Below are 115,343 nucleotides of genomic sequence, written 5' to 3'. Positions count from 1 at the left end.
TTACGACTTCCAAATATACTACTTCCAACTCTAATCATAGTGCTTCCGCAGTCAATTGCTAATTTAAAATCACCACTCATTCCCATTGAAAGGGTATTAAAATTTGGATGCTCTAATTTGAATTCATCATAACACGATTTCAAGTATTTAAATTCTTTTTCAATAATCGATTGATCATCAGTAAATGTAGCCATTCCCATTAGACCAACAATGGAAACATTGTTACATTCTGCATAGGCTTTTGATTCTAGAATTTTTAAAGCATCGTTCTTAGTTAAGCCAAATTTGCTATCTTCTTTTGCAATTTTTATTTGTAATAAACAGTGTATTTGTTTGTCATGTTTCATTGCCTGCTTATTGATTTCCTCAAGTAGTCTAAGGCTATCTACAGCGTGAATATAGCTCACAAACTTAGCCATGTATTTCACTTTGTTACGCTGTACATGTCCAATCATATGCCATACGATGTCTTTAGGCAATTGTTCATATTTCTCAGCCATTTCTTGGATTTTATTTTCTCCAAAATTACGCTGACCAGCATCATAAGCTGCCATCAAATCCGAAACTGGTTTGGTCTTTGACACAGCAACCAAAGTCACATGTTCTGGTATTTGTGATTTTATATCATTGAGGTTTTTTGCTATGCTCATTTATAATTTTCTTTCAGTAAGAATCTAAAACTAGGTTAATATGACGTGTTTTTAAAACTCATATATGGTAATACCACTTCTCAATTTAGGTAAGATATATGTGCTTTTAGGTGGCATTTTTAAGCCCTCATCTGCAATTTGTTTCATTTGCTCAACTGTTGTAGGACACATTCCGAAACCGACTTTAAATTCTCCACTATCAACACTACTTTTTATGGTGATCATTTCATGTTGACCATTGACATATTCGATGCGGTTATCGTTTCGTAAATCATCAATTCCTAAAACTGGTTGTAAAATGGTTTTATACAACAATTGTGCATCTAATTTATCTAAAGCTGTACCGAATTCATAACTTGTTTTTCTTAAGTATAATGAATAAAACTCACCATCTAAATACATGCTAAAGTGATGTGGTTTAGAAGGATTATAAGGCATTGCACCTCTATTTTCAATGCGATATTGAGCATCTAGTTGGATTAAAAATTCTTCTTTACTTAAACCATTTAAGTCTTTTATTAATCTATTAAATTCATGTATTACTAGCTCTGATTCCGGAATGAGATACGACATAAAAAAGTTGTAAGATTCTGAACCATCATGATTAGGATTGCTTGCCTTTTCCTCAGAATACAGCAAATATGATGAAGCCGATCGATGATGACCATCTGCAATATAAATAGTATTCATTTTCTCAAACTCCTTCTGAATTATTGCAATAGTATCTTCATTATCTAATTTCCATAAAAAATGGGTGTCTCTATAAGTCATGGTGAATTCAAATTCAGCATAGCCCTTTTGAGCCTTTTTAATGATTTCTGAAATGATATCATTGTCAGGATAAGTCAGCAAAACGGGTTCAGCATTAAAACCTACAGTTTTTAAATAGCTTTTAAAAGTTTCTTCACGTTTGGCTAATGTATCTTCATGTTTTTTGATAATGTCACTTTCATAATCTTCAGCACTTGTTGCGGCAATAATCCCGTTGAATTCTTGTCCGTGTCTATTCACAATTTTATAAACATAAAATGAAGGCTTCGTATCTTGAACAAATACGCCATCTTCTTTAAATTCTAAATAGCGATTTTTAACCAATTTGTAACGATCTTCACCAGTAATGACCTGATCGTATTTGTAGCCAGGATTTACGATATGAAGAAAACTAAACGGATTGTAATCCATTCGAGATTCGCGCTCATCAACTGTATAACTCTGATAAGGACGTGCAGCAACCAAGCCAACAATAGCTCTTGTTGGACGAACTGCTTTAAATGGAATTACTTTTGCCATGTTATGACTATTGAAACTGTTTTGATACATGTTCGGCTTTCCTACTTTCAGAATAATCGTAAAAGCCTTCACCAGATTTCACACCTAATTTACCAGCCCTAACCATATTTACTAATAATGGACAAGGTGCGTATTTAGGATTTTTAAATCCGTCATACATAACATTCAAAATAGATAAACAAACATCAAGACCAATAAAATCTGCTAATTGCAATGGCCCCATTGGATGTGCCATGCCTAATTTCATAACAGTGTCAATTTCTTCAACGCCAGCAACACCATTGTATAAAGTTTCAACAGATTCGTTAATCATTGGCATTAAAATTCTGTTGGCAACAAAACCAGGATAATCATTAACTTCAGTAGGAATTTTACCTAAAGTTTTTGATAACTCCATAATGGTATTGGTCACTTCGTCACTTGTATTGTAACCACGAATAATTTCAACCAATTTCATAATTGGGACAGGATTCATAAAGTGCATGCCAATCACCATTTCTGGACGAGAGGTTACAGCAGCAATCTGAGTAATAGAAATAGAAGAAGTATTCGTTGCTAAAATGGTGTCATCAGGACAAGCTTCGTCGAGTTGTTTGAAGATATTTAGCTTTAAGTCGATATTCTCAGTAGCAGCTTCAACAACTAATCCAGCATACTCAACACCTTCTGTAACGCTAGTAAATGTGGTAATATTAGCTAAAGTTACTTGTTTGTCAGTTTCGGTAATTCGTTCTTTGGCCACCATACGATCTAAGTTTTTCGCAATGGTATCCATACCTCGCTTTAAAGAGGCTTCACTAATATCGATTAATTGAACTTTAAATCCAGATTGAGCAAAGGTATGGGCAATGCCGTTTCCCATAGTTCCTGCTCCAATAACTGCAACATTTTTCATTTTGTAATATTTAATGGTTTCCATTTTATGGAAACTAAGGTTATGTATTGTTTAAAATTGATCTATTATCATTGTAGCAACACGCAATGCTTCGGTACCGTCATGAAGGGTTACAATAGGAGTTGTATTGTTGTTGATTGCATCTGCAAACGTTTCTAATTCGTCTAAAATAGCGTTGTTATTGGCTACATCAGGATTGTCGAAATAGATTTGTTTTTTGATGCCTTCAGCATTTTGAAGTATCATATCAAAATCTCCAGGTTGTTCTGGAGCATCTTTCATTTTAACAACTTCACATTTCTTCTCTAGGAAATCCACAGATATATACGCATCTTTCTGAAAAAACCGTGTTTTACGCATATTTTTTAATGAAATACGACTCGCTGTTAAATTAGCCACACAACCGTTTTCAAATTCGATACGAGCATTAGCAATATCAGGCGTGTCACTAATTACTGAAACACCACTTGCAGACACATTTTTCACCTTAGATTTTACAACACTAAGGATAATATCGATATCATGAATCATTAAATCTAATACCACTGGAACATCTGTACCACGAGGATTAAATTCAGCTAAGCGATGTGTTTCAATAAACATTGGATTGTTGATTTGATCTCTTACAGCAATAAATGCTGGATTAAATCGCTCTACATGTCCTACTTGTCCTCGAATATCATGTTCTGCTAAAAGTTCTCTTATGTGTTCTGCTTCTTCAACGGTATTTGTAATTGGTTTTTCAATAAAAATATGTTTTCCTTTGGCGATTGCTTTTTTTGCACAATCATAATGTGATAATGTAGGAGTAACAATATCAACCATGTCAACAGCATCGATAAGACCTTCGATGGTATCAAAGTATGTATAACCAAACTCTTCAACTACCTTTTTTGCGTTGGTAGCATCTGCATCATAAAATCCTACAAGGTCATATTTTTTAGATTGGTTAAGAAGTCTTAAATGAATCTTACCTAGGTGACCAGCACCAAGAACACCAGCTTTTAGCATTGTTTTACGTTTTCAACAAAAATAAGATTTTTCACAGTTTATTTATGGGAATTTCGCAATAAATAATGTCTGTTTTTGTGTCGTTGATAATTCTATGAGATTTAACTTTCAGTATAAAAATGTTTCAATTATTTTTACCTAGTAAACTTAACTACTTTGAAAGACACATTTAAACATCAAGGCCTACGACAACAACTTGTTGATACGTTAGTAGCAAAAGGTATAAAAGATGAAAACGTATTAAATGCGATTGGAAAAATACCAAGACATTTATTTATGGATTCTAGTTTTTTAGATCATGCGTATCAAGACAAAGCGTTTCCAATTGCTGCAGATCAAACCATTTCACAACCTTACACAGTGGCTTTTCAAAGTGAATTGTTACAAGTAACTCCTGGAGATAAAATTTTGGAAATAGGTACAGGAAGCGGTTATCAAACTGCAGTGTTGTGTTTGTTAGGCGCTAAAGTGTTTAGTATTGAACGTCAGCATGAATTGTATAAAAAAACTAGTAAGTTTCTGCCTAAATTAGGTTACAGAGCAAAGAAACTCATTTTTGGAGATGGTTATATTGGTTTAGAAGATGAAGCTCCTTTTGATGGTATTATTGTTACGGCTGGAGCACCCTTTGTTCCTAAGCCATTGTTAAGCCAGTTGAAAACTGGAGGTCGTTTAGTGATTCCTGTTGGTGATGATGTTCAAATTATGACGTTATTTATTAGAAAAGGACCTAAAGAATTTGAACAACATGAATTTGGCGAGTTTAGATTTGTACCTTTATTAGAAGATAAGAATTAAATAATGAAAAAAATTACATTCCTTTTCGCATTAATAACACAAATTTTACTTGCTCAGGATTATACCGAATATGCTACTGGTAGTTCCACAGATATTAATACCAACCATGAATTTGGTGTGTGTATGATGGGAGGAGCCAGCGAAAATGACGATGCTATGATTTGGTTTTTAAATAAGGCCAATGGTGGTGATGTTGTCGTATTAAGAGCTTCGGGAAGTGATGGTTATAACGATTATTTTTATACAGATTTAGGAGTTTCGATTAACTCAGTTACGACCTTTGTTATAGCCAATGAAGCTGGTGCAACAGATCCTTATGTACTTGAAAAAGTAGCTAACGCTGAAGCGATTTGGTTTGCTGGAGGTGATCAATTTGATTATGTGAGTTATTTTAAAGATAACGAGATGGAAGATGCACTGAACAGTTTTGTAAATACGAAACAAGGTGTGATTGGTGGAACAAGTGCAGGAATGGCGATTTTAGGAGGTGCTTATTTTTCTGCGGAAAACGGAACAGTAACCAATGCTCAGGCTTTATCCAATCCATATCACAATCGAATGACTTTAGGTTATAACGACTTTCTTAATATTCCATTTTTAGACCATGTAATTACAGATACGCATTATGATGATCCAGATCGACGTGCGAGACATGCTACGTTTTTAGCGCGTTATGCAACAGATAATAATACGCGTGCTTTTGGTATTGCTTGCAATGAATATACTGCTGTATGTATTGACCATTTAGGTAGAGCTTATGTTTATGGTGAATATCCAGATTATCCGGAGTTTGCATACTTTTTGCAGGCCAATTGTGTTGGTGATTCTATGCCAGAAACATGTATTGATGGTCAACCTTTGACTTGGAATCAAGGGGGAGAAGCAATTAAGGTTGCTAAAATAGCAGGACTTTATAGTGCTGAAAATTATATTGATCTAACCGATTGGTCTAATGAGCAAGGTGCTATTTGGGAAGATTGGTCAGTAACGAATGGCTCGTTTTCTACATCTTCTACTATTAATCCTCAATGTGATTTGTTAAGTGTAATAGAAAACCAACTTGCAGTTATTTCAGTAAGTCCAAACCCATTTCACGATGTGATAACTATTACATCTGAGTTAATCGAATTTGATGTGAAGCTTTATGATAGCCTCGGAAAGCAAATCGCACAGTATACAAATGAATCTCAGATTGAAACGTCAAACTTTGCATCAGGATTGTACTTTTTATCTGTGACTTCTGAAGGATTACGTGAAACATTTAAATTGGTAAAAGATTAGTGTTTAAAAGAATTTCAATCCAAACAGTACAGCGTCACTAACAAATCCGCTTTGGTACGAACGCACATAATCTACACGTAAAAAACGCCATTTTCCCCAACCAATATTATCTACACCTATAGTATATTCCTGATAAGGTTTATGGTTTGGAGTTGATATTGCATGAGCACCAACAACCAAATTAAAATTCAGTTTTTCTAATAGAGGAATTCGGCTTAAAATAAATCCGTTAAAATCATGTTCAGCATGCAATTCTACATACGAATCATTTGTACTTAGGTCGTAATAGCCCAAATTGTTAAAGACATCTGTATAATTTCCTTTCTGACTCACATGAGTTTGGTTGCCATTAAAATGTTTGAAATCGACAAAAGAAATATCATCGGCATTAAAGAACTTTCCAGCTCTAATGTTATAGCTAAATCGACCCTTATTACTAATATTAAACGATTGATAAATCCTTGCTTTTACCTGATCAAAATTATAATCATCAATGGTTGCACCTAATCCTTTCTCGTAGCCAACTAAAAGTGTCGGATATTTATCTTTTGTAATATTGAATTTACTATCTGGATAACTCAAATATTCTTGTCCGAAATTAATTCGTGCATACACATCTAATTTTACAATATTGTGAGTTTCAAAAGGCGCAATGCCATAAGCTGATTCATCCAACGGATTGTTACTCGTATACACATCATCACCTTCAGGAAAAAAGACCTGTTCTGTTGTATTGAATAAAGCCTTTCGCCTTTCATAGCTTAAAAAAGAATACAATCTAAAGCCATTAAATATCTCTTCAGTAAAGCTTACTTGTGCAAAACTACGATCATAAAGTTTCATATAGTTATCTTCAAAAAACAATGTAGAAACTGTGTTTTCAAGTCGTGAAATTGGATCGGTAGCATTAAATTGTGTGGCTTGAATTCCGCCAGATATGGTTAAAAACGGTCGACTAGTATTATTGAATTTGTAGGTTGTAGATAAGGTGCCTCGCAAACGATCGTCGCTAAATCCATAATTTATAGATCCGTTTACGGAAAGAAAACGTTTAAAGTCATCAAAATTTTTGGTGTAAAAACCACCTACGTTTCCATTCCATCCTTGAACAGTATTAAAACTTATAGCTTCAATAGGAGATGTAATTCCTGCACTCCAATTTTCGTAAGTATTGTTAAAGGTATAACCACCAATAATATTTCCGATTTTAAATTTGTTATTGACTTGATCAACAGAATCTTTATAGACTTTAGAATCTCTTACAATTTGAATACTGTCTTTTTTGATGTAGTCGGTAATCTCTTCATCTGTTAATGGAACTGGTCGTAAAGAGGTCCAAAACATAGAGTCTTTTTTATTAGCTTCATCAGCAAAGGACACAATTTCTCTACTGAAATCTTTACGAGTTAAACCTACATTTATACTGTAATTACTGTAAACAGCAGTAAATCGACCATCACCTTTTATTCCGAATAGTCCATATTTAAAATCGATATTTTGAGACATTTTTGTCCAGAGATTACCTTGTTCAGAAAACGCATAATTTTGAGTGATAGTTACTTTATCGACTGCTGGAATACGAGCTTGAGTACCTGTGATATCTAATTCGGCTGCATAAATTGTCCATTGATCTTCAACAATATAAATAAATCCTTCAAAAACAGGATCGTTTTTACGTCGAGGTGTCGCTTTAATTTTATTGATTAAATGCCCTCTATCATCATAGAAAACACCCTCTAAGGCATAACGATAATAACCAAATGCATTATTTGCAATAGGAGAGATGATTTGGTTGCCAAGCTCTATGGTATTGGAATATAAATCAAACTCAACATCAATCGCATTATTGAAGCTAAACCCTTTGTCATCACCACTTACTTTTGATGCTATGATTTTTTCTTTGAGTTTATTTGGGCGTAAAAATTCAAGTTTTGAAATGGTTTCAGATAAATAAATTACTCCACTTCTTGTTGAATCTAAACCACCACCAAGATCTCCTATTTCTTGACCCAGCAATTTTTCAGGTGCATCCTTAATACGAATTAATCCACGAGAATAGAAATCGGCTTTATAACTCTGAATTTTTTCAAGGTTTACCTTTCGTTTAGCAATCGCTTGCCTAATGATTGCATTGGCAGGATTTTCTCCAGCAGTTACAACGACTTCGTTTAATGAAATTTCTTCATCTGCTAATTCTGCATCAAGATTGAAAGGAAAGGTTTCAATTGTTACTATTTTTTTGACCGTTTTGTATCCTAAAAACTGAAAAACTATAGTATAGGTATTTGGTTCTGAAATATTGAGTTCATAAATACCATCTTCATTACTAGTTGTGCCTTTATATGTGTTTTCGATAAAAATATTCACAAAAGGTAAAGGGTTGCTTTTTGAATTTGTAACCGTTCCTTTTATTTGTGAAAATGAAGTGATTGCATAAAATAATACAAGTGTAGAGAGTAGTAGTTTTTTCATAAAGTTGAATGATGGTCTTTATTACAAAGACGTACTTTTTATTTAAAAGGTTGCCTAGCGAGTGTAAACATATACATTTATTAAGCGTCTATTGTTAAACAATCCTAAATATAACGCATGGATTTGTTAAATTTACTACCGCTACTTTTGTACCCAAAGAAGTCTTTTATTTGTAAATTTTCTTAATGCGATCTAAATCTCTTTTATTGTCACGATCTTTTATAGTATCTCGTTTGTCGAACAATTTTTTACCTTTTCCTAAGGCAATATCGAGTTTAGCCAGTCCTTTTTCGTTTACAAATAAGCGTAACGGAATAATAGCATTACCTTTTACATTAACTTCCTTTTCAAGCTTTTTGAGTTCACGCTTGTTAAGTAGTAATTTGCGTTCGGCTTTTGGTTTATGATTGTAATAATTGCCATATACATATTCTTGTATAGTCATATTAATTACAAATAATTCACCACGATCATTAAACTCACAAAAGCTTTCTGAAATAGAGGCTTTGCTGTCTCTAATAGATTTAATTTCTGTTCCAGTTAACACAATTCCAGCAGTGTAAGTATCGAGGATTTCGTACTCAAACTTCGCTTTTTTGTTCTTTATGTTTACAGGTTTTTGCATGGAGAACAAAGGTAATTATTTTTAACTGTTATTAAAGGATTAGTTTTACGACTTAAGTAGCAAATATTCGATAATGAAATATATAATATTAGGTGTGTTGTCATTTTTTCTTGTGAATTGTAAGCATGTAGGAACCGAAAAACTTTCAGCAGAATTTATTATTAATAAATCAATTGAAGTGTCTGGTGCTCATCTTGTCGAAAATTCGAAGATCAGTTTTGATTTTAGAGATAGACATTATTATGCCAATAGAAATAATGGGAGTTTTTCATTAGTACGATTAAATGTTGAAGCTAATAATGATTCAATTTTTGATGTGTTATCTAACGATGGTTTTGAGCGACATATAAATGAAAATGAATCTGTTTTTGTTGAAGATTCTATGCAAGTGAAATATGCAGCATCTGTTAATTCTGTGCATTATTTTTCAGTTTTGCCTTATGGTTTAAATGATACAGCAGTTAACAAATCTTTATTGAAAGATGTTAGTATTTCTGGAGAAAACTATCATACAATTAAAGTGACATTTAATGAAAATGGAGGAGGAGAAGATTATGAAGATGTATTTTTATACTGGATTAATAGTAAGACCTTTAAGATAGATTATCTGGCGTACTCATATAACGAAGAAGATGGTAAAGGGCTTCGGTTTAGAGAAGCGTTTAATGAACGATATGTTCAGGACATTCGTTTTGTTGATTATAATAATTATAAACCGAAAGATACTTCAGTTGCACTTTCAGATTTGCCAATATTATTCGAAGCAGGACAATTAAAATTACTTTCAAAAATAGAATTAGAAAGCGTAACCGTTAATTGATTTTTAGTACTTGATCAATTGTATGGCCTTCAGAAATGGTTACGATATAGAGACTACCATTATCATGATCATCCATATCTTCATATTTCTGTTCTCCCAAAATGGCATTTACAAAAACTGGTGTGGTGTTACTGTGGCCTACGATTAAAACGGTTTTGCCCAAAGTAGCTTTTGCAAATTCTTCGGAATATAAGTTTCTTGGATCGTAAAACTTAATTTCTAATTCTTGCATTTCGGCTGTAGGTGCAGCAGTTTCCATCGTCCGATTATATTGCGTAGAGTACACAGCATCAAAATCTATATGTTGAAATACTTTACTCCAATTGTCGGCTCGTTCTAAACCTTCGTCTTTTAAATTAGGATCATGATTAGTGTCATCAGTTCTATCTTTTTCAGCATGACGAATAAGGTAATACGTTGTTGTTAAAGATTCTGTTTTCTCTTGAGCATTTACCGATGTTATAAAGCCTATTGCAAAGGCTATGATTAGAACATATTTCATTTTAATTTTGTTTTTAAGTCTTTGGATAAAACCTCTGTTATTTACCCTAAAATTGTTGTTTAATTTTTAGTTATGCCAATTCTAAAGCTATATCAATCATGCTTTTAAATGTTGTTTCTCGTTCGATACTTGTGGTATGTTCTCCAGTAACTAACGAATCAGAAATGGTAAGAATAGTTAAGGCTCTAACATTGTGCTTTGCAGCAATTGTATACAATCCTGCAGCTTCCATTTCTACGCATAAGACGCCAAATTTTGACCACTTTTTATAAGATTCACTATCATCTTCATAAAATCCGTCAGATGACAAGATATTTCCCGCTTTAATGGGAATGTTTTTTTGTTTTGCAACCTCTACAGCTTTCATTAATAAATCAAAATCTGCAGTAGGCGCATAATAAGCACCATCAAATCTTGAATTATTTATTCCAGAATTTGAAGATGCAGCCATCGCAAATACAATGTCTCGTACGCTGACATTTTTTTGATACGAACCAGCACTTCCAACACGAATTAAGTTTTTTACACCATATTCTGTAATAAGCTCATGTGCATAGATTGAAATACTAGGAACTCCCATACCAGTTCCCATTACTGAAATTGGCTTGCCATTGTGAGTGCCAGTATAACCAAGCATTCCTCTAATGTTATTAAAACATTTTGGGTTGTCAAAAAATGTTTCAGCTATCCATTTAGCTCGTAATGGATCTCCAGGAAGTAAAATAGTTTCTGCTATTTCGCCTTTTTTGGCTTCGATGTGTACGCTCATGCGTTAAAGATAAAAAAAATGATGAGACTACTTAGGCTTCAGACATTTGTTCTGTAACTATGGCGATACCCTTAGAAGTACCAATTCTATTCACACCAATATCAATATATTTTTGAGCGGTATCTAAATCGCCAATGCCACCAGAAGCTTTTATTTTCAAGCGGTTTTTAACAATTTTTTTCATGATTTTTACTGCTGTAAGAGTCGCTCCACTTTTTGAAAAACCAGTAGACGTTTTTACAAAATCAGCTTTTGCATCTAAACAAATTTCACAGGCTTTAACGATATCGTTTTTAGATAATTCACTAATTTCAAGAATGACTTTTAGTGTCGTTTTACCTATGGCTCTTTTAACATCACTAATATCCTTAAAGACTTCAACATAATTTTTGCTCTTTAAAAAACCAATGTTTATGACCATATCGATTTCATGAGCACCAGCTTCAATAGCTTGTTTAGCTTCAAAAACTTTGGTATCTGTTGCTGTTGCTCCTAAAGGAAATCCAACTACAGTACAAATTTTGACTGAAGTTCCTTTTAGTAATTGTTTGGCAAGTGGAATATAACAACTGTTAATGCACACAGAGAAAAACTTGTGCTTTTTCGCTTCATTACAAAGGTCTATAATATCTCGTTCTGTAGCAGTAGCCTTTAATAGGGTATGGTCAATATATTTATTTAATTCCATGTTATTCTTTAGTAGGTATTTGAAAAATGACTTAATAATTCTCTGCAAGTAGAGGGATTTACTTGAACAAAATTAATTAAAGTCTTAAGTTGTTTTTGGAATCAATAGCAATCCAAAGTTAATGTTTATATACGAATACTAATGTTAAAAGTTTGTTTTTATTGTGCAGTTCGTCGAATATATTATTTTTAAAAACATAACCAATTAGTAAAAAGGGAGTTGTATTATTTAAAATAATACAAATTATCAGGTAGGAAGAAAAGAAAATTGATTGCTTAGATATGTTATAGCATTTAGCGTTTTGTGCTACTGAATCTCAACTGATCAACTCTGTTATCAAATTGCGATTCTTCAATTGGATTTAAGATGGTTTGGAATAAAGACATAAATGCTTTAGTATGAAGTTCTTTTTGTTGCTTGAGTAGATTAAAATGCGTAAATCCACACCAGATAATAGCTTTAAGATGCGTTTTCTCTTTATTATACATTCTCATTTCTACTTTTAAATTACTGGTATCGAAAGCTATTAATTGCGATTCAATATGAACTTCTTCCATCAAGAAAACAGGTTTTATATAGGCAATTTGATTGCTGTTCGACACCCAACTTTTCCCTAATTTTCTTGCCATATCATAGATATCTATTCCATAAGCTTTGATGAGCTGATCTTCACGATGGTTCATGAAGTAATTAATATAACTAGCATTATTTAAATGGTTGAAGGGATCACAATCTTGAAATCTAATTGTTGCTGTACTTGATACGGTTTTTAATAATTCCATTAGTATTTTGTTTTATAATATACCAAATGGTATATTTTTGATTAAAATTTTTTAAGCTTTCATATCGTTTAAAATCATATGATCAATTTGATCCATAGTATCTTTCATATAAAATTCATCATTCATAGTATAGGTCATAAACACTGCTCCTTGTATTAAGGTATCTATACGTTTGGCATATTGCATAGCATTAATTTCTGAGGATAGTTCTCCAATTTCGATACCATTTTCGATAATAGAAGCCACTTGATCCTGAATTTTTTCTACTACAATTCTAACATTCTCAAGCAAAAGTGTACTTTGATTGTTAGCATCTACACCAATATTTAAAACAGGACAACCACCAAGTTGCTTGCTAAATTCATAGTAGTTTCTATAAAAGTCAGAAATTAAATATAGTTTTTGAATGGGTGAGTCGCTTAATGATAAATGTTCTGAAATTTTAGACATCATTAATTTCACATTGTATTTAAATGCTGAAATAGATAAGGCCTCTTTATTTTTAAAATGTCCGTAAATTGCACCTTTCGTTAATTTAGTGGCATTTGTAATATCACTTAGGCTAGTGGCTGCGTAACCATTTTTATTAAAAATGGGAGCAACGGTCTGTAGAATATGAAGTTTTGTATGTTCTGATTTAGTTAACACGATGTAAATATACAAAATATACCAATTAGTATATTTTAAAATTAAATATTTTTCGGCTTTAGTTAATTATAAAATGGAGTAAAATGATAATTGTCGAAATAAAATTTTTGCATTAACTATTAAATCACATATATTTATTAAATATTAATCCATACATATTATGAAAAAAATTATTTTTAGTACAATTTTAGCTTGCCTATTCTTCTTTAATGCACAAGCTCAAGAAGAAGAAACAACAGATGATGATTATAGTAAATGGCAAGTTCGTGCTAGAGCTGTGGCTGTTTCTCCTGCTCCATATTTTTATGATGCCATTAGTGGATTTGACGTTGAAATCTCTACTACTTTTGCGCCAGAATTAGATATTACTTATTTTTTAAGTAAGAATATAGCTTTTGAATTGATGGTGACATCATCTAAACATGATGTAGAGCTTAATGATGGTACTCGATTAGGATCAGTGTCGCTAATTCCACCTACCCTAAGTTTACAATATCATGCCTATCTCAATGACTTTAAACCTTATATAGGAGCTGGAATGAGTTATGTAATATTTAACGGAACAGCTGCAGGTGATTTAGATTCAATTGACTATGAAAATGCGGTAGGTTATACACTTCAAATTGGTATTGATTATAATTTAAGTGAAAAATGGTTTTTGAATTTAGATTTCAAAAAGATGTTCTTAAATACAGACGTTACCGCTAATAATGACTCTACCAACACGGCCGAAGTTAATATTGACCCCTTGTTTTTAGGTTTTGGTGTTGGAATGAAGTTCTAATAAACAATAAACATAGTATATAAAAGCGAGTCTATTTAGACTCGCTTTTTTTTTACCCATTAGGTTATAAAAAAAAAGCAACGCTTATTTTATTTCTAAAATTCACGTTGCTTTTCAACTAACCAACCAATTTAAAGACTGTTATTTGATCGTTTTGTTACAGAAGAATTTAAATTTCTTCGGCTATAAAACTTGCTTCATTTCTAAATACTAAATTGTCGTCAAAAGCATCGAGTAAAATGATACTGTCTGTTGTTATTTTTCCAGATAGAATTTCTTTACTTAAGGCATTTAACACGTCTTTTTGTATTACTCTTTTTACAGGTCTTGCTCCATATTCTGGATTGTAACCTTTTTCAGCTAGATAAGCAATGGCTTCTGGTGTTGCATCAAATGTAATGCCTTGTTTGGCTATCATTTTCTGAACCCCTTTTAATTGTAATCCAACAATGGCCTTAATATCATTTCGACTTAAGGGCGTAAACATAATAGTGTCATCAATTCGGTTTAAAAACTCCGGACGAACACTTTGTTTCAATAAGGCTAACACATCAACTTTGGCGGCTTCCATCGCTGAGTCTATGTCTTTTGTAGCTTGAAAACGCTCTTGTATGATATGGCTTCCCATATTTGAGGTCATAATGATTATCGTGTTTTTAAAATCGGCAACACGACCTTTATTATCTGTTAATCGACCTTCGTCTAACACTTGTAATAAAATATTAAAAGTATCAGGATGTGCTTTTTCAATTTCATCAAGAAGAACAACAGAATATGGTTTGCGCCTAACAGCTTCGGTTAATTGTCCGCCTTCATCATAACCAACATATCCAGGAGGAGCACCAACTAATCGGCTTACACTATGGCTTTCTTGAAATTCGCTCATATCAATTCTAGTCATGGCATTCTCATCATCAAATAAATACTCTGCCAAGGCTTTAGCTAGTTCGGTTTTACCAACACCTGTGGTCCCTAAGAATAGGAATGTTCCGACTGGCTTTTGAGGATTTTGCAATCCTGCTCTTGAGCGTCTAACAGCATCACTAACAGCAATTATAGCTTCTTCTTGTCCGACAACACGTTTGTGTAATTCATCTTCCAATTTTAAAAGTTTATCACGTTCACTTTGTAACATTTTTGTAACAGGAATACCTGTCCATTTCGCTACAACTTCAGCAATGTCATCATAAGTTACTTCCTCTTTGATTAAAGCGTTTTCTTTTTGGCTAGATAGTAACGCTTGTTGAGTTTCAAGTGTTTCTTGAGCTTCTTTGATTTTTCCGTATCGAATTTCAGCTACCTTACCATAATCACCTTCACGTTCAGCACGTTCGGCTTCTAGTTTGTAGTCTTCTATATTAGATTTTGTCGTTTGTATATTATCAACGACTTCTTTTTCGCTTTTCCATTTAGCATTTAACTCATTGCGTTCTTCTTTTAGATTAGCTAAATCTGCACGTAATGATTTTAGTTTCACTTCATCTTTTTCACGTTTAATCGCTTCAATCTCGATTTCAAGTTGCATTACCTTTCTGTCTAAAACATCTAATTCTTCAGGTTTTGAATTGATTTCCATTCGTAATTTTGAAGCCGCTTCATCCATTAAGTCAATGGCTTTATCAGGAAGAAATCGATTTGTGATATAGCGTTCAGAAAGTTCTACAGCGCCAATAATCGCCTCATCTTTAATACGAACTTTGTGATGAGTTTCGTACTTTTCTTTAATTCCTCTTAATATGGAAATTGCGCTTTCAGTATCTGGTTCATCAACCATTACCTTTTGAAAACGGCGTTCTAATGCTTTATCTTTTTCAAAATATTTTTGATATTCATCCAGCGTTGTTGCTCCAATAGCACGAAGTTCACCACGAGCTAATGCAGGTTTTAAAATATTGGCTGCATCCATGGCTCCTTGTCCACCACCAGCTCCTACAAGCGTATGGATTTCGTCTATAAATAATACAATATCGCCTTCACTAGTTGTTACTTCTTTGATGACTGCTTTTAGTCGTTCTTCAAATTCGCCTTTAAACTTTGCTCCGGCAATTAATGCTCCCATATCTAGAGCATAGATTTGTTTGTCTATTAAATTTTCAGGAATATCTCCATCAATAATTCGATGTGCTAAGCCTTCAGCAATCGCTGTTTTACCTGTTCCTGGTTCTCCAACAAGAATTGGATTATTCTTAGTTCTACGTGATAAAATTTGGAGAATTCGTCGTATTTCTTCATCTCGACCAATAACAGGATCTAGTTTACCATCTTTTGCAAGTTGGTTTAAATTCTTAGCGTATTTATTAAGCGCGTTATAGGTTTCTTCTTGACTTTGCGAGGTTACTCTGTCACCTTTTCGTAATTCTTCAATTGCTGAAGTAAGTCCTTTTTCGGTAACACCTTGGTCTTTTAGCATTTGAGAGATTTTACTTTTCGATTTAAAAACCGCTAGTATTAAATGCTCTATTGACACATAATCATCTTTCATTTTTTTTGCAATGATTGATGCTTCGTTAAGAGCTTTACTCGCATCTCTTGACAGCATAATATCTGCTCCAGAAACTTTTGAGAAACTTTCTAATTGCTTGTCTAAAGCTAATTTTAAAATGTCGACATTGACGTTTAATTTCTTCAATATAAATGGCAATACGTTTTCATCAACATCAAAAATGGCTTTTATAATGTGTTCATTTTCGATTTGCTGATGTCCCAAGCTTTGAGCAAGTTGTTGTGCTTGCTGGATTGCCTCTTGAGATTTTATGGTATAATTATTAAAGTTCATATATCTAAAATGTTATTTTATTAGTATTTTTCAATAGCCTTAAGTCAATAACCTTACCAATCGCAAATCGTCAATAAGAAACGACAAAATGACCGATTTAGTGTGTGATAGCGTGACTTTTAGTCAGTTTGTAAGGTATAAAGAAAGATCCGACTTATAAAATTATAACGGACTCTTAATGACGTTTGAAAAAAAAGTAAACTATGGGATTTTTAAAACATATATTCGGTTCAACTGAACCAAAGGAAGAAAAGTTACTGCCTTGGCAACCTTTAACAGATGTGGCACAGTTAAAAGACATTGAAAAACGCTCAGAAACAAAAACTCAAGTTGTTTTTAAGCATTCAACGCGTTGCGGCATAAGTACTATGGTTATGAATCAATTTGTGTCTTTGTATGATGTAGATGCTAATTTAGATTTGTATTATTTAGATTTGTTAAGTCATCGAAATGTATCTAACGAAGTAGGTTACAAGTTTCAAGTCATGCATGAATCACCACAATTATTGATTATTAAAAACGGGATGACTGTGGCGCATGCATCTCATGGCGCGATTAATGAGATTGATTTAAACACGTATATTTAAATTGGAATATGTAATATAAAAACTCCCAAAACCATGTTTTGGGAGTTTTTCGTTTGTAAATACAATCTTTAACTTCTTCTTATATTATAAGAACTGATGATATCTTTTAATCTTAATTTTATGTCTTCACCAGTATCGTAAACCATTTGTGAATCTGTTGGAAAGTACAATGGTCTAATTCTAATTAAATCAAGCTCTCTTTTATTTAAAGCTCTTTTATCTCCTCTAAATGTGGCATAGACATGTTCAAAAATGAATTCACTGTCAATTGGAAACACATCTAATAACTGATTTGCTTTCAAATCTGTATACACTACATCTGCTAAAACGTGTGTAGATTTAAACTGATTGATTTCAAAGTATCTTGCTCTAACCGTAATAATCTTATCTATTTTTATCTTGTTTCCAAGACTATCTGTTACAAAATTACCTTCTCTGTCTTTTTTAAATTCCCAACCATCAACAATCTTCTTTTGCTTCAGTTCTTGACGTCTATTGACTTGTTCTGGCGAAATATTAATTTGTTTTAACTGTAATTGCATAGAATAATCATAGTTGATATCTTGAGCAGCATCTGTATGGTATGCGGTCCAAAATTTATCTAATCCATACGTATTAAAGTTTAGTAAATCTGATTCTAACTGCTCTGGAATGATTTGATAAGTCTGGTTCTCAATAGATACCATTACATAATCTATTCCTTTTTGATGCGCTTCTGTCATTAAACGTCGAGTGTCCTCAAAGTTTGGATTGATACGTTCGATGTAACTAAAAAGGGTATAAGCCATTCTAGCTTTATACTTTTCGTCAGAATCTAATAAGGCAATACCTTCGTCTATTAAATAATCTGAAGTTTTATATCGATAAGCTACAATTTCAGATGTATAGTCATTGAATTTTAGTTGCAATGTTTTTCCATTTATTTGTAATGGCAATACGCGTTTTATAGCATTTTGTCTTGCTTCTAAATCTAAATAAATCTCGTATATGGTTTTAAATTGCTCTGGGTTTCCATCCTTTTTTAGATGTTCGAGGTCTCGTAAGTCTTCCTCTAAAACTTTATAATAGGCATCTTCAAGCATCACGATATAATCGTGCTTTCGCTTTTTGTCTTTATTATTTTCGAGTTTTCGTAACGCGTCATTGATTGCTAAGTCATAGTTGCCATGACTAATTGCTTTTTCAATTTGTTTTCTTCCGCTACATGATGTTAGTACCAGAAGAAGTACTGCTGTAAAGAGTAATAGTTTCTTCATAATTCTGGATTTTAATGATTATTAATGTATCAATTCCAAATATGATGCCAAACAAAAAAGCATCCTGTTTAGGATGCTTTTCAACTCTAAAAATAATTTAACTAACTAACAGCCAAAAAAGGAATGCTGAGCCTGAGTAGAAGAAAATTAAGAATAATTCTAGTTTATGTTTTTCTATTTTTTCTATCATCATTATTGTTTTAATAATTTCTTAGTAGTTCCCCCTTTAGAACTTTTTATTCTAACAAAGTATAAACCTGAATTTAAGTCTGAAATAGAATAGGTTACTAATCCATTTGAGAACGATTTTACAGTTTTCCCTTGAACATCGAATATGGAAACTGAGTTGATGACATCATTACTTTTTATTGTAAAACTATCAGTTGTTGGGTTTGGGAACAAAGCGAATTCATGATTGTCAAATTCATTTAAAGTAAGTGTTGGGTCTTGATATTTCCAAAGTTCAATGCCTGTTGTACCATCATTTGCAGCAAAAAACAATCTATTGTTTGCAACAGTTAGGCCTTGAGGATTACTATCTCCTGTAGGATTAATATCATCAACTAAAACAGTTCCTAAATCTGCTCCATTAGTTTTCCAAAGTTCAATTCCGTTAACACCATCGTCAGCTGCGAAGTATAATTCACCAAAATATTCAGTAAAGCCGATTGGATTGCTATCAGGTGAAGAAGGTGATGTGTTAATATCTTTTAATATTACTGTATTTAATGCTCGATCAATTATTGCTCCATTATAGGTCACCCATGGTTCAATGCCATTAAGTCCATCATCAGCGCTATAATAGAGCCTGTTATTATAAATTGTTAAGTTTGAAGGGTTACTACTGTTAGCACCTATATTAATATCAAATACTTGAGTAATGGTCTCATTAGTATCCATTTTATAAAGTTCTACTCCTGAAATGCCATCATCAGCAGTAAAATAAAGCTCGTTATCAAATAGTATTAAGTTTGTAGGATTGCTTGAAGCTGATCCAGTGTTCAAATCATCTACCATCACTGTTCCAGAATTTGTTCCGTCTGTAACCCAAAGTTCTCTTCCGTTTAAATTTGTATTGGCTGAAAAATAAATTTTGTTATTGTATAATATTAATTCATCTGGAAAACTACCAGGAAAACCAGGGTTTATATCCTTGACAATAAATGATCCCGACTCAGTTCCATCTGATGATATAAGTTCGTTTTGACTATTAAAAGTATTAATAAGACCTGAAAATAATAAGTTGTCATTTAAAGTTGCAAAGCTTGAAGGAGCTAATATAGAATTTCCAACAATTACAGTTCCACTTGTTGAACCATCAGTTTTTGCTAAGGTTAATGAACTACCTCCTTGAAAATATACTTCATTATTAAATTCATAAAAGTTATCAATAAAAGTAAATGTATTTGAAAGCTTTTCAGTTCCAGTTTCAGTACCATCTGTAATCCAGACGCTTGTTCCTCCAGGATTTGATGGATAAGATTTGAATAATACCAAATTTAATTGGCTAGAATAATAAAAATCACCAGGTTTTTGAAACGGATTTCCTAAATCTTTTATAGAAACGGTTCCAGAATCTGTACCATCACTTAACCAAAGTGTAAAATTGTTTTGATCTGGACCTGCAGAAAATAATAAGTTGCCATTATATGCAATTAATTGTTTTGGATCTGTTCCAGGAAAGTTTGTTGTACCTATATCCTTCACTAGGCTCACTTGAGCATTTAGAAAAGGTATTGTAAGTAAAATTGTAAAAAGTAAAAGTGGAATTTTTTTACTCACGAGACATGCATTAATTAAGTGTTCGTGAAAACATGTAATGTTTTTCATAATAAATAGGTTTTAAGTTATGATGTAAAAATAGGAGTGAGGCGATAACGGTATACTACCCAAAAAGGTGGTTTTTAGATAATATTCACTTAATTTTAAATGCAAAATGCCGCAATTGCGGCATTTTGAGTTCCCTGAATTAATAACCTAAATTTAATCCTCTTCTAAATCCAGAATAATGAAATCTTCATAATCTAAGGTAAAGAAGTAGCTTTCTGATTCTCCTTCAAAGCTAGTAACTGAATACTGAACTTCTAATCTGGATCCATCATAATTTCCACAAAGTCCATGACCTCCCTCATTTAATAAGGACAATCTGCCGGTTTCTGAATCTACATCTAATATATCGCAAGGTTCTTGAGAATCAATTTGAAAATGAACGGGTTCCTCATAACTAGATGTAAGGTAAGCTCCAGGCATTCTACCATGTCCAGATTCTATAACAATTATTAGGATACCTCCACCAAGTTTACCTTGGCCTTGCTCCCAAACAACATCTAATATTCCTGTTCTGTTGCTCTTTTCTTGAGTAATATTTTCTTCTGCAATGTTTTCTTTTTCACAAGAATTAAAAACTAAAAACGCAAGACATAATAAGATTGAAATTTTTCTCATAATTTTGAAATTTAATGATTAGTAGAGAACAAATCTATTATGAATTATAGGAAGTAAAATCACCCAAAGGGGTAGTTTTTAAAGTAAGTTTTCCTTATTGGCTTTTTGTACAGCTTCAATATTAGAATTTACTTGAAGTTTAATATAAATGTTTTTTAAATGGAATTTGATGGTGTTTTTGCTAATAAATAAATGCTCTGCAATACTATCATAACTATTGCCCTCAGACAATTGCAATAGGACATCTTTTTCTCTATTGGAAAGTTCTATTTTACTCGGTTTTTTCTGAAATGAACTCACTACCATTTTAGCAATTTTTATGCTCATTGGCGCGCCTCCAGAAGTACATTCCTCGAGAGCATCAATCAGTTCATTTGGTTGAAGGTTTTTAGTTAAATAACCGGAAGCTCCTGCGCAAAGTGCCTCAAAAACCACATTTGAGTTTTCGTAGACTGTTACCATAATGATATTTGCTTTCGGAAACACTTTTTTAATTTCTTTTGTGCCTTCAACTCCATTCATTCCAGGAAGTTCAATATCCATCAGGAATAGTTTTGCACAATCCTTTCGTAAATTTTTAATGGCATCTTCACAGTTATCATAGATGGCTACTACTTCAAAGTTTGGAGACGCATCAATAACTTCGGCAAAGGCCTCACTTAAAGGGATGTTATCTTCTATTATGACGACTTTATATTTCATTTATATTTCCAATAAAAGTGATTGTTGTTCCTATTCCTAGTTCAGAATCTACCCGTAATAATCCACCTATTTTTTTAGCTCTATTTTTCATATTTGAAAGCCCGTTTGAAGAATCTATGTCTAAATTAGAAATACCAAGCCCATTGTCAATACAGCTTACGGTTAATGTATTGTTTTTAAATATAAACGAAAGAGTTACTTGATCACATTTTGAATGCTTTAGGGTATTTGTAAGTGCTTCTTTAAAAATAAAGACTAATTGTTTATTCCAATAATGTGGTAATTTATCATTTGTAGAAATAGCTTTTTTAACTACAAATTTTACTTTGGTTTTTTCAAAAAAGTCTTCCCCAAAGTCTGATAGGTAAGTCGCAATTTCTTCAATATAATCGCTGTTAGATTTTAGAGAAAACACAAAATCTCGTGTGCCTTTATATAGTCCATTCGCATCTTCAGTTATTTGTCTGATTTTCGATTTTACTTTTGGATCATCAATAGATACTTCACCACTAATAAGATTCGATAATAAAGAGATTCGAGCTAGTTTATTGCCAAGGTCATCATGAAAGTCTTGAGCTATTTCATCTCTAACGTCAGACAATTCTTTTTCAAGTTTAATTTGTTTATCGAACGCAAGTCGTAAAGCATCGTTTTGTTTACGAGATTGTCTTAATCGAATTAAAGTAGTTATAAATAGAAGACTTACAATTCCTAGAGAAGTTAAAATAAGCCATATCGATAGTCGTTTTATTTGAGCATCTTTTATTTCGGTCTGGTATTTTGTTTCTAATTCATTTACAATCTTACTCCGTTGCTTAGACATTATACTGTCTTTTAATTGAGTATATATTTTTAAACTTGATAATGCCTTATTTGAAGTGCCAGAGCTTTCATAAATTTCGGCAGCTTGAGACAATAGCATCATGTGCCCAGCTATATCTGTTTTGTCATCGTAGAATAATGCACTATCTATCCATTTACTTGCATTCTCGTATTGTTTTAAATCAAGATGGTCCCAAGATTTTGATAGGTAGAAGCCACTCATGTTTTTATAACCCTTAATCTTTTTCGCATAAAAAATAGCTGAATCGATATAAACTAGAGCCTCGTTTAATTCACCTTTATGATAGGAGAAAGCTTCAGAAGCTCTATACAACCTGGCAACTTCATGATATAATTTATTATCTATGGCTTGACTTTTTACCTCTTTTATAAAGTTTAGTGCCGAATCAATAAGCGTTTCACGCCCTTTTATGGTGTATTCATTTTCAAACTCATAAACTAACCAGGCGTAATTACTTACTTTATTGTTGATAGAAGTCTTGTGATTTAAAATCAGTTTTTCAGCACGTTGTACGTACTCCCATTTTTTGCTTTTTTCTTTCATTCGTGTAAACAGATGAACAATCTGTTTTATCACTTCTATTTCCTTATCTACATCTTTAAGTTTTTCTGCTTCTTTTAAAGCTTTGAACCCAAATTCTGATAATTTTTCAAAATCACTTATTGAATTATAATATAAAGCTTTATTGAAATAAATATCAAAAACTTGGTTTTTGCATGACATTTTTTTTGATAATTTTTCTTGCTCTTCTAACACAAAATATGCTCTTTCTACTTTCTTTTCTGAACAGTAATAATGAAATTTAAAATTTAAAGCTTCAAAAGAGCATGCAGCATTATTGATTATTTCTAATTTCTCAATCGTATTGAAAATTTCAACGGAATCTGAATATTTTAATACTTCTCTTTCTCCTAACGAAATATTTGAATCACAATTACAACTATTTTGCGCTGGTGCAAACGATGCTAAAAGCGTAAAAAACAGTAACAATAAAAGTCTAGTGGAAGACATCAATAAAATAAATTAATAAAAAATAAAAGTACAAAAACCTATATAAGCAAAAACCTACCCGTTAAGGTAGGTTTTGAAATGTAGATTAATCTTAGTTGCTTTTCAATACTAAAATTAATTTAGGCAATTAATAACCATAAAAAGAATGCAGTAGAGTAGAAGATTATAAGAAATAGCTCTAGTTTATATTTTTCTAACTTAGTAATGATTATCATTTTTTAATGAGTTTAATCGTTTGGGTTTTATTTTTACTATTGAATTTTATGAAATATATGCCATTACGTAAATCTGAAATATTATAAAACTCCCGAACGTTTGTGAAGGCTTTCACTTTTTTGCCTAGAATATCGAAGACTTCAAGGTTTTTAATTTCCATATTAGAACAAATGCTGAAATAGGATGATGTTGGATTAGGATAAAGTTTGAAACTTTGTGTTTCAACAAATTCATCATTTGACAATGTTGGGTCTAAATATTTATATAAATTTCCAGCTCCAAAAAACAATTCATCATCGAAAACTGTCATTTTATATACATTGATAATATTTGAATACGTTCCTGAAACTTCATTAGTGCCAGAAGTGCTTCCATCTGAAACCCACAACCGATTATTAGGACCAACAAAGTAAACTTTATTATTGTAGTTTGTCAATTTTTGAGGGTTGAGATTGCTACTCGTTATAGCGACTGTATTAACAGCTAAACCATCTGATTTCCATAACTCTGTATTTGAAGAACTCGTTGCCTTAAAGAAAAGTGTAGCATTAGAAATTTCAAAATCCTGAGGAGATGAATTTCCAGAACCTGAATTAATGTCTTTAAAGAGTTGCGTGCCAAAAACCGTTCCGTTTGTACGCCATAATTCGCGACCATTAACACCATCGTCAGCAGAAAAATAAAGTCTACCATTAAACACTTTAAACCCAATTGGATCACTATTTCCTGAAGTATTTATATTCTTCAATACACCTCCATTGCCCACTACACCAGTAGATTTATATAGCTCACCAGCTGCTCTAAAGTAAAGATCTCCATTATAAACTGTTGTATATTGAGGATTACTACTTGAAGCTCCTACTACCAAATCTTTAACCATTACAGTGCCTGAGCTAGTACCATCTGTCTTCCATAATTCCCTTCCATTAGTTCCATTGTCTGCTGTAAAGAATATCTCACCATCAAGATGAACAAAATTTGAAGGACTTGAGCTTGCTGTACCTGGATTAATATCTTTTAGAAGAACTGTTCCTGCAGTTGTTCCATCTGAAATCCACAACTCAGTGCCATTGTTACTGCCAGATAATCCATTACTAGCAGAGAAAACAATACTATTATTTAATACTGTTATATAATTAGGATTACTACTACTAGATGTTGAAGCATTTATTTCTTTAACTAGAGTTGTTCCAACAGTTGTGCCATCTGTTCTCCACAACTCGACATTATTACTTGCACTGCCGGCTGCAAAATAAACATATCCATTTAATTCTATAAATTGCGTATCATCAGTAGGAGATACGCTTGAAGCGTTTGTAACAACATTGTTTGCATTTATCTCATTTAATTTAAATGTACCTGTTTCAGAACCATCACTAAAATATGGTTCCATATTTAGTATTGAAGGATTATCATCTGCACAAAAGACTAGGCCAAAATTGGTAGCAGCTAAACTATTTGTTTTTGCATTAGAAGAAATGAATTTCACTAGCTCAACCTGAGCATTAACAGTAAAAGAAAGTAAGACTACTAGATTTAAAAAGTAATGTTTTCTCATAATAAATAGGATTTAAGTGTGATTTGGACTCAAATATATCTATCTATTATTTTGAATTAATGGACGAGTTTGTAGTTGATGATAATTGGTTTATAGATGTATGCTTTTAAGAAATAGACGTTGCTCTATGTTTAAAAATATTAACCTAAAGAAGCTAAAAATGAAGAAATTGTTTTAGTTTTTCTTGAAGATACAGGGATTTTATCCCCATTTTTCATGGTTATTCCTGATTGCAAATGACGATTAAATTCCTGAATATAATTGACATTAATCAAATGTGCATTGTGTACTCTTAAAAAGTTTGATGACTCTAATAAGCCTTCAAAATGTTTTAGGTTTTTTGAAGCCATATAATGATTGTCAAAGGTGGTGATTTTGGTATAAGAGCCATCAGCTTCACAACGAATAATATCCTTAATATCAATTAAAATAGTTGTGTCTTGATTTTTTATAGCAATTTTATCGACGGGATTATTTGATTGTAATTTTGACTTTTTTTCTGAAACCAATTCATTTATGATTTTTATTAAATCGAACGGATTGAAAGGTTTTAATAAATAAGCGTAAGGCCTGTGTTTTATTGCTTTTAACGCATAATCTTTATGGGCAGTAATGAAGATGAGTTTAAAATTGATTTCCGAGAAAAGATGTATTAAATCTAAACCTGTGCCATCACCCATTTCCATATCTAATAGTACAATATCTGGTTGAAATTCTGTAATTAAATGATGTCCAGATGACACATTATTGGCTTCTTTAAGTTCAAAATTACTTTTAAAATTATGCTCTATAATGTTTTTAATTGCTTCCCGTGCTGCTTTATTATCGTCTATGATTGCTATTTTTTTCATGCCATTATAGGAAGTTTAATAGTCACTTGATAAGCGTTATTTTTCATACCGAAAGTTAAAAAATCTTTTGAGAGTGTTTTTTTTGAATAGGTATTTATTAAACGTTGTTCTACAATAGTTGTAGAACGTGATTGATGCATACCATCATTTTTTGATGACGTTTCACCATTGTCAATGATTTCAATTTGCAATTCTGAATCTTGTTTAGCAATATTTAGTGTAATAATAGCTGGTTCTGTTTTGTTATTAAAACCATGTACAAAACAATTTTCAATAAAAGTTTGGGTTATTAATGAAGGTATTACTAGCGTATTTAAATTACTATCGCAAGAGATTTCGAGCTTTAGTGGAATGTCCATTTTTAGCCTTTGAATAGTACAATACTGTTCTATAAATTGAACTTCTTCTTTGATGGTCCAACTAGTTTCAAATGTTGAATCTAAAATATTTCTAATCATTTGTGATAAGTCAGATAAATAAGCTGCAGCCTTGTTTGGATCGGATTTGTCGTACAAAAAAGGATAAATAGCATTAATACTGTTTGAAATAAAATGTGGATTTATTTGTGATCGATGAAGAGCAGCTTTAGTATTTGCTAAATTTAATTCTGTGTTTAGTACTTTGTTCTTTTTAGTAAAATACATATATCCTACAATTCCAATACACAATAATGAAATCAAGCTTATAAGTGAATAGTTGGTAATAGCCTTTCTTTTTAAGGTCTCGTTCTCTAATTTCTGGCTTGCAATTTGGATATCTTTTCTTTGAGCTTCATATTTAATTTCAAGTTCATTTATAGCCCTTATTTGGTTTCCCTCTTTGACTTTATCGAAATACTCGACCATCTTTTCTTGGTATTCTAAAGCTAAATCAAAAATTTCAGCATGTTTACATATGTAATATGCAGATCTGTAACGTTCTGCTATTCTGTAATCACTAGGTTCTTTTGAAATGCCTTGTAGTATTGAATCTTTATAAAGTAACCCTTGTTTGATGTTTTTTTCTTTTATGTATGCATGTCCTAGTTTATTATAAAGATTATTTAGAGTAGATTCACCAATATCATCTCTATAGTTTAAAGCTTGAAAATAGTTATATTTTGCTTGAGTGATATTATCTTCATTGTAAAATAATTTACCTCTAATCCCTAAAAGGTAGGCTAATAAATCAGGTCGATTAACAGACTTGCTGTATAAAATACCTTTGTCTAAATAGAAATTTAAAGAGTCTTTAACTTGCAGGCTGTTTGGGTCATCAAATCTTTTATTTTCAAAATAATTGACCATGGCTCCATAAATATCACTTTTTAGGCTAATTGAAGCTTCAATCATTTCATTTTCTATTATTTTATAGGCCTTATCTAAATAGTACTTAAATTTTAGACGATCATCATGAAAAGCAAAAGTATTAGCTAATTTATAATAAGCCTCAGCCATTAAACTTTTGTTATTTTCTTTTTCCGCTAGTTTTACTGCGTCAAGACCATATTCAATGGCTTTGATAAGGTCATTTTTTTTAAGATAAAAGTTATTTAATCGAATTAGAGCAGGAACTAAAAGCTGCGAATCACCTAGTTGTTTCGCATAGTTGTATGATTTGAGATTATAATAAAAAGAAGAGTCTAATTTGTTTTTGAGTAGGAAAGCATGTCCTAAATTACCGTACGATTTGGATAGGACTTTTTTATCTTTATAATTTTCTGATAATTTAACAGCTCTTTTTGCTGTAGAAACCATGGCGTCTAAATCAGTTTCTTGCAGATGGTAATAGTTAGATAGATCTAACAGCAAATTTATTTTTGCACTATCATTTTTTGCCGATAGAATTTGCGCTTTTAAGACATCTAATTCTTTATTTTGGGCATAACTACTTGAAGCATTAATAAATACAGCAAAAAAGACCAAGAATTTTATAATAGTCGTCTTCAATCTGATGAAAGTTAATTAACAGATTACTAAGAGAATTGAATGTATAGGAACTGAAAAACTAATTTTCAATACTGCTACTTCTTTTTCTTTGGATTATATATTGGAAGCAGTTCTGTAGACACTTCACCAAAACCAATTCTAGTATCATCTTTTTCACAATAACCACGCATAATCACTTTATCATAATCATTGATGAATTTGCGTTCAGAACCATCTTTCATTTTTATAGGCTTTTCACCTCTCCATGTGATTTCTAACATCGAACCAAAGGAATCAGGTGTTGGACCAGAAATTGTTCCGCTTCCCATCATATCACCAGAGTTTACCGGACAACCATTGACGGTATGATGTGCCAATTGCTGAGCCATATTCCAATACATATATTTGAAATTTGATTTACTAACTGTAGTTTCTTTTGCACCTTTGGGCTTAATAGCGACTTCAAGATTGATATCAATGCCCTTCTTTCCTTTAGATTGCAAATAAGGTAGTTGTGGTTTTAATGGTTTCGGACTTTCAACTCTAAATGGCTCAAGAGCATCTAAAGTGACAATCCAAGGTGACATACTAGAGGCAAAATTCTTAGCTAAAAACGGACCTAAAGGTACGTATTCCCATTTTTGAATATCTCTAGCCGACCAGTCATTAAATAGAACTAAACCAAAAATATACTCTTCAGCTTCTTCAATAGGGATAGGTTCGCCCAAATCATTAGCATCAGTCGTAATAAAAGCCATTTCTAATTCAAAATCGACTAATTTTGAAGGTCCAAAAACGGGTTGGTCACTTCCTGCAGGAATTGTTTGTCCTTGTGGTCTATGTATTGGAATTCCTGAAGGAATGATAGAACTACTTCTTCCATGATAACCAACAGGAATATGAAGCCAATTTGGTAATAACGCATTATCTGGATCTCTAAACATCGTCCCTACATTGGTTGCATGCTCAATACTTGAATAGAAATCGGTATAATCACCAACTTGAATAGGTAATTGCATTTCAATTTCATCTAATCGAAACAAAACAATCTCCTTATGCTTTGTGTTATTTTTTAAAGTAGTGTTGTTACTATCAAATATTTCAGCAATACGATTACGGACTAAACGCCATGTTTTTCTTCCATCGGCAATAAAATCATTGAGCGTATCTTGAAGAAAAATATCATCTGTTAAGGGAATACCTTGAAAATATCCTAATTGATGCAATGCACCAAGGTCAATTGCAGTATCTCCAATTCGTGTACCAATAGTAATGATGTCATCACGAGTTAAAAAAACACCGAAAGGAATATTTTGGATAGGAAAATCAGAATTTTTTCCAACATGTAACCATGAGCTACGATCAGGATTATTTGCAGATAAAGGCATAGTCTTTAGTATTGTTTTGTTATTGTTTTCTATTCAAACCTACATATTTTTTTTTGTTTTAATTGCATAAATCGATAAAAATAGATTAAAAAACAATGTTAATAACCTGCTCATAAAACATGACGTTAAACTAACGTTTTTAAAACCTTTTCATAAGATGATTTCTTATTTTTGATAAATTTTAATTCAAATATTACTTATGCAACGCGATCAACAAATCTTCGAACTTATAGAAGCTGAAAAACAACGACAAATTAATGGTTTAGAACTTATAGCTTCAGAGAATTTCGTTAGCGACCAGGTTATGGAAGCTGCAGGTTCTGTTTTAACAAACAAATATGCCGAAGGTTATCCTGGTAAGCGTTATTATGGAGGATGTGAAGTTGTTGATGAAGTTGAACAAATTGCAATCGATAGAGTTAAAACACTATTTGGTGCAGTTTGGGCAAACGTTCAACCACATTCTGGAAGTCAAGCCAATACTGCAGTATATGCAGCTTGTTTAAAACCTGGAGATAAAATCTTAGGTTTTGATTTGTCTCATGGTGGTCATTTAACGCATGGCTCTCCAGTTAATTTTTCTGGTAAATTATACAACCCTGTATTTTATGGCGTAGATGAAGACACAGGAGTTTTGAATTATGATAAAATTCAAGAGATTGCAACTCGTGAGAAGCCACAATTAATTATTGCTGGTGCATCTGCATATTCGCGTGACATCGATTTTAATCGTTTTCGTGTCATTGCAGATAGTGTAAATGCATTGTTATTAGCAGATATTTCTCATCCATCTGGTTTGATTGCCAAAGGCATTTTGAACGATCCGCTTCCGCATTGTCATATTGTAACAACTACAACACATAAAACTTTGCGTGGACCACGAGGTGGCTTGATAATGATGGGAAAAGATTTCGATAATCCATTTGGACTAAAACTAAAAAATGGCAATCTGAAAAAAATGTCATCCCTTTTAGATTCTGCAGTATTTCCTGGAAATCAAGGTGGACCTTTAGAGCATATTATTGCTGCCAAAGCAATTGCTTTTGGTGAAGCTCTTTCTGATGATTTTATGCACTATATGTTGCAGGTAAAGCAAAATGCTGCTGCAATGGCAAGCGCTTTTGTGAGTAGAGGATATCATATTATCTCTGGTGGCACTGATAACCACATGATGCTAATCGATCTACGAAATAAAAATATTACTGGAAAAGCTGCCGAAGAAGCGCTTGGAAAAGCAGATATAACAGTGAATAAAAACATGGTGCCTTTTGATGATAAAAGTCCGTTTGTGACATCAGGTATTCGTGTAGGAACTGCAGCTATAACTACTCGAGGTTTAAAAGAATCTGATATGGAAACCATTGTAGGATTTATTGATGATGTTATAAAAAATCATGATAATGAGAAACAACTTGAAACTATTGCAGATAAAGTGAATGCAATGATGAGTGATAAACCATTGTTTTCATAATAAAGAAACACCTAGTAAAAAAGCCTTTGAAATTTTATTCAGAGGCTTTTTTTAATGTCGTATATTATTGAAATTTATTATGGTTTAATCTTCAGAAGGTACATATTGATAAGCTCCTAAATCTATATCAGGAGTTCTTGGATTATTTAAAATATCAAAAGGGACTGAAAACATTGGATTACCAATTCCTCTTGCTTCAGAACCCTCATTCAATCGTAAATCATTTTCAAAGGGCAATTTAAAATCAGGGTTATCGTTCAATGAAATGTTTTCAAAATTTATACCATCGTCAAAGTCAAATGGATTTTGACTTACTTCAAAACGAATCAAACAATCTGTAAATTTATATTCTAATTCGGCATCTGAAACTCCAGCAATATCAATTTCAGCATTATCATTTCCGTAGATGATACAATTATTAAAATTGGCTTCTTCAAGATCATTTGGTGTTATAGAATTATCTGGATTGATGTTGAAGTTATTAAGTAATACAGAAGGAAATTGTCTAAAGCTTGTGTTCCAATAATTCACTAATGTACAATGTGTGAAATTGTATTTTCCGCCTACAGTTCCAGCAAAAGAGGATTGACCAGAATTATTTATAACTAGGTTTTCTGCTAGGACAGATGACGCTCTTGCCAAAATTCCAAAATTACTAGAGTTGTAAATTTTCGAATTTCTAATTGTCAATTTATCTGTCGGAGCATCTTGATTACCTTCAGTTAACACACCAACAGTTCCATTTTTAATCGTTGCAAAATTAATTTCATTATCAATGCTTCCATTAAACAAATAAATCGTTTGCCATTGTCCTGGAATATCCTCATAAAGTGGTTCTAAACGATCACCTTCAAAAATCACTTCATTTTCTAATAATTCTTGATCGCTACTAAATGCACCATTAACTTTTAAAGACGCATTATTGGTTACTAATAGACCAGAATTGGCATGAAAATGCACGCGTGCTCCAGCTTCAATTGTGAGTACGTCACCTTCATCAACAGCTGCAAAACCATAAATTACATAAGGTTTTTCATTGGTAAACGTAAGTTCGTCATCTTCTAGAAAACGACCTTGTAATGTCGTTTCATCAAGAGTTCCGTCTCCATCAGCATCAAATGTGAGTGTTTCAATAATTCCAGTAGTATTATCTCTATCTGGAAATATAAAAACCGCATCTTTAACTAAGGTAACCAATTCTACTTTTTGGAAATTATTACCGCTATCAAATTCAATGGCATCCGTGTATAAAAACTGATTATCTGCAGCTACAACAGATTGTATGTCAAAAGTGGTTTCTATAAAAATAAAAAGACTATCCTTGGCTAAAAGCTCTACATTTTCAAAAACTTTTCCTGGCATTCCATCTACATTTAACCTGTAGTTAGAACTTTCACCTTCCGCTAATCGTACACTTGGTATAGAGATATCAGAATCACTTCTGTTATAAACTTTTAAATTATAAGTGCTCGAACCAATATTGGTAAAAACAGTATCTAAATAAATCGTATCTTTTGAAAACGAAAGATTTCCATTGCTGGGAGCAAAATCGAAGTCTTTTCGGCAAGAACTCCAAAGCATTATGAATGTTATTGTTAAGAGAAAGTAGAGTAGTCGTTTCATTAGTTGTATATATTCTTCATTTCAATAGTCACATTACAGCCATTACTAAATAACTAAACGTGCCTTTAGGCACTAAAAATATAACTTTTGGAGTCAAATTGTAGTATAAAAACTAAAATTTAGTGCAATTCGTATAATTTAATTGTCTTTTTTTGAATCCTCAATAATCTTTTGAAATTCTTGGCTACAAATTACCAGTTCTTCGAGTAAATAGACTTGTTTGTTTTTACCCAATAATTTAGAATCAATGCCTTTAGCATCGCAATAGTCAAAGAATAATGCTTGGTATTCTTTTGGAATGTTTAAATCGAAGGCAAGTAAAGCGTCGTTAAAAAAGCGATCTTTTTCGAAAAGTGATTTATAGTCCTTATAGGTAATAGGAACAATTGGTTGCTCTTTAGTCTTTTTACTTTTGAAAAGGCGACCAATCATACCAGCAATGGCAATAAAATCGATATTTCCACTTGATGGTGGCGCATATTTAAAAGCATTCCGCTTTATATCTTCTTTAAGTTGTTTATTGACTTGTGTAGCCATTTTAATCGAATCAAATTTCCGTTCACGTTGATCCCTTAATAGCACTGCGTCAAGTTCATTTATTGTTTTTTTGACCTCTATGACAACCACATGATTAAAATCTTCGGCTTTAATTTCTACAAATGTTTTGGTATGAAAGAGAGAACTGACATAGAGCGTGTCTTTTACCTTAGCTTCAATTTTAAAATCACCTTCATCATCGGTATAGGTCATGATATTTTGAGTAACATTAACAACTAATGCACCTTTGACAGTTGTTTCGGCATCGTACACTTTACCATTAATATTTTGAGATAAAACATGAATTGGTAAGAGTAATAAAATGAGAAGGACGCGTTTGTTCACGAAAGAATATAAATTGGTTTGATATTCAAATTAAGAAAAATTGAACGACACTAAAAACAAGATTAGGATACTTTAACACCATTTTTAGCTGAAATCATTGAAATAAATCAATAATGTCTTGTGAAATACGAGCCGGTTTATGTGTTTCATGTGACATTAAACACCATACAGTTTCGGAAGAACTCAGTAGTTTAGTGGTTTTTTGATTGTAAATTTCAACCATTCGAGTCGATCTAAATCCTTCAGCTTTGGTGACATAAGTTTTTAGTTGTAACTGGTCACCTAAAATGGCTTCAGCTTTATAATGAATATGGTGACTCAGCATCACCCAATAATAATGGTCTCTTATTTTGGTGGACGTTGCATCAATCCAATTTTCTTCAGCAATATCTTGAACCCATTGTACATATCGTACGTTATTCACATGATTACGAGCATCTAAATCTTCTAATGTTACTGTGATGTTCTTTTCAAATATTTGCATACTATTTTTCAAAAACTTCAACTTCAAATAATTTGTCCCAACGTTTACCTGTGACAAAAATGGTTTGGGTTTCAGGGTTATATGCAATACCATTTAAGACATCTAACCCTTGATGTTGTGTGACTAACTTGCGCAAGGGTGAAAAATCTACAACACCTTCAACAGCTCCATTTTTTGGGTTAATAATAGCAACACCATTTTTCTGATAGCGATTTGCATAGATTTTTCCGTTAATCCATTCCATTTCGTTAATCCCAATAATTTTACCTTTATTAGTATATACTTGAAGTTTAGAATCTTCTGTGAGTGTTTTAGAATTTAGAAGCCAGATTTGTTCTGTACCATCAGATTTGTAAAGTGTTGTTCCGTCATTGCAAATTCCCCATCCTTCTTTACTTTGTCCATATTTAAAACTACTCGTTTTTTCAAAAGTATCGATGTCATAAACAAAACCTGTGTTTTCTCTCCAAGTTAATTGATAAATATTATTGTTTAAAATAGTTAATCCTTCTCCAAAATAGTGTTGCGTTAAATCCACATTCTTTAAGACTGCACCAGTTTTATAATCTACTTTTCTAAGTTTTGATTCTCCATATTGACCAGTGCTTTCATATAATTCGCCATTATGAAATTCTAAACCTTGAGTATATGATGTAATATCGTGAGGATACTCATTAATTACTTTAAAGCCATATAGTTTAGGAAGTTGATTGTTAAGAATTGTGAGTTTAGTAGTTATGTCTTCTTTCGAATCATTATAGGATATAGTTGCTGTTAGTGTCTGGATTCCTAATTTTTCATTACTTAAATCAAAGGTTTCATTTACGGCTATTCCATTTAATGAATAGGTAATGGCAGTAATGTCCAACTGATTCGGATTATGAATTGAAAGCTTGATCGTTTCTCCCAATTGTACAACATTATCTTTTGCATTTGTTGCAATTGAAAAGTTATTTGTTTTAGTAGCTGAATCTCCACAATTAATTAATATAAGAGATAATGCTATGAGAATGAAAGATTTAAATGACGACATTATTTATCAAATTTTGATGCAAGTTATTTAATAAAATTCGGTTTAAAAAATCATTGTTAAATCCAAATTATGTTTTAGAACGACGTAGCGATGTGAAAAATCACAATAAACCATGATTTTTATAAGTTTTAGCATAGTATTGCTATGTTTAGACTTAAAAAAATAGTAAAACGAAATGTTTTGCAGTAGTTTTTTGCAGTAGTAGTTTTTCTGAAATATATTTTGGGTTATAGTATTAAAAGATTGTATCTTTGCAGTCGGCAAGTCCTACACAACCAGCTCCTGCTTAATCCTCCAGGTCGGGAACGAAGCAAAGGTACGCGGTCGTAGCGGTGTGATGTAGGTAGCTTGCCTTTTTTTGTACCCGAAATTTAAATTTTTTTAGCGAAGCACATAAAAATATTTTATTTTGGAATCCCAATGTAGATAGGGATCTTCTCAATTGAATTTCTAATTTTCCTTTTCCTAATTATATTGTATTTTTAACTCCAATTAGTTTATTTAATTTATGTCTAAAGTTGTATTAATAACTGGAGGTTCTTCTGGTATAGGAAAATCTATAGGAGAGTTTCTAACTTCCAAAGGTTTCGAAGTTTTTGGCACAAGTAGAAATCCAGATCGCTACACAGAATCTAAATTTAAACTTGTGGCACTAGATGTTGCCGATACAAGGTCTATAGAAAAGGCAATTAAGACTGTTATAGAAACTTCAGGTAAATTAGATGTGCTAATCAATAATGCAGGTGCTGGAATCACTGGACCTATTGAAGAAATTCCAGATGCGGAAATCAAACGTAATTTTGAAACAAATTTCTTCGGTCCAATTAATGTGATTAAAGCAGTTTTACCTCAAATGCGTGTGCAAAATTCTGGATTGATAATTAATATAACATCAATTGCAGGTTATATGGGATTGCCATATCGCGGAATTTACAGTGCAAGTAAAGGTGCATTAGAATTGATTACTGAAGCGTTTAGAATGGAAATTAAAGACTTTAATATCCATATGACCAATGTTGCTCCAGGAGATTTTGCAACAAATATTGCAGCTGGTCGTTATACTGCTCCTATTGTAAAAAGTTCACCATATGAAAGGGTGTATAAAACAACTCTTGATTTAATGAATGAGCATGTAGATCATGGTGAAAATCCAGATATTATGGCCAAAGTAGTCTACAAAGTTATTAATACTCCAAATCCAAAAATTCATTATAAAGTTGGTGCGTTTATGCAAAAGTTTTCTATCGTTTTAAAACGAATTCTTCCAGACAAGGTTTATGAAAAAATGTTGATGAATCATTATAAGCTTTAGCATTGGTATGTTTTTTGATGATACGTTACAAATCTCATCATTATGAAAATACGAATACCTCTGCTGTTTGTTTTGTCTTTATTCATGCTCACAAGTTGCGATAATATTTTAGAATGCGCCTTTAATAAGCGGCCAGAAATTCATGATAAAACATTTAAAGATGGGATAATTGGAGTGTATTACTATGAAGAAGTGACTACCGAAATCAACAATGAACCAAGAGATAATGATTATGGTTATAATTATGATTTTTATGGTGAACTACCTAATGGTTTGCAAATGGTCACAAATTATAGAACGGTCTCTTTTGAAGGGACTCCAGAAGTAGCTGGCACTTTTAATTTTACTTTATATTTGTATGTTGATCCTCCTTTGAGTTATGACTATGATTCAGAACAATACGAAGATAGTTTGTGTTCTGAATCGACTTCAAAAGATTTTACAATAACAATTTATTAATTTATAATAATGTATAATTTGTTGATATGTTTTGAAAAAAAGATATCATTTAAGCTCTGTTAAAGTTGTAATTTCGTGACTAGAAATAATCAACATGGTTTCTTCTTTTCTGTAACGGAATCAGTATTATCAGAGGAAACAAAAACACAATTTATATGAAATTTTTTATTGATACAGCTAATCTTGCTCAAATTAAAGAAGCTCAAGATATGGGTATTTTAGATGGAGTGACCACAAATCCATCACTTATGGCTAAAGAAGGCATAACTGGTCATGACAATATTATGAAGCATTATGTTAATATCTGCAATATAGTAGAAGGAGATGTTTCTGCTGAAGTAATAGCAACAGATTTTGAAGGTATGGTTAGAGAAGGAGAAGCTCTAGCAGAACTTCATGACCAAATTGTTGTCAAATTACCAATGATAAAAGATGGTATTAAAGCTTGTAAGTATTTTAGTGACAAAGGCATCAAAACTAATGTGACTTTGGTGTTTTCACCAGGACAGGCTTTATTAGCTGCAAAAGCTGGAGCAACTTATGTGTCTCCATTTATTGGTCGTTTAGATGATATATCAACTGATGGCTTAAATCTTATTGCAGAAATAAGAATGATCTATGATAATTATGGTTTTGAAACTGAAATTTTAGCTGCTTCTGTTCGTCATACAATGCATGTTATAGATTGTGCTAAACTTGGAGCAGATGTAATGACTGGACCTTTGAGTTCAATTGTTGGATTATTGAAACATCCATTAACTGATATAGGTTTAGAAAAGTTTTTAGCAGATTATAATAAAGGAAACTAAACGTTACTTTTTACACAATAAGACACTCTTAAATAGTAATTATTTAGGAGTGTATTTATTTAAGGGCAGTTGATTTAGATGGAGATGATAACTTTTCTAAGCATTCTATCATATCATCATTAAAGAGTTCAATGTTCGAATTTACGATTTTCATTTGCTCATCAACTACAAATATTTTATGAGAAAAAGTCAGAATATATTGTTCTAATGCTTCAGATGGATTAGAAAATTTGAATTCGTTTTTAGCTGGATAGTTTAGTGATCTCACAGACTTTTTCCAATAGTGTAAATCATTATCATTAAAGTTTATAGCTATAAAATTTACCTCAGGAAATTTGCGTTGTAATTCATTAATTTTATAATGACTATTTCTTGAATGCAATTTAAAATTTGAAGACCAACAATAAACAACAGTTGGTTTATTTATAAGTGAACTTAATTCTATTGTATTGCCATTATAATCAATTAAACTAGAATTAGGAAGTATACGTCCTGGTTTTAAGTTGTTTAAAGATTCTACAAGTGCTTTTAAATAGATTTTATCTTCTGAATTAGAACTTCTATCCAGATAATAAGTAATCATTTCATTTGTGGCATTGTAATTATTGGTGTTAAGAACAAAATCTCTAACCGTATGTTTTAGCAAATAATTTTTGATTTTCTCACTAGTTATACTGCTATCAATTAGTCTTAATTTTTCTATATTGTAGCCTATAGCCATTCGGTCAAAAGCTTCATGATTTCCTTCAATATAATAGTGTTTTAATGCAATACTATTAAAATGCCAAAACAAGAATCTGTTGTACGCATGTAGTTGGCTTAAATTTTCATTATTTAAGTCTACGACAGTTCTGTAGGCATAAAAGTTTTCAGGTAAATCCTTGAAATGAATCAACTTATTATTACCATAATAACCAAACGGAAACATTTCATGATAAGCGTAGTGATTATAATCTATACTCGATCTTACAATAGTCTTGAATAAATCTGAAGACGGTTTATTCGATATAAATTCTTCAAAATGTGCAAGTTTTTGTTTTCGGAGTTTGTTCATATGCTCAACAAAAACTTCAGGTTCCAAATGACTGGTTTTCATGAACTGTTTGTTTTCCAATTCATCATTTAGAAATGATCTTATCAGGTAGTTGTTCTTTTTTGAACCTTTACCAGTATAAACCAAAGACTCATCAAAATCATTTGTGTTTAATCTAAATAGTAAACTGTCAGTTGGTTCTATTAATATAGTTTGGTACTCTCCGCCATGTGTAAATGAATAGATGCCTGGTTTTAAGTTTTCAATTTTATGAAGAAATCTGTTCCTTTTATCTAGGTAAATTGTGTCTTTTCCTCCAGATGTATCACTAAGTGTAATGTAATTGTTATTTGGATTTATGATTTCACCACCAAAATAAGCATAGTCTCCTTGTGTTGAACTGGAGTTTTTACAACTAAAAATAAGTAAAATGCTTAGAAATGAATACAGATAAAATTTCATAAATATTATGTAGGTCGTTCAATAACGTAACAAAAATAGAGTTTGTCAGTAATAACTCTTGTTAATACGTTGTTAAATCTTGTATAGACAATGTTTTCAGACATTTTGCTTTGAAAAATAAATTAGGACTAGTTGTTTCTTACAATGGATTGAATTTTCTACTTTTGCAAAAAATTAAAACACATTTTATGTTATCAGTTTCTAATCTTTCAGTTCAATTTGGCAAACGCATTCTTTTTGACGAAGTAAATACAACGTTTAATAATGGAAATTGCTATGGAATCATTGGTGCCAATGGTGCAGGTAAATCTACCTTTTTGAAGATTATAGCCGGAAAACAAGATCCTACCTCTGGTCATGTTCATTTAGAACCTGGTAAACGTATGTCTGTGTTGGAGCAAAATCATAATTTATATGATGAGCATACGGTTTTAGAAACCATTATAATGGGAAATAAACCCTTGTTTAAACTCAAATCTGAAATAGATGCTTTGTATGCCGATTATACCGATGAGAATGCGGAAAAAATAGGAGAACTTCAAGTAGAATTTGAAGAAATGAATGGCTGGAATGCAGATAGTGATGCAGCAGCCATGCTATCAAACTTAGGTATAAAAGAAGAGTTCCATTATACATTAATGAAAGATCTTGATGGTAAGCAAAAAGTACGTGTTCTTTTAGCTCAAGCACTTTTTGGGAATCCAGATTTGTTAATTATGGATGAGCCTACCAATGATTTAGATTATGAAACTATTTCTTGGTTGGAGAATTTTTTAGCCAATTATGATAACTGTGTCATTGTAGTATCTCACGATAGACACTTTCTAGATTCAGTATGTACACATATTTCTGATATTGACTTCGGAAAAATTAATCATTTCTCTGGGAACTATACATTCTGGTATGAGTCATCTCAGTTAGCAGCAAGACAACATGCGCAACAAAACAAAAAAGCAGAAGAAAAGAAAAAGGAATTAGAAGAATTTATTAGACGATTCTCTGCCAACGTGGCCAAATCAAAGCAAGCCACAAGTAGAAAGAAAATGATTGAAAAGTTAAATATTGCAGATATTAAACGTTCTAGTCGTCGTTATCCAGCCATTATTTTTGAACGTGATCGTGAAGCTGGAGATCAAATTTTAAATATTGAAGGTTTAGCAGCTTCTATTGAAGGTGAGACTTTATTCAGAAATATAGATATTAACCTAAACAAGGGTGATAAGGTGGTTGTGTTTTCTAAAGACTCTAGAGCAACAACAGCTTTTTATCAAATTATTAATGGAAAAGAAACTGCTGATGCAGGTAAATATTCTTGGGGAATAACAACATCTCAATCCTATTTACCATTAGATAATAGTGAATATTTTGATAATAACTTAACGCTTGTAGATTGGTTGCGTCAATGGGCAACAACAGAAGAAGAACGTGAAGAAGTTTACATTCGTGGATTTTTAGGAAAAATGATTTTTAGTGGCGAAGAAGCCCTAAAAACATCAAATGTACTTTCTGGAGGAGAAAAAGTGCGTTGTATGTTAAGTCGTATGATGATGGTAAGAGCAAATGTACTAATGCTCGATGAACCAACAAACCATTTAGACTTAGAGAGTATTACTGCGTTTAATAATTCACTCAAGAATTTTAAAGGAACTGTCATGTTTACATCGCATGACCACGAATTTTCACAAACTGTTGCAAATAGAGTGATAGAATTAACTCCAAACGGAATTATAGATCGTTATATGACTTTTGATGATTACATGAGTGATAAAAAAATAAAAGAGCTACGTGAAAAAATGTATGCTGTTACAGTGTAAAAAAAGTCCTGAAGAAATTCAGGACTTTTTTATGCCTTAAGCTCTTCGTCTACTTCTTTTAAAATAGCACTGGCTTTTACTTTTTCTTCGTTACTAACATATAACTCTTGGAACCCTTGTATGGAAGCTCCAAAACCTGCTAAACGGCCAGATTCAGATTCATCTTTTATAATAGGAGTTATTCCATTGCTTTCAAGTCGATCTCTCAACATTTGTACTACGATAAAATTTCCTGAAAAGATTTTTGTATAGTGAGTATCTGTCATAATTTACTGTTTTTGTATTTAACAGTAATTTACAAAAAATATGCCATTTATTAAATTAATACTGTTCAAATTAAAATGTTAAATATTTAATAATTAGTATTTTTTTTGTTTAATGTTTTTGTATATTTGTTGAACAATAATTATAATTATCGCTAGATAATATTTTGATTGATTTAGTTAGGTTGTTGAAAAGCCATGTCCCCAAGACATGGCTTTTTTAGTTTACATAACTTGTCTTGTATGGCTATCCATTTAAATCTTGATTTGTCCATTTATATAAAAATACTATGTTAAAATAGTTATACATAAGTTTTATCAATTGATATATAACATATAAAAATAAGCTATCGCTATGTCTTAGACTCTAATTTTTTTAACTTTGAATGAAAACAAATTAAAACTAATAATATGGATAATAAAGGGAACTATAATATTAATAGTGACGCAAGTCAATGCCCATTTTTAAGTGGTACTCAAAAAAAGAGTGCAGGTGGCGGAACAAGTAATCGAGATTGGTGGCCAAATGAATTAAAATTAAATATTTTACGTCAAAACGCACCAAAAAACGATCCCTTAGGTGATGATTTTGATTATGCTAAAGCATTCAATAGTATAAATTATGACGAGCTTAAGAAAGATCTAATCAATTTGATGACAGATTCTCAAGATTGGTGGCCTGCAGATTACGGTCATTATGGAGGATTTATGATTCGAATGGCATGGCATAGTGCAGGAACCTATCGTGTAGGAGATGGAAGAGGAGGAGCAGGAACAGGAACACATCGTTTTGCACCTTTAAATAGCTGGCCTGACAATGGAAATTTAGATAAAGCACGTTTACTATTGTGGCCAATAAAAAAGAAATATGGAAATAAAATTTCATGGGCAGATTTAATGATTTTGGCAGGAAACTGTGCTCTTGAATCAATGGGCTTCCCAACATTTGGTTTTGCTGGAGGTCGAGAGGATGTTTGGGAACCTGAACAAGATATTTATTGGGGAAGTGAAACAGGATGGTTAAATAATGATGAGCGCTATGATACTAGTGATGGTGACTTAGAAGGTCATTTAGGAGCCGTGCACATGGGATTAATTTATGTAAACCCAGAAGGTCCTAATGGAGAACCTGACCCTCTAAAATCGGCACATGATATTAGAATTACTTTTGGTCGTATGGCAATGAATGATGAAGAAACTGTAGCGTTAGTTGCTGGTGGACATACGTTCGGGAAAGCTCATGGTGCAGCAGATCCAAGTAAATATGTAGGTACTGAGCCTCATGGAGCTTCCATTGAGGAAATGAGTACAGGCTGGAAAAACAGCTTTGGAACAGGTGTGTTAGATGACACCATTACAAGTGGTTTAGAAGGTCCATGGACACCTAATCCAACGCGATGGGATGACGAATATTTTGATGTATTATTAAATTACGATTGGGAATTAACTAAAAGTCCGGCTGGAGCGCATCAATGGACTCCAACGGCTGCATCTAATGCTAAAATGGCTCCTAAAGCTGGTGACCCTAATGGAAAACAGGCATTAATGATGTCTACTGCAGATATGGCCTTGAAAATGGATCCAGGTTTCTTAGAAATATCTAAGCGTTTTAATCAAGATCATAAAGCTTTTGAAGATGCTTTTGCTCGAGCTTGGTACAAATTAACACATCGTGATATGGGACCAATATCTCGTTATTTGGGTCCTGAAGTTCCGAATGAAGAATTAATCTGGCAAGATCCCATTCCTGCTGTCAATTATACATTGAGTGATTCAGATATTACTGCTTTAAAGAAAATGGTATTGGCTTCTGGTCTAACAATTTCACAACTAGTAAAAACAGCTTGGGCTGCAGCGTCAACCTTTAGAGGTTCTGATATGCGTGGTGGAGCTAACGGTGGACGTTTACGTTTAGAACCACAACGTAGTTGGGAAGTAAATAATCCAGAAGAATTAAATAAAGTATTAAAAGTTTTAGAAGGTATACAAAATGAATTTAATGGAACAGTTTCTATGGCTGATTTAATTGTCCTTGCTGGATCAGCAGCTGTTGAGGAAGCTGCCAGAAATGCTGGGTATTCTGTGAATGTATCTTTTACACAAGGAAGAGGTGATGCTTCGCAAGAACAAACAGATTTAGAATCGTTTGGATATCTTGAGCCGATTGCTGATGGATTTAGAAACTATATGAATTCAAAATTAGAGGTTGCAGCTGAAGATTTATTAGTGGATCGCGCTAATTTATTAATGCTTTCTATTCCAGAAATGACTGCGTTAGTCGGTGGATTAAGAGTTTTAGGAGCAAACTATGATGATTCTAAAAATGGTGTACTTACCGATAAGATTGGAAGTTTAACTAATGACTTTTTTACTAATATTCTTGATTTTTCATTAACATGGAAGGCAGCAACTACTGATGAAAAAGAGTTTATTGCACGTGATCGTAAAACAGGAGCTATGAAGTTTTCAGGAACTAGAGCTGATTTAATATTTGGATCTAATACAGAATTAAGAGCAGTATGTGAAGTATATGGCGCAAATGATGGAGAAGAACGCTTTGTGAATGATTTTGTAGCAGCTTGGACCAAAGTGATGAATTTAGATCGTTTTGATTTAAAATAAGTTGAGGATTGACATATAAAAAAAAGCCTACTCATTGAGTAGGCTTTTTATCTTTTAATACTTGTATTAGTTGTCTTTTAACATTTTAATTTTTATTCTAAAAGCTGCAAAGAGTAAAGTAGTAAATGGACTTAACCAATTAAAAATTGCGTAAAGAAAGTATTCACCAACACCAACTCCTAAAACACCACTTTGATAAGCACCACAAGTATTCCAAGGTACCAATACTGAAGTTACTGTTCCAGAATCTTCCAAGGTTCTGCTTAAATTTTCTGGTGCTAGTCCTTTATCTTCAAAAGCTTTTTTGAACATTTTTCCAGGAATAACTATCGCTAGATATTGATCTGAAGCAATAGTATTTAACCCTAAACAACTAAAGACAGTACTGGCAAATAACCCAAAAATTGAAGTGGCTACAGATAATAACGCTTTTGTTATTCTTGCCAATGCTCCAATGGCATCCATGATACCTCCAAACACCATAGCACAAATTACTAAGTAAATGGTCCAAAGCATACCTTGTATTCCTCCTGAAGCAAATAAATCATTTAGTTTTTCATTATCTGTTGCGATAGCAGTATCTGTAAAAATTGCCTTTGAAATTGCTGAAAATTTAGAATTTGAAATACCGTTTAAAACGTCAGGTTGAAAAATAAAGGCAAAAGTAATCGCTAAAATAATACCTGAAGCTAAAGCTACTAAAGGCTTTGTTTTCAATAATATTAATGCAATAACGGCTCCTGGAACTAAAAACAACCAAGGTGAAATATGAAACGATTTATTAATTGAAGTCAATAAATTACTAATATCTGCACTTCCTGTAGGTTCAATAGTAGTGCTAATAATTCCAAAAACAATTAAAGTTACAATTATAGTTGGTACAGTTGTAATACTCATATATCTAATATGTGTAAATAAATCTGTTCCAGCCATAGCAGGAGCAAGGTTTGTTGTATCACTCAAAGGTGACATTTTATCTCCAAAATAAGCGCCAGAGATTACAGCTCCTGCAATCATTCCAGGATTAATACCTAAAGCTGTTCCAATACCAATAAGAGCAATACCAACAGTTGCTGAGGTTGTCCAAGAACTTCCAGTTGCTATTGAAATTACTGCAGCTATTACTACTGATGCAGGTAAAAATATTTCAGGACTTAATACTTGTAAACCGTAATAGACCATAGCAGGAATTACACCACTTACTAGCCAGGTACCAGCAAGGGCACCAACTAAAAACAAAATCATAATTGGAATGAATACACTTTTTAAATTTTCCCAAACTTCGATAATCATAATCCTTAGCGGAACTTTATTCATAAAACCACCAATCATAGCCACAAAACCACCCATTAATAAAATTAATTGATTGGTATACGTACCAAACCATTCTTGATCGTCAACAAAAAAAATATTGAAAGCTAATAATCCCATTAAAATAACAACAGGAACAAGAGCTTCAAATATATTGAGTTCTTTATTATTTATGATTTTTTTATTATCAACTTTTATTTCAGATAAGTCGTCGTCTTGCATTTGTAAGGCTTTTAGTTTTGTAATGTTACGATTTTGTAATGCGAATTGCAAATGAGATCATGCTGTATGGATGTATTTCAAACTTTAAGATTTTATTTTTGTTCGTGTAGTAGATGATTGTTTTTTAATGCTGATTTGATTAGAATTAGTTAGTTTTCAGGTGTTTGTTGAAATTTCCTAAAACAACCAACCACATAAAATGTTAAAAACACCTATACATTAACTCACATTTAAAGTTGTATTCGAAAAAATCTTTGCATGACCATGTTCCTTTTGCCAGTCAGAGTCATTGTTATTTCTGTTATACCTCTATTTAAAGTTTTGTATGGTTTTTATGATGGGTAGTTTTTAATTGGCAATAGATTCTTCACTATCTTATAATTTAATTCAAAAGCCAAATTCGTATGAAATCAATTTTGTATTCCCTCATCTTATTTGTAATATCAATTTCGATGAATGCTCAAGTTGGTATTGGTACAACCACGCCAAATGGAGCTCTAGAGATTAGTTCTTCTAACAATGGTTTATTGATTCCAAGAGTCGCTTTAGTTTCAACAACAGACTTAACTACAGTTGTTACTGGCACAGAATCAGAGCTAATTTATAACACAACACCAGCTTCAGGTTTGACAGATGTTAGACCAGGTTTTTACTACTTAAGTTCTCCAACAGGACCTTGGGTTAGACTAGGAACTTCAGGTGGTCCACCGCCACCACCACCAGTTACTTCGGGTTGGTCAATTACTGGAAATGATAATATTGTAGAAGGCACAAACTTTTTAGGAACCATTACTAATGTAGATGTGGTTTTTAGACGAGATGACGATGAATCTGGTAGACTAAGTAATAATCTAACCTCTTTTGGGATTAATGCAGGCTTAGGTAACGGAGCAGGAGGACTGGAAAATACAGCATTAGGTGTAAACGCTTTAAGAATTAATTCATCTGGAGATCGAAATACCGCTGTGGGAAATGGTGCACTTTTTAATACAACAGTAGGTAATAATACAGCGGTAGGCTATAATGCTGGATTTCCTTGTACTTCTGGCTCTGGTAATACAGCAATAGGATCGCAAGCTTTAGTTGTTCTTTCACAAGGAGATAATAATACAGCAGTTGGTTTTGGAGCAGGAAATACTGCTACAGGTGATAATAATATCGCAATAGGTTATCAAGCTTCGGTGGCCAATGGAGTATTGAACAATCAAGTACGAATAGGAAATACAGCGATTACTTTCGCGTCAATCCAAGTAGCATGGACAAACCCTTCCGATAGAAGATGGAAAGAGTCAATTAAAGATTCTGCTTTAGGGTTAGATTTTTTAAAGACCTTAAGGCCAGTTTCTTACATTAGAAAGAACGACGATAAAAAAAGAACAGAATATGGTTTTATTGCTCAAGAATTAGATGAAGCCTTAAATAATACTGGAGATACTAATAATGCGATAATATCAATAGATGATAATGGTATGTATGGTGTTCGATATAATGATTTTATCTCTATAACTGTGAAAGCAGTACAAGAGCAACAAGAGCTCATTGATGAACTTCAAAAAGATAATGAGGAACTAAAAGCAGTTAATTCAGCAATAATGAAGCGATTAGAAGCTCTAGAAAAGAATAACTAATCCATGATTTTAATTCTTAAAACTGAATAGATTATTTTATAATCACTTTTTGTATTTTAGATTGGTTACCACATTCTACTTTTGTAACATAAAGGCCATTGCTTAAACTAGAGATATTTAGGGTGTTTGAATTATTTAATGGATCTAATTCTTTGGTCAACACTAACTTTCCCTGTAAATCGTATAATTTTGCAATTGCGTTGTCTGGCAATAAACCTTTTATTATTAATTCCTTTGAAAATTCCGAATTGTAAATTTGTATGGTATTTGCAAATTCAAGTTCATTGGTACTCAAAGTGTCATTGCTAGTATGTAAATAGAAGCGTCCTGTTCCATTCAAATCAATTGTTGGTGTAAATGTTAAATCAGAGTTAGAGTTCAATAATGTGAATGTATTAAATAACCTATCCTCAAGATATATATCAATTCCTAACGGAAGATTAGTAGAGTTAGCTGAAATCGTAATTTCAGTTCCAGAAGAGGCTGTAATACCTACAGGAATTACTAAATTATCATAGTCGTCATTTGGTAGTGACTGGACACCTAAATCCATCCCAAAATTGTTTGTGATCAAATGGGTATAGATCGAAAAATTATTATAAAAAGCACGAAATGACGGACCGTCATAACCATTGTCAAAACCAGTAGTAGTACCTTCTATAAAATACATTTTACATTCTTTAATGTTAGTGCCGTCAGAAAGTGTAAGATAAACCTCTGTTCTATCAATAGATCTTAAAAAAGAGTCAGTCCCTTGATGACTTTGAAAAGCTTCATTAATGTCAACATTTCCAGTTACTCCATTTGATTGAACAAAGAATCCCTGTCCTGGGGCAATTTGAAAATTATCAACTGTTACTTTAACTTCATATGTGTCTGTAGATTGATCCCAAACCCATATGGTTTCTGATAATAAAGACGCTGAGCTTCCAGTTAGCATTGCACTACTATCAATATATGAAGGGTAAGGATTTCCTAATAAATTATATCCTTCATCAGTAGTTGAAAGCGGTATTGATACATCATTTACATTCATGGTTCCTGTAAATGTGAGATCTCCGGAAACACCATCTAAATTAACAATATATCCTTGACCTGGATTAAGAACATCTGCATTAGCAGTACCATTTTGATAAAAATCCCAATAATTAGCAGTTGTATCGAAAGTACAAAAAAGGACATCATTTGCTTCTGCAGTTTCTATACCTGAAGCTGCAACAAAATTGTCAACATCTTGACCAATTACTGGACTCGAAATAGAATACCAATTGGTCGAACTCAAATTTCTTTCATACTCAATTGATCCAGAAACGGAAGTTTTGGCAATAAAAGAAGCTCCTGAAGATACAGTGATGACTCCAGAATTAGTAACGGCACCATTTACGGTTACGGCAGCACCTGGTTCTATTTCCATTCCAAATACCGCAACGGCTCCAGTTGCAATAGGATCGTTTGTGAGATTGGGTATAATGGCTTCAAGACTCGCTGTGGGTACTCCATTCGTCCAATTTGCAGCCGTATTCCAATTAGTATTGGTATCTCCATTGCCTGTCCAAGTGGTGTTAGGTGATGAGCCAAAACTAATTTCATCTATGTATGTTGAGAAAACTGGGGCAGGATTAACAGGGTAACATCCAACTGTGCATGTACCACCTGAATTTCCCCATGCCGGAAAAAATATTATTCTTTGATAAATACCATTTGCCTGAGCTGTGCCATCTCTGTTATTTGCAAAATCAAAAGTTAACTGTTCCCAACCTGTACCATTATGGGTGGCATCTGTTGCAGAAACGGGTCCTCCATTGGTTACTTTAACCAAAATATCATTAGGTGTGTTTGAGTAGACCCAAATATCAGCTTTCCGGTCATCAGGACCACCTGAATTAGTTAAATCGAGAAAAGCACCTTGAAGAATAAGGCCTGCGCCTTGCCATGGTGCGCTCGCACTTGTAGTAAGTCTTAAAACATTTCCTCTAGTTACTTCTGGATCTGTTACTTGTTGCATGGCTACAGTACCATCGCCATTATCTTGAAAAAATGCCGTTCCTGGTAAAACTGGATCAAAATCTTCTATAATAGTTTGTGAGAAACCCAACGATGTAACTAATAGACATAATATCATTGTAATTTTCTTCATAACTTTTTGGTCTAATCCTGTATAATTTACAAGAAACAATTATTATGTAAGCAAACTGAATTTATTACCTATACAAAAACCATACGACTAGTAAGTTATATGTGTAGTAGATTGCAAAAAGTAAATAACTTTACTTTAGCGTCCAAATTTAAAAATGCTAAGTTTTAGGATTACATTATGTCTTTTGAAAACCATGATGTAAATTCGTACCCAATATGGATTCATTAACTCAAATTGTTTTAGGTGCTGCTTGCGGAGAAGCTATTTTAGGCCGAAAAATTGGTAACAAAGCGTTATTATTTGGAGCAATTGGTGGTACAATTCCTGATCTAGATGTTTTTGTTGGAGGCTTATTGTACAACAATGAAATTGATGCAATGCTCTTTCATAGAGGTTTTATGCACTCCATTTTTTTTGCTGTTTTTGCAGCATTTCTTTTCGGATGGTTAGTACATAAGCTGTACAATTCGGGTAAACGAATAGATTCGACAACTCAAAAAGATTGGATTTCATTATTCTTTTGGTCATTATTAACGCATCCAATTTTAGATTGTTTTACACCTTACGGAACTCAATTGTTTTCACCCATAAGTGACTATCGCGTAGCTTTGAATAATATTGCTGTTGCAGATCCAATATATACAGTCCCTTTTTTATTGAGTATGATTATTTTGATGTTTTTCAAACGACAAACTAATACACGCCGAATTTGGTTAAAAATAGGAATTGGCATAAGTTCTGCATATTTGATCTTTACGCTTGGTAATAAACTGTATATAGATAGTGTATTTAAATCATCTATGGCTGCCGAAAATATTTCATTCTATCGTTTTAGTACTCAGCCTTCCATTTTAAATAATATTTTGTGGTACGGAATTGCTGAAACAGATTCACACTATCACGTGGCTTTTTACTCCTTAATGGATACTTCAAATAAATTCTCAGAATGGAAAAAACTACCTAAGACTAGAGATTTAAAGAAAGATGACTATTCAGACATAAAAGATTTGGCTTGGTTTAGTAACGATTATTATAGTGTTGATAAATTAGAAGATGGAGACTACCTTTATAAAGATTTGAGGTATCCTTTGGTTAAAACTAGAAAGGGCTATAGAGCGGTTTTCAATTTGAAACTTTTCAAAACAGAAAATAGATTAGATATGAAACCTTTTGCTCCAGAAATGGATGATTTCAGTTATACAATAAATGCACTTTGGGTACGAATTAATGGCATATAAAAGCCTTTTGAAACTACATTCAAAAGGCTATAGATTGATTTAAAAATTATTTTAGGCTAATTCAGCGTTCTCCTTCTTATTTAAAATGTTAAGTTTTTCCATGCACTCACGCATCATTTGGTAGGTACGTTCAATGTCGGCATCTAATCCTATTGAAAAACGAATTAAACCATCACTTAAGCCCATTGCTACTTGTTCGTCTTCAGGAATTTCAGAAGAAGTAGAGCTTCCAGGAGCAGAAAATAAGGTTTTATAAAACCCTAAACTTACCGCTAAATAACCTAAGTTTTTCTCTTGCATCATTTCCATTAACTCATTGGCTTTATCTAAGGTACCAACATCAATAGTAAGCATGCCTCCAAATCCGTATTTTTCATTCATCATTGATTTAAATAATTCGTGGGAAGGATGAGACTCTAATCCAGGATACACCGTTTTTAATCCGTCTTTTTCAAACCTATTAGCTAAATATGTTGCATTCAAACTATGTTGTTGCATGCGAATATGAAGTGTTCTTAAGTTTTTCAAGACAGAAGCTGATCTTAAGCTGTCCATCGTGGAGCCTAAAAGCATTGAAGCACCACTATTTACATTTCTTAAATCGTTAATAAATTCTTGAGTACCACAAACCACACCACCAACAGTATCACTTGAACCATTTATGAATTTAGTTAAACTATGTATAACAATATCTGCTCCCAATTTTGCTGGAGAAATAGAAAGCGGAGAGAACGTATTATCAACAACTAATTTGAGGTTATGACGTTTAGCAATATCAGCTAAACCCTTAATATTTGCAACTTCTAGTAACGGATTACTAACTGATTCACAAAAAATTACTTTAGTGTTTTTGGTAATTGATGCTTCAACTACGTCCAGCTTTGTAATGTCTACAAAAGACGTTTCGATATTAAATCTTGGTGTGAAATTTTTCAAAAAAGCATATGTTCCACCATAAATAGTTCTACTAGATACGACGTGATCACCAGCGCCACAAAGTTGCATCAGAACTGGAGTAATTGCTCCCATTCCAGATGCCGATACATTTGCGGTTTCTGTGCCTTCCATTGCTGCAAGTGCTTCACCTAAATATAAATTTGAAGGAGACGAGTGACGGGAATATAAGTAGCAACCATCTGCATTACCTTCAAAGGTGTCAAACATAGTTTTTGCCGATAGAAACGTATAAGTTGATGAATCAGAAATTGATGGGTTTACACCTCCAAATTCTCCAAAATATTGTAAGTCTTGAATGTTGTTAGCTGGTTTAAAAGCCATTAGTGTTGAGTTTTTGTGGCTGAACATAGTTTGAGCCTAGTTTATAATATGTCAAATATAGATGTTTATAGATTATATATCAATGTTTATTATTATATTTAGAAAATAAAACTACCAAAAGTTAATATGGTAGATTATTTGGTATGTTAAGTCTAATTTCAATTTATGAAACTGAAAATTTTTCAAAATGATACAACTAGATGAAATCGATAAACAATTGCTAGATTTTCTTCAAGAAGATAGTAAGCAAACCAATAAAGAACTGTCTAATAAACTAAATCTTTCGGTTACAGCAGTTTATGAGCGAATTAAGAAATTAGAACGTGAAGGCATTGTTTCTAAATACGTTACGTTAATAAATAAAAAAAGTGTTGATAAAGCCTTTGTTACTTTTTGTAGTATCAAATTAGTACAGCATAGTAAAGATTATGTGATGCAATTTGAACGTGAAGTAACAAAATTAAATGAAGTTTTGGAGTGTTATCACATTAGTGGTGATTATGATTATTTACTTAAAGTAATCGTTGCCGATATGGATGAATTTAGAGAGTTTATGGTTAAAAAATTGACCACCATTAGTCATATTGGTAGCACACACAGTGCATTTATGATTAATGAAGTTAAACATACAACGGCAATAAAAGTTTAAGACAAAATCCTATCTTTATAAAATGCAATCAACAAGCTATAAACTCACAGAATTCTTCATTATTTTCATATTAATCCCTGTAAGTTTTGCTGTTCAATATCCTATATGGATTAAGATGTGTATTGGAGTATTCGGATTTTTATATGTATTATTTGTTTTGTTACGTATTGAAAAAAATAAATTCAAAGTTGCACCAAATTTGAGTTGGAAATCATTCTTCAAGCGTACAGCAATTCAATTAACAGGAATTGCAATTCTTACAATGGTCTATATGTGGTTTGTAGATCGACCGAATCTCTTTGTAGTTATCTTGAACAAACCTCTTTTGTGGCTAGTAATTTTGTTTGTTTACAGTGTGTTCTCAGTTTATCCTCAAGAATTAATTTATAGAACTTTCTTCTTTCAACGGTATAGAAATTTGTTTAAAAACGAAGCCTTATTTATAATTGTAAATGCGGCATTATTTTCATTAGCGCATATATTTTTTAGAAATGGATTAGTGATGATTTTGACATTTGTTGGCGGAATCTTGTTCGCATTAACTTTCAAAAAAACAAACTCTACACTTTTAGTATCCATTGAACATGCCATTTATGGTTGTTGGTTATTTACGGTTGGAATGGGAGAAATGCTTGGTTTTCCTTCTTAGCTTAATAATTAACATAAAGTGATGTTAAACAGGGAATTGAACTTACTCAATTTAATTACCTTCAATCCAATTAACCAATAACTTTAGTATTGTGAAAAGGAGTCAATTTATAAAAACAGCTGGAATTGGAGCATTATTAATACCTTCAACAGCCTTGGCCTTTAATCTAAATGTAATACAAGAAGAAGAACCTCAATTAGATAAAGCACTGGTTCAGAAATTTGTTGGTGCTTCCCATGGTAAAATAGATGTAGTAAAAGAGTTGTTAGCAGAGCATCCAACGCTTCTTAATGCTGCTCATGATTGGAGAGCAGGAGATTTTGAAACAGGTTTAGGTGCAGCTAGTCATGTTGGCTATAAAGAACTAGTTCGCTATTTTTTAGAACAAGGAGCTCAAGCCAATATTTTTACTTTCGCATTATTTGGTAAAACTGACATTCTCAAATCTTTGATTGCATTTTCTCCAAATCTTATTAATGCAAAAGGACCTCACGGATATACCTTATTGCATCATGCAGAAAAAGGAGGAGAAGATGCAGTTGAAACTAAAGAATATCTGATGTCTTTAGGTTTGAAGGATACCATAATTCCGTTATATTAGACCTTATTTTTTTATTGCCTTCCCGTAAAACATTCGTATTTTTGTGTTCGATTTTAACAAACTTCAAAATAATTTTTTATGAAATCATACGATGTAGCAATAATAGGTTCTGGACCTGGTGGTTATGTAGCAGCAATTCGTTGTGCACAACTTGGAATGAAAACGGCACTAATCGAAAAGTATTCTACACTTGGAGGTACTTGTTTAAATGTAGGTTGTATTCCTAGTAAAGCGCTTTTGTCGTCTTCTCATCATTATGAAGAAGCAACGAAGCATTTTGAAGAACACGGCATTGAAATCCCTGGAGACATCAAGGTGAATTTAGAAAAAATGATTGGTCGTAAACAAGCAGTTGTTGACCAAACTACTGGTGGAATCGATTTCTTAATGAAGAAAAACAATATTGATGTTTTTGAAGGTTTAGGAAGTTTTAAGGACACAACTCATATAAAAATTGATGGAAAAGATGCTCAAGAGATTGAAGCTAAAAACATCATCATTGCTACGGGTTCTAAACCGTCTAACTTGCCATTTATAACCTTAGATAAAGAACGTATAATTACATCTACTGAAGCTTTAAAACTAAAAGAGATTCCTAAGCACATGATCATCATTGGTGGAGGAGTAATTGGATTGGAACTCGGTCAAGTGTACAGACGTTTAGGAGCTGAGGTAACTGTGATTGAGTATATGGACAGAATTCTTCCAACTATGGATGCTGGGTTGTCTAAAGAATTAAATAAAGTCTTTAAAAAGGCGAAATGCAGTATGATGCTATCTCACAAAGTTCAATCGGTTGAGCGAAAAGGTGATGACGTTATTGTAAAAGCTGAAAACAAAAAAGGTGAAATCGTGGAGTTTAAAGGCGATTATTGCTTGGTTTCTGTTGGGCGTCGTCCTTATACAGATGGCTTAAATGCTGAAGCTGCAGGAGTGAAGCTAACAGATAGAGGTCAAGTTGAAGTCAATGAGCATTTACAAACCAACGTATCTAATATTTATGCCATTGGTGATGTGATTAAAGGTGCAATGTTAGCTCATAAAGCTGAAGAAGAAGGTGTTTTTGTTGCTGAAACTTTAGCAGGTCAAAAGCCACATATTGATTACAATTTAATTCCAGGTGTAGTTTATACTTGGCCTGAAGTTGCTGCTGTTGGAAAGACGGAAGAAGAATTAAAAGATGCAGGAGTTGAATATAAAGTTGGACAATTTCCATTTAGAGCTTTAGGAAGAGCAAGAGCTAGTGGAGATCTTGACGGTTTTGTAAAAATATTAGCAGATAAAAAAACCGATGAGGTTTTAGGTATTCATATGATTGGAGCACGTTGTGCCGATTTAATTGCTGAAGCTGTTGTCGCGATGGAATACAGAGCATCTGCCGAAGATATTTCTCGTATGTCTCATGCACATCCAACATTTGCTGAAGCGGTTAAAGAAGCAGCTTTAGCGGCTACTGAAGATAGAGCATTACATGTTTAATCTGAGCTTGTTTCAGATTCTTTTTAAAGTATAAAAGAATTGTCATTCCGCACTTGATGCGGAATCCATAATAAAAAAAAGCGAACTCATTGAGTTCGCTTTTTTTATGTTTTAGTTTGTAATTTATAACATTTAGGTATCTTTAAAAAGTTATAATTTATCAGCCTCAACTACTACCTTCAATTTAATTTGCTTTCTAACCAAAGTGAATGATTAAATTTTTTAGACGAATTCGTCAAAATCTGCTCTCAGAAGGCAAAGCATCTAAATACTTCAAATATGCTATTGGTGAGATTATACTCGTCGTTATTGGGATTTTGATTGCGCTTCAGATTAATAATTGGAATGAACACAGGAAGTTAAAAGTCAAGGCAGATATATATGTAAATAAAATAATAAATGACCTTAAGGTAGATACCTTAAATATTAATAAGTTAATTGAAAAAACAGAAGAATATAGTCAAAATATTGATAACTATTATGAGTACTTCAACTCTAAAGATTCCTTAAATATTTCTATAGAAAAATTAATTGATAGTATAAATAAACTTGACATTAGATTTTTAAAATACTTTCCAGTAAATAAGACTTTTAAAGATATGGAGTCTTCAGGAAGTAGTGACTTATTATTAGATACGCAAAGAGATTTTTTGATAAAATTAGCTTCAAATCAATTAGAATTCGAGATTATTAATGAATCTTACTTAGACATAGCAGTTGCAGAAAATCAGAAAAGTCAGCAACATTTAGGAGATACATCTTCCTTTTACAAAAAATTAAAAATTGAGAATTCAAAAGAACGACAAATTCAGGGATTGTTACACAGACATCTTTATTTAAATGCATTAAAAGACCTTTATTTTTATGTAAAAGTAAAAGGAGAAAATATAAACAAATTATCTCTAGAAGCTACAGAATTACTTTTAAATAATAATTAATAAAACCTTCATGTTGTTATTATTTGGAATCTCATTGTGCTAGACATAAATTGGAATTTAAATGACTTTAGTAAACGATTAGAAAACACCTTTAAACAATGAAACTAATTAGAAGTATTAAGCAGCAATAGATAAACTAAAGTTCTTTAATCAAATCATAAATTCGTAATCGTTTACTGTAATCATGTTCGTTGATATCTCTTACAAAGCAGTATGGACTTATAATATCAGATTTTACTTTTTCAGAAAGTTCTTCAACTGTAAATGGTCCAAATTCTTTTGACTTTTCGATATAGTAAAATTCATGGTCATAAATCAAATTAGATACCTTTTGCTTGTATTTTTCTTTTAAAAACGACTGCACATCTTCAATCGTATTCAAGTCTTCAGAATAGTTAGTTGTATTAATAAAAAGTGCAAATTCCTTCTTGTTTTGATGATTCAATACCAGAACATCATCATCTTTAAAATAGGCTTTAACTGTTATTAAACCATCTTCAGTTTCTATGGAGAAAATATTAGAAATGCTTAATGTCCATGAGGTTTTTATCACTGAAGCCTTTCTTGATATTTCAAGAATATGATCTTCTTTAAAGTTGTAAACCGATTTTTTCTTTGAAATTCCATTTACCAAGACCCAATCTTGATTAATAAAATGTGATTTGAAATGACGATTGTAATCAAATGGTTTTAAATTAGGAATTGTGTTGCGTAAGTAATCTTCCATTAAGCGGTTTTCTACAAAAATAATAATTATTAGTCCAACGTAATTTTATGAGATTTATTGAACTGATTAAATTATTTCTATAAAAAGGCATCTCAATTTTTGTGTATGTAATTCATTAACTTATGTTAATTTTGATAAATTTTCAATTCTTTAGCATTTTGATGTGACTTAATAGAGAACCCTGTGTCTTAATGTTAACCTTTTATAATCAATCCAATAATTTTTGGAACCCTTAAAGAAAATTAATAAGCAATCTGACGAAGAGCTAGTGAGTAATATTGTGAAAAACAATGATACTTTGCTATTCGAAGTATTGTACGATCGTTTTGCACATTTAGTGTACAATAAATGCTATGGTTTTGCCAAGGATGAAGATGAAGCTAAAGATTTAACACAAGACGTCTTTCTGAAACTATTTGTTAAGCTCGCAAGTTTCAAAGGGAAATCTAAGTTTTCAACCTGGTTGTATGCATTTACATACAACCATTGTGTTAATTATGTAACGCGAAATACTGCTAAAAAATTTGAAAAGCAATCTGTAGATTATGCAGATATTGAAAATATTTCAGAAGAGCCAAGTGATGAAAGTTTTAATGATATGAGATTAGACAAGCTCAAACAAGCATTAGAACTCGTTTCGCCTGATGAAAAAATGATACTATTGCTAAAATATCAGGATAATCTTTCTATTAGAGAGATTGAAAGTGTTTTAGATATTGGAGAAAGCGCTGTAAAGATGCGAATCAAACGTGCTAAGGATAAATTGTTAACTGTATATAATGATAATCTTGTGTAATGGAAAATCCTTTTAAAGACATAGATAAGCCATTGAGATCGGTTCCACCAGAACTGAAGTCCAAGGTGATGCATGATATTGCTATTGCAAAATTATTGATGGAGTTAGCTGAATTGTTTTCTTACAATCTAGGCGACGTAATAGAAACAGTAATGAATAAAAGAAATAAATAATAATTAGCTATTAAATAAATAATCATTAAAAATGGAAAAAGTAACAGAATATAAAGACATAGCCATGGAGTCGCTCACTGCGATGTGGCTTGAAATAACAAAGATATTCCCAAGCATCGTAGGTGCATTAGTGGTTTTAATTATAGGTTGGTTAGTAACAAAAATTGTGGTTAGACTAATCAAAAAAGCATTAAAACTTGCTAAAGCAAATAAGTTAGATGATAAGCTAAATGAAATTGAAATTGTTGAAGGGAAACAACTCAATTTTGATACAGTAAAAATTGTATCAACATTTGTAAAATGGGTCATTTATATCATGTTACTTATCATTGTTTCTGATATTTTAAACTTGAAAATCATCTCTGAGCAAATCAGTAATTTCCTAGGGTATTTGCCGCAATTATTTGTTGCTCTCATAATTTTCACGTTAGGCTTATTGTTTGCAAATTTTGTAAAAAATGGACTAAAATCCTTTTTTGAGTCTATGGATTTGTCAGGTGGAAAAATGATTAGTCAGATCGTATTTTTCTTATTAATCATATTCATTTCAATAACAGCCTTAAATCAAGCAGGAGTTGATACAGAAATTATAACAAGTAACCTCACGATGATTCTTGCAGCATTCTTATTGTCATTTGCATTGGCATTTGGTTTGGGAGCAAGAGAAGTGGTTGCCGATTTATTAAGAACGTTTTATACAAGAAAGACCTACGAAGTTGGTAAGAAAATCGAATTTGAGAGTAAAATTTATGAAGTAGATTCAATTAGTAATATATCTGTGGTTTTAAAAAATTCAGATGGCAAACTTATAGTGCCTATTAAAGATATAGTGGAAAATCAGATAAAGGTTATTGACTAAATAATTTAGGGTTAAAGGTTAGTATTAGATTATAGGTCTTTAACGATTTGAAGATATTTCGCTTCCCTTTTCATTAATTTGGAAAGGGATTTTTTTATTTACGTTTGTTTCGCTTGTTATAGTTTTTGTCTCCTCTTGTTTTAGGCTTCTTATATTTTGCCGCGATTTTAAACTTATAAGAACCTCCTAAATTTTCCTTTTTGTTTTTGTCTTTCTTTTCGTGAAACGCTGGTCCTGGAGCATCTTCATCTGTGTGCTTTGTAGGATTGTTCCGTTCTCTAATTTGCGGACGCTCTTCTTCTATTAATACTTTAGAAATTTCAACGTTTTCTGGAAAATCTAATAATGGAATAGTCATATCCATATAGTCTTGAATAGTTTCAATCGCTTCCTGTTCGTTTTTAGTAGAGAAAGTGAGTGCACGTCCTTGTTGCTCTGCTCGTCCTGTTCTACCAATGCGATGCATGTAATTTTCAGGAAATTTTGGTGTGTCAAAATTGATGACATGACTTATGTTTTCAATATCTAATCCACGAGCCATTACATCTGTAGCAATTAATACGCGATTGTCTCCTGCTCTAAATTGTTCTATACTTCTAAGTCTGTAGTTTTGTGTTTTATTAGAATGAATCACACACGATTGTCCTGGAAAACGTTCTTCTATTTCATCAAATAATAAATCTGCTAATCTCTTAAATGCAACGAAAACAAGAACTTTATTGTACGTATCAGAATCCTGTAGCAAATGCTCTAACAGATTTGTCTTCGTATGAAAATTTGCAACATCATAGCGTTGCTGGTCTATATTATGTAAAGGTGTTCCCGAAATTGCTATGGTCACACGCTCTGGTTTGGTGAAGAAATCGGTAATCAATTCATCAACATCTTCTGTCATGGTTGCCGAAAACATAATGTTTTGACGACGATCTGGTAAAATGTCAAAAATATTAAGCAATTGATGTCTAAATCCTAAATCTAGCATAACATCAACTTCATCAATGACTAATTTTTGTATACTTTTTAAATGCAAAACATGACTTACTGCTAAATCAAATAAACGTCCAGGAGTAGCAACGATAATGTCTTGCCCTTGAGCTACAGCTTGCTTTTGTGTGTTTATATTTGTGCCACCATAAACTCCTAAAACCCTAACGTTAATATACGATGCTAACTTTTCAATTTCATCTACAACCTGAACCACCAGCTCCCGAGTTGGTACCAAGACCAATACTCTAGGATTATCTTGCGTAGAATATTTTAAATGACGCAAAATAGGTAACATATAAGCAAAAGTCTTACCAGTACCAGTTTGTGCAATACCAACCACATCCTTTCCTGAAGCAACCATATTAAAGGCTTCGGCTTGAATTGGAGTCGGTTTTACAAAGCCCAAATCGTTTAGAGCATTGTATAAAGGCGTATTTAAATTTAAATCTTCAAAAGAGATCGCATCGTTTTCCATGCTGCAAAGATAATTTTTTACTTTGGAAAAACAGACTTGTTATTCATGGCTTTAATTCAGTATTTTTGTGACTCATATAAATGGCCTTGAGACATCACAAATCTGTACATATTTCTAATCCGGAAACTTTTAAAAATCAACTACTGCTTTGGAGTGAGAAATTTGATGAAATTGTTTGGTTAGATTCTAATAATCACAAACAGAAATATGCTAATTACGATGCAGTTTTGGCTGTTGAAGCCTTTACAAGTATTCAAACAGATTATTATAATGCTTTTGAGCAATTAAAAGAATATCAATCTATTACTAAGGATTGGCTCTTTGGTTATTTGTCGTACGATTTAAAAAATGATGTTGAAGAACTGTCTTCTAATAATTTTGACGGATTATATTTTCCAGAGTTATGCTTCTTTCAGCCTAAAAAACTATTTTTTTTAAAAGGAAATACACTTGAGGCGCTCTATCTAAATTTTGTGTCTGATGAATTAGAAGACGATTTAAAACAGATTGAATCTACTGTTACTTCGAGTGCAGTTGAGAAGTCTTTTAATGACAAAGACATCAAAATAAAACTCAGAATTCACAAGGATGAGTACTTCGAAAAAGTCAATGCGGTTTTAAATCATATTCATAGAGGTGATATTTACGAAGCTAATTTTTGTCAGGAATTTTATGCTGAAAACACAACAATCAATCCGATTGACATTTATAATAATCTTAATCAAATTTCAAAACCGCCTTTTGCTAGTTTTATTAAACTATATGATAAATATCTACTATCAGCTTCACCAGAACGCTATATTAAAAAGGATGGAACTAAAATTACATCGCAACCTATTAAAGGCACAGCAAAGCGATCTTTGAATCAAAAAGAAGATAATCAATTAAAGAAAGAGCTTTCCGAAGATATCAAAGAACGCAGTGAAAACGTTATGATTGTTGATTTAGTTCGAAACGATTTGTCTAAAACGGCAACAAAAGGTAGTGTCAAAGTTGAAGAACTTTGTAAAGTGTATTCGTTTGATCAAGTGCATCAAATGATGTCGACTATAACTTCAGAAGTAGATAAAACAACACACCCTGTTGATGTTTTAAGAACTACCTTCCCAATGGGAAGTATGACTGGTGCACCAAAAATTTCAGCAATGAAAATTATTGAAGAACTTGAAGAAACCAAACGTGGTTTGTATTCTGGTGCTGTTGGGTATTTTACTCCAGACAATGATTTTGATTTCAATGTTGTGATTAGAAGTATTCTTTATAATGCCTCTGAAAAGTACGTCTCATATTCAGTTGGTGGCGCCATTACAGCAAAGAGTAATCCTTTAAAAGAGTACGAAGAATGCTTACTGAAAGCGAAAGCAATGCGCGAAGTTCTAGAAAATTAAGTAAAGTTAATCGCAAAAACTCATACCTTTGATTTGTGATAGATCAATTTCAAAAACATATCAATAATGACATGTCTTTCTTAAAAGAGAGCAGACTGCTTATTGCGCTTTCAGGTGGATTGGATAGTGTTGTATTGACGCACTTGTGTCATGCTTTAAAACTTGATATTACCTTAGCGCATTGCAATTTTAAATTACGTGGAAATGAAAGTGATGAAGATGAAGCTTTTGTTTTAGAATTGGGAAATAAACTAGATTTAGAGGTTTTTATTGAGTCTTTTGATACGGAAACTTATGCTAAAACTGAAAAATCATCTATACAAATGGCTGCTCGAGCATTGCGATACAATTGGTTTTTCGATTTAGCTGATAGTTTGAATTTTGATTACATCTTAACTGCGCATCATGCAGATGATAATTTAGAAACATTCCTAATCAATTTAACTAGAGGAACAGGTCTTAGTGGATTGACTGGTATTCCTGAAGTTAATGAAAACATTGTCCGACCATTGTTACCATTTACAAGAGATCAGTTAAAGACGTATGCATTTCAAAATAATATAAAATGGAGAGAAGATAGCAGCAATGCTTCAGATAAGTACCTTCGGAATAAATTACGTCATGATGTAATTCCTATTTTGAAGGATCTAAACCCTCAATTGCTTCAAAATTTTAAAAACACACAACACAATTTGCAAGATGTTAAGCATATTATTGAAGATACGATAGTTAAAGTTCAGAAAAAAGTTGTGACTGTTGAAGATGATGTTTTGAAACTTAATATTAAGAAACTGAAGAAATTATCAAATCCTAAAGCTTATGTCTATCAGTTATTAAAAGATTTTAATTTTACCGAATGGAATGATGTTATTGATTTATTAAATGCACAATCGGGTAAACACGTGATGTCAAGCACACATCGATTGATAAAAGACAGAAAACATTTGATTTTGGCAGACAGAAACGATTTTGTCATTCCGAGCGATAGCGAAGAATCTTTTACTATAACAGAAATTGATGAAAAAGTTCAAACACCTTTTGGAATCCTATTTTTCGAGGAAGCTGATACAGTTTCTAAATCTTCAAAAGAAACCATTTTTGTAGATAAAGACTCAATTGTTTATCCTTTAAAACTTCGCCAATGGAAAGAAGGAGATGTTTTTTATCCTCTTGGAATGAAAGGTAAAAAGAAACTTAGTAAATATTTTAAAGACGAGAAATTGTCTATTATCGATAAAGAAAATGTGTGGCTGCTTACGTCTGAGGATAAGGTGGTTTGGGTAATAGGAATGCGAGCGGATAATCGGTTTAAAATCGCTAAAAACACAAAACATATTCTAAAAGTTACACTTCAATAGATATTCAAATGCAAAAACTACAAGGTCAAATAGTTGATATCAAAAACAAACGCATTTTTAAAGGTGAAATCACTATTGAAAATGGTAAAATAAAATCTATTGAAAAAAAAGATCATAGTGTAAATCATTATATTCTGCCTGGCTTTGTTGATGCACATATCCATATTGAGAGCTCAATGCTAGTGCCAAGTGAATTTGCTAGAATCGCAGTAAATCACGGAACGGTTTCTACTGTTTCAGATCCTCACGAAATTGCAAATGTACTTGGTGTTGCTGGTGTGAATTTTATGATAGACAATGGAAAGCAAACCCCTTTTAAATTCAATTTTGGAGCACCTTCTTGTGTGCCTGCAACTTCTTTTGAGTCGGCAGGAGCTATTATAGATTCAGAAGATATTAAAACCTTAATGGCTAGTGCAGATATCAAGTATTTAGCTGAGATGATGAATTATCCTGGTGTTTTATTTGATGATGAAGAAGTGCTTAAAAAAATAGCTTGGGCGAAACACTTTGGAAAACCTATTGATGGTCATGCGCCAGGATTGCGAGGAGACGATTTAACAACATACATCTCTGCCGGAATTTCCACCGATCACGAGTGTTTTACATTTGAAGAAGGCTTAGAAAAACTTCAGAAAGGAATGAACGTCATTATCAGAGAAGGTAGTGCTGCTAAGAATTTTGAAGCTTTAATCGATTTATTGCCTGAATATTATGAGAATATGATGTTCTGTAGCGATGATAAGCATCCAGATGATTTATTACTAGGTCATATTAATCAACTCTGTGCAAGAGCTGTGGCTAAAGGGATAGACGTGTTTAAAGTCTTGCAAGCAGCTTGTATTAATCCCGTTGAACATTACAATCTTGATGTTGGCGTATTGCAGGTAGGAGATGATGCAGATTGTATTGTTGTTGAAGATTTAAGAGATTTTAGAACGCTACAAACCTATATAAATGGTGAATTGGTATTTGATAATGGCATTTCAAAATTAGAGTCTGTCGAATTTGAAAATTTAAACAATTTCAACACGGATAGAAAACAGGTTTCAGATTTTAGATTTGAATCTAATGCAGAGCAAATTAGAGTGATTGAGTGTTTAGATGGTGAGTTAGTAACTAATGAAATTATTGAAAGCGCAACAATTCAAAATGGTAATCTAGTCTCTAATACGGAAACAGATGTCTTGAAAATGGTCGTCGTAAATCGCTATAAAAATGATAAGCCAGCAATTGCTTTTATAAAAAATTTCGGATTAAAGGAAGGTGCAATTGCATCTTCGGTTGGTCACGACTCTCATAATATTATTGCAGTTGGTGTTTCTGATGAAGCCATTTGTAATGCGGTCAACCTTCTTATTGATAATGAAGGCGGAATCTGCGCTATTAGTAATGCCAAAGAGAAAGTAGTAGCGCTTCCTGTTGCTGGCATTATGAGTGATCAGAATGCAGAAACTATTGGGAAACAGTATTCTGAATTAGATAAAATGGCTAAACAATTAGGAAGTAAACTTCATGCGCCTTATATGAGTTTATCGTTTATGGCATTATTAGTAATTCCTTCACTAAAGTTAAGTGATAAAGGATTGTTTAATGGCTCAGATTTTAAGTTTACGTCATTAGAAATTTAAACCCTAAATAAGAATCGTTCAATATTGAGTTTAATTAATTATTGACATCTCAATAATAGCTTCATATTAATATATATTTCATATATTTGGATAGAGTGTGATTAGAAATCCTCAATTCTACGAATAGATTTCTAAAGCATTCTTATTTTTTGTTCAAATATTAATAAAATTAATCTGATAAGCTGATGATGAATGTTAGTGATACACTTTCCGAAGTAAAAAATTATATAAACGGTAAATTTGAGAGAAATGGCCAAAATTCAATGGATGTATTAAGTCCATTAGATGGTTCAAAAATTTCTTCAATTCCCTTATCTACAACACAAGATGTAGATGCTGCAGTGCAAGCTGCCAGTAAAGCATTTCCTGAATGGTCTGGTATGACCTTCAAAGAACGCGTACAAATATTTTTTAGATATAGAAATCTATTAGAACAGCACATGGATGAGCTCACAAAATTGGTGCAACTAGAAAATGGCAAAACCTATGGAGAAGCCAAAGCTGAAGTTGAAAAAAGTATGGAGCTTTGTGAGTTTGCCGTATCAATGCCACAAATAGTGGTTAATGAAGTCCAGGAAGTGAGTAAAGGAGTTGAATGTCGTATTGAGCGCAAACCACTTGGTGTTGTCGCATCGATCACGCCATTTAATTTTCCGAATATGGTACCACATTGGACCTTACCAAATGCCTTAGTATTAGGAAACACAATGGTTATGAAACCTTCAGAACTTGTGCCATTGAGTACAGTACGTATGGCAGAATTATTAAAAGAAGCTGGTCTTCCAGATGGTGTTTTTAATATTGTTAATGGAGGCAAAGAAGTGGTAGAGGCTATTTGTGATCATCCAAAAATTGAAGCAGTGTCCTTTGTTGGCTCAACTAAAGTTGCTAAAATCGTTTATAAAAGAGCAACATCAAATCTTAAACGTTGTGTCGCTCTTGGTGGAGCAAAAAATCATTTGATAGTCTTACCTGATGCCAATCTTGAAATGACAGCGTCTAATGTAATTGCTTCCATGGCTGGTTGTGCTGGTCAGCGTTGTATGGCTGCTTCCGTTATGGTTGGTGTTGATAAAGTTCAACATATAATTGATCGTATGGTCGAAGAAGCAAAAGCTATTGTTCCTGGAGATAATTTAGGTTCAGTTATTACTAAAGAAGCTAAAGAACGTATCGAAGGTTATATTGCTGAAGCTGAAAAAAATGGCGCTAAGATTTTATTAGATGGCCGTAACGCGACTGTTTCTGGCAAAGAAGGTGGTTATTATGTTGGTCCAACAATTATAGATCATGTTACTGCAGATATGTCTGTAGCCAGAGAAGAAATATTCGGACCAGTGATTTCTATTATAAGAGCTAAAGATCTAGATGAAGCCATTGAAATTGAAAATGGTTCTAACTATGGAAATGCTGCCGCTGTATTTACCCAAAGTGGTGGTTTAGCAAAACAAGTTATGGAACGCGCAAGTGCAGGAATGATTGGTGTTAATATTGGAGTTCCTGTGCCTCGTGAGCCTTTTTCTTTTGGTGGATGGAATGAATCAAAATTTGGTGTTGGTGATATTACTGGACGCAGTTCTATTGAGTTCTGGACACAGAATAAAAAGACGACTACAAAGTGGAATCCTGAAGCACAAACCAATTGGATGAGTTAATTTATAGGTTTAATTAAATTGATTTAACTCATTAAAAAACAATATTTTATATAAATGAATAACCAACAAATTATAAAAGATAATTTAGACTATACTTTATTTTCTTGGGCCAAACAAGGCGGACTTAATCCTATAAATGCATCACATGCTAAAGGTTCTTATATTTATGATAGAGATGGTAAAAAATATTTAGATTTTTCGTCTCAACTTATGAATGTTAATATTGGTCATGGTGATCAACGAATTACTGAAGCTGTTGCAAAACAAATGCAAGAAGTGAGTTATGTGTATCCAGGAATGGCAACTGATGTTCGTGGGAAATTGGGAAAAAAGATCGCAGAAATTACACCAGGAAATCTAACTAAATCATTTTTCACCTTAGGTGGAGCTGAAGCTATTGAAAATGCCATTAAGCTGGCGAGAATGTATACTGGCCGTCATAAAATTATTACACATTATAGAGCTTATCATGGGGCAACTTATGGTGCTATGACTGCTGGAGGAGATCCTCGACGTTTTCCTGTAGATAGTCAAGCTATGCCAAATGTGGTGCATGTTGAAAATCCCTATGCATATCGTTGTCCGTGGAATTCTGATTCGATAAAACAATGTGGAGAACGTGCTTTATCGCATTTAGAACGTGTGGTTCAATTTGAAAATCCAGATAGTGTTGCTGCGATATTATTTGAAGGCGAATCGGGATCTTCAGGTTGTTTGAAATATCCTCCAATGTATTTAAAACGAGTGAGAGAACTTTGTGATAAATACGGAATTATGATGATTGATGATGAGGTCATGAGTGGATTTGGACGAACTGGAAAGATGTTCGGTATAGATCATCATGAGGTAACACCAGATATTATGTGTCTGGCAAAAGGCTTGACTTCTGGGTATTTACCACTTGGTGGTGTTGTTGTAACTAATAAAATAGCAGCATATTTTAATGACAATCCAATGATTATCGGGTTAACCTATTCAGCTCATCCAACGTTGTGTGCAGCGGCTTTAGAAAACATCCGAATTCTTCAAGAGGAGAACATGGTTGAGCGAGCAGCAGAAATGGGCGTATATATCGAAGCTGAAGTTGAAAAATTAAAAGCAAAGCATCCTTCAATTGGAGATTTTAGAAATACAGGTTTGCTCGGCTGTATCGAATTAGTTAAGAATAGAACTACTAAAGAACCAACAGTGCCATGGAACGCAAAACCTCATGAAATGGAAGCTACGGGGAGAATGGCGGCCAAAATTAGAGAATTAGGCATGTTCACCTTTGTAAGGTGGAATTGGATTTTTATTGCGCCTCCTCTAAATGTAACAAAAGAAGAAGTAGATGAAGGCTTACAAATAGTGTCGCAAGCGATTGCTATTGCAGATGAATACTGTTATTAATATATGAGTAAAGATATTGTAGAATTAAACGAAGATGTTTCAGATTCGCCTCTGTATAGCGAAGATTTAGCACCTGTACCAGTAAGTCAAAGAACTTGGACGAAGTGGCATTTGGCTGCTATTTGGGTTGGAATGGCTGTTTGTATCCCTACGTATCTTTTGGCTTCATATATGATTAAAACAGGATTAAACTGGTATGAGGCGCTAATTATTATTGGACTTGCTAATTTGATCATTACCATTCCAATGGTGCTTAATGGTCATGCTGGTGTTAAATATGGTGTGCCTTTTCCAGTTATTGGGCGATCATCATTTGGTGTTAAAGGGATTCATATTCCTTCAGTTATAAGAGGATTAGTAGCTTGTGGTTGGTTTGGTGTGAATACTTGGTTAGGCGGAATGGCGTTGTATTCCATTTTTATAGCTATTTCTGGAATTGATGCTGCAATAGGATTGTCTGTCGGACAATTCGTTTGCTTCGGAATATTTTGGATTATTAATATGTATTTCATTTGGAAAGGCACTGAAAGTATAAAGTGGCTTGAAGAATATGCTGCACCAATTTTGATAGTCATGGGCTTGATATTAATTGGTTGGGGTTACAGTAATGCTGGTGGTTTCGGAATTGTCCTAGAGCAAGGTAAACAATTAGAAATCCCTGTTGCTGAAATATATCAGAGTGATGATAATAAGAGTTTTATTCATCTTAATCCTATTAAAGATAAGCAAGGAGTTGCTAAAGCTAGTGATTATCAGCTAATTTTAAATGGAACGGAATTAGGTTGGAACACTTTGACTATTGATGATATCGCTATCTCTAATTTAAATGAGAACGATATTTATCAAGTCCAATTAAAAAATGAAAAAACGATTTCATCAATTGCAAGTGTGACAACTAGATCGGAAAAAGACTCATTTGGAGATAAAATCTGGAAATATCTTATCTGGCTTACTGCTATGCTTGGTTTTTGGGCAACAATGTCCTTAAGTATTGCTGATATCACTAGATATTCATCATCTCAAAAGGCGCAAGTGCAAGGACAGTTTATTGGACTGCCAGGAACCATGATGTTGTATTCCTTTGTTGGCATATTTGTAACCTGTGCAGCAATTGTAAATTTTGATGATATACTTATAGCAAATGATGCGCCTTGGGATCCAATTGCGTTACTGGCAAAATTTGATAGTGTTTGGGTGGTAGTTATCGCTCAGATTTTTATGATAATAGCGACCTTGAGTACCAATATAGCGGCAAATGTTATTGCGCCTGCAAATGCATTTTCTAATCTTCTGCCAAAAAAGATTAGCTTTAGAGGTGGAGGATTCATAACTGGAATTATTGGAATTTTAATATTTCCATGGTTATTGCTAAATGAAATACAAGGTTTATTAATTGATGTCAGTGCGGTTTTAGGTCCAGTTCTAGCAATTTTAGTCTGTGACTATTACCTAATTAACAAAAAACAAATTCAGTTGGCTGATTTATATAAAGAAAATGGATTGTATGCATTTGGCGGAAGCGGGATCAATAAAGCTGCAATAATAGCTTTACTCATTGGTGCTTTTATTGCCATTGGTGGAAAATGGATTCCTGCGATGAGTTCGCTTTATGCCATTTCATGGTTCTCAGGATTCATAGTTTCGTTTGTTTTGTATTATGTATTAATGAAGAAAACGAAAAAAGTATAATTTAAAAAAACAAATCAACATTGAGTGATTACTTTATTGAGTTAATTATTCAGTGGTCATTCATATTTAAAAGATGTCTATATTAATAAAAAATGGTCGTGTAGTTACGGCTTCCGAAAGTTATATCGCTGATGTGTATACTGAAGGCGAAAAGATTGTTGCAATTGGAAAAGACCTAAGTTATAAGGCTGATAAAATAATTGATGCGACAAATAAATTAGTATTTCCTGGAGGAATTGATCCTCATGTGCATTTAGATATGCCGTTTATGGGAACCTATTCTAGTGACGATTATGAAACAGGAACTCGAGCTGCCTTGCATGGTGGAACAACAATGGTTATCGATTTTATTTTGCAAACACAAGGTGATACATTGCATAATGCTTTAAAGACTTGGCAAGAGAAATCGCAAAAAGCGATTGGTGATTATTCGTATCACATGGCTGTGACCGATTTTAATGATGATGTGGCAAAAGAAGTGGTTCAGATGATAGAGGACGAAGGTATTTCATCTTTTAAAACATTTATGGCTTATAAAGGTGCTTTGATGATAGATGATGGCCAAATGGTGCAACTCATGAAAGTGGTGAAAAATCATGGTGGTTTAGTTACAGTACATGCTACGAATGGAGATATGATAGATTCTTTGATTGCGAAAAATAGAGCGCTTGGAAATATGTCGCCTTTGTATCACTATTTATCTCAACCTGAAGTCACTGAGGCGGAAGCTTCTGCGCGATTTGCCGATATGCTTCATTATACAGATTGTCCTGGATATATTGTTCATATGACTTGTGAAGGTGCCTTAAATGCAGTAAGGAAAGCAACGCAAAGGAATCAAAAAGTTTTCGTTGAAACGTGTACGCAATATTTAGTATTAGATGCTTCATTGTATGAAAACGATTTTGAAGGTGCAAAATGGGTGATGAGTCCACCACTCAGAGAAAAGAAAGATCAAGTTGCATTATGGTCTGGTATTAATCAAGGACTTGTTCAGGTAGTAGGAACAGATCATTGTCCGTTTATGTGGGAACAAAAGAAAATGGGTAAAGATGATTTTTCAAAAATCCCAAATGGACATCCAGCAATTGAACATCGAATGGAATTATTGTTTTCAGAAGGTGTAAACAAAGGAAAAATCTCATTAACTAAATATGTAGAAGTCAGCTCAACGAATGCAGCTAAAATCTTTGGAATGTATCCAAGAAAAGGAACAATTGCCATAGGATGCGATGCAGATATTGTGGTATTCGATCCCAATAAACAACATACCATTTCTGTTGAAACACATCATATGAATTGTGATTATTCAGGATACGAAGGTATGAAGGTGACAGGAAAAACAGAAACTGTAATTTTGAGAGGTCAAGTAGCTATTGAAAATGAAAATTGTCTTTTAAGATCAGGTCACGGAGAATTTATTAAAAGAGGAAAAACCTCTAAAACAGTAATTTAGAAAAATAAAACCTCTCGGCTGCGCTCGAGGAGAGAAAAGGAAATAAATGTCAGGTCGAGCGCAGTCGAGACCTATTTAAAATTTATAATTATGCCAAGAAAAGTAAAATCAGGATTGATTCAAATGAGTCTTCCAATGACGGAAGGAGAAGGAACCATTCAGGAAATAATGGATGCGATGTATGACAAGCATATTCCGTATATAGAGGAAGCTGGGCGACAAGGTGTTCAAATTCTATGTTTGCAAGAAATATTCAATACACCATATTTCTGTCCAGGACAGGATAAGAAATGGTATGAGTCAGCCGAACCAGTTCCAGGACCAACGACTGAAAAAATGCAAGTGTTGGCAAAGAAACATAATATGGTAATCATTGTTCCAATCTATGAAAAAGAGTCACCAGGTGTGTTGTACAATACGGCTGCGGTTATTGATGCAGATGGAACGTATTTAGGGAAATATAGAAAAAACCATATACCACATACAACCGGATTCTGGGAGAAATTTTTCTTTAAGCCTGGAAATATGGGTTATCCAGTCTTTCAAACCAAATATGCTAAAGTAGGTGTTTACATTTGTTATGACAGACATTTTCCGGATGGAGCAAGAGTTTTAGGTTTAAATGGCGCCGAAATTGTTTACAATCCTTCAGCAACCGTTGCTGGATTAAGTGAGTATTTATGGAAGCTAGAGCAACCGGCTCATGCTGCTGCAAATGGGTACTTTATGGGTTGTATAAATCGTGTAGGTGAAGAGAAACCATGGAATTTAGGTAAGTTCTACGGACAATCGTATTTTGTAGATCCACGCGGACAAATATTTGCTGAAGCGTCTCGTGATGATGATGAACTATTAGTAGCTGAATTTGATTTAGATCTAATTGAGGAAGTGCGCTCTACATGGCAATTTTACAGAGATAGACGACCAGAAACGTATGGCAGATTAACAGATTTATAAATTATGGCAGAATATAAACGACCGAAAACAAAAGCTGAATTCGATAAGAATTTCAAGCAGAAAAAACCATTAATGAACGATACTGAAGCTTTTTGCGAAGCGTCGCGTTGTTTGTTCTGTTATGATGCGCCTTGTATCCAAGCATGTCCTACAGGTATTGATATTCCATTGTTTATCAAGCAGATTCATACCGATAATATAACAGGAGCCTCCAAAACGATTTTCGATTCTAACTGGTTAGGAAATGCTTGTGGTGTTGTTTGTCCAACAGGTGTTTTATGTGAAGGTGCTTGCGTGTATAATCATCAAGATGTGCCGCCAATTCAAATAGGTAGACTTCAAAACTATGCGACCAATAAAACCATTGACGCTGACAAAGTGATTTTTAAAGTTGGTGAGTCTAACGGAAAAAAGATAGCAATCATTGGCGCTGGACCTGCAGGATTAGCTTGTGCTTGTGAAGCGCGAACTCTAGGTTATGAGGTTGATATATATGAAGCAAAAGAAAAGCCTTCAGGATTAACGGTTTACGGTATTGCGCCTTACAAAATTACAAACGAAGAAGTGTTGAAAGAAGTGGAATATCTTCAAAAACAACTTAGTTTCAATATTAAATATAACAATGCTATTAATTCAAAACAGGAGTTAGCAGCTTTAGAAACCAATTACGACGCTATATTTATAGGAGTTGGTCTTGGTGCAACTAGGTATTTAGGTATGGATGGTGAAGATAAAGAAGGTGTTGTTGGTGCTGTTGAGTTTATTGAAGAACTCCGCATGAAACAACATGAAGTAAAGGTTCCGGCTAAAGTAGTAGTTCTCGGTGGAGGAAATACAGCCATGGATGCAGCTTCTGAAGCGGCGAGAATGGGAGCACGAAAAACTGTTTTAGCTTATAGGAATTCTAAAGAAAGAATGGGAGCTTACGGATTTGAATATGATTTAGCTATCAGTGCTGGAGTTGATAGTTTATTTAATGTAACTCCAATTGCGATCACAGGAAACGGAAAAGTTGAAGGTGTTAAATTTGCTAAAACTGAAATGGTTGAAGGAAAATTGAAAACCAATATGAATACTACTTTTATTGTGAGATGTGATATGGTAATAAAAGCCACTGGTCAAGCTAAACAAGGTCATTTGTATGACATGATTGATGACTTAGATATAGATAGTAAAACAAGAATTAAAATCAATGACGAATTTCAAACGTCCAATCCAAAATATTTTGCAGGAGGTGATGCTGTAAATGGAGGTGCTGAAGTGGTTAATGCTGCTTACGATGGAAAAATGGCTGCTCAAGGAATTAATAACTGGTTGAAAAATAATTAAATGTTTGTCCTCCTGAACTTGATTCAGGATCTCATCATTATCGTAACAAAATACATTCCTCATTAAGTACGGAATGACATAATAAAACAAAAAACATGATAGATTTATCAATAAATTTCGGAGGAATTAAAGCACCAAATCCATTTTGGTTAGCATCAGCACCACCAACAAATTCGGGTTATCAAATAATGAAAGCTTTTGAGGCAGGTTGGGGAGGAGCAGTATGGAAAACGCTTGGAGTTCCTGTTGTTAATGTCTCAAGTCGTTATGGTTCGGTGAATTATAGAAATACCAAAATGATGGGTTTCAATAATATCGAATTAATTACAGACAGACCTTTAGCTGATAATCTAAGAGAGATTGAAGAGGTGAAAAAATATTTTCCTGACCATGCCGTAATTGCTTCGCTAATGGTAGAAAGCAGAGCGGAATGGGAACAAATCATAAAAGATGTTCAAAATGCTGGAGCCGATGGCATAGAGCTTAATTTCGGTTGTCCACACGGCATGTGTGAACGAGGAATGGGTTCAGCTGTTGGGCAAGAGCCTGAGGTTTTAAAAACCATTGTTGGTTGGGTGAAAGAAGCTGCTAATATTCCAGTGATTACAAAATTGTCACCTAATATTTCTCATATTACTGATCCTGGATTAGCTGCAGTTCAAGGAGGTACAGATTCAATTTCATTAATTAATACCATTAAAAGCATTGTTGGAATCGATTTAGATTCTTATGCGCCTTATCCAATTGTAGATGGTAAAGGAACTAATGGTGGTTATTGCGGACCTGCAGTGAAGCCCATTGCAATGCATATGCTTAAAGATTTAGCGCAACATCCTGAAATAGGAAAAGTGCCATTATCAGGTATTGGAGGCATTGAAACTTGGCGTGATGTTGTAGAATTTATTTTGCTAGGAGCAACTTCTGTTCAAGTGTGTACAGCTGTAATGCACTATGGTTTTGGGATTGTTCGTGAAATGGAAGCTGGATTGCGTCAATTTATGGAAGAGAAAAATTACAACACCATTTACGATTTTGCTGGAAAAGCACTACCTAATGTAACAGAATGGAAACATTTGAATTTGAAACATAAGGTTGTTGCAGAAATTAATGAAGACAAATGTATAGGTTGTGATTTGTGTTATATAGCTTGTGACGATGGTGCACATCAAGCGATTGCTTTGCCAATTGATTTAACAAATAGAATTCCTAGTATAATTGAAGCTAATTGTGTGGGTTGTAATTTATGCTCATTAGTATGTCCAGTTGAAGACTGTATTACGATGGTTAAAAGAGATGATGGAACCGAAAGTTTAACATGGCATGAACGCACGTTAAACGATGATATTCCAGTAACTTTTGATGATGATAAAGCAGGAGGTAAAGGGCATTTTGTACCAACACCTGCAGACGCATTGAAACATAAACGTTAATGCCAATAATCGAATCCACCTACAAGCCTCCATTTCAATTTAAAAATGGGTTCATTGCTACAGTATATTCTGGATTAATTAGAAAAGTTGATCTATTCCAAGAGCGTGAGCGTATAGAAACTCGCGATCAAGATTTTTTAGATTTAGATTGGAGTTATGCGCAAAAGAAGTCAGATTCTGTAATCATTTTGCTACATGGATTAGAAGGTCATGCACAACGTCCTTATGTCACAGGATCGGCGAAACTATTCAATCAAAATGGTGTAGATGCCGTTGGTGTGAATTTTAGAGGGTGCAGTGGAGAGGATAACCGATTTTATAATAGTTACCATTCTGGAGCAACCAATGATTTAGATGATGTTGTAAAGCATTGTATTGAAAAAAAGGGCTATTCAAAAGTATTTATCAAAGGGATAAGTTTAGGAGGTAATATCACCTTGAAATATTTGGGTGAGGATCGAGACATCCCAAAACAAATAAAGTCCGCAATTGCGATTTCTGTGCCTGTTCATTTGAATGGATCTGCTAGAGAATTGCATAAACCAAAAAATAAAGCTTTTGCTATTCGATTTAAAAAGCATTTAGTCGATAAGCTAAAGGTTAAAATATTACAATTTCCTGATAGAATTAGTGTTGCAGAGATTAATTCAATTAAAACTTTAAGAGATTTTGATGAGGTTTATACATCCAAAGCGCATGGTTTTTTTGATGCTTTAGACTATTATGAAAAGGCAAGTAGCTTACAATTCTTGAATGATATTAGAGTGCCAACGCTCGTCATGAATGCCTTAAACGATTCGTTTTTATCTTCAGAATGTTATCCGGTAAAGGAAGCTAAAAACAATCCAAACTTACATTTAGAGATGCCAAAATATGGAGGTCATGTTGGTTTTATTCAAAAGAATAAGGTCTACTACAATGAACAACGCGCTTTGGAGTTTGTAAAGGATTTAATTCATTAAACCGTTAGGAAACCCTTAATCAACAATAACCTAAGATTAGAGCAGTTCGAAATAATCAAAGTTTGTTGAGATTATTATTGTTTTAGTTTTAAAATTGAAGTCTTATTTTTTCATAACTTTAAATCATATAAAATTTCAATGCCTAATTCTACTGTATCATGATACTTAAAACCAGCATTACATGGAGTAAAATTTTACGTAAATCACTTTTCGTAATGGCTTTCGTTTTGACATTATCTTCGTGTCAAAGCCTCAAGACAGCAATTTTCGACCAATATTCTTATCAGCAAGCTATTTCTATTAAAGTAGAAAGTTTAAACCTTATGGATGATGCAACTCAGTCGTATGATTCATTTGAAACAGAAGTAGAAGGTCTAATGCTCGAGCTTCAGAAAATGGTAGAATATGAAAAAAACAAACCTGATAACCAAGTTAGTTATGCTATGTGGAATGTGCTTGCCAATGCAGACAAAAATTTATTGGCAGGTTTTTTTAAACGGTGGAAAGAGGATGGACAGCTTTCAAAAGTATTTAAGGATGAAGCAAAACTTCAAATTTCAGAGGCTTTAGATTTAATTATTAAATATGAAGCTCAAAAAAACAAAACCAATGAGACGAATATTCTCAACTTTTTAGGAACTAATTAAAATAGATCTTATGGATATTGAAGCACTATTAAAGCTATTAAAAGAAGAGTTACTCAAGGTTTTGGGTGAAAGTTATGGCGATTTTAAAACTGAAACTAAGAAGGACGTAGAAGCGTTTTTAACCCTTTCTAAAGTGAAACTTGAGCGATGGACTGGCTTATTGCAATCTGGAGATTTAACGCCTGAAGATTACGAATGGCTATTAAAAAGTCAGAAGGATTTATTGGTGTTGAACGCCTTATATCAGGCTGGTGTTTCCAAATTGAAATTAGGACATTTAAAAAATAAAATCATAAAGACGATTATGAACACAGTAATAGCTTCTATTGTGTAATTGCTTATGGATCATCAAATAGAATCTACAGAAGGTAAGATAAATGAAACGCCTAAACATTATACGGTCTACAATTGCCATACGCATACCTTTACTATTGATCATGTGCCGAATAAATTCGGCAAGAAAGTCATGCCTTTGTTATATCAGTTGATTACGATGAAAGTAGTCAAGTGGTATTATTTAAACTTAACCATACTAAGGAGTAATAACTTTAAGCGCTTTGTTCACAGATGCAGAAAAGTAAAGTATTTTTTTATTGATTTTTTTAAGTTCACTCGAGTTTTATATTGGATTTATACTTTGGTGTTGTTTTTATGTTATTGGGTGTTTAAAATGCTCATAAATATGTTGGCCTTAGATAATTTATTTAGCAAGCAAACGAAGGCTGCTTTTAAACGTTATAAAACCATTGGCCGTTATGCGACTTACAGTGTTTCTGGTCAAAAGAAGGTGTTTGATTTATTAGAAAAAACTTATGATGTAGACACTAAATTTGTGGTCTTACCTATGGATATGGATTATATGGATGCAGGAAAACCAATAGCTAATTATATGCAGCAATTGGAGGAACTTTTAAAAGTAAAATCGAATAACAAAGGTCAATTATTGCCATTTGTGTTTGCAGATCCTAGGCGTATTATTGATCATAAAATAAATATTAACGGATTTTCGTATCAAAATTATATACAAGAAAACCTATCGAATCAAAAGTTTAATGGGATTAAATTATATCCAGCTTTAGGTTATTATCCGTTTGATAAAAACCTGATTGAAACTTATAAGTTTGCTCAAGAGCATCAGATTCCAATTACAACACATTGCATTGAAGGAACTGTGTTTTTTAGAGGAAAAAAGAAGAAGGAGTGGAATCATCATCCTATTTTAAAGTATACAAAAAAGAAGGAGCAAGGGCCAATTCCAATTCCGTTACCGCAAACCAAGAATTACGATTTCACCACTAATTTTACACATCCCTTAAACTATTTGTGTTTATTAGATAAGAAGTTGCTGAGTTCTTACATGGGAGAGGAAACCGATTTGAGCAAGCTGAAAATTTGTTTGGCGCATTTTGGAGGAACTAAAGAATGGTCTCGATATACTGAGGATAATTGGAATAATTACAACAATAATATTTCACATAATTCAAGAACATCTTATTTGAGTCAGAAAATTAAGAACACATTGAATCATGGCGATAGAAGACTTATTTGGTGGAACGCAAGCTGGTTATCTGTTATTTACGATTTAATGATTAAATACGAAGGGGTTTATACAGATATAAGCTTTATTATTTTTAATGAAGACTTATTTCCGCTTTTAAATTATTTACTTCAAGATGACAAGGTAAAACATAAAATTCTATTTGGCACAGACTATTACGTCGTCGCCCAGAAAAACACCGAGAAAGCCTTATTTCAAAATCTTCGAAGCTATATTGGTGAAGACTTATTCTATATGATTAGTCATACAAATGCCAAACGGTTTTTGAGTACAAGTTTTAAAATGTATTGATTTTATAGAATATTATCTATATTTGAGTAAATATTCTATAAATGCTCAAAAAAGTTTATGCTAGTGCTGTATTTGGTGTCGAAGCTTCAACTATTACTGTCGAGGTTAATGTCGATTCTGGTATTGGTTACCATTTGGTAGGATTACCAGATAATGCGATTAAAGAAAGTAATTTCAGAATTGCAGCTGCACTTCAAAATAACGGATATAAGATTCCAGGAAAGAAAATCATTATTAATATGTCACCTGCAGATTTGCGAAAGGAAGGTTCTGCCTACGATTTAACCTTAGCTATTGGGATTTTAGTTGCTACCAAGCAAATAAAAGCTAATCATTTAGAAGACTATCTTATCATGGGAGAATTGTCTTTAGATGGAAATTTGCAACCCATAAAAGGCGCATTGCCAATTGCTGTAAAAGCGAAAGAAGAAGGATTTAAAGGGTTCATTCTTCCGAAACAAAACGCTAAGGAAGCTGCGATTGTTGATGGTTTAGAGGTTTTTGGTGTTGAAAATATAAAAGAAGTCATTGATCATTTTGATAAGGACGTTTGTATTAAACAAACCATCATCAACACCAAAGAAGAGTTTTATAAAAACTTAGATTTTCCTGAGTTTGATTTCAGTGATGTTAAAGGACAAGAAAGTATCAAGCGTTGTATGGAAATCGCAGCAGCTGGTGGTCATAATATAATCTTGATTGGTCCTCCAGGAGCAGGAAAAACGATGCTTGCCAAACGATTACCAAGTATTTTACCGCCAATGACATTATCTGAAGCACTTGAAACTACTAAGATACATTCGGTTGTTGGTCGTGTGAAAGCACATGCAGGAATTATGGCGCAACGACCTTTTAGAAGTCCACATCATACCATTTATGGTTCGTTGCCCATTTGTAATGTGCACATTACTACTGAAAAGCCTGAATATAGACCATTCCCTAAAGAATCAGATAACAGTTTAGGAGCTTGCTTAAAAAGGAAACGTTTGGAACAAGAATGGACACAACAACAAGTATCTGACTTTATTGGAGTTGGTAAAGATTGTTACCAAAATTATGAATGGAATCTCTTTATTCCTCATGTTAGATTCAGAGGAAAAGTAAATGAGTTCTTAGGATACAATTATTGGGATGACGGAAGTGGTTCTTTAGCAAATCGTGTTTTGATGTATAGAATTGAAAACAAGCTTACCATGTCGGAACTGGCAATTAAATTAGACATTAGTTGTCATTCGATTGAACGTATTGAAAAAAAAGAAAAGCATGTTTCAGTTAGTATGAGTAATAAAGTAAATCACTTTATTAAAGTTCGATAAAAAGAATGGAATTAATATAGCACTACATTAACTCACGAACCTCGACACCAAGACCTTTAGCAACTTTAAATAAGGTTTTCACTGTTGGGCTAGTACGACCCGTTTCTAATCTTTGAATTGCGTTCTCTTCAATATCAGACTTTATTCCAAGGTCCAATTGAGTCATCTTTTGCTCTTTTCTAAATGCACGAATACGTTTACCAATACCTAGTACAAATCCTTGTAATTCTTTGTCTTTCACAATGTATATAATTCAGTATGAAAATTAGATGTATTGCATGAAAAATAAGCCAACAATTTTGTTGGTTTTTAATAAATATAATTTATATTTAAAGCCAAATAAATTTAATACAAAACTGACATTAACTATTCAAAACCAAGTTACTATGAAAACTAACAACCTATTTTTACTAGCTTTTATTTATTTAGTTATGAGTATGGGTAACAATCTTTACGCTCAAAACTTCACAGAGAACATTATAACTAAATCAAATCGTTGGATTGCTCCTAAATATATTGACTATGATGGTGATGGCGATATGGATGTTATTGCTGTTAGTTCAAGTGGAGAAATAGCGTGGTGGGAAAATGACAGCGACCTTGGTTTTACAAAACATGAACTTATAAATACTTCATATACCTTTAGACACTTTGATGTTGCTGATATAGACGCTGATGGTGACTTAGATATTATTGCCCTAGAGATTTTTTTTATAAGACTCTACTACAATGATGGTAATGACATTTTCACTGAGGTATACAACGGAATTAATAATATGTCTTCCAATATCATTGCTGGAAATTTTGATTCAGATTCAGATTTGGAATTTATAACCTCCGAAGGAAATAACACAGGGAGGATACGAATATGGAATCCTCAAGGCAATGGCACATTCGATGATACTTTGATTGATAATCTAAGAGTTTTATCCACGGGCAGTATGCTAGCTGAGGATTTGGATTCAGATGGAGATTTGGATATCGTTGCTTCTTTGAGGATTGTACCAAGTGGCAGTAACTCACTTTTTTATTATTTAAACGATGGTACGGGAACGTTCACCAAACAATCAATTAGCTACACAAATGGCAATTCCCTCAATCAAGTAATCGACTATAATAACGATGGACACAAGGACATTATCATAAAAAACACCTTTAATTGTTGTGTTACGGTTTTTGAAAACGACGGTAATTTAAATTTCACTGAGATAGAGTTAATTTCAGGAGCATCGGCTTTGGAAACCTCATTTATGAGTGATAGTGATAATGATGGAGACGTAGATATCATAACCGTACATAATGACCCTTTTGACTCAAATCCCGAACGGTATGTAGGTGTGTATGAAAATGACGGAAGTAGTAATTTTTCATTTCAAGTTATTGCTCCAATACAGAAAGGTAATTTCGTAACTGCTTTAGATATTAGCAATGACGGTTTACCAGAACTTTTAGTTGGTGCTGAAGCTTCAAATCATCCTGTTGTACTTGAAAACATGGGTTCTCATGCGTATGCGCCAATAGAGTTAGATGATACCTTTGTTCCTATTTTGTTTGATATTGAAGATATGAATAACGATGGATTAAATGAAATTATTTCAGTTTCACATACTAAAAATGAATTATTGCTATGGAAAAATAATGGCTTATACTCTTTCAATAAACAAATTATTGAACTAAATGAATTGCACATAAACTCAGCGCAAATTGTTGACGTCGATGGGGACCAAATTAAAGACATTTTAGTTACTACCCATCAAAGTGGAGAGCAGAAAATTATACTTTATCAAAATGATGGAAACTATGGCTTCACAAAACATTTATTAAGAACGAGTTCTAATTTGTTAGGAGCACCAGAATTATTTGTCAGAGATAGAGATGCCGACACTGACCCAGATATACTATTTAATTCTTCACCATCTGATGGCGTTCTTTGCCTTCAAAATGATGGTAACAATAACTATACAGAGATATCAATCTCTGATGAAGAATTTAGGCTACTCACATTTCAAGTATCAGACGTTAATAGTGACGGTTTTGATGATTTAATTTCTGAGCTTGACGTTTATTATCTCAATGATGGACTAGGTGGATATACCACAGCTAATTTCCCAGTTGATGGGACTATTGGTGATCTAGATAGTGATGGAGACGTCGATATTGTTCATGTTGAAATTTCCACTAATGGGCAATATATTTCATGGTTCGAAAATAATAATGGTACATTTATCGAACACATTATTTCTGACCCATATCGAGGTGGGAATACCTTAGTTCGAGATTTTGATGGAGATGGAGATATCGATATCGTTTCGGCTCCAACTAACGATTTTAATTCAGAGGGTCTTGTGTTTTGGGAAAATGATGGAAGTGAAATGTTTATTAAGAATGTTATTGAAGATACCTACTACATAGATAGTAGTATCCTCTATCATGCGGATTTAGATGGTGACGGTGATATAGAGGTACTGAGCTCAAACCCAAAATTTCCTTTTACCATTTGGAATAACGAGAGTAATATACCTTTGAATGTTAATTCTTTTGAAAGTTTACATAGTTCATTAATATATCCAACAATCGTGGATGAAAACCTCACAATAAAAACTCAAAAGAATATACTTGATATATCCGTTTATGACTTACAAGGTAAATCCATTGAAGTAAACCAACATAGCAACAAGGTACATGTTAGTGGTCTATCACAAGGGATATACATATTACACATAACATTTGAGTCAAAAGAAACGCAAATATTTAAGTTCATAAAAAACTAAAAGTCACTGTATCGTGACTTTTAGTTGCCTCGTATTTTAATTTAGACGTGTAAGTTATACACTAGAGACCCTTTGTTCTATCTATAAAGTAATACGCCTCATTTAATGACACCGAGGTGAATATCGCTTCATAGTTATGCTCTCGACCTGGGTATTTTATAGGTTCAAAAAAGAATGGTTTTAGACCTTCAATATTTTTAACTAACACTTGAGCAATGTCATATTTGGTATAAGCCATCCATCTAGAGAAAACCTCTCTCACGTCATCGCGAGAATAGGTTTTAACTACAATTCCTCGTTTCTTAGCCCACGAATAAACTTTATTATTAATCATCTTTGAACGCTTTCCTTTGCGATTACTTTTACTTGAATGATCTTCCAAAATGAGTGTGACATCTCCAAAAGAAGTAATTACTTTTTTGATCTTCTTTAAAAGTTTAGTTCCATTAAACTTTTTAGGAGATATAAGGTTAGTTTCGATTAAGGTAAGCGCATTATCCATAACAGCATAGCTAAATCCTCTTGTACAAATGTAAATTGAAAGAGTCCTTGCAGGTTCAATATTAGTCATCATAGCCTGTGTTTAACCTATTGACTAAATTTGAAATCGCTTGTATCATTCTCTTGCTCTTTAAGGGTTCTGTGCTTTTAAGCTCAGTAATGATGTTTTTACTCCGTTCTGTAAAATCTGCATGCACATCTGCACACAGGTCTGCAAATAGTATTGCATAGGGTGCTTTAAAGAGCAGGTGATACACAGCAACGACTCTTAAGGATGGTCTTTGTTTACCAGATTCCATTTCTCTAAGGGTTGTTTGATTTAGCCTCAACATGAGTGCTAAATGTTCTAAACTGACCTCTGCATCGGCTCTAACTGTTGCGAGGGAGTTTGTATAAGATTGTTTCATAACGTAAAAGACATCGGGGGGTTATAACCGATGTCTTTTGCATTATAGAAATTAGAGAAAATGAGGATACTACCGCAGTTGTGAGTTATTTGTGGAAAACATACATAACTCAAAGTTGAGTTGAATGCTGATGCATTCAACTTTTTAATATATATCATTCAACCTCACCACCCTTTAATGTTGTTACTGTATATGAATGAGGTCCTTGACTTTATTACAATTAATTTCCTGCTTTAAACTTACTAAACTAAGATATAGTGCTGCCGTTCAAAGAACTCACGGCGGTGCTATATCTGGTTTCGAAGATTACATATTATTGGCTCATGCAACAACATAAGCACAAAATTTCATATGTAACCAAAGAGAATCAGCTTGAAAATTTATTAGATATTTATCTGTCAGAATGTCTATTTGTAAGAGGACTTAGTCCAAGAACAATTAAAGGATATAGAGAGGTTTTTAAAACATTTCAAAAAATCGTTCCTGAAGTTTCTGCCATTGAGCATCTCAATCCAAACATCATAATTCAATTTTTTACTAAGCTCGGAACACGAAAACGTTTTGAGGGTAAACATTTAAAAGTTGGAGTTAAAGCTTCAACGGTAAGGACATACTATAATAAGCTTATGGCGTTTTTTAATTGGTTAGAAGTAAATGGATATTTAGAATTTGGTTATATCTCAAAAAAAATAAAACGACCACCAGAACCAAAGTATACAGATAAGCGAGCATTAAGTAATTCAGATGTCTCGAAGATAATCACAGCTATAGTGACCAACACTACCAATGATGAGTTCCTACGTGTTCGTGATTTAACTATTGTGTATTCTTTATTGTATTTAGGAGTAAGACGTAGTGAACTACTTGGTTTGAGAGTACAAGACATTGATTTCATTAAGCGTAATGTATTAGTTAATTATGAGACATCTAAGTCGACCGAGAACCGATACATCCCATTACACACAACTCTTGAAGATCATTTACGAGAATTATTGCGGTTGCGAAAAGAAAGAGTAATAACAACTTCATATCTTATTAACTCAAGTAAAGAAGATAAGGTCTTGAGTGTTCATGGATTAAAACATTGGGTTGAGAAGTATAAAAGGCTATCAGGTGTTCGGTTTCACTTGCATCGTTTTCGCCATACTTTCACATGTGAATTAGCTAAAAAGGGTGCAGATATGAGAACTATTATGAAACTTTTAGGTCATACTTCAAGTAAAATGACTGAAGCATATTTAAGGTCACTAAGTTCAGAAAAAGCTCAGCAATTTATAGATGAATTAGGCTTTTAGAATATGCTTAAAATTATTATACAATTATCTCTAAGGCTTTTAACTTTTGTATGTGTATAATTAGTTATGAAGTAGGCTTATTAGGATAAATCTTGCAATAACCCATTAATTTTTCACAGCCTTATGGGAAACCGTTTTTAATACGATAAAGACTAACTTAATTTTAGAAAATATACGTAGAACTACGTATTTACAAGTGTAAAGATATTTGTAACTTTAAAGTCATAAAATAGATTTATCCCGAATATTTAGAATAGTATATTTAATTATTAAATAACGAGTTGTGTGCAATTTGAGGACTGACATTCGAAAACAATAAAATATTAAGTTATGAGTAAACCAATTATAGAAGGATTAATTACTTGGCCAAGGAATTTGAGTACATTAAGTGGTGGAGGTCTTTCAACATTACGTGGCGGAGGGATGTCTACTTTAAGAGATGGAGGAATGTCTACATTAAGAAAAGGAGGATTATCTACTCTTCGTGGTGGTGGAATGTCTACATTAAGATATGGCGGATTATCAACATTACGTTATGGAGGGTTATCGACATTAAGATATGGTGGACTTTCAACTTTAAGATACGGAGGTTTGTCAACATTGCAAGGTGGAGGATTATCTACTTTATCCGGAGGTGGAATGTCAACTTTGTCGACTAATATTTATAGAAGCAATATTCCGCCTTGGCCACATTTTTTGAAAGAATTAGATGCTCGAGGTTATAAAAGGGAAGCTGAAATGATTAGATATCATTTGCCTAAAAATTTATGGCCAGAAAATTTTTTTAACTAATTAACTGAATGAATAATAGAGGAAGAATACAAGCGCAAGATGATAATTTAGAAGAATCAGAGTCTTGGGCAACTAATGATGAAATAACTAAACAAGAGGGTCTGAATAAGTCTAATGATTTAAAAGAAAAATTATCAAATCAAGAATTGGCTGAAAGAATAAATGCGTTCAATAAGTTAGAACGTGTAATACAACAAGCACCTTCACAAGGTTATTATGCTCAATTAATAAAGAGTTTTCACCATAATCCACAAAACAGAAGAATAAGAGTAGATTTAGAAATTAGAGCAGGAATAGCATTTATAGACCAAAACACGAATTAAAATGGCTAACGAAAACAAAATATTATACAACTCATTCTTGAAAGAAAAGAATATATACAATTTGAATAGTGGCTATTGGAAAAGAAAACTATTAAAGAATTTAGATTTAAAATTTTCTTTGGAGAATCAATATATTTCAAACAAAAAAAGAGATGGCAAAAATTTCTACGATGGAAATCCTATTTTCTCTTACATAGAGAATAATAAAGCCTTCAGAATAATTCAAGAAAACCCTGAAGACTTATCTAATTTTAGTGAGGTAAGACTAATTGACGCTTGGATAGATAAATTATATAAATCGGAAAATCTTGATATTCCTGAATTAGTAATTTCTTTATATCTGACAAAAGAAACTGTAGACAAAACTATTGAATTGATTAAAGAGTTTAGATTTGAGAATTTAAATAAAGAAAATATAAGTCAATATTTATAAAAAACTGCACACAACATCTTATACAAACATGTTATGTGCCATTGAAAATGAAGATTAAACTAATTTATAAAATCCATAAATGAAGCTAAGTTTTCCCGAATTTGTTAGATTTTATCCACTACGTGCAAAACGTATTTCTTGGCTATTTGGTGCAGGAACATCTGTATCCGCAGGATTACCTTCAGCATACGATCTTATTTGGGATTTCAAGAGGAGAATTTATTGCTCTGAGCAAGGAATAGCACTTAATCGTTTTTCAAATCTTTCTGATCGTGGACTAAGAACTCAAATACAAAATTATTTTGACAAAAATGATAATTGCCCATCAAAAGATACTCCTCAGGAGTATTCATATTATTTTGAAAGAGCATTTCCAAAAGCAATTGACAGAAAAGAATATCTAGATAACCTTCTTTCTGGCATGCAATTATCTTATGGGCACAAAGTTATAGGTCTGCTAATGAAAAAAGGCCATATCAATAATATTTTTACTACAAACTTTGATAAAGCATTTGAAAATACAGCAGTACAGGTCTTTCGAAATACTGAGGATTGGTATAAAACAGATTTAGATTCAGCTGATAATGGACTCAAATTATTCCAAGCATCTAAAGTTCCATTAATTATAAAAATGCACGGAGATTATTTATCTGAAAAACTAAAAAATACAACAGAAGAACTACAGTCTCAAGACAATAAGTTGAGACACATACTAACAACTACAAGTTATACTAATGGTATTGGTATAATGGGATATAGTGGCAGAGATGAATCAGTAATGGAAGCTCTGCACAGTGCATTGGAGCAAGATAATTGTTTCCCAAATGGAATATTTTGGTTTACTAGAATTGGCGGTGAAGTTTTACCATCAGTAAGTAATTTCATCGATATAGCAAAAACAAAGGGAATCGAAGCATTCATCGTTGAAATTGAAACGTTTGACAGTGCATGGGGTGAACTAATAAAAGGGTTTACTGATATTAAAGCAGTAGAATTAGAAACTTTAGGCGAAAGCTATCACCGTAGAAAAAATTCTAGTATACCACCTAAAGGAAAACGGTCTCCAATGATTAGATTGAATGCAATTCCAATAACCAAATTCCCTGTAAATGCTAGATTATTTAAGTGTGATGCTGGGAATACCAAAGAAATAAAAGAGCAAATTAAAAATACTGAAGCTAATATAATAGCAATTCGCAAACAGCAAGGAATAGTTGGATTTGGAGCTGACAACGAGTTTGAAAGAGCTTTTAACCTTTATGGTGATTACAAGTTTGACACTATTGCACTTCATGAAAAACATCTCGCATATGATGATTCTACAATAAAAGGTTTACTTACAGAGACTATTGGTCGAGCTCTCATTTTGAATAGCGAACTTCAATACGTTAAAAGAAGATCTAAACACTTTATTGTTCCTAAGTTTAAAGATAGAAATAATCCAATTTTTGAAGATTTAAAAAAAGAACTTGGAGGACTAATTCATGGAAAAGTACCTGGTACAACCATTACCTGGATGCCATGTCTTGAAATTAGCTTGCAACACAAAGGAGGTTTAGCATATTTACTGGCAATACCAAGTGTATTAGCAACAAAATCAGAGAACACAGATGAAAGAAAACTAATCGCTCCATTTATCAAAGAGCTAATGGCGAGATGGTATAATGATAAGTTCGATAGAATTCTTAGTGCTTGGCTGTCAATCTTCTTTGGTAATCAAAATGAAATATTGATTAATGCATTTGAACTTAATAGTAAAGGTATAAACGCATCTTTCGAATTGAAACGAAGGACGGCATTCAGTAAATCAGAATAATAATGGAACTTTCACAATTATCAATTATTTCAGAGCCTCAACTCGAGTTCAATATTTCAAAGACCTCTCCTTTAAATATTCATCCACTTGAAGGTCTAAAAAAATTCGGTCCATATAGTGCTGATTTATTTCCGATTGACCAAATAAGAATTGCGACTATTCATTTAAAAGGAACTGAGCATCTGTTGAGAAAGTTGTTCGCTGAATTTGAAAAATCTCATATCCCTAAGGAAAGAAAAAAATATTTACCAATTTATGAGGGGTTTAAAAAAATATTCAACGCTGAGATTGTTTATCAGGAATCAGTGTCATTAGAACTTGAGGGTGATAAAGTTTTCAATCCTTCATTAGAAGATCATATTTCTCTAAGCGATACTTTAGGAAATGCTATTCGTTCAATGTCACAAAGAACACAGGATTATGATTTACTTGTAATATACTTACCAGATATTTGGAGTAAAGGATTTGAGGATATTGAAAGTAATTTTGACTTGCATGATTTCCTAAAAGCTGCTACAGCTATTCGAAATATACCAACCCAAATAGTAACAGAAAACGGTGCCTTGGGGTATAAATGTCGCTGCAGTGTGATGTGGAGACTGTCCATAGCTTTTTATGTAAAAGCTGGTGGGACTCCTTGGAAACTGGCAAGTATAGATAATGAGTCTGCATTTATTGGCTTGAGTTATTCTGCCCGCAAGAATCCTGTTACTAAAAAATTTGACTTCACAACTTGTTGTAGCCAAGTTTTTGATTCCGATGGCACAGGTTTAGAGTTTTTAGCATATGATACAAGTGGCATAGAATCAACACAAGGTTCAAATCCATTCTTAACTCGAGATGAAATGAGAAAAGTAATGTCTAAAAGTCTGGCATTATATCAAAGAAGACATTCCGGTCGATTACCAAAAAGATTGATTGTACATAAGACAACTCATTTCACAAAGAACGAAATGGATGGTGCATTCGATGCAATACCGGCAAATGTAGACCTTGAACTACTCCAAATTATTCAAGACACACCATGGCGCGGAATTAAGTATAATAATTACGGGAAATGGAAAAATGACACTTATCCAATCAATAGGGGTTCATATCTAGTTTTAAACTCTCGGGAAATTCTTTTCTGGACTCAAGGTATTGTCAAGGTCAATGGGAAATCATTTTATAAAGAAGGAAAAGGAATTCCATCTCCTCTGCTTATACGCAGACATGCAGGAAGTGGTGGATGGGACCAAAATTGTCAAGCAATATTGGGGTTAACGAAAATGAACTGGAATCATGACGGTTTATATGATCGCCTTCCTGTCACTCTGGGTTTTGCATCTGTATTGGCTAGAACAATTAAAAGGATGCACGAAGTAAAAGACAAACCATATGAGTTTAAATATTTTATGTAATATAAAAAACAGCAAACTATAATTTGTATAGTGCATATGCCTCTTTGGGATACAAACGCACCATACAAGAGACGTTAGCCAACTCAACTAGCCATAACATGAATACGTTACTATTAATATTAAAGAAACATTATGCCTAAATACACGCCAAACGAAGAAAATATTACAAGTGAAAACTCAATCAAAACAGTTTACTCATATTGCGATGATAAGGGGAAGCCTGTCCACAAAGCCAAAGAGCTTTTCAAAAAAGAAGATAAATATATTTATTATCCATATTCAGTCAATCCGACCGATGGAAGTGTGAAATCGAAAAAAATTCACACAATTGAATTAAGAGGTTGGGCTAAAGAATCAGATATACCTAAAGATTTTAAGGTAGTAAGTCGTTATGGTTTACGTACTCAAAGAATTAGACAGTTTACTCAAGTACTCTATTCAAAATTTAAAGAAGTAGAAAAACTAACAATAGGAATAAACATCAACAATAGATTTTCTACTAAAACCATTTCAATAAATTGGTCCGATTTACTTCCAATTCTAAAGAAAATTGGTAATGAAAAAAGATGGTATGATAGAACACGAAAATTGATGATTAATAATGCAATCGCTGGAATTACAACTAAATTAGCCAAACAAAAAACATTTCTTAATGCTGGACAATTAGATGCCTTCTTGAAAAAATTTGATTCTTTTGAGAAAGTTAGTAAAGCTGATATAGAGTCCCTATCAACTGTAATGGAAACAGCTCCACCTAGCAAAATTTCAGTTACTACGAATTTTATAAAAACACGTGATAAAATAAACAAAGTATTCATTGAGGACATAATCAAAAACTTTGAGAGACTTATGTCTGCCAAAAATGATAATGAAAAGCAATGGCAAACTTTTTTCGGAAAAAACTCATGGATTTTAAACCATTTATTTCCATTCGAGGTAATCTTAAGAAAGCAAGAAGCTTATGTTGGAGGGAAAACTTTAGAGAATGAAGATGGACGAGTTGTTGACTTTCTTTTCGCAAATGGTTTTCAAGACAACTTTGCTTTGCTAGAAATTAAAACACATAAAAAAACTTTGCTAAAAAAGTCAGCTTACAGAAAACCTGACGTGTTTGCCTATTCAGATGATTTATCTGGTGGAATCAGTCAATGTCTTGATCAGAAAGATGTATTCTTAAGAGATTTTGGAAGTAAAGAAAGAATTATTGACCCAAAAGCAATTTTAGTAATAGGATTGAAAAGTAATTTAACTGACCATCAGAATAAATGTTTTGAACTTCTTCGTTCAAATCAAAAGAATGTTGACATATTAACTTTTGATGAGTTACTAGCAAAATTAAAAGGATTGCTTGAAGTAATTGCAGAATAAATAATAATGGCTAAAACATGTATCGTAAAATGCTTTTACCGTAGAGGAATTCGTAAATAGTTAAGTACATTCTATAGAGTTCAAAATTTTGACACAATTTACAATTTTGGTAAGCTAATAGTGTCGACAATTATCAAAAATTATCACTGATAGTTGTAGCATTTTTCATCAAGAAAATAGCACAGAGGTACCCGATGTAACTTTTCAGAAAATAGAATATAAAAACTTCTAAAAGCCTTATAAAATAAGCAGATAGAAGCTTTTTCTGAATTTATTTCTATGGGTACGAACCTTGCACTGAGGAGGTGGCAGGTTCGAGTCCTGTCAGGTCCACACATACCCAGAAATAAGCTTATGTAGTAAAGCGATTCAGAGATAGTTATTTATCTCATGAAAACCCTACGGCGTCCCTCCTAAACAGAGGTGCCCCTACTGAGGCGGTTATCAACTCATTATTTTGATAGAAAATGTTGCACTATTGGTCACATTAAATATGACCCTTTTACAATTACTAGAAACATTTTGCACTGAATCAATTCACCTTCGTGGCGTAACGTCACAAACTACGAAACGATATAAAGAGAATATTGGCTTTTTCTGTAAGCATACGAACATCATTTATCCACAAGACATTAAGCGTGACATCGTTCTTTCTTTCTTTTTGCATGGACGATGCGAGCGCAACTGGACGGCATCAACCTTTCACACCTACTATATGTCGTTGAGAGTGTTTTTTACATGGCTCAAAAACATGAACTTCCTACAAGAGAATATTACCGATGGCATGAAGCTTCCGCGTATTCCTCGTTCATTACCCAAATCCTTATCACAAGAGGAAACTCAACTCCTACTCACCCAAACTTATAACTACCCTTGGAAATCATCCTTTGTCCAACTGCGTAACTACGCCATGATATCAACTTACATTTTTACGGGAGTACGACGAAGTGAATTACTCAATCTTTGTGAACATGATATTAACTTCGAGCAAGGTTTATTGAGGGTCAACAAAGGGAAAGGGAACAAAGACCGTGTTATCCCCATAAACACTACCCTTATGAACACGCTCAATAGATGTATAGAAATAAAACACCAACGTAAGTACACAAGCCCCAATCTATTTTGTACAGACAAACGAGATGACGCCTTATCACACGGTGGATTGAAAAAGACTATGGAGAAGCTTAGAGAAATTACAGGATTGAAAATTGGTAATCATATCCTACGTCACACCTTTGCTATACTGATGCTTCAAGGTGGTTGTGATATTGTGAGTTTGTCAAAAATGCTTGGACACAGTGATGTAAAAACAACCATGAGGTATCTGTTGATTGATGATGAACACCTCAAGACTCAGATGGCAAAACATCCTCTAGATGGCTCTCAGATCAATGGTTTTCATGGCGGTGCTATCAATCATCATTTCAATCAGCAATACTCGTCTCATGGCTTTCAGAGACCCCAAGAACATCATGTACTTCGCAATGACCAATTGGCGCAACAGCAACATTCCGTTTGGAATAAGAACGCCACAGGACATTCAGTACCACGTTATGGTGGCAGGTAGTACAGGTTCAGGAAAATCAAACATACTAAAATCACTTATGCTTAATTCAGTTCTACATCACAAGGCAGATGATGAAGATAAGCGTGGTTTTGCACTCATAGACCCACACCAAACATTATGTGACTATGTTTATAACAATATCCCAAAGGAGCGGCTCAAAGATGTTATCTATATTGACTTGTCTGACCCGAATTTAAAGCATGGTTATAATTTGTTGAAAAAGACCTCTGATTCAAAAAAACCACTTGTGGCAAGTGCCGTTCTTGAAGCACTTGAAAAGTTTGGAGGAAGTAAGGATTGGGGAGGGAAATTAAGTTATATCATTTTGAATTGTTTGCGAGCTCTTCAAGATTTTTCTGAGTCTACGAACTTATCAGACGTGTTACGAATACTTAAAGACAAATCTTATCGTGAAGATGCCGTGAAACACATAAAAAATGAAGAAGTAAAAAACTTCTTTACACACCAATTTAAAGATTTTAACCCCAAATATGATTTTATTCCTGTGTATAACAAGTTTAGATTCCTCATTCATGATTCATTAAGAAAACTCTTTGTTGAAAATGAAGACAATATTTATTTGGGGGATGTCATTAATTCCTCAAAAATATTACTGATTAATACTGCCAAGTCCCATATTGGTGCTGATGCTTCGCGGTTGGTAGGTAGTATTTTTATATCACAACTTGCATCCGCAGGGTTTAGCCGAAAGAAAAACTCAAACAATGGTTCTTACAAACCCTTCACTATTTACATTGACGAAGCTCAAACTTTTGCCTCAAATGGTTCATCAAGTGTTACAACTATCCTTGAGGAGTTAAGAAAAAAAAGTATTTCAGTAGTATTATCATTTCAAGGTATTACCTCTTTGAGTGCTGAAGTTCGTGAGAGTATTTTCACGAATGTCGGAAACCTTTTAATTTTAAGGTCTTCAGCGGACAACGCAATGCTGTATGCTAAAGAGATGGTTAAAGATGTTCATCCTTTCACCTACAAAGAGTTTGTAACGCTTCCTAAATATCACATGATGATTAGGATTATGAATAACGGTCAGGTATGTAAACCTTTCACTGCTGCCTCAATTGTTTATGAAGATTTCCACAAAGGCGGTATTATATCGTAATTGCTTCTTGGAAGATACTGTTGAAAAACAATATCATGAAAACTCAAACAAAATTATTTACGGGAAATGAAATATGTGAAATAAAAGTAACATATGAACGGCCACCATTATCTTCCATGCCTGCAATCAGTTGTTCTTTAGATGCCATCGATGTAGTTCGACAAATATGCGAGGGAGTAAGTCTTGATTACCAAGAACATTTTTGGTGTATATTTTTAAATAACAGTAATCATGTTCTAGGCTATCGGGAAATTGGAAGAGGTGACCAAACGGGAGCTATTGTTCATGTGTCACAAATTTTTGCAATCTCAATTAAAGTTTCAGCTAAAGCTATAATATTAGCCCACAATCATCCAAGCGGTAAATTAAAACCGAGTAAAGCGGATAAACAATTGGTTGGTAGAATTGAGGAAATTGGGAAATTATTTAATATCTCAATACTGGATAGTATAATCATCACCAGTGAATCTTCATTATCATTTGCTGATGAAGGATTAATGAATAAGGCTAACAAAAATGATATACCATTTTAACCTCGCGACTGTGGGGTTTTTCTTTTAAGAAATTTCCAAAATAAAAGCACTATAACCGAATGAAAACGTTAAACAACTGATTTTACATGATTTAAGCCAAATAAATAAAAAAAAATCATATATTTAATTTCTGAAAATTAAATTGAACTTTCTCAATATTTAACACCAAAAATTTACATCAAATAGTTTTTTATGATTGAGCTTATTACATATTTTAATCTGATTTCTATCCAAAACAAACTAGAAGATTTTGTAAAGTATCAAGACATATTTATTTATTTCTTCATTCCTGGATTCATTATGTATAGGGTGATTACTTCTATGATTCCTATAAAAACTTACGAAATATCTAAATCCATCATCGAAATTATAACCTATGGAGCTTTTAATTACTTATTGTTCTTGGTGGTGAATAATTATTGGTCAATTAAAGGGGCTTTTTGGTGGGAAGTTGCTTTTTTTGGGTTTATCCCAATTTTTATTTCATTGATATTCGGAATAATTCTAAAAAGCAGCATATTTAGAAAAAATATTTATGATATTGGAGCTACTCCCTGGGATTCATTTTTTCTTGATGAAAAAGACCATTATATTATTATTGTAATGAAGAGTGGAAAGATGATAGGAGGATATTTCGGTCCTAATTCGTATGCCTCTTGGTACCCCAAAGAAAAAGAACTCTTTTTGGAACAAGAATGGGAGGTTGATGAAAGTTTAGAAAAATTAATTAATAAAGTTCCAAATACTGATGGTATTTGGATAAACTTTAGTGAAGTACAATCAATGAAATTATATAAAAATTAATTATGGCAAAAAACACCAGCCCAGACGATAAAGTATTTGGTTCGCCAAATTTTAGAGCTCGTAAAAAACATGTAAATAAAAATAAACCTCCAAATCAAGGAAAATTGAATCAACAGAATGAATTAAATGATAAATCTAAGGGGACAGAAAATAGTAACTCTAAAGATTTGACAAGTGATAAAAATAGTAGAACAGAAGAGCAAAAAGTAAATAAAGGAACATCGGACGAATCAATAGAGGACAGCCAATCTAAAAAAGATGATTCGGATGCCAAATGATTTCTCTAAAGAAAATAATAGACCATACGCCGTAGTAGATTATAACGATGATAATTTATTAGAAGTTCTACATTTTGGTTCATTTTCAAAAAATGATATTAGTCGTTCTTATATATACAAATATCTTTGTAATTTTTTAAAATATAAAAACCGTTTTGGACATAAGGTAAAGTCTATTGTTGTTGAAAAAAAGTATCTAAGCGAATCTTATTTAAAAGATTACAAGCATTATTATGCAGAGTCCTTTAATGAGTATTCAAAATTCACGAGGCGTTTACATTTTTTTACTGAGAAAATACCTAATGATGATTATTTTCAAAATATTATTATTAATAATTCTGATGAAAGTGAAGAATTGAGAGCGAGTTTAATTTATAATTACATTGGTTACATTGTAGTTAAACCTATTTCTAGTGCAATATTGGGAGCTACTTTTTTAGAACCATACCCTGCTTTAGCTGGTATCAGAAGTTATAGTAGTATTAGAAAATATCCGATTAACCTTTTTGGTCATAAGGTTAAAAGAGAAGCCTGTGTTTTCCAGGAGCAGGATCAAGTTGTCAGCGCATGTGCAACCGCATCATTATGGAGTGCTTTATTCATTACTAATAAAATTTTTAATAACCCTATATTCTCACCATCTCAGATTACAAAATCGGCAGGACTTTCTAGTACTGGAAATAGATCTTTTCCAAGTAAAGGTTTGCAAAATAGGCAAATAGCTTTAGCACTTAAAAAGGCAGGGTTAGTCACTGAGTTGCGTTACATAACAACGGGTGCTACAATAGTGGAAAATCAAAACCTCAAAAGAATTATTTATGCCTATAACAAAATTGGAATTCCAATTTTACTAGGTTATGAATTTGAAACTTTAACAAATGAAAATTCGTTATGCCAAGATGTTGTGAATCAAGATATTGGTAATTTAGATTTGGATAAAAATAATAATGAAGACAAAACGATTAAACAAGATCATTTAGTTACAGTTATTGGATATAAAGTCAATATTAATGAATCGGTTTCAGTTGAAAAACAACTTTCAGAAAATAGAGACTTTATTGAACCACATAACGATGGACTAAAGTTGTGTGCGGATAAAATTTACAAATTATATTCTCATAATGACCAAATTGGTCCTTATGTAAGAATAAAAATAAAATCAAACACAACTAATGAAATTGTTGCATGGGAAATTGGTAATGAATCACAAGACGGAAATGTAACCTGTCTCATAATTCCATTAATTAAGATTATTAGAGTAAAATATGAGGATGTTATTTCAAGTGTTAGGGAAATATCTTTTGTAGTAGATCCTACTATAGAGGATATGGTAGATTCTGAAATTTTAGACAATAATAAATTTGAATGGGACGTTTACTTGTATAAGTCCAATCAGTACAAAAAAGATATCCTTAATGATCAGACTATTAGATCGAAAAAGATTAAATCAAAAGTAGCCTTTACATCATACCCAAAATATATATGGTTAGCCAGATGTTTTAGAAAAGATGGGAAAGGAAAAATTCAACGACTTTTTGATATTATTTATGATTCATCAGATGCCCCTAAAGGTTTCTGCTGTTTTCAGTCAAATTTTTTCCATCAAAAATTTGCTACAAGGTATCTAATTGCTTTGGATATAAGCTTCAATAAAAGTAGTAAAATACAAATAGAAAAGGGAGGATTCCAAATCTTAAATGAAAACCATAAAGCTTTTTTTAAGGCAGCACATAAAAATAAAGAATTAGAATTTCTAAAAAAGTTAAGACAAAATTAATAAGTTATCTTGACAAAGTTTAACAAGAAAGTAGTACATTTGAAGCTACTTATTCAATTTAAGTAAAAAATGAAAAGGTCAAAAACAGAAAATGCAGCGCAATTAAGAAAAGCTCTTGAAAAGAAGATTACTGTAAAATCTCTAAAAGAAAACGGCATGAAATCTAGAAAAGAAATTATGGGTTTTAGAAGGGGTTATAAAATCACACAAGAAGCTTTAAACCATAGTTATGACGCTAGAATAGGTAACAAATTATAATTCATACTGGTATCCTATTCTGATTTTATCGCAACCATAGTGTTGCGATTTTTATTTTACTAAATAACAATCTTACATTTCTTGAAACATTGAGTAACCATTTAATTCCTGATATTAGTGTCTTTTACTAGATTATTTTATATATTTAAAGTTCTCCCTATATAGTGTACATAGCTAGCGAATAATGTTTTTAGCTTTTCCTTTAGTTTCAATTTTTATAATAACTAACTACTAAAACGTATGCTTTTAATTCAATACCGCAAAAGAGAATGGTACGAAGACTACTTACATGCTTTGGAACAAGTACCGTGGATATTTATACTTATCGGAATAGTCATATTATTCATAGTTCTTAGACGTACTAAAAAAGAATTCCATTCGCATTGGAATACGCTCATTCCAAATTTCACTTATCTTTCAAAAGATTTTTATGCTCAATTTAAAAAAGAGCTTCTCTCTCATGGAATTGAAGGAGTGACAACATCATTTGTGAGTCTCAAGGAAGGTGGTATTACATCTTCTAAGCGATTGTATTTACGAATTTTATGGAAAAACTATCAATATGATGTGTGTTGTGCTCCTTTCGGTGATGGACTATTTTTAAGTTCTTGGCTTATGTACCGTACAAGTGTTTGGCAAATAATTATCAGTCATATTCCTTTTATCGGTGGCTGGCTTATTCGTAAGTTTTACAAAATCACTTATTACAAGGTTGATACCGCCAGTATGTTTATGACCTATTGTCACCAAACAGTACTAAAAATCACTGATGAGATTACCAAAGAATCGGGTATTCGTATTAGTGACGCTGATAGGAAACCAATCCTTAAAGACATCTTTAAACGATGAGCAAGCTCACCGAGAAAGCAACCATAAATTTCTATACATGGGAGTCACGAGGAAGAGGATATTATCATTTTGAAAACCCCGTAGAAATTGAACCGCCATATATTCCTTTTGTTCACATAGACACAAGTTATATTGAACATATAGATGATGGTAAGGTTACTTTCTTAGGTGGATTAAAGAACCTCATAAACCCTCCACAAGACAAACCTAATCAGATTCTTGATGTTCCTGAAATACTTCCATACACCGTAGATTCTGAACCTAAACTTGAATGTATTGAGATTAAATTTCCTCAAGGGACTGAAATATCCTTGGCATTAATGCAAGAATTATTTAATCTTTTAAGTTTTTCAGAGAGTTCTTTTTCTTTTGAAATATTATCGCAAAACGATGCCATTTCAATTCAATTTACCTGCTCTCAAAATGATTATTCACGATTAACATCGCACCTTAAAGCTTTTTTTCCATACATAATACTGAAACCTAAGGAGGCTCTAAATATCAATTTTGATATGGATGTTCCTGTAGCCATTGCTGATTTTGGATTAGACAATGAGTTCATGTTACCTATTGCTCAAACTGATTCCTTAAAGATAGATCCTTTAACCTCAATCATTGCTACCCTAGGAACATTAGATAAGGACGAGACAGCTATTTTTCAAGTCATTTTCAAAGGAGTTACTGCTCCATGGTCAAAAGACATGATGTACTCTGTGAGTGACGGATATGGAGGGAGTTTTTTTGAAGCTCATCCTGAATTTATTACGGCAACCACAGAAAAAATAAGTAATTCTCTTTTTTCTGCCGTTGTACGAATTGCAGTTCAAGGAAAACAGGAAGAACATAGTAGGTATCTTGCTAGTGAGCTATCAAAAAGTATCAGTAGTATTTCTTGTTCAACATACAATATGCTTATCCCTTTATCTAATGAAGGATATGAATATGATGACCATTTACGCAATGTCTTTTTTCGTAGAAGTAATCGATTAGGTTTTATTCTTAATGTCAAAGAACTTACTCACTTTGTTCATTACCCAAACAAGACCGTCGTAAACAAAAAGCTTGGTGTTGGAGAGGATAAAACTAAGAAGCATAATAATCCTGAAAATAACGGAATCTATCTCGGGGAGAATATTCATTTAGGAGAAACATATCCCGTGAACCTCGATACCGAAATACGCTTATCACATAATCATATAATTGGTGCAACTGGGGTTGGAAAATCAACACTGATTGCGAATATGATGTTAGCTGATATTAAACAAGGTCGTGGGTGTGCAATTTTTGACCCTCACGGCGACATATGTGAAGATATTTTAAAGCGGATACCATTGGACAGAAAAGAAGATGTTATTATTATTGACCCTTCTGACAGTGAATTTCCTGTTGGTTTTAATCTTCTTGAAGCAAATACCGAAGCTGAAAAAATAGTACTAAGTTCTGACTTAGTATCAGCCTTTAAAAGGCACGCAACGGCATGGGGAGATAATATGACGGCTGTACTTCAAAACGTGGTAAACACTATTTTAGAGAGCACAAGAGGTGGCACTCTTATTGAATTAAAACGCTTTCTTATTGAAGAAAACTTCAGAAAGGAATATTTAACGTCAGTTGATGACCCCTCACTTCATTACTACTGGCAAAACGAATACCCCTTGGTCCGAAAAGGTATTACTCCTTTGTTAACGAGAATAGATACTTTTTTAAGACCTAAGCTCGTTCGATATATGCTTGTCCAAAAACAAGGAGTAGATATTGCAAAATGCCTCAGCGAAAATAAAATTGTATTGCTGAAGCTTTCACAAGGTCTAATTGGGGAACAAAATAGTTACTTGTTGGGGTCGTTATTCCTGGCGAAATTTAACCAAGCAGCACTTTCAAGGCAGTCACAAAGCAAAGATGAACGCTCTCCATATATGCTGTATTTAGATGAATTTCAAAATTTTATAACACCAAGCATTGAGAGGATTTTAAGTGGTGCTCGAAAGTATGGTCTAGGAATAACCATAGCACACCAAGAACTAGGGCAAATTCAAGAATCTTCACTTCTAAATTCAGTACTTTCTAATCCAAAAACTCGTATTTGTTTTAGGTTAGGCGATAGTGATGCTAAACGTTTAGAATCAGGTTTTTCATATTTTGAACAGTTGGATTTGCAAAATTTAGAGAGAGGACAGGCAATTATGCGGGTAGGTTCAAGTAGTAATGACTTTAATATCACTACTAGTTTATTAGAGGAAGTCACAACAGATTATTCTCAAGATTTTATTTCACATGTACGTAAGGAATATGCCATGCCACGATTGAAAGTTGAGCAATTACTTGTTTCTCTACTCCCAAACATTTCTAAACAAAAAATAAATATCTCAAAACAAGAAGTTGATGTTGTTCATGAAGAAGCAATATCAATTCCTGAACCATCAAAAAACATAGCAAATGAAGATAAAAATTTAATTCCAAGTACACATCTTCAAGAACAAAAAGAGTCGTATTTACAAGAAGTAGAAAAAGAAGAGTTAGAAAGAACACACCGAAGTATCCAAAATTATGTCCTCACTTTAGGTCAACAAAGAGGTTTTATTACCGAACTTGAAACACAAACCAGTGCTGGCGGTAGGATTGATGTATCACTTAAAAAAGATGATATACACATTGCAGTAGAAGTTTCTGTTACTAATACCATAGAATATGAAACACAAAATATTCAAAAATGTATTAAAGAAAACTATCTTCTTGTATATATGATATCAGAGTCAAAAGTGCATTTAAAAAATATCAAAAGGCGCACTGAAGAGGTGCTATCAGATGATGACTATAAAAAAGTAAAATTTGGTTCTCCATCTCAATTCCTGTCCTTCCTTAATACATTTACAAAAAAGCCCAAAGTAAAAAACAAGAAAGTTTGTGGTTATAGAGTTAAAACCAATCATGTGGATGTGAATGATATCGAAGCTCAATCAAAAAACTCTAAGATTCAAGACATTATTTTGAAATCAGGATCTAAGAATAAAAACAACTAATTACTAAGATGTAATTTGGGTGTTTTAAATTTGTAAGCTTGAGATAAAAAATCTTGAGAGCTCAATAGGAATTTATATAAATTATTTTTATTTAAATGGTAAAAAACTAATACTTAAATAGATTTAACCAAAACTCTTTAATAAAATATTTGCTTGTAAATACTGCTTACCTGTTTTATGATTTTTCTTTTTTTCAAATTGTAAATTTACTACCTCACCAAACTTCGTCATTTGCTCTAATTGATGGATAAGTTGATTAATGTTATTGAAATCTCCTTCAAGAATAAACTCATATGTTTTTATAATTAAATCTTCTTTAAAAATTATATGTGGTTTTAAAAAACTAACCACTTTTATATTATTTGTTGTGGCAAATACATTAATAGTTTTTAAAAGATTATTCTCTACTGATGAACCATCTAATTGGTATTTATTTAATATAGAATCATAGTATACTTCTTTCTTTTTAAGTAATGAAAGTTTTTGTGGTGCGTTTTTAAATAAAACCTGCTGTTTTTTTAAGACATCATACTCTTGCTTTTGAATAATAGTTTTAGAAATTGCTAATTGATAGCAAATAAATAATGTAAAAACAAAGCCTGCAACTAGCAATATGTTTTTATTTTTTTTAATCATTACTTAGAGTTATTTTGATTTCAAAATCAGGGAGGTGATTTGATGATAATCCGTAACTTATAATATCCACTTTCTTTACCCAATCAATTTGTTCTAACCTGGCAATCCAAGTTGAAAATAATTCGCTATCACTCGATCTTCCAGATACCATTATTGCTTTGGTGTCTAAAACTATTGGTTTATCTGGCTTTACTCGTTTAAGTAAGGGCTGATAGTCATACTCGGAAAGTAATATAGTTTCAGGTAAACTATTCATAATTGTATTTACATAAAACGAACTTTTAGAACCATTACTTCTTAATAAATCATCTGCTAATTTCTGTTTTTTTGAAACTGACTCATCAAGAATTAATATTTTTTGTTTAGTAGATTTATTAACTGCCGTGATCTGTTGCAAATGATTAACCTCATTGAAATAGTGATTAAAAAGCAAAAAATTAACTAGTAGCATCCCAAGAATAAAAAGTCCTGTAAATTTTAAATACTGACTAAAGAAACGTGTTTGTTTAAATTCATTTAGTAAAACACTATGCTTTATTTCAAAATTTGTGGTTGTGGCATTATTTTTTAGAATTGATTGTATTGAAGCTGAAAATGAAAGAATTTCAGTATTTGAAACTCTTAAACCATTTATTTCGTAATACTTATTTTCTACAATAGTTTTATTTATAGTTATTATTTGACCTTCTTTCAACTTTATAAGCGCATTTGATGTAAATACATTTTGTTCTTTGATAAATGATTTTATTGTTGAGAATATATTATTGCCTAATGAAATACTGGTAATAAAGGTATTATGCTCCAAATACTTTTGAATAAGAGTATTTACATAATCTTTTCTACAAATGGATATGAAATGATTGTTGTTTTCTGATAATACTTCAAAATAGAAGTCCTCTATATTGATATTCGGAAATGACTTATATACTAATTTCTGAGCTTCATTTTGATTACTTTGGAGTGACTTAGATATTACTTTCTCATTATTAATTATTAAATGTGCATGTTGATTTTTTTTAAATTTCTCTGATACATCTTTGATAGATTGTAATTCAAAATTAAATTCTTGATTTAATTCCTTTTTAGATTGCTTGATGACTGAAACAAAAATAAATTCACCTTCGCCACTTGAAGTATGTTCTATACCACAAAAATGATTTCCATATAGAAGATATGTGCTAAATCTATTTAACATTAATATATGATTGTAGGTTTTATAAGTACTGTGAGTTTTGCTTTTTTAGCTTCTCGTTTACGCTTGCTAAACAGCCATTTGATAATTGGAATCCTTGCTAAAAATGGAACTCCAGATCCTGAATTGTTTTTCATTTGCTCTTCTAAACCACCTAAAACAACTATGTCTTGATCTTTTACTCTTATAATTGAGCTAAATTCTCTTGAACTAATATCAGGTGGCGCATCTTCAGTAATACGAGCTCCAAAACTTGATTGGACTACAAATATGTCTAAAGTAACTTGACCATCTCCAGATACGAGTGGTTTTATGGTAAGTCCTAATTCTGCATCAATTGGCACATAATTTATTGCTGTTTGCGTAACAGGGTTGTCTGAACCTATTACTGCTTGCTGAGTAACTGCATAATAAGATGTTTGTCCGTTAGAAAATGTCGCACGATGACCATTTAAAGTGGATAATTTCGGAGTAGAACGCACTTTTAAATTACCATTACTTTCCATAGCTTTTATAGTAGCAAAGAAATTAGGAACCACTTTACCAAGATTAAACGATCCAAATCCATCAAAACCACCTATTACTTTGTTTATAGTATTTGCTCCTAGAGTCAGATCCGTTTCTGGAAATATCGCACCATTTGTTGTTACAGGTTCATTACCAATTCCCCAACTTACTCCAGTTTCAACGACTGAGGTATTATTTACCTCAATAAGCATTACTTCAATTAATATCACAGGAACAGGTTTATCTATACGCCCAATAAAATCTCTAAAGCGCTCTACATTTCCACTAGGGCCATTAACATAAAAACTATTGAGTTCATAATCAACTTTGATGTCTAAATCTTGTTTTATTTCATCGGGAAGAATATTAATCAAAGCCTCAACCTTAGAGTTGAAATTGTTGAAATTTTGATTATTGTTGGTATTGATAGGTTCTCGATTTCTGTTTGGTGAAAAAGAATTTGATTGATTGTTAAATCCGTTTAAATTATTTCCACTATTGAAATTACGTCCTGCGCTTCTACTGCTTGTTAGACCTCCTGTTGGGTCAGACAATAACTCAACCGAACGATGTTGCATTTGTACAATAGCTACCTTACGGACACTTAATTGTTTTTCAGAACCAAAAAAATAGATATTACCTTCTTTTTTAAATGTAAATCGTTCAACACTTTTAATATTAGTTGTATTTGAATTCATATTTGTATTTTGAGAGATTGTAGAAAGGGCTTGAGACTCAAATATGTTTATAAGTAAATCATCAAAACTAATGCTCTTAGCTTTGAATGTTACAGTTCCAGCATTTTCTAGTGGTGTTGCCGTGAAGACATCGATATTTAATTCATTTCCTATGTCATTAATCACATCACTTATTGGAGTATTAATTAAATCTACTTCTAAAAGTTGCTCTTGAGGGTCTTTAATTGCGAAGATAAAATCGGAACTACGGCTTCTTGCTATACTCTGTTTTATTTGAGGAGTGGAATTATTATCATAGCTTTGAATATTGTCTTCAAATACGAAAAAGCCATCTTTAGATTCTTCGACATAGAGATTGTTTGCGAATGCTAATTTATCCATCGCTACCTCAAAAGGTGTTTGCTGAATATAAGCTGTCAGCACCTTGCTTTCAAGACCTGGCGAGAACACCAAGTTCTTTCCAGTTTCATCCATGATTCGTTTAAAGACATCATAAAGTTTATCGCCTTTTAGATCTATGGAGATTTTATTATCAGATGGACTATAGTTTATAGGAACTATTCGGGTTTCTGGCACTGTAATTTCTTTTCGATATGGTTTGATGGAGAGAATATTACCCGTAAAATCTATGGTTAGTTTATATTCCTTACATAAAAAAATAAGCAAATCACTAACAGTTACATTTGAAAAGTTGTTAGCAATGTTTATAATATTTAGCTCTGATGAGACATTAATATTTATCTTATGAAGATCTGAAATCGCTAATAAAAAATTTGATAACGTAATATTATTAACACTAATTTCAGTTTTTACAGTTTCAGTTAGACCAGCATTATCAGATGACAAAATTGTAAGTTGATTTCTTAAATTTTCAATACGTTGTATTTCGTCATTATCCTGTGCTTGTCCATTAAAAAACAAAAAGCTAATTAGGATTAGTAAACATGTTTTTTTTATCATCATTTGATTCTTAAATCTTTTTATAAATATCCTTTATACTTTTAGTCTGATAAAAGCGCATACACTTCCTGAATAGAAGTTGCTCCTTCATTTATAAGTTGAACAGCATTGCTTTTTAAAGTTTCAACACCATTTTCAAACAAATAATCATCAATTTGTAAATCATTATTTCTAATATTTTCTACCAAAGTTTTAGAAATTGGAATAATCTCGTAAATCGCTTTTCTACCACTATAACCAGTATGATGACAATTATTGCAGCCAATAGCTTTAAAATGCTTTTTGAGATGCTTGGGAATTTCAAAAGTTAAAGGCAATATATCTTTTGAAATAGATTGTTCTTGTTTGCAGTGATTACAAAGCTTTCTAACTAGACGTTGAGCAACACTAACATTAAGTGTACTTGCTATAAGAAATGATGGTATTCCCATATCTATGAGTCGTGAAATTGTAGACCAAGCAGAATTCGTATGAATTGTTGATAGAACTAAATGCCCAGTCATTGCAGCTCGAATAGCCATATTAGCTGTTTCTGCATCACGTATTTCACCAACCATTATAATGTCTGGATCTTGACGCAGGAAAGTTCTGAGTGTACTAGAAAAATCTAACCCGATATTCTCCTTTAATTGTACTTGATTCACTCCTTCAAGCGTATATTCTATTGGATCTTCTATGGTGAGTATATTGGTTTCGTCGCTATTTAATAATTTCAAAGTTGCGTATAGCGTAGTAGTCTTTCCAGATCCTGTAGGCCCAGAAATAAGAATGATGCCATTAGGTTTTTTTATTGTTTCAGTGTAGGTTAGAAATTCTTTCTTTGTAAACCCCAATGATTCTAACTCAATATGATTAGCATCCTTACTTAAAATACGGAGTACCATTTTCTCGCCATGAAGCGTAGGCAGGGAAGACACACGAATATCAAACTCATCAGAAGCTGTTTTGATTGAAATACGTCCATCTTGAGGTAAACGCTTTTCTGATATATCTAAACCAGCTCTTATTTTTAGTTTATTGATTATTGTTGGGTAATCACTTAAAGCAACTACAAAATATTCTTTTAGTTTCCCGTCTAAACGAAAACGAACTCGACATTTATGCTCATAAGGTTCAAAATGAATGTCACTGCTTCCAATATCTTTTGCTGTAAATAATAATTTTTCCAAAAAATCATTGCTGTACTGCAAATCTTCAGTTTGTTTCCTAGTTTGTTTTCTAAAATTTGTGCTTAAATATTGTTCTATATTCTCTGAGGATTCTTGCATTAGCCTGACGTCCTTATTCAAAACAATTTGAAGCTCTTGCTTTAAATCTTTTGATACCTGATCAGATATAAATGTAATTACTCCATTTTCTAATTCGATTGGAATAATTCTATAATGATAAGCTTGCTCAGCATTAATAAGCTGAAATAATGAAGTATCTATATCATAGGTGGTTTTGTTCATATTCAGATGCGATATAAAGAATCAACCACTCCTGACCAAAACGCCAAATATGTTATTGAATAAAAGATACTCATATAACCTGCTAGCGGAACAGTTTTGTTTTTGAAATTATTTTTTAGAAGTAAATGTGTTATATACGAAAAGATAATTGCTGAGATAAAGGTTACAATAAATGACACTGAAGAAAACGTAAAAATCAAAAAGAAAAACATTAGAATATCTCCCACCCCAATAACATCTCTAAAACTTTTTTTGAGAACAAAAAAAGAATGTAAAACGATAACCAGATAAAAAAAACAAACTATTATAAGATTGATTAAGACTGAAGCTAAAAATAATTCAGAAAGTGTTTGGGTATAAAACAAAACTCCAACAATTAATCCCAATAATGGAAATAAAAACCAATATACAAGACGTTCCTTAATATCCTGGTAGGCTATGAAAACTAAAGTGATAATGAGTAAGAGCTTTGTAATGATCATACTTTTTAATCTTTAGTAATTTGTTTAGGTGTGCCATTTTCATTGATTTCCCAAACGTTAAAAATGCCATCTCCATCAAAATCTGTGATAGCAGTTGCTCTAACAATAAAGTTAGAATTGCCGGCTTCAAGGATGTCATAGACATAATTACTTGTTCCATCCTGTTTAACGGTTTTGGGAGCTTCAAAATCTAGTTCTACTAAATCATTAGAATATTTTGAATACATAAACCGATGAGTCGTCTGCAAATTGTAAATGTATTTCAATTGGGTTTGGGCTTCAATTGCCTTTGCCTTACTAATAAGTGGCATTAGATTGGGTAGTGCTAATAACAGAAGTATACCTATAATCAGTAGTACCGTAAGCACCTCTTGGAGGTTATATGCTTTTAATTTTTTTATGTTTTTCATACTAAAATCAAAGTAACAAAGTTTTAAAATCAATAACTTTTCATTGTCCTTACAAAAAGTAAGGGGCGTCCTTACAAAAAGTAAGGATAGTCCTTACTTTTTTAAATAAACCCTTTTTCTTTAGCAGCAGTTATAAGTGCAGAATCTTCACTTATATCAATGTTAAAGAGTTCTTTTAAGTACCTTTTTCTCTTTTCAACAGCGCCAACTGACATGTGCAGCATATCGCTTAATTCTTTTATCGTGGTGCCTTTTTCTATTTCATACAATAGTATTTTCTCTGTTTTGCTTAATCTGATTTCACTAGAGAGTTTTTTTCTGATGAGTTGTAAAATGGAAGAACTGTAAAATGGAATATTTTGCAAGATGCTAATCAGTGATTTTGAACACATATCTAAATTTACATCTCCTTTATATAAAAGCGCGTCAGGGCTTAAAAATTCAAGAAGTCTACTCATTACAAATGAATCCCTATAACCAGTAATTACAATAATCTTAGTATTTGAGAATTTTTTTTTAATAAAAATTCCTAAATCTTCTCCTGATTTAAATTTTTGGTCTTTAGAATTAGGTAAGCTGATATCTAAAAAAACCACATCATAAGAGAATTCATTTAAAAATAATAATGCAGAATCACAACAAACAGCCGTATCTATATGAAAAATATAGCCTTCATTATTATCAGCGAAGTTTAAAATAGATTTACGATAGGCTTCTGTGATCATTGGATGATCATCAATCATCAATATTCGTGAATTAGTCATTTATGTTTAGTTAGGGTTTACTTCATTGGCAATGTTATTTAAATTATTAGGGATTATAAGGTTTTATTAAATCGTTATATAGTCGAATATATTTTATTTTTTATTCAAATTAAAAGGGTCGCCCTTATAATAAGTAAGGATGACCCTTACAAAAAATAAGGACTAGCCTTACTTATTATAAGGACTTATTGTTTTTTCGTCTGCAAAGCTTGGATATATTTGAGGTTAAGCCTTTTGACTTTTGTTAAATATTACTCACGTTATTACGATTTAAAAATGAATTCTAATCTATATCGAAAAATTACAATAGTCTCATTCTTTGGGTTTGTATCATTTCTTAATGTCAGTTGTAAAACAATTTCCATAGAGAGCAAACAACATTTTGAAACTTCTAAAAATATCACTTTAGGTAGTATTGGTAGTGATGAGAATTTCATTATAGAAAAGACTTATACAAGTATTGGAATCCCTAAATATTTTAAACCTATTAAAATAAATATAACACCTATAAGTTTTAATAGTGGCACATATTCCGCATTTAGTAAATCTAGTTTATCTCAAAGTGAGCAAATAAAAATCAATTATCACGATTCTATTCAACACAAACCTCATTTTTTGAGTATTAATATCTCAGATAGAATAACACTAATACATCTATTAAATCATAAAGAAAATATTGGAGTTAAAGATTTTTTATTACATGATAATAATTCGCATATAGTAACAAGTCTATCGATAGTATTTAACAAAGAGAAAACGGAAGCTCTTAAACAGGCTGAGGAAGTGTTTCTAGAACAATCAGGCATTAATAATATTGCTCTTAAATTATATAACGAGTCTAAATTAGTAAGCACAATCAATTTTAGGGAAGGTGTTGTTTTTTCTTATAGAACTGCCTCCGTTTGTTGGAAGGAAAACAGTAAGTATCAACTGGAAATTGTAGATCTTGTTGAAGGTGATAATGGATGTCCGAATCAAACCTATAAATCTTCAAAACGAGCAAAAAAAGACATTAATTATTATAAGTTTTAATATGAAGAAAATGATTGTTTTAATGCTAATATTTGGTCTAACACTTAATTGTGATGATATTATCGAAATAGAAGATATAACGAATAAGCAAGTAGAAATATTAGCACCAAGTGACAATTCAGTTTTAGTTCCAAGCAATATTACATTTTCATGGACGGCTCTTGAACAAGTAGATAGTTATCACCTGCAAATTGCAACTCCTAATTTTGAAAATGCTACTCAAATAATCATAGACACATTGGTTGTAGCCACCAATCTATCAAATGAATTATCATTAGGTGATTATCAGTGGCGAGTAAGAGCTCAGAACTCTCAATATCAAACACAATATACTACTCAAAACTTTTCCATTGAAGAGTAAAACCAAAACATACCTGCTTTTAATTGGTGTACTCCTTATATGGGGAATTATAGCTTATAAGATCATTATTGGAATTAATCCAGATGAGCCTGTATTAATACAACAGAATTCAAATGTTGCATTTAACCCAATCGCAAGCCAAGAAATTGATACCTTTTCAATCCAAAATGTAAATAGAGATCCTTTTCTCGGAACACTTTCTAGTAGAAAAAAACACAATAACCAAATTACCAAAAGTGTTCACAAAAATTCTACTGAAAATCAGTTAGAAATTATTTATAAAGGCTTAATTCAAAAGCAGAACACTTCAGATCAGGTATTTGTGATACATATTGAAAACACAGAGCATTTACTTAAAACTGGACAGACCATAGATAAGATAAAATTGGTTTCTGGTAATCAAAAGTCTATTAAGATCTTTTATAACAATACATATCAAACTATAGAACGACAATAATGTATCGATTAAAACTTAAAGCTGGAGCATTACAACTCACGTTATGTATTGTTGTGGTTATTGCTTTTCTGCTCATGGCTTTTATGTTATTTATTCATACCCATAATCGTTTTAGCACTCAAAATGATTTTATAATTGAAGGGATTAAAAACTCAAACAAAGGTATTGATTATGCGCTTTTAAATGATCTGAAACTAAACGATACTATAAGAATTGAACTAAAAAATGATGAATTCAAATCGCTAAAAGTAAATAGGGAGTTTTGGGGGCTATATGAAAGAGTCACTTCTGTTTCAAAAATTAAAAATAATGTTATTAAAAAAACAGGAATTATTGGAGGAGTACAAAAAGAAACTAATAGAATAGCGCTTTACCTCCAAGATAATAATCAACCACTAGTTGTTGTTGGTGACACTGAGATAAAAGGTTTGTCTTATTTGCCTAAAAAAGGTGTGAAATCAGGAAGTGTTTCTGGACATAATTACTATGGAAACCAGCTTATTTATGGCGATATCAAAACATCAAGCTACTTACCTAGTCTGCATTCTAATGTAACAAATCAAATCAGAAATCTAAGTAGTCAATATTTAAGTGGAAACCTTGAACAGTTCTTGGATATCTTAAGTGGAAATACGTATCAGAACTCTTTTTTTGAACCTGTTCAATTTGTGTTTTCTAATAATGAGATTAAACTATCTTCAATACATCTTATTGGAAATATAATTATTCAATCAAAAACTAAAATAATTATTCAGAATTCATCTGCATTAAAGGATGTAATACTAATAGCACCAGAGATTGAAATCCAAGATGGTACATCTGGTCATTTTCAAGCTTTTGCCTCTCAAAATATAGTGGTAGGAACCGATGTAATATTAGATTATCCGACTACTTTAGTTTTAAACGAAAAGGATTCTCCAATTCATCAGACAAACGATTCTGGTATAAAGAAATCTAAAGTGTTACTCAAGTCTGGAAGTAGAATTAAGGGCTCTATAATTTACCTAGGTGAGCCAAGATCTAATAACTACGAATCTCAAATTGAAATAGAACAAAACGCAACTGTTTTTGGTGAAGTGTATTGCAATCAAAATATTGATTTAAAAGGAACTGTTATAGGAAGCGTTTATACTAACAATTTTATATCCAAACAATCAGGTTCTATATTTCAAAATCACATCTATAATGGAACCATTAGTATTAATGAGCTACCAAAAGAATTTGTTGGAATACAATTGTTGAATTCTAAAAAAGGAATTGCAAAATGGTTATACTAAAAAAAATAAGAGGATCAACCTTAATGGAGACTTTAGTAGCTACAGTTCTTATTGTAATTATATTTCTAATATCTAGTATGATCTTAAATAATGTGTTTTCGAACTCTATTAAAAGTAATACTCAATTAATAGAAAGTCATTTAAATGAACTGCAATATTTATACGTAAATGAAAAACTTAATACCCCTTATTATGAAACACATGGAGTTTGGGAAATTACTGTTGTTAGGTTTCTAGATGGGAATGATTATATGATTGAAATTGAAGCCGTAAACCAAACGTCGAGTAAATCTATTAGCCAAACTAATTATGAAATTAAATAAAAAAATAAAGGCATATACATTAAGCGAAATGATTATTGTTTTAATTCTTACTAGTATAGTTGTTGGATTGGCATTTTCAGTTCTAGGACTAGTACAAAAGCATATGACTGCAATTCAAAGTAATTATGGTAGAAATTTAGAATTAAATCGCCTTGAATCCATACTATGGATGGACTTTAATAGATACCCGAACATTACTTACAATAGCATTCAAAATGAATTAAAGTTCGCTTCTGAAATAGATTCAATACGCTATAAGTTTACTGATAAGCACATTATAAGAAAGCAAGATACATTTGATTTGTTTTTTCAAAACAAACAGTTCTATTTTAATGGAGAGCTGATTCAAGAGCAGAATATTGATGCCATTAAATTAGAAGCTTCTGAAAAGTTTCAATATCAATCCTTATTCATTTTTAAATCCAATGACGCTAATACCTTTATGAATTAATGGGTTTTAAATTGGACAACATATCAAAAACTGAAACGACTAAACCTAAGTCTACAGAGAGCGTTTCTTTTTTAAAAAAAGAAATACATTTGTTTGGGAGCCCGTTTTCAAATAAAATCAAAGAAGATTTTTATACGGAATTGAGTGTTTTATTAAAAGCTGGAATAAATCTTAAAGATGGTTTAGAACTTATTCAAAATGCATTTAAAAAGAAATTTCACAAAGAGAAAATTCAAAAGCTTTCTGAGGGTATTATTTCTGGAAGTTCATTATCTGAAATTCTTAAAACAGAAAAGGAGTTTAGCGATTATGAATATTACTCTATTAAAATAGGTGAAGAAACAGGAACTCTTCCCAAGGTTACTGAGCAATTAGGAGTGTTCTTCGGAAAGAAGAATGAGCAGCGAAGACAACTGATGAGTGCATTAACCTATCCTATTATCATATTAAGTACTGCTGTTATAGTTGTTGTCTTTATGTTGCAATTTGTAGTGCCTATGTTTCAAGATATTTTCAGACAGCAAAATGTTGAGTTGCCAGGAATCACAAAATTTATAATATCTGTTTCAGAGTTTACAAAAACCTACGGATTAATAATTTTGATTAGTTGCTTGGGATTATTCTTATCCCGTTCATTATTTAATAAAAAAGAGTTTTATAAAAAAACTAAGGACAAGCTTACTTTAAAAATACCAATTCTAGGAAAATTTATAAAAATACTTTATCTGTCACAGTTTACTCAAGCTGTATCATTACTTACGTCATCAAAAGTTCCTGTAGTTCATAGTATACAACTTGTAAAACAAATGATAGATTTTTATCCGTTGAAGAAGGCTCTTATTGAAGTTGAAAAATCCATTATTAATGGAAAATCTTTAAGTGAGAGTTTAAAATCTCATACTCTTTTTGATGATAAAATGATTGCACTTGTAAAAGTCGCAGAAGAAACTAATCAAAATGAATTCATATTTGAACGGCTTAATATGCAATATACCTCTCAGGTTGAGCAGCGTTCTAAATTGCTCTCTACGTTATTGGAGCCTTTTATTATTATGATTGTTGGCATTTTAGTAGGTGTTATTCTTGTTGCTATGTACTTACCTATGTTTAGACTCAGTAGTGTACTAGGATAAACTTTAATTAATGTTTAACCAAATTTCTCTTATTACCAATGCAATTGAGACCTTTTAAAATAAGGGTTTCATCAATAATCAAAACTGAAATAATAATAAAACATAAGGAGTGACCTTACTTTTTTTAAGGGTCAACCCTACAAAATATAAGGAATGTCCTTACTTATTGTAAGGACTATTATTTTCTACTCGGTTTATATAAAATTAGTTTTAGTGTAAATATTGTTGCTAGCAACAAATTAATAAATCCATTAACTATTAAACTCTTTTTTGATGAAAAAATCTGCAATATCGATTCCGACTATTTTTATAGTTTTGATGACCATAATTTCCCATGGTCAAGAACTGCCCCAAGTCATTCCGCCATCACCAACTGTAGCTAATTTAATGCAGTTTGAAGAAGTTCCTGTAAGTTATTACACAGGACAGCCCAATATTTCAATACCACTTTACAGTAAGGCTCTTAATACTGAACTAGGCATTAATCTGGCTTTAAGCTATAACACTCAAGGTATAAAAATAAATAATAGATCAGGTTGGGTAGGCACAGGTTGGAGCCTGCAAGCTGGGGGGGTTATTTCTAGAACAGTAAGAGGAATTCCTGATGAAAGCACGTTAAATTCAGCAAAAGGCGTCATGCACTTAGATGATTATTGGGATTATGAGACTATTAGTGTTGAAGACCAATTAAGATACAATTGGCGAGTCGTAGGGAGTAGTACTAATAGAAATGATTCTGAAGTTGACTTATATCAGTTCAATTTTTTAAATTATTCTGGACGGTTTGTTATCATAAAAGAAGGAACCACATTTGTACCAAAACTAATTTCTAAAAGCCATAATTTTAAAATTGAGTTCATCCATACTACAAATTATGTGATCAGTAGTTTTATTGTCACAGATGCTTTTGGATATAAGTTTACTTTTGATATAGTTGAAACTACAACATCTAGTCCTTTCACTGGATCTATTCCTCAAGGTGGTGAAGGTAGTATTTCTTCTTCTGGAGCGGGCTTTGACTACACTGTTAATTCTGCATGGCATTTATCATCTATTAAAACAAGTAACGATTTAACACTTGCTACGTTCAATTATACTACCTCTCAAGAAGATTATGTGGCTTCGGTAAATAGAACTTATAATGAAATAATAGATATAGATAATGCAACTTTAGAACAAGTTTTATCTAACTCATATAATATAGGTCAGCTAAATCCAAAAGCAACCATAAGTAAATTTCATACCAGTGCTCCAACACAAAAACTCTCATCTATAGTTTTTAGAGATTCAACGAAAGTTGTTTTTGACCTCTCCATCAATTCGCATCCCGAAACTGGAGGCGCAGTTTTGGATAAAATTAGAATTGTTGATGCTAGAGATCCAAATAACATTATAGAGAATAAGCATTTCAAGTTTGACTATATAGATTTACCAAATCCAAATCCTGATCGTTTGTGGCTCACAAAAATAACCGAAACAGCAAATGGAATCAACCATGATTACAAATTCACATATAAAAAGAAACATCTCTTACCCGGTTTTGACTCTGTCGAAACTGATGACTGGGGTTATTTTAGTGGAATTGGTTCCTCTACGATTGCATGTGGTAACTCAGAAACTTTCAGTGATCTGAAGATTACCAATGGTTTGTTGACTTCTATTGAATATCCTACAGGTGGTATAAAAGAATTTGTTTTTGAGCATAACTCATATTCCTTCATAGGAAATCAATCTATTACTTATAATGACTATATGGAAAACCCGAGAAATTTAAGTACCCAGTCTGTGAATGACTCTTTTAGTCATCAAAATTTGAATTCCACAATTCCTCGTTCAATTAGCACAGTTATATTAGACTTTGAACAGGATATTTATATCACATCCCACATAACAAATACTACTGGTTCGGCAAGTCAAATTTCAAATTACAGAATTGAACTCATTAAAAATGGGGAAAGTTATAGTGGACTTATGGAGTTAGGTGAAGCCTGTCATATTGTTCGTGATGTACCTGCTGGAAGCTATAACTTAATACTTAGACTTGGAGGAGCAGGAAGCAATATTCTTAACGAAAGCTTCATAATAGAGGGTACTACTGGCATTGATTATGTAGATGCAAATTCAAATATAGATCAAGAAATGATAGGTGGAGGCGTTAGGATTAAAGACATTATTTTTAAAGAAAGTATATCATCTAACGACCATCTGAAAAAAGTTACTTACCAATATGTAAATGATCAAGTTATTGGTGGATTAAATGGTAATGAATCTTCATCGGGTACTATTGATGCCAAGCAAGATCGTTTAGGTAGAAATTATACACATAGTGTAAAAAAACACTTATTTAGTACTGTCGGAAACAGCCCCGGGAGTTTTCTTCCAAGAATAGTTGAATATAGTGTTAGACAGGAAGGTGTTAATGTCGAATTATCACAAGGTTCTTATGTTGGTTACAGAAGTGTAAAAGTATCTGAGGAGAATAATGGTCATACTATGTATGCATTTACCTCTCCATTTGATTATCCAAGTGAATCCAGTACTTTTTCACTTCCACATTCATACCCTCGTGAGAATTTAGATTATAAAAGAGGGTTACTTTCTGAGCAAAAGGTTTATGACAATAGTACACCAGCAAGAATTTTAAAAAAGGTAAGCAATTCATATAATATTGAAGACCCAAATTATGATAATGTTGATTTTATTTTTAAATCTAGATATTCACACAAACCGGATTTATGTGAATACATACAATTTTTTGATACTTATGAAAGCTTTCGTGATGAGATTCCTTCTCAAGGATATATGCCGCTGTGCAATAATTATGCCTGTATCATTGATACATCTATTTATAATTGTGGAGGAGCGATT

Annotated in this window: 101 protein-coding genes, 1 other RNA gene and 1 pseudogene (2 of these 103 cut by a window edge); 62 read left to right on the top strand and 41 right to left on the bottom strand. The window is 32.6% G+C overall.

All coding sequences use genetic code 11. From position 1 onward, the window contains the following. The 4 genes in view from VOI25_RS04545 to VOI25_RS04530 are tightly spaced (at most 51 nt apart) and all read right to left on the bottom strand, a layout consistent with a single transcriptional unit that may run on beyond the window. Positions 1-650, bottom strand: partial view of a YggS family pyridoxal phosphate-dependent enzyme gene (locus VOI25_RS04545; RefSeq protein ID WP_323787804.1) — the 5' portion only. It extends 13 nt beyond the left edge of the window; 650 of the gene's 663 nt are visible here — the first part of the coding sequence; the start codon lies at positions 648-650; its stop codon lies beyond the left edge, outside the window. A 51-nt stretch (positions 651-701) separates the two neighbouring features. Continuing rightward, positions 702-1,940, bottom strand: a complete 1,239-nt coding sequence (locus VOI25_RS04540) for a DUF1015 domain-containing protein (protein ID WP_323787803.1) — start codon at positions 1,938-1,940, stop codon at positions 702-704. A gap of 7 nt (positions 1,941-1,947) precedes the next feature. Next, positions 1,948-2,835 (bottom strand): 3-hydroxybutyryl-CoA dehydrogenase, encoded by an 888-nt coding sequence (locus tag VOI25_RS04535; protein ID WP_323787802.1) that lies wholly within the window; start codon positions 2,833-2,835, stop codon positions 1,948-1,950. A gap of 51 nt (positions 2,836-2,886) precedes the next feature. Next, positions 2,887-3,846, bottom strand: coding sequence for a Gfo/Idh/MocA family oxidoreductase (locus tag VOI25_RS04530; RefSeq protein ID WP_323787801.1), 960 nt, complete (start codon positions 3,844-3,846; stop codon positions 2,887-2,889). A 156-nt stretch (positions 3,847-4,002) separates the two neighbouring features. Here VOI25_RS04530 and VOI25_RS04525 point away from each other — a divergent pair, with 156 nt between their 5' ends. Continuing rightward, positions 4,003-4,644, top strand: a complete 642-nt coding sequence (locus tag VOI25_RS04525; protein WP_323787800.1) for a protein-L-isoaspartate(D-aspartate) O-methyltransferase — start codon at positions 4,003-4,005, stop codon at positions 4,642-4,644. 3 nt (positions 4,645-4,647) lie between these two features. Further along, entirely contained in the window at positions 4,648-5,925 is a 1,278-nt protein-coding gene (locus VOI25_RS04520) for a T9SS type A sorting domain-containing protein (RefSeq protein ID WP_323787799.1), read from the top strand. 3 nt (positions 5,926-5,928) lie between these two features. Here the strand turns inward: VOI25_RS04520 and VOI25_RS04515 are convergent, their stop codons facing one another. Continuing rightward, positions 5,929-8,397 carry a DUF5686 and carboxypeptidase regulatory-like domain-containing protein gene (locus VOI25_RS04515; protein ID WP_323787798.1) on the bottom strand — a complete coding sequence of 823 codons (2,469 nt, stop codon included), beginning with the start codon at positions 8,395-8,397 and terminating at the stop codon, positions 5,929-5,931. A 166-nt stretch (positions 8,398-8,563) separates the two neighbouring features. Beyond that, a complete protein-coding gene (gene smpB, locus VOI25_RS04510; RefSeq protein ID WP_323787796.1) occupies positions 8,564-9,022 on the bottom strand; it encodes an SsrA-binding protein SmpB in 459 nt (152 codons plus the stop codon). A 73-nt stretch (positions 9,023-9,095) separates the two neighbouring features. Here smpB and VOI25_RS04505 point away from each other — a divergent pair, with 73 nt between their 5' ends. Beyond that, positions 9,096-9,842, top strand: a complete 747-nt coding sequence (locus VOI25_RS04505) for a DUF6503 family protein (protein WP_323787795.1) — start codon at positions 9,096-9,098, stop codon at positions 9,840-9,842. Here the strand turns inward: VOI25_RS04505 and VOI25_RS04500 are convergent. The 5 genes from VOI25_RS04500 to VOI25_RS04480 form a co-directional block, all read right to left on the bottom strand. Further along, positions 9,835-10,344 (bottom strand): phosphoglycerate mutase family protein, encoded by a 510-nt coding sequence (locus VOI25_RS04500; RefSeq protein WP_323787794.1) that lies wholly within the window; start codon positions 10,342-10,344, stop codon positions 9,835-9,837. The genes VOI25_RS04505 and VOI25_RS04500 overlap by 8 nt on opposite strands. A 70-nt stretch (positions 10,345-10,414) precedes the next feature. Continuing rightward, positions 10,415-11,113, bottom strand: a complete 699-nt coding sequence (gene deoD / locus VOI25_RS04495) for a purine-nucleoside phosphorylase (protein WP_323787793.1) — start codon at positions 11,111-11,113, stop codon at positions 10,415-10,417. 31 nt (positions 11,114-11,144) lie between these two features. Beyond that, the gene (gene deoC, locus VOI25_RS04490) at positions 11,145-11,801 is read right to left on the bottom strand and encodes a deoxyribose-phosphate aldolase (RefSeq protein WP_323787792.1); all 657 of its coding nucleotides are present in this window, start codon (positions 11,799-11,801) and stop codon (positions 11,145-11,147) included. Between the two features lie 293 nt (positions 11,802-12,094). Beyond that, positions 12,095-12,583, bottom strand: coding sequence for an acyl-CoA thioesterase (locus VOI25_RS04485; RefSeq protein WP_323787791.1), 489 nt, complete (start codon positions 12,581-12,583; stop codon positions 12,095-12,097). Positions 12,584-12,634: 51 nt separating this feature from the next. Then, entirely contained in the window at positions 12,635-13,246 is a 612-nt protein-coding gene (locus VOI25_RS04480; protein WP_323787790.1) for a TetR/AcrR family transcriptional regulator, read from the bottom strand. Positions 13,247-13,391: 145 nt separating this feature from the next. On the opposite strand from VOI25_RS04480, the gene VOI25_RS04475 reads away from it, so the two are divergent. Beyond that, complete coding sequence (locus VOI25_RS04475) at positions 13,392-14,015, top strand: OmpW/AlkL family protein (protein WP_323787789.1); 624 nt, start codon at positions 13,392-13,394, stop codon at positions 14,013-14,015. A 169-nt stretch (positions 14,016-14,184) separates the two neighbouring features. On the opposite strand, the gene clpB is transcribed toward VOI25_RS04475, so the two are convergent. Beyond that, positions 14,185-16,791: an ATP-dependent chaperone ClpB gene (gene clpB / locus VOI25_RS04470; RefSeq protein WP_323787788.1), complete on the bottom strand. Its 2,607-nt coding sequence runs from the start codon at positions 16,789-16,791 to the stop codon at positions 14,185-14,187. A gap of 203 nt (positions 16,792-16,994) precedes the next feature. Here clpB and ytxJ point away from each other — a divergent pair, with 203 nt between their 5' ends. After that, a complete protein-coding gene (gene ytxJ, locus VOI25_RS04465; protein ID WP_323787787.1) occupies positions 16,995-17,378 on the top strand; it encodes a bacillithiol system redox-active protein YtxJ in 384 nt (127 codons plus the stop codon). 68 nt (positions 17,379-17,446) lie between these two features. Here ytxJ and VOI25_RS04460 read toward each other — a convergent pair whose 3' ends face one another. From VOI25_RS04460 to fahA, 9 genes are all read right to left on the bottom strand, one after another. Further along, a complete protein-coding gene (locus VOI25_RS04460; RefSeq protein ID WP_323787786.1) occupies positions 17,447-18,634 on the bottom strand; it encodes a hypothetical protein in 1,188 nt (395 codons plus the stop codon). 192 nt (positions 18,635-18,826) lie between these two features. Further along, entirely contained in the window at positions 18,827-20,464 is a 1,638-nt protein-coding gene (locus VOI25_RS04455) for an ELWxxDGT repeat protein (protein WP_323787785.1), read from the bottom strand. Positions 20,465-20,617: 153 nt separating this feature from the next. After that, positions 20,618-21,079: a hypothetical protein gene (locus VOI25_RS04450; RefSeq protein ID WP_323787784.1), complete on the bottom strand. Its 462-nt coding sequence runs from the start codon at positions 21,077-21,079 to the stop codon at positions 20,618-20,620. Positions 21,080-21,157: 78 nt separating this feature from the next. Then, positions 21,158-21,781: a response regulator transcription factor gene (locus VOI25_RS04445; RefSeq protein WP_323787783.1), complete on the bottom strand. Its 624-nt coding sequence runs from the start codon at positions 21,779-21,781 to the stop codon at positions 21,158-21,160. Further along, positions 21,771-23,636, bottom strand: a complete 1,866-nt coding sequence (locus tag VOI25_RS04440; RefSeq protein ID WP_323787782.1) for a sensor histidine kinase — start codon at positions 23,634-23,636, stop codon at positions 21,771-21,773. Before VOI25_RS04440 ends, VOI25_RS04445 begins: the two co-directional genes overlap by 11 nt. Before the next feature lie 211 nt (positions 23,637-23,847). After that, positions 23,848-25,410: an ELWxxDGT repeat protein gene (locus VOI25_RS04435; protein ID WP_323787781.1), complete on the bottom strand. Its 1,563-nt coding sequence runs from the start codon at positions 25,408-25,410 to the stop codon at positions 23,848-23,850. A gap of 140 nt (positions 25,411-25,550) precedes the next feature. After that, positions 25,551-26,261, bottom strand: coding sequence for a LytTR family DNA-binding domain-containing protein (locus VOI25_RS04430; protein WP_323787780.1), 711 nt, complete (start codon positions 26,259-26,261; stop codon positions 25,551-25,553). After that, on the bottom strand, positions 26,258-28,189 hold the full coding sequence (locus tag VOI25_RS04425) for a sensor histidine kinase (protein WP_323787779.1): 1,932 nt from the start codon (positions 28,187-28,189) through the stop codon (positions 26,258-26,260). The genes VOI25_RS04430 and VOI25_RS04425 overlap by 4 nt, the downstream gene beginning before the upstream one ends. 74 nt (positions 28,190-28,263) lie before the next feature. After that, on the bottom strand, positions 28,264-29,556 hold the full coding sequence (fahA, locus tag VOI25_RS04420) for a fumarylacetoacetase (protein ID WP_323787778.1): 1,293 nt from the start codon (positions 29,554-29,556) through the stop codon (positions 28,264-28,266). Positions 29,557-29,755: 199 nt separating this feature from the next. Here fahA and glyA point away from each other — a divergent pair, with 199 nt between their 5' ends. Further along, a complete protein-coding gene (glyA, locus tag VOI25_RS04415) occupies positions 29,756-31,027 on the top strand; it encodes a serine hydroxymethyltransferase (protein WP_323787777.1) in 1,272 nt (423 codons plus the stop codon). Positions 31,028-31,111: 84 nt separating this feature from the next. On the opposite strand, the gene VOI25_RS04410 is transcribed toward glyA, so the two are convergent. The 4 genes from VOI25_RS04410 to VOI25_RS04395 form a co-directional block, all read right to left on the bottom strand. After that, positions 31,112-32,650, bottom strand: coding sequence for a hypothetical protein (locus VOI25_RS04410; protein ID WP_323787776.1), 1,539 nt, complete (start codon positions 32,648-32,650; stop codon positions 31,112-31,114). 138 nt (positions 32,651-32,788) lie between these two features. Then, positions 32,789-33,532, bottom strand: a complete 744-nt coding sequence (locus VOI25_RS04405) for a hypothetical protein (protein WP_323787774.1) — start codon at positions 33,530-33,532, stop codon at positions 32,789-32,791. Positions 33,533-33,626: 94 nt separating this feature from the next. After that, positions 33,627-34,016 carry a thioesterase family protein gene (locus VOI25_RS04400; RefSeq protein ID WP_323787773.1) on the bottom strand — a complete coding sequence of 130 codons (390 nt, stop codon included), beginning with the start codon at positions 34,014-34,016 and terminating at the stop codon, positions 33,627-33,629. Position 34,017: 1 nt separating this feature from the next. Beyond that, positions 34,018-35,049 carry a glutaminyl-peptide cyclotransferase gene (locus VOI25_RS04395; protein ID WP_323787772.1) on the bottom strand — a complete coding sequence of 344 codons (1,032 nt, stop codon included), beginning with the start codon at positions 35,047-35,049 and terminating at the stop codon, positions 34,018-34,020. 258 nt (positions 35,050-35,307) lie between these two features. On the opposite strand from VOI25_RS04395, the gene ffs reads away from it, so the two are divergent. The 4 genes from ffs (at position 35,308) to fsa (ending at position 37,629) form a co-directional block, all read left to right on the top strand. Continuing rightward, an RNA gene (gene ffs, locus VOI25_RS04390) (signal recognition particle sRNA small type) lies at positions 35,308-35,406 on the top strand. Positions 35,407-35,557: 151 nt separating this feature from the next. Next, positions 35,558-36,361 carry an SDR family oxidoreductase gene (locus VOI25_RS04385; protein WP_323787771.1) on the top strand — a complete coding sequence of 268 codons (804 nt, stop codon included), beginning with the start codon at positions 35,558-35,560 and terminating at the stop codon, positions 36,359-36,361. A gap of 42 nt (positions 36,362-36,403) precedes the next feature. Then, positions 36,404-36,820 (top strand): hypothetical protein, encoded by a 417-nt coding sequence (locus VOI25_RS04380; RefSeq protein WP_323787770.1) that lies wholly within the window; start codon positions 36,404-36,406, stop codon positions 36,818-36,820. 155 nt (positions 36,821-36,975) lie between these two features. Continuing rightward, complete coding sequence (fsa, locus tag VOI25_RS04375; RefSeq protein ID WP_323787769.1) at positions 36,976-37,629, top strand: fructose-6-phosphate aldolase; 654 nt, start codon at positions 36,976-36,978, stop codon at positions 37,627-37,629. 55 nt (positions 37,630-37,684) lie between these two features. On the opposite strand, the gene VOI25_RS04370 is transcribed toward fsa, so the two are convergent. Continuing rightward, positions 37,685-39,124, bottom strand: coding sequence for a hypothetical protein (locus VOI25_RS04370; RefSeq protein ID WP_323787768.1), 1,440 nt, complete (start codon positions 39,122-39,124; stop codon positions 37,685-37,687). A gap of 188 nt (positions 39,125-39,312) precedes the next feature. On the opposite strand from VOI25_RS04370, the gene VOI25_RS04365 reads away from it, so the two are divergent. After that, a complete protein-coding gene (locus tag VOI25_RS04365; protein WP_323787767.1) occupies positions 39,313-40,938 on the top strand; it encodes an ABC-F family ATP-binding cassette domain-containing protein in 1,626 nt (541 codons plus the stop codon). A 29-nt stretch (positions 40,939-40,967) separates the two neighbouring features. On the opposite strand, the gene VOI25_RS04360 is transcribed toward VOI25_RS04365, so the two are convergent. Next, the gene (locus VOI25_RS04360; RefSeq protein ID WP_323787766.1) at positions 40,968-41,204 is read right to left on the bottom strand and encodes a putative signal transducing protein; all 237 of its coding nucleotides are present in this window, start codon (positions 41,202-41,204) and stop codon (positions 40,968-40,970) included. Positions 41,205-41,612: 408 nt separating this feature from the next. Here VOI25_RS04360 and katG point away from each other — a divergent pair, with 408 nt between their 5' ends. Then, positions 41,613-43,823 carry a catalase/peroxidase HPI gene (katG, locus tag VOI25_RS04355; protein WP_323787765.1) on the top strand — a complete coding sequence of 737 codons (2,211 nt, stop codon included), beginning with the start codon at positions 41,613-41,615 and terminating at the stop codon, positions 43,821-43,823. Between the two features lie 66 nt (positions 43,824-43,889). Here the strand turns inward: katG and VOI25_RS04350 are convergent, their stop codons facing one another. Beyond that, the gene (locus VOI25_RS04350; protein WP_323787764.1) at positions 43,890-45,356 is read right to left on the bottom strand and encodes a Na+/H+ antiporter NhaC family protein; all 1,467 of its coding nucleotides are present in this window, start codon (positions 45,354-45,356) and stop codon (positions 43,890-43,892) included. Positions 45,357-45,760: 404 nt separating this feature from the next. Here VOI25_RS04350 and VOI25_RS04345 point away from each other — a divergent pair, with 404 nt between their 5' ends. Next, a complete protein-coding gene (locus tag VOI25_RS04345; RefSeq protein ID WP_323787763.1) occupies positions 45,761-46,984 on the top strand; it encodes a tail fiber domain-containing protein in 1,224 nt (407 codons plus the stop codon). A 31-nt stretch (positions 46,985-47,015) separates the two neighbouring features. On the opposite strand, the gene VOI25_RS04340 is transcribed toward VOI25_RS04345, so the two are convergent. Beyond that, entirely contained in the window at positions 47,016-49,121 is a 2,106-nt protein-coding gene (locus VOI25_RS04340; protein WP_323787762.1) for a T9SS type A sorting domain-containing protein, read from the bottom strand. A 215-nt stretch (positions 49,122-49,336) separates the two neighbouring features. Here VOI25_RS04340 and VOI25_RS04335 point away from each other — a divergent pair, with 215 nt between their 5' ends. Further along, a complete protein-coding gene (locus VOI25_RS04335) occupies positions 49,337-50,359 on the top strand; it encodes a metal-dependent hydrolase (protein WP_323787761.1) in 1,023 nt (340 codons plus the stop codon). 51 nt (positions 50,360-50,410) lie between these two features. Here the strand turns inward: VOI25_RS04335 and VOI25_RS04330 are convergent, their stop codons facing one another. Beyond that, positions 50,411-51,637: an aminotransferase class I/II-fold pyridoxal phosphate-dependent enzyme gene (locus tag VOI25_RS04330; protein WP_323787760.1), complete on the bottom strand. Its 1,227-nt coding sequence runs from the start codon at positions 51,635-51,637 to the stop codon at positions 50,411-50,413. A 190-nt stretch (positions 51,638-51,827) separates the two neighbouring features. On the opposite strand from VOI25_RS04330, the gene VOI25_RS04325 reads away from it, so the two are divergent. From VOI25_RS04325 to VOI25_RS04305, 5 genes are all read left to right on the top strand, one after another. Beyond that, entirely contained in the window at positions 51,828-52,286 is a 459-nt protein-coding gene (locus VOI25_RS04325; RefSeq protein ID WP_323788153.1) for an Lrp/AsnC family transcriptional regulator, read from the top strand. Between the two features lie 22 nt (positions 52,287-52,308). Then, positions 52,309-52,935 carry a CPBP family intramembrane glutamic endopeptidase gene (locus VOI25_RS04320; RefSeq protein ID WP_323787759.1) on the top strand — a complete coding sequence of 209 codons (627 nt, stop codon included), beginning with the start codon at positions 52,309-52,311 and terminating at the stop codon, positions 52,933-52,935. A gap of 91 nt (positions 52,936-53,026) precedes the next feature. Next, the gene (locus VOI25_RS04315; protein WP_323787758.1) at positions 53,027-53,536 is read left to right on the top strand and encodes a hypothetical protein; all 510 of its coding nucleotides are present in this window, start codon (positions 53,027-53,029) and stop codon (positions 53,534-53,536) included. A gap of 78 nt (positions 53,537-53,614) precedes the next feature. Next, positions 53,615-55,015: a dihydrolipoyl dehydrogenase gene (gene lpdA / locus VOI25_RS04310; RefSeq protein ID WP_323787757.1), complete on the top strand. Its 1,401-nt coding sequence runs from the start codon at positions 53,615-53,617 to the stop codon at positions 55,013-55,015. Positions 55,016-55,224: 209 nt separating this feature from the next. Further along, positions 55,225-55,953 carry a DUF6090 family protein gene (locus VOI25_RS04305; protein WP_323787756.1) on the top strand — a complete coding sequence of 243 codons (729 nt, stop codon included), beginning with the start codon at positions 55,225-55,227 and terminating at the stop codon, positions 55,951-55,953. A 136-nt stretch (positions 55,954-56,089) separates the two neighbouring features. On the opposite strand, the gene VOI25_RS04300 is transcribed toward VOI25_RS04305, so the two are convergent. After that, positions 56,090-56,680 (bottom strand): hypothetical protein, encoded by a 591-nt coding sequence (locus VOI25_RS04300; protein WP_323787755.1) that lies wholly within the window; start codon positions 56,678-56,680, stop codon positions 56,090-56,092. A gap of 223 nt (positions 56,681-56,903) precedes the next feature. Here VOI25_RS04300 and VOI25_RS04295 point away from each other — a divergent pair, with 223 nt between their 5' ends. From VOI25_RS04295 to VOI25_RS04285, 3 genes are read left to right on the top strand one after another with little or no spacing between them, the layout of a single operon-like run. After that, entirely contained in the window at positions 56,904-57,476 is a 573-nt protein-coding gene (locus VOI25_RS04295) for a sigma-70 family RNA polymerase sigma factor (RefSeq protein WP_323787754.1), read from the top strand. Beyond that, on the top strand, positions 57,476-57,649 hold the full coding sequence (locus VOI25_RS04290; RefSeq protein ID WP_323787753.1) for a hypothetical protein: 174 nt from the start codon (positions 57,476-57,478) through the stop codon (positions 57,647-57,649). The genes VOI25_RS04295 and VOI25_RS04290 overlap by 1 nt, the downstream gene beginning before the upstream one ends. A 31-nt stretch (positions 57,650-57,680) precedes the next feature. Beyond that, the gene (locus VOI25_RS04285) at positions 57,681-58,508 is read left to right on the top strand and encodes a mechanosensitive ion channel family protein (RefSeq protein ID WP_323787752.1); all 828 of its coding nucleotides are present in this window, start codon (positions 57,681-57,683) and stop codon (positions 58,506-58,508) included. 94 nt (positions 58,509-58,602) lie between these two features. On the opposite strand, the gene VOI25_RS04280 is transcribed toward VOI25_RS04285, so the two are convergent. Next, positions 58,603-59,970 carry a DEAD/DEAH box helicase gene (locus tag VOI25_RS04280; RefSeq protein ID WP_323787751.1) on the bottom strand — a complete coding sequence of 456 codons (1,368 nt, stop codon included), beginning with the start codon at positions 59,968-59,970 and terminating at the stop codon, positions 58,603-58,605. 80 nt (positions 59,971-60,050) lie between these two features. On the opposite strand from VOI25_RS04280, the gene pabB reads away from it, so the two are divergent. The 15 genes and pseudogenes from pabB to VOI25_RS04205 all read left to right on the top strand — a co-directional run. Continuing rightward, complete coding sequence (pabB, locus tag VOI25_RS04275; RefSeq protein ID WP_416376062.1) at positions 60,051-61,358, top strand: aminodeoxychorismate synthase component I; 1,308 nt, start codon at positions 60,051-60,053, stop codon at positions 61,356-61,358. 71 nt (positions 61,359-61,429) lie between these two features. Then, positions 61,430-62,716, top strand: coding sequence for a tRNA lysidine(34) synthetase TilS (gene tilS / locus VOI25_RS04270; RefSeq protein ID WP_323787749.1), 1,287 nt, complete (start codon positions 61,430-61,432; stop codon positions 62,714-62,716). 8 nt (positions 62,717-62,724) lie between these two features. Next, a complete protein-coding gene (gene ade, locus VOI25_RS04265) occupies positions 62,725-64,347 on the top strand; it encodes an adenine deaminase (RefSeq protein ID WP_323787748.1) in 1,623 nt (540 codons plus the stop codon). 185 nt (positions 64,348-64,532) lie between these two features. Further along, positions 64,533-66,002, top strand: a complete 1,470-nt coding sequence (locus VOI25_RS04260) for a CoA-acylating methylmalonate-semialdehyde dehydrogenase (RefSeq protein ID WP_323787747.1) — start codon at positions 64,533-64,535, stop codon at positions 66,000-66,002. Between the two features lie 54 nt (positions 66,003-66,056). Next, complete coding sequence (locus tag VOI25_RS04255; RefSeq protein WP_323787746.1) at positions 66,057-67,391, top strand: aminotransferase class III-fold pyridoxal phosphate-dependent enzyme; 1,335 nt, start codon at positions 66,057-66,059, stop codon at positions 67,389-67,391. A gap of 3 nt (positions 67,392-67,394) precedes the next feature. After that, positions 67,395-69,080 (top strand): NCS1 family nucleobase:cation symporter-1, encoded by a 1,686-nt coding sequence (locus tag VOI25_RS04250; protein WP_323787745.1) that lies wholly within the window; start codon positions 67,395-67,397, stop codon positions 69,078-69,080. 73 nt (positions 69,081-69,153) lie between these two features. Further along, positions 69,154-70,536, top strand: coding sequence for a dihydropyrimidinase (gene hydA, locus VOI25_RS04245; protein ID WP_323787744.1), 1,383 nt, complete (start codon positions 69,154-69,156; stop codon positions 70,534-70,536). Positions 70,537-70,626: 90 nt separating this feature from the next. Beyond that, positions 70,627-71,493: a nitrilase-related carbon-nitrogen hydrolase gene (locus VOI25_RS04240; RefSeq protein ID WP_323787742.1), complete on the top strand. Its 867-nt coding sequence runs from the start codon at positions 70,627-70,629 to the stop codon at positions 71,491-71,493. Positions 71,494-71,496: 3 nt separating this feature from the next. Next, entirely contained in the window at positions 71,497-72,822 is a 1,326-nt protein-coding gene (locus VOI25_RS04235; RefSeq protein ID WP_323787741.1) for an FAD-dependent oxidoreductase, read from the top strand. 95 nt (positions 72,823-72,917) lie between these two features. Further along, positions 72,918-74,252 carry an NAD-dependent dihydropyrimidine dehydrogenase subunit PreA gene (gene preA, locus VOI25_RS04230; RefSeq protein WP_323787740.1) on the top strand — a complete coding sequence of 445 codons (1,335 nt, stop codon included), beginning with the start codon at positions 72,918-72,920 and terminating at the stop codon, positions 74,250-74,252. After that, positions 74,252-75,214 carry a YheT family hydrolase gene (locus tag VOI25_RS04225; protein WP_323787738.1) on the top strand — a complete coding sequence of 321 codons (963 nt, stop codon included), beginning with the start codon at positions 74,252-74,254 and terminating at the stop codon, positions 75,212-75,214. Before preA ends, VOI25_RS04225 begins: the two co-directional genes overlap by 1 nt. Positions 75,215-75,372: 158 nt before the next feature. Continuing rightward, on the top strand, positions 75,373-75,861 hold the full coding sequence (locus VOI25_RS04220; RefSeq protein ID WP_323787736.1) for a hypothetical protein: 489 nt from the start codon (positions 75,373-75,375) through the stop codon (positions 75,859-75,861). 10 nt (positions 75,862-75,871) lie between these two features. Continuing rightward, on the top strand, positions 75,872-76,195 hold the full coding sequence (locus VOI25_RS04215) for a hypothetical protein (RefSeq protein ID WP_323787735.1): 324 nt from the start codon (positions 75,872-75,874) through the stop codon (positions 76,193-76,195). Positions 76,196-76,201: 6 nt separating this feature from the next. Next, entirely contained in the window at positions 76,202-77,710 is a 1,509-nt protein-coding gene (locus VOI25_RS04210; RefSeq protein WP_323787734.1) for a hypothetical protein, read from the top strand. A 41-nt stretch (positions 77,711-77,751) separates the two neighbouring features. Next, positions 77,752-78,585, top strand: a pseudogene (locus tag VOI25_RS04205) (YifB family Mg chelatase-like AAA ATPase); the annotation flags it as partial. 463 nt (positions 78,586-79,048) lie between these two features. On the opposite strand, the gene VOI25_RS04200 reads toward VOI25_RS04205, so the two are convergent. Continuing rightward, the gene (locus VOI25_RS04200; protein ID WP_323787733.1) at positions 79,049-79,267 is read right to left on the bottom strand and encodes a helix-turn-helix transcriptional regulator; all 219 of its coding nucleotides are present in this window, start codon (positions 79,265-79,267) and stop codon (positions 79,049-79,051) included. A gap of 145 nt (positions 79,268-79,412) precedes the next feature. On the opposite strand from VOI25_RS04200, the gene VOI25_RS04195 reads away from it, so the two are divergent. After that, complete coding sequence (locus VOI25_RS04195; protein ID WP_323787732.1) at positions 79,413-81,797, top strand: T9SS type A sorting domain-containing protein; 2,385 nt, start codon at positions 79,413-79,415, stop codon at positions 81,795-81,797. Positions 81,798-81,858: 61 nt separating this feature from the next. Here the strand turns inward: VOI25_RS04195 and VOI25_RS04190 are convergent, their stop codons facing one another. Together VOI25_RS04190 and VOI25_RS04185 are read right to left on the bottom strand one after the other, a co-directional pair. Further along, on the bottom strand, positions 81,859-82,371 hold the full coding sequence (locus VOI25_RS04190; protein ID WP_323787731.1) for a hypothetical protein: 513 nt from the start codon (positions 82,369-82,371) through the stop codon (positions 81,859-81,861). Further along, positions 82,361-82,705 (bottom strand): helix-turn-helix transcriptional regulator, encoded by a 345-nt coding sequence (locus tag VOI25_RS04185; RefSeq protein WP_323787730.1) that lies wholly within the window; start codon positions 82,703-82,705, stop codon positions 82,361-82,363. The genes VOI25_RS04190 and VOI25_RS04185 overlap by 11 nt, the downstream gene beginning before the upstream one ends. 323 nt (positions 82,706-83,028) lie before the next feature. Here VOI25_RS04185 and VOI25_RS04180 point away from each other — a divergent pair, with 323 nt between their 5' ends. From VOI25_RS04180 to VOI25_RS04105, 16 genes are all read left to right on the top strand, one after another. Next, complete coding sequence (locus VOI25_RS04180) at positions 83,029-84,000, top strand: site-specific integrase (RefSeq protein WP_323787729.1); 972 nt, start codon at positions 83,029-83,031, stop codon at positions 83,998-84,000. Between the two features lie 330 nt (positions 84,001-84,330). Then, the gene (locus tag VOI25_RS04175; protein ID WP_323787727.1) at positions 84,331-84,792 is read left to right on the top strand and encodes a hypothetical protein; all 462 of its coding nucleotides are present in this window, start codon (positions 84,331-84,333) and stop codon (positions 84,790-84,792) included. An 8-nt stretch (positions 84,793-84,800) separates the two neighbouring features. After that, positions 84,801-85,115, top strand: coding sequence for a hypothetical protein (locus tag VOI25_RS04170; protein WP_323787724.1), 315 nt, complete (start codon positions 84,801-84,803; stop codon positions 85,113-85,115). A gap of 1 nt (position 85,116) precedes the next feature. Further along, entirely contained in the window at positions 85,117-85,548 is a 432-nt protein-coding gene (locus VOI25_RS04165; RefSeq protein WP_323787722.1) for a hypothetical protein, read from the top strand. Positions 85,549-85,627: 79 nt separating this feature from the next. Continuing rightward, positions 85,628-87,364, top strand: a complete 1,737-nt coding sequence (locus tag VOI25_RS04160; RefSeq protein WP_323787719.1) for an SIR2 family protein — start codon at positions 85,628-85,630, stop codon at positions 87,362-87,364. 2 nt (positions 87,365-87,366) lie between these two features. Beyond that, entirely contained in the window at positions 87,367-88,764 is a 1,398-nt protein-coding gene (locus tag VOI25_RS04155) for a hypothetical protein (RefSeq protein WP_323787718.1), read from the top strand. Positions 88,765-88,896: 132 nt separating this feature from the next. Continuing rightward, complete coding sequence (locus VOI25_RS04150) at positions 88,897-90,132, top strand: Shedu anti-phage system protein SduA domain-containing protein (RefSeq protein WP_323787717.1); 1,236 nt, start codon at positions 88,897-88,899, stop codon at positions 90,130-90,132. A 493-nt stretch (positions 90,133-90,625) separates the two neighbouring features. Next, positions 90,626-91,699, top strand: a complete 1,074-nt coding sequence (locus tag VOI25_RS04145; protein ID WP_323787715.1) for a tyrosine-type recombinase/integrase — start codon at positions 90,626-90,628, stop codon at positions 91,697-91,699. After that, positions 91,605-92,822 carry a type IV secretory system conjugative DNA transfer family protein gene (locus VOI25_RS04140; protein ID WP_323788151.1) on the top strand — a complete coding sequence of 406 codons (1,218 nt, stop codon included), beginning with the start codon at positions 91,605-91,607 and terminating at the stop codon, positions 92,820-92,822. The genes VOI25_RS04145 and VOI25_RS04140 overlap by 95 nt, the downstream gene beginning before the upstream one ends. Positions 92,823-92,857: 35 nt before the next feature. Next, a complete protein-coding gene (locus VOI25_RS04135; protein WP_323787713.1) occupies positions 92,858-93,355 on the top strand; it encodes a JAB domain-containing protein in 498 nt (165 codons plus the stop codon). Between the two features lie 192 nt (positions 93,356-93,547). Continuing rightward, positions 93,548-94,159, top strand: a complete 612-nt coding sequence (locus VOI25_RS04130; RefSeq protein ID WP_323787711.1) for a DUF6338 family protein — start codon at positions 93,548-93,550, stop codon at positions 94,157-94,159. A 2-nt stretch (positions 94,160-94,161) separates the two neighbouring features. Then, positions 94,162-94,437: a hypothetical protein gene (locus tag VOI25_RS04125; RefSeq protein ID WP_323787709.1), complete on the top strand. Its 276-nt coding sequence runs from the start codon at positions 94,162-94,164 to the stop codon at positions 94,435-94,437. Next, positions 94,427-96,214, top strand: a complete 1,788-nt coding sequence (locus VOI25_RS04120; protein ID WP_323787707.1) for a hypothetical protein — start codon at positions 94,427-94,429, stop codon at positions 96,212-96,214. Before VOI25_RS04125 ends, VOI25_RS04120 begins: the two co-directional genes overlap by 11 nt. Positions 96,215-96,283: 69 nt before the next feature. Then, positions 96,284-96,472, top strand: a complete 189-nt coding sequence (locus VOI25_RS04115; protein WP_323787705.1) for a hypothetical protein — start codon at positions 96,284-96,286, stop codon at positions 96,470-96,472. Between the two features lie 240 nt (positions 96,473-96,712). Continuing rightward, positions 96,713-97,321, top strand: coding sequence for a hypothetical protein (locus VOI25_RS04110; protein WP_323787704.1), 609 nt, complete (start codon positions 96,713-96,715; stop codon positions 97,319-97,321). Continuing rightward, positions 97,318-100,341 (top strand): type IV secretory system conjugative DNA transfer family protein, encoded by a 3,024-nt coding sequence (locus VOI25_RS04105; protein WP_323787702.1) that lies wholly within the window; start codon positions 97,318-97,320, stop codon positions 100,339-100,341. The genes VOI25_RS04110 and VOI25_RS04105 overlap by 4 nt, the downstream gene beginning before the upstream one ends. A gap of 123 nt (positions 100,342-100,464) precedes the next feature. On the opposite strand, the gene VOI25_RS04100 is transcribed toward VOI25_RS04105, so the two are convergent. The 6 genes from VOI25_RS04100 to VOI25_RS04075 form a co-directional block, all read right to left on the bottom strand. Next, positions 100,465-100,977: a hypothetical protein gene (locus tag VOI25_RS04100; RefSeq protein ID WP_323787700.1), complete on the bottom strand. Its 513-nt coding sequence runs from the start codon at positions 100,975-100,977 to the stop codon at positions 100,465-100,467. Then, positions 100,970-102,172 (bottom strand): hypothetical protein, encoded by a 1,203-nt coding sequence (locus VOI25_RS04095; RefSeq protein ID WP_323787698.1) that lies wholly within the window; start codon positions 102,170-102,172, stop codon positions 100,970-100,972. The genes VOI25_RS04100 and VOI25_RS04095 overlap by 8 nt, the downstream gene beginning before the upstream one ends. Then, positions 102,172-104,337 (bottom strand): hypothetical protein, encoded by a 2,166-nt coding sequence (locus tag VOI25_RS04090; RefSeq protein ID WP_323787697.1) that lies wholly within the window; start codon positions 104,335-104,337, stop codon positions 102,172-102,174. The genes VOI25_RS04095 and VOI25_RS04090 overlap by 1 nt, the downstream gene beginning before the upstream one ends. Before the next feature lie 38 nt (positions 104,338-104,375). Next, positions 104,376-105,785, bottom strand: coding sequence for a GspE/PulE family protein (locus VOI25_RS04085; RefSeq protein WP_323787696.1), 1,410 nt, complete (start codon positions 105,783-105,785; stop codon positions 104,376-104,378). Positions 105,786-106,272: 487 nt separating this feature from the next. Continuing rightward, complete coding sequence (locus VOI25_RS04080) at positions 106,273-106,677, bottom strand: hypothetical protein (protein WP_323787695.1); 405 nt, start codon at positions 106,675-106,677, stop codon at positions 106,273-106,275. 101 nt (positions 106,678-106,778) lie between these two features. Beyond that, positions 106,779-107,441: a response regulator transcription factor gene (locus VOI25_RS04075; RefSeq protein ID WP_323787694.1), complete on the bottom strand. Its 663-nt coding sequence runs from the start codon at positions 107,439-107,441 to the stop codon at positions 106,779-106,781. A 276-nt stretch (positions 107,442-107,717) separates the two neighbouring features. Between VOI25_RS04075 and VOI25_RS04070 the strand changes: the two genes are divergently transcribed. The 8 genes from VOI25_RS04070 to VOI25_RS04035 all read left to right on the top strand — a co-directional run. Beyond that, on the top strand, positions 107,718-108,473 hold the full coding sequence (locus tag VOI25_RS04070) for a hypothetical protein (RefSeq protein ID WP_323787693.1): 756 nt from the start codon (positions 107,718-107,720) through the stop codon (positions 108,471-108,473). 1 nt (position 108,474) lies between these two features. Continuing rightward, positions 108,475-108,834: a hypothetical protein gene (locus VOI25_RS04065; RefSeq protein ID WP_323787692.1), complete on the top strand. Its 360-nt coding sequence runs from the start codon at positions 108,475-108,477 to the stop codon at positions 108,832-108,834. After that, the gene (locus VOI25_RS04060; protein ID WP_323787691.1) at positions 108,824-109,291 is read left to right on the top strand and encodes a hypothetical protein; all 468 of its coding nucleotides are present in this window, start codon (positions 108,824-108,826) and stop codon (positions 109,289-109,291) included. Before VOI25_RS04065 ends, VOI25_RS04060 begins: the two co-directional genes overlap by 11 nt. Further along, a complete protein-coding gene (locus VOI25_RS04055; RefSeq protein ID WP_323787690.1) occupies positions 109,291-110,568 on the top strand; it encodes a hypothetical protein in 1,278 nt (425 codons plus the stop codon). Before VOI25_RS04060 ends, VOI25_RS04055 begins: the two co-directional genes overlap by 1 nt. Beyond that, positions 110,556-110,891 carry a hypothetical protein gene (locus tag VOI25_RS04050; protein WP_323787689.1) on the top strand — a complete coding sequence of 112 codons (336 nt, stop codon included), beginning with the start codon at positions 110,556-110,558 and terminating at the stop codon, positions 110,889-110,891. Before VOI25_RS04055 ends, VOI25_RS04050 begins: the two co-directional genes overlap by 13 nt. Then, positions 110,878-111,342, top strand: coding sequence for a PulJ/GspJ family protein (locus tag VOI25_RS04045; protein WP_323787688.1), 465 nt, complete (start codon positions 110,878-110,880; stop codon positions 111,340-111,342). The genes VOI25_RS04050 and VOI25_RS04045 overlap by 14 nt, the downstream gene beginning before the upstream one ends. 11 nt (positions 111,343-111,353) lie before the next feature. Then, the gene (locus VOI25_RS04040) at positions 111,354-112,475 is read left to right on the top strand and encodes a type II secretion system F family protein (RefSeq protein ID WP_323787686.1); all 1,122 of its coding nucleotides are present in this window, start codon (positions 111,354-111,356) and stop codon (positions 112,473-112,475) included. Positions 112,476-112,748: 273 nt separating this feature from the next. Then, positions 112,749-115,343, top strand: partial view of an RHS repeat domain-containing protein gene (locus VOI25_RS04035; RefSeq protein ID WP_323787685.1) — the 5' portion only. The gene runs 873 nt beyond the window's last position; only the first 2,595 of its 3,468 coding nucleotides appear in the window; it begins with the start codon at positions 112,749-112,751; its stop codon lies off the right edge, out of view.

This window comes from Psychroserpens sp. (genome assembly GCF_034670085.1).
Lineage (GTDB): Bacteria > Bacteroidota > Bacteroidia > Flavobacteriales > Flavobacteriaceae > Psychroserpens.
Note: the sequence above shows the minus strand (reverse complement) of the source record. Positions and strands in the feature narration are given on the sequence as shown.

Bases quoted from the DNA above. Each gene is read 5' to 3' on its own strand.
- VOI25_RS04540 (WP_323787803.1), bottom strand. From the start codon at position 1,940: ATGGCAAAAGTAATTCCATTTAAAGCAGTTCGTCCAACAAGAGCTATT.
- VOI25_RS04535 (WP_323787802.1), bottom strand. From the start codon at position 2,835: ATGAAAAATGTTGCAGTTATTGGAGCAGGAACTATGGGAAACGGCATT.
- VOI25_RS04530 (WP_323787801.1), bottom strand. From the start codon at position 3,846: ATGCTAAAAGCTGGTGTTCTTGGTGCTGGTCACCTAGGTAAGATTCAT.
- VOI25_RS04520 (WP_323787799.1), top strand. From the start codon at position 4,648: ATGAAAAAAATTACATTCCTTTTCGCATTAATAACACAAATTTTACTT.
- VOI25_RS04515 (WP_323787798.1), bottom strand. From the start codon at position 8,397: ATGAAAAAACTACTACTCTCTACACTTGTATTATTTTATGCAATCACT.
- smpB (WP_323787796.1), bottom strand. From the start codon at position 9,022: ATGCAAAAACCTGTAAACATAAAGAACAAAAAAGCGAAGTTTGAGTAC.
- VOI25_RS04505 (WP_323787795.1), top strand. From the start codon at position 9,096: ATGAAATATATAATATTAGGTGTGTTGTCATTTTTTCTTGTGAATTGT.
- VOI25_RS04500 (WP_323787794.1), bottom strand. From the start codon at position 10,344: ATGAAATATGTTCTAATCATAGCCTTTGCAATAGGCTTTATAACATCG.
- deoD (WP_323787793.1), bottom strand. From the start codon at position 11,113: ATGAGCGTACACATCGAAGCCAAAAAAGGCGAAATAGCAGAAACTATT.
- deoC (WP_323787792.1), bottom strand. From the start codon at position 11,801: ATGGAATTAAATAAATATATTGACCATACCCTATTAAAGGCTACTGCT.
- VOI25_RS04485 (WP_323787791.1), bottom strand. From the start codon at position 12,583: ATGGAATTATTAAAAACCGTATCAAGTACAGCAACAATTAGATTTCAA.
- VOI25_RS04475 (WP_323787789.1), top strand. From the start codon at position 13,392: ATGAAAAAAATTATTTTTAGTACAATTTTAGCTTGCCTATTCTTCTTT.
- clpB (WP_323787788.1), bottom strand. From the start codon at position 16,791: ATGAACTTTAATAATTATACCATAAAATCTCAAGAGGCAATCCAGCAA.
- ytxJ (WP_323787787.1), top strand. From the start codon at position 16,995: ATGGGATTTTTAAAACATATATTCGGTTCAACTGAACCAAAGGAAGAA.
- VOI25_RS04460 (WP_323787786.1), bottom strand. From the start codon at position 18,634: ATGAAGAAACTATTACTCTTTACAGCAGTACTTCTTCTGGTACTAACA.
- VOI25_RS04455 (WP_323787785.1), bottom strand. From the start codon at position 20,464: ATGAAAAACATTACATGTTTTCACGAACACTTAATTAATGCATGTCTC.
- VOI25_RS04450 (WP_323787784.1), bottom strand. From the start codon at position 21,079: ATGAGAAAAATTTCAATCTTATTATGTCTTGCGTTTTTAGTTTTTAAT.
- VOI25_RS04445 (WP_323787783.1), bottom strand. From the start codon at position 21,781: ATGAAATATAAAGTCGTCATAATAGAAGATAACATCCCTTTAAGTGAG.
- VOI25_RS04440 (WP_323787782.1), bottom strand. From the start codon at position 23,636: ATGTCTTCCACTAGACTTTTATTGTTACTGTTTTTTACGCTTTTAGCA.
- VOI25_RS04435 (WP_323787781.1), bottom strand. From the start codon at position 25,410: ATGAGAAAACATTACTTTTTAAATCTAGTAGTCTTACTTTCTTTTACT.
- VOI25_RS04430 (WP_323787780.1), bottom strand. From the start codon at position 26,261: ATGAAAAAAATAGCAATCATAGACGATAATAAAGCAGCACGGGAAGCA.
- fahA (WP_323787778.1), bottom strand. From the start codon at position 29,556: ATGCCTTTATCTGCAAATAATCCTGATCGTAGCTCATGGTTACATGTT.
- glyA (WP_323787777.1), top strand. From the start codon at position 29,756: ATGCAACGCGATCAACAAATCTTCGAACTTATAGAAGCTGAAAAACAA.
- VOI25_RS04410 (WP_323787776.1), bottom strand. From the start codon at position 32,650: ATGAAACGACTACTCTACTTTCTCTTAACAATAACATTCATAATGCTT.
- VOI25_RS04400 (WP_323787773.1), bottom strand. From the start codon at position 34,016: ATGCAAATATTTGAAAAGAACATCACAGTAACATTAGAAGATTTAGAT.
- VOI25_RS04395 (WP_323787772.1), bottom strand. From the start codon at position 35,049: ATGTCGTCATTTAAATCTTTCATTCTCATAGCATTATCTCTTATATTA.
- VOI25_RS04385 (WP_323787771.1), top strand. From the start codon at position 35,558: ATGTCTAAAGTTGTATTAATAACTGGAGGTTCTTCTGGTATAGGAAAA.
- VOI25_RS04380 (WP_323787770.1), top strand. From the start codon at position 36,404: ATGAAAATACGAATACCTCTGCTGTTTGTTTTGTCTTTATTCATGCTC.
- fsa (WP_323787769.1), top strand. From the start codon at position 36,976: ATGAAATTTTTTATTGATACAGCTAATCTTGCTCAAATTAAAGAAGCT.
- VOI25_RS04370 (WP_323787768.1), bottom strand. From the start codon at position 39,124: ATGAAATTTTATCTGTATTCATTTCTAAGCATTTTACTTATTTTTAGT.
- VOI25_RS04365 (WP_323787767.1), top strand. From the start codon at position 39,313: ATGTTATCAGTTTCTAATCTTTCAGTTCAATTTGGCAAACGCATTCTT.
- VOI25_RS04360 (WP_323787766.1), bottom strand. From the start codon at position 41,204: ATGACAGATACTCACTATACAAAAATCTTTTCAGGAAATTTTATCGTA.
- katG (WP_323787765.1), top strand. From the start codon at position 41,613: ATGGATAATAAAGGGAACTATAATATTAATAGTGACGCAAGTCAATGC.
- VOI25_RS04350 (WP_323787764.1), bottom strand. From the start codon at position 45,356: ATGCAAGACGACGACTTATCTGAAATAAAAGTTGATAATAAAAAAATC.
- VOI25_RS04345 (WP_323787763.1), top strand. From the start codon at position 45,761: ATGAAATCAATTTTGTATTCCCTCATCTTATTTGTAATATCAATTTCG.
- VOI25_RS04340 (WP_323787762.1), bottom strand. From the start codon at position 49,121: ATGAAGAAAATTACAATGATATTATGTCTATTAGTTACATCGTTGGGT.
- VOI25_RS04335 (WP_323787761.1), top strand. From the start codon at position 49,337: ATGGATTCATTAACTCAAATTGTTTTAGGTGCTGCTTGCGGAGAAGCT.
- VOI25_RS04330 (WP_323787760.1), bottom strand. From the start codon at position 51,637: ATGGCTTTTAAACCAGCTAACAACATTCAAGACTTACAATATTTTGGA.
- VOI25_RS04320 (WP_323787759.1), top strand. From the start codon at position 52,309: ATGCAATCAACAAGCTATAAACTCACAGAATTCTTCATTATTTTCATA.
- lpdA (WP_323787757.1), top strand. From the start codon at position 53,615: ATGAAATCATACGATGTAGCAATAATAGGTTCTGGACCTGGTGGTTAT.
- VOI25_RS04305 (WP_323787756.1), top strand. From the start codon at position 55,225: ATGATTAAATTTTTTAGACGAATTCGTCAAAATCTGCTCTCAGAAGGC.
- VOI25_RS04300 (WP_323787755.1), bottom strand. From the start codon at position 56,680: ATGGAAGATTACTTACGCAACACAATTCCTAATTTAAAACCATTTGAT.
- VOI25_RS04290 (WP_323787753.1), top strand. From the start codon at position 57,476: ATGGAAAATCCTTTTAAAGACATAGATAAGCCATTGAGATCGGTTCCA.
- VOI25_RS04285 (WP_323787752.1), top strand. From the start codon at position 57,681: ATGGAAAAAGTAACAGAATATAAAGACATAGCCATGGAGTCGCTCACT.
- VOI25_RS04280 (WP_323787751.1), bottom strand. From the start codon at position 59,970: ATGGAAAACGATGCGATCTCTTTTGAAGATTTAAATTTAAATACGCCT.
- pabB (WP_416376062.1), top strand. From the start codon at position 60,051: ATGGCCTTGAGACATCACAAATCTGTACATATTTCTAATCCGGAAACT.
- tilS (WP_323787749.1), top strand. From the start codon at position 61,430: ATGTCTTTCTTAAAAGAGAGCAGACTGCTTATTGCGCTTTCAGGTGGA.
- ade (WP_323787748.1), top strand. From the start codon at position 62,725: ATGCAAAAACTACAAGGTCAAATAGTTGATATCAAAAACAAACGCATT.
- VOI25_RS04260 (WP_323787747.1), top strand. From the start codon at position 64,533: ATGATGAATGTTAGTGATACACTTTCCGAAGTAAAAAATTATATAAAC.
- VOI25_RS04255 (WP_323787746.1), top strand. From the start codon at position 66,057: ATGAATAACCAACAAATTATAAAAGATAATTTAGACTATACTTTATTT.
- VOI25_RS04250 (WP_323787745.1), top strand. From the start codon at position 67,395: ATGAGTAAAGATATTGTAGAATTAAACGAAGATGTTTCAGATTCGCCT.
- hydA (WP_323787744.1), top strand. From the start codon at position 69,154: ATGTCTATATTAATAAAAAATGGTCGTGTAGTTACGGCTTCCGAAAGT.
- VOI25_RS04240 (WP_323787742.1), top strand. From the start codon at position 70,627: ATGCCAAGAAAAGTAAAATCAGGATTGATTCAAATGAGTCTTCCAATG.
- VOI25_RS04235 (WP_323787741.1), top strand. From the start codon at position 71,497: ATGGCAGAATATAAACGACCGAAAACAAAAGCTGAATTCGATAAGAAT.
- preA (WP_323787740.1), top strand. From the start codon at position 72,918: ATGATAGATTTATCAATAAATTTCGGAGGAATTAAAGCACCAAATCCA.
- VOI25_RS04225 (WP_323787738.1), top strand. From the start codon at position 74,252: ATGCCAATAATCGAATCCACCTACAAGCCTCCATTTCAATTTAAAAAT.
- VOI25_RS04220 (WP_323787736.1), top strand. From the start codon at position 75,373: ATGATACTTAAAACCAGCATTACATGGAGTAAAATTTTACGTAAATCA.
- VOI25_RS04215 (WP_323787735.1), top strand. From the start codon at position 75,872: ATGGATATTGAAGCACTATTAAAGCTATTAAAAGAAGAGTTACTCAAG.
- VOI25_RS04210 (WP_323787734.1), top strand. From the start codon at position 76,202: ATGGATCATCAAATAGAATCTACAGAAGGTAAGATAAATGAAACGCCT.
- VOI25_RS04195 (WP_323787732.1), top strand. From the start codon at position 79,413: ATGAAAACTAACAACCTATTTTTACTAGCTTTTATTTATTTAGTTATG.
- VOI25_RS04190 (WP_323787731.1), bottom strand. From the start codon at position 82,371: ATGATGACTAATATTGAACCTGCAAGGACTCTTTCAATTTACATTTGT.
- VOI25_RS04185 (WP_323787730.1), bottom strand. From the start codon at position 82,705: ATGAAACAATCTTATACAAACTCCCTCGCAACAGTTAGAGCCGATGCA.
- VOI25_RS04180 (WP_323787729.1), top strand. From the start codon at position 83,029: ATGCAACAACATAAGCACAAAATTTCATATGTAACCAAAGAGAATCAG.
- VOI25_RS04175 (WP_323787727.1), top strand. From the start codon at position 84,331: ATGAGTAAACCAATTATAGAAGGATTAATTACTTGGCCAAGGAATTTG.
- VOI25_RS04170 (WP_323787724.1), top strand. From the start codon at position 84,801: ATGAATAATAGAGGAAGAATACAAGCGCAAGATGATAATTTAGAAGAA.
- VOI25_RS04165 (WP_323787722.1), top strand. From the start codon at position 85,117: ATGGCTAACGAAAACAAAATATTATACAACTCATTCTTGAAAGAAAAG.
- VOI25_RS04160 (WP_323787719.1), top strand. From the start codon at position 85,628: ATGAAGCTAAGTTTTCCCGAATTTGTTAGATTTTATCCACTACGTGCA.
- VOI25_RS04155 (WP_323787718.1), top strand. From the start codon at position 87,367: ATGGAACTTTCACAATTATCAATTATTTCAGAGCCTCAACTCGAGTTC.
- VOI25_RS04150 (WP_323787717.1), top strand. From the start codon at position 88,897: ATGCCTAAATACACGCCAAACGAAGAAAATATTACAAGTGAAAACTCA.
- VOI25_RS04145 (WP_323787715.1), top strand. From the start codon at position 90,626: ATGACCCTTTTACAATTACTAGAAACATTTTGCACTGAATCAATTCAC.
- VOI25_RS04140 (WP_323788151.1), top strand. From the start codon at position 91,605: ATGTACTTCGCAATGACCAATTGGCGCAACAGCAACATTCCGTTTGGA.
- VOI25_RS04135 (WP_323787713.1), top strand. From the start codon at position 92,858: ATGAAAACTCAAACAAAATTATTTACGGGAAATGAAATATGTGAAATA.
- VOI25_RS04130 (WP_323787711.1), top strand. From the start codon at position 93,548: ATGATTGAGCTTATTACATATTTTAATCTGATTTCTATCCAAAACAAA.
- VOI25_RS04125 (WP_323787709.1), top strand. From the start codon at position 94,162: ATGGCAAAAAACACCAGCCCAGACGATAAAGTATTTGGTTCGCCAAAT.
- VOI25_RS04120 (WP_323787707.1), top strand. From the start codon at position 94,427: ATGCCAAATGATTTCTCTAAAGAAAATAATAGACCATACGCCGTAGTA.
- VOI25_RS04115 (WP_323787705.1), top strand. From the start codon at position 96,284: ATGAAAAGGTCAAAAACAGAAAATGCAGCGCAATTAAGAAAAGCTCTT.
- VOI25_RS04110 (WP_323787704.1), top strand. From the start codon at position 96,713: ATGCTTTTAATTCAATACCGCAAAAGAGAATGGTACGAAGACTACTTA.
- VOI25_RS04105 (WP_323787702.1), top strand. From the start codon at position 97,318: ATGAGCAAGCTCACCGAGAAAGCAACCATAAATTTCTATACATGGGAG.
- VOI25_RS04100 (WP_323787700.1), bottom strand. From the start codon at position 100,977: ATGATTAAAAAAAATAAAAACATATTGCTAGTTGCAGGCTTTGTTTTT.
- VOI25_RS04095 (WP_323787698.1), bottom strand. From the start codon at position 102,172: ATGTTAAATAGATTTAGCACATATCTTCTATATGGAAATCATTTTTGT.
- VOI25_RS04090 (WP_323787697.1), bottom strand. From the start codon at position 104,337: ATGATGATAAAAAAAACATGTTTACTAATCCTAATTAGCTTTTTGTTT.
- VOI25_RS04085 (WP_323787696.1), bottom strand. From the start codon at position 105,785: ATGAACAAAACCACCTATGATATAGATACTTCATTATTTCAGCTTATT.
- VOI25_RS04080 (WP_323787695.1), bottom strand. From the start codon at position 106,677: ATGAAAAACATAAAAAAATTAAAAGCATATAACCTCCAAGAGGTGCTT.
- VOI25_RS04075 (WP_323787694.1), bottom strand. From the start codon at position 107,441: ATGACTAATTCACGAATATTGATGATTGATGATCATCCAATGATCACA.
- VOI25_RS04070 (WP_323787693.1), top strand. From the start codon at position 107,718: ATGAATTCTAATCTATATCGAAAAATTACAATAGTCTCATTCTTTGGG.
- VOI25_RS04065 (WP_323787692.1), top strand. From the start codon at position 108,475: ATGAAGAAAATGATTGTTTTAATGCTAATATTTGGTCTAACACTTAAT.
- VOI25_RS04055 (WP_323787690.1), top strand. From the start codon at position 109,291: ATGTATCGATTAAAACTTAAAGCTGGAGCATTACAACTCACGTTATGT.
- VOI25_RS04050 (WP_323787689.1), top strand. From the start codon at position 110,556: ATGGTTATACTAAAAAAAATAAGAGGATCAACCTTAATGGAGACTTTA.
- VOI25_RS04045 (WP_323787688.1), top strand. From the start codon at position 110,878: ATGAAATTAAATAAAAAAATAAAGGCATATACATTAAGCGAAATGATT.